The 115,343-nt window shown below is 38.3% G+C and carries 101 protein-coding genes, 9 tRNA genes, 6 rRNA genes and 1 pseudogene (2 of these 117 only partly in view); 56 read left to right on the top strand and 61 right to left on the bottom strand.

Going from position 1 to position 115,343, the window contains the following annotated elements; all coding sequences use genetic code 11:
- Both MMY79_RS02860 and MMY79_RS02855 read left to right on the top strand, forming a co-directional pair.
- Positions 1 to 520, top strand: partial view of a helix-turn-helix transcriptional regulator gene (locus tag MMY79_RS02860; protein WP_252611843.1) — the 3' portion only. Its footprint begins 200 nt before the window's first position; 520 of the gene's 720 nt are visible here — the last part of the coding sequence; its start codon lies beyond the left edge, outside the window; the stop codon is at positions 518 to 520.
- A gap of 1,598 nt (positions 521 to 2,118) precedes the next feature.
- On the top strand, positions 2,119 to 2,529 hold the full coding sequence (locus tag MMY79_RS02855) for a hypothetical protein (RefSeq protein WP_252611841.1): 411 nt from the start codon (positions 2,119 to 2,121) through the stop codon (positions 2,527 to 2,529).
- A gap of 236 nt (positions 2,530 to 2,765) precedes the next feature.
- On the opposite strand, the gene MMY79_RS02850 is transcribed toward MMY79_RS02855, so the two are convergent.
- The 3 genes from MMY79_RS02850 to MMY79_RS02840 all read right to left on the bottom strand — a co-directional run bounded on the left by MMY79_RS02850 (position 2,766) and on the right by MMY79_RS02840 (position 5,503).
- A complete protein-coding gene (locus MMY79_RS02850; RefSeq protein WP_252611839.1) occupies positions 2,766 to 3,386 on the bottom strand; it encodes a hypothetical protein in 621 nt (206 codons plus the stop codon).
- 39 nt (positions 3,387 to 3,425) lie between these two features.
- Entirely contained in the window at positions 3,426 to 4,202 is a 777-nt protein-coding gene (locus tag MMY79_RS02845) for a hypothetical protein (RefSeq protein ID WP_252611837.1), read from the bottom strand.
- A gap of 164 nt (positions 4,203 to 4,366) precedes the next feature.
- A complete protein-coding gene (locus MMY79_RS02840) occupies positions 4,367 to 5,503 on the bottom strand; it encodes a PIN domain-containing protein (protein ID WP_252611834.1) in 1,137 nt (378 codons plus the stop codon).
- A 361-nt stretch (positions 5,504 to 5,864) separates the two neighbouring features.
- On the opposite strand from MMY79_RS02840, the gene MMY79_RS02835 reads away from it, so the two are divergent.
- On the top strand, positions 5,865 to 6,296 hold the full coding sequence (locus MMY79_RS02835; RefSeq protein WP_252611831.1) for a hypothetical protein: 432 nt from the start codon (positions 5,865 to 5,867) through the stop codon (positions 6,294 to 6,296).
- 155 nt (positions 6,297 to 6,451) lie between these two features.
- The gene (locus MMY79_RS02830) at positions 6,452 to 10,177 is read left to right on the top strand and encodes an SIR2 family protein (RefSeq protein ID WP_252611829.1); all 3,726 of its coding nucleotides are present in this window, start codon (positions 6,452 to 6,454) and stop codon (positions 10,175 to 10,177) included.
- Positions 10,178 to 10,578: 401 nt separating this feature from the next.
- Here MMY79_RS02830 and MMY79_RS02825 read toward each other — a convergent pair whose 3' ends face one another.
- The 7 genes from MMY79_RS02825 to MMY79_RS02795 form a co-directional block, all read right to left on the bottom strand.
- Positions 10,579 to 11,214: an EcsC family protein gene (locus MMY79_RS02825; RefSeq protein ID WP_289781525.1), complete on the bottom strand. Its 636-nt coding sequence runs from the start codon at positions 11,212 to 11,214 to the stop codon at positions 10,579 to 10,581.
- Positions 11,215 to 11,502: 288 nt separating this feature from the next.
- Positions 11,503 to 12,276, bottom strand: coding sequence for a hypothetical protein (locus MMY79_RS02820; protein WP_252611825.1), 774 nt, complete (start codon positions 12,274 to 12,276; stop codon positions 11,503 to 11,505).
- Positions 12,277 to 12,309: 33 nt separating this feature from the next.
- Complete coding sequence (locus MMY79_RS02815; RefSeq protein ID WP_252611823.1) at positions 12,310 to 13,104, bottom strand: J domain-containing protein; 795 nt, start codon at positions 13,102 to 13,104, stop codon at positions 12,310 to 12,312.
- Positions 13,105 to 13,153: 49 nt separating this feature from the next.
- The gene (locus tag MMY79_RS02810) at positions 13,154 to 14,551 is read right to left on the bottom strand and encodes a hypothetical protein (protein WP_252611820.1); all 1,398 of its coding nucleotides are present in this window, start codon (positions 14,549 to 14,551) and stop codon (positions 13,154 to 13,156) included.
- A gap of 423 nt (positions 14,552 to 14,974) precedes the next feature.
- Positions 14,975 to 15,619 carry a hypothetical protein gene (locus MMY79_RS02805; RefSeq protein ID WP_252611818.1) on the bottom strand — a complete coding sequence of 215 codons (645 nt, stop codon included), beginning with the start codon at positions 15,617 to 15,619 and terminating at the stop codon, positions 14,975 to 14,977.
- A 92-nt stretch (positions 15,620 to 15,711) separates the two neighbouring features.
- Positions 15,712 to 17,025, bottom strand: coding sequence for an integrase arm-type DNA-binding domain-containing protein (locus MMY79_RS02800; RefSeq protein ID WP_252611816.1), 1,314 nt, complete (start codon positions 17,023 to 17,025; stop codon positions 15,712 to 15,714).
- A 204-nt stretch (positions 17,026 to 17,229) separates the two neighbouring features.
- Positions 17,230 to 17,316 (bottom strand) — tRNA-Leu (locus tag MMY79_RS02795).
- A gap of 181 nt (positions 17,317 to 17,497) precedes the next feature.
- Here MMY79_RS02795 and queA point away from each other — a divergent pair.
- The 7 genes from queA (at position 17,498) to secF (ending at position 25,089) form a co-directional block, all read left to right on the top strand.
- A complete protein-coding gene (queA, locus tag MMY79_RS02790) occupies positions 17,498 to 18,535 on the top strand; it encodes a tRNA preQ1(34) S-adenosylmethionine ribosyltransferase-isomerase QueA (RefSeq protein ID WP_252611814.1) in 1,038 nt (345 codons plus the stop codon).
- Between the two features lie 229 nt (positions 18,536 to 18,764).
- Complete coding sequence (locus MMY79_RS02785) at positions 18,765 to 19,793, top strand: hypothetical protein (protein WP_252611812.1); 1,029 nt, start codon at positions 18,765 to 18,767, stop codon at positions 19,791 to 19,793.
- Positions 19,794 to 19,877: 84 nt separating this feature from the next.
- Positions 19,878 to 20,450 (top strand): LemA family protein, encoded by a 573-nt coding sequence (locus MMY79_RS02780; protein ID WP_252611810.1) that lies wholly within the window; start codon positions 19,878 to 19,880, stop codon positions 20,448 to 20,450.
- Between the two features lie 151 nt (positions 20,451 to 20,601).
- Entirely contained in the window at positions 20,602 to 21,735 is a 1,134-nt protein-coding gene (tgt, locus tag MMY79_RS02775) for a tRNA guanosine(34) transglycosylase Tgt (RefSeq protein ID WP_004638765.1), read from the top strand.
- A 97-nt stretch (positions 21,736 to 21,832) separates the two neighbouring features.
- A complete protein-coding gene (yajC, locus tag MMY79_RS02770; RefSeq protein ID WP_003655131.1) occupies positions 21,833 to 22,162 on the top strand; it encodes a preprotein translocase subunit YajC in 330 nt (109 codons plus the stop codon).
- A gap of 51 nt (positions 22,163 to 22,213) precedes the next feature.
- On the top strand, positions 22,214 to 24,115 hold the full coding sequence (gene secD / locus MMY79_RS02765) for a protein translocase subunit SecD (RefSeq protein ID WP_252611808.1): 1,902 nt from the start codon (positions 22,214 to 22,216) through the stop codon (positions 24,113 to 24,115).
- Positions 24,116 to 24,123: 8 nt separating this feature from the next.
- A complete protein-coding gene (gene secF, locus MMY79_RS02760; protein WP_252611806.1) occupies positions 24,124 to 25,089 on the top strand; it encodes a protein translocase subunit SecF in 966 nt (321 codons plus the stop codon).
- A 64-nt stretch (positions 25,090 to 25,153) separates the two neighbouring features.
- On the opposite strand, the gene coaBC is transcribed toward secF, so the two are convergent.
- Entirely contained in the window at positions 25,154 to 26,407 is a 1,254-nt protein-coding gene (gene coaBC, locus MMY79_RS02755) for a bifunctional phosphopantothenoylcysteine decarboxylase/phosphopantothenate--cysteine ligase CoaBC (RefSeq protein WP_252611804.1), read from the bottom strand.
- A 99-nt stretch (positions 26,408 to 26,506) separates the two neighbouring features.
- Between coaBC and radC the strand changes: the two genes are divergently transcribed.
- Positions 26,507 to 27,226 carry a DNA repair protein RadC gene (gene radC, locus MMY79_RS02750; RefSeq protein ID WP_252611802.1) on the top strand — a complete coding sequence of 240 codons (720 nt, stop codon included), beginning with the start codon at positions 26,507 to 26,509 and terminating at the stop codon, positions 27,224 to 27,226.
- A gap of 61 nt (positions 27,227 to 27,287) precedes the next feature.
- Positions 27,288 to 28,199: a bestrophin family protein gene (locus MMY79_RS02745; RefSeq protein ID WP_005309531.1), complete on the top strand. Its 912-nt coding sequence runs from the start codon at positions 27,288 to 27,290 to the stop codon at positions 28,197 to 28,199.
- A 9-nt stretch (positions 28,200 to 28,208) separates the two neighbouring features.
- Here the strand turns inward: MMY79_RS02745 and MMY79_RS02740 are convergent, their stop codons facing one another.
- Positions 28,209 to 29,060 carry a PHP domain-containing protein gene (locus MMY79_RS02740; protein ID WP_252611799.1) on the bottom strand — a complete coding sequence of 284 codons (852 nt, stop codon included), beginning with the start codon at positions 29,058 to 29,060 and terminating at the stop codon, positions 28,209 to 28,211.
- Between the two features lie 44 nt (positions 29,061 to 29,104).
- Here MMY79_RS02740 and MMY79_RS02735 point away from each other — a divergent pair, with 44 nt between their 5' ends.
- The 4 genes from MMY79_RS02735 to mnmC are packed head-to-tail and all read left to right on the top strand — an operon-like array spanning position 29,105 to position 32,426.
- Entirely contained in the window at positions 29,105 to 29,719 is a 615-nt protein-coding gene (locus MMY79_RS02735; protein WP_252611796.1) for a septation protein IspZ, read from the top strand.
- 34 nt (positions 29,720 to 29,753) lie between these two features.
- Positions 29,754 to 30,056: a YciI family protein gene (locus MMY79_RS02730; RefSeq protein ID WP_005309522.1), complete on the top strand. Its 303-nt coding sequence runs from the start codon at positions 29,754 to 29,756 to the stop codon at positions 30,054 to 30,056.
- Between the two features lie 4 nt (positions 30,057 to 30,060).
- The gene (locus MMY79_RS02725) at positions 30,061 to 30,531 is read left to right on the top strand and encodes a hypothetical protein (RefSeq protein WP_252611793.1); all 471 of its coding nucleotides are present in this window, start codon (positions 30,061 to 30,063) and stop codon (positions 30,529 to 30,531) included.
- A gap of 23 nt (positions 30,532 to 30,554) precedes the next feature.
- Complete coding sequence (gene mnmC, locus MMY79_RS02720) at positions 30,555 to 32,426, top strand: FAD-dependent 5-carboxymethylaminomethyl-2-thiouridine(34) oxidoreductase MnmC (protein ID WP_252611791.1); 1,872 nt, start codon at positions 30,555 to 30,557, stop codon at positions 32,424 to 32,426.
- A gap of 37 nt (positions 32,427 to 32,463) precedes the next feature.
- Here the strand turns inward: mnmC and MMY79_RS02715 are convergent, their stop codons facing one another.
- Positions 32,464 to 32,778 carry a rhodanese-like domain-containing protein gene (locus MMY79_RS02715; protein ID WP_016137240.1) on the bottom strand — a complete coding sequence of 105 codons (315 nt, stop codon included), beginning with the start codon at positions 32,776 to 32,778 and terminating at the stop codon, positions 32,464 to 32,466.
- A 91-nt stretch (positions 32,779 to 32,869) separates the two neighbouring features.
- Here MMY79_RS02715 and MMY79_RS02710 point away from each other — a divergent pair, with 91 nt between their 5' ends.
- From MMY79_RS02710 to MMY79_RS02700, 3 genes are all read left to right on the top strand, one after another.
- Positions 32,870 to 33,358, top strand: a complete 489-nt coding sequence (locus MMY79_RS02710; protein ID WP_004638746.1) for a YajQ family cyclic di-GMP-binding protein — start codon at positions 32,870 to 32,872, stop codon at positions 33,356 to 33,358.
- Between the two features lie 35 nt (positions 33,359 to 33,393).
- Positions 33,394 to 33,888 (top strand): DUF4442 domain-containing protein, encoded by a 495-nt coding sequence (locus MMY79_RS02705; RefSeq protein ID WP_005036088.1) that lies wholly within the window; start codon positions 33,394 to 33,396, stop codon positions 33,886 to 33,888.
- Positions 33,889 to 33,963: 75 nt separating this feature from the next.
- Complete coding sequence (locus tag MMY79_RS02700; RefSeq protein WP_252611789.1) at positions 33,964 to 34,470, top strand: ester cyclase; 507 nt, start codon at positions 33,964 to 33,966, stop codon at positions 34,468 to 34,470.
- 63 nt (positions 34,471 to 34,533) lie between these two features.
- On the opposite strand, the gene MMY79_RS02695 is transcribed toward MMY79_RS02700, so the two are convergent.
- The 3 genes from MMY79_RS02695 to MMY79_RS02685 are packed head-to-tail and all read right to left on the bottom strand — an operon-like array spanning position 34,534 to position 36,286.
- The gene (locus MMY79_RS02695) at positions 34,534 to 34,950 is read right to left on the bottom strand and encodes an acyl-CoA thioesterase (protein WP_057105030.1); all 417 of its coding nucleotides are present in this window, start codon (positions 34,948 to 34,950) and stop codon (positions 34,534 to 34,536) included.
- Position 34,951: 1 nt separating this feature from the next.
- Entirely contained in the window at positions 34,952 to 35,389 is a 438-nt protein-coding gene (gene trxC, locus MMY79_RS02690; protein WP_003655112.1) for a thioredoxin TrxC, read from the bottom strand.
- Entirely contained in the window at positions 35,390 to 36,286 is an 897-nt protein-coding gene (locus tag MMY79_RS02685) for an alpha/beta hydrolase (RefSeq protein WP_005309502.1), read from the bottom strand.
- 189 nt (positions 36,287 to 36,475) lie between these two features.
- On the opposite strand from MMY79_RS02685, the gene MMY79_RS02680 reads away from it, so the two are divergent.
- The 3 genes from MMY79_RS02680 to MMY79_RS02670 all read left to right on the top strand — a co-directional run bounded on the left by MMY79_RS02680 (position 36,476) and on the right by MMY79_RS02670 (position 39,828).
- A complete protein-coding gene (locus MMY79_RS02680) occupies positions 36,476 to 36,811 on the top strand; it encodes a TIGR01244 family sulfur transferase (protein WP_016137245.1) in 336 nt (111 codons plus the stop codon).
- A gap of 363 nt (positions 36,812 to 37,174) precedes the next feature.
- Positions 37,175 to 38,371 carry a hypothetical protein gene (locus MMY79_RS02675; protein WP_252613413.1) on the top strand — a complete coding sequence of 399 codons (1,197 nt, stop codon included), beginning with the start codon at positions 37,175 to 37,177 and terminating at the stop codon, positions 38,369 to 38,371.
- Positions 38,372 to 38,457: 86 nt separating this feature from the next.
- Complete coding sequence (locus MMY79_RS02670) at positions 38,458 to 39,828, top strand: dihydrolipoyl dehydrogenase (RefSeq protein WP_252611786.1); 1,371 nt, start codon at positions 38,458 to 38,460, stop codon at positions 39,826 to 39,828.
- A gap of 226 nt (positions 39,829 to 40,054) precedes the next feature.
- Here MMY79_RS02670 and MMY79_RS02665 read toward each other — a convergent pair whose 3' ends face one another.
- The 6 genes from MMY79_RS02665 to MMY79_RS02640 form a co-directional block, all read right to left on the bottom strand.
- The gene (locus tag MMY79_RS02665; protein WP_252611785.1) at positions 40,055 to 40,372 is read right to left on the bottom strand and encodes a nuclear transport factor 2 family protein; all 318 of its coding nucleotides are present in this window, start codon (positions 40,370 to 40,372) and stop codon (positions 40,055 to 40,057) included.
- Between the two features lie 309 nt (positions 40,373 to 40,681).
- Positions 40,682 to 40,796 (bottom strand): 5S ribosomal RNA (gene rrf, locus MMY79_RS02660).
- Between the two features lie 179 nt (positions 40,797 to 40,975).
- Positions 40,976 to 43,868: ribosomal RNA gene (locus tag MMY79_RS02655) — 23S ribosomal RNA — on the bottom strand.
- 351 nt (positions 43,869 to 44,219) lie between these two features.
- Positions 44,220 to 44,295: transfer RNA gene (locus MMY79_RS02650), tRNA-Ala, on the bottom strand.
- Positions 44,296 to 44,351: 56 nt separating this feature from the next.
- Positions 44,352 to 44,428: transfer RNA gene (locus MMY79_RS02645), tRNA-Ile, on the bottom strand.
- Between the two features lie 59 nt (positions 44,429 to 44,487).
- Positions 44,488 to 46,025 (bottom strand): 16S ribosomal RNA (locus MMY79_RS02640).
- Together the 16S, 23S and 5S rRNA genes with 2 tRNA genes alongside form the textbook arrangement of a ribosomal RNA operon.
- A 583-nt stretch (positions 46,026 to 46,608) precedes the next feature.
- On the opposite strand from MMY79_RS02640, the gene MMY79_RS02635 reads away from it, so the two are divergent.
- From MMY79_RS02635 to MMY79_RS02625, 3 genes are read left to right on the top strand one after another with little or no spacing between them, the layout of a single operon-like run.
- Positions 46,609 to 47,112, top strand: a complete 504-nt coding sequence (locus MMY79_RS02635; protein ID WP_252611782.1) for a YfiR family protein — start codon at positions 46,609 to 46,611, stop codon at positions 47,110 to 47,112.
- Between the two features lie 5 nt (positions 47,113 to 47,117).
- The gene (locus MMY79_RS02630; RefSeq protein ID WP_252611780.1) at positions 47,118 to 48,341 is read left to right on the top strand and encodes a diguanylate cyclase; all 1,224 of its coding nucleotides are present in this window, start codon (positions 47,118 to 47,120) and stop codon (positions 48,339 to 48,341) included.
- Positions 48,342 to 48,355: 14 nt separating this feature from the next.
- Complete coding sequence (locus MMY79_RS02625; RefSeq protein ID WP_016140166.1) at positions 48,356 to 48,835, top strand: OmpA family protein; 480 nt, start codon at positions 48,356 to 48,358, stop codon at positions 48,833 to 48,835.
- A 52-nt stretch (positions 48,836 to 48,887) separates the two neighbouring features.
- Here MMY79_RS02625 and MMY79_RS02620 read toward each other — a convergent pair whose 3' ends face one another.
- Positions 48,888 to 49,898, bottom strand: a complete 1,011-nt coding sequence (locus MMY79_RS02620; RefSeq protein WP_252611778.1) for a metallophosphoesterase — start codon at positions 49,896 to 49,898, stop codon at positions 48,888 to 48,890.
- Between the two features lie 106 nt (positions 49,899 to 50,004).
- Here MMY79_RS02620 and MMY79_RS02615 point away from each other — a divergent pair, with 106 nt between their 5' ends.
- Positions 50,005 to 51,630, top strand: coding sequence for a phospholipase D family protein (locus tag MMY79_RS02615; RefSeq protein ID WP_252611776.1), 1,626 nt, complete (start codon positions 50,005 to 50,007; stop codon positions 51,628 to 51,630).
- Here the strand turns inward: MMY79_RS02615 and MMY79_RS02610 are convergent, their stop codons facing one another.
- On the bottom strand, positions 51,631 to 52,440 hold the full coding sequence (locus tag MMY79_RS02610) for a lysophospholipid acyltransferase family protein (protein WP_013196820.1): 810 nt from the start codon (positions 52,438 to 52,440) through the stop codon (positions 51,631 to 51,633). It abuts the gene before it with no gap.
- A 214-nt stretch (positions 52,441 to 52,654) separates the two neighbouring features.
- On the opposite strand from MMY79_RS02610, the gene hflX reads away from it, so the two are divergent.
- From hflX to MMY79_RS02590, 4 genes are all read left to right on the top strand, one after another.
- The gene (hflX, locus tag MMY79_RS02605) at positions 52,655 to 53,998 is read left to right on the top strand and encodes a ribosome rescue GTPase HflX (RefSeq protein ID WP_252611774.1); all 1,344 of its coding nucleotides are present in this window, start codon (positions 52,655 to 52,657) and stop codon (positions 53,996 to 53,998) included.
- Between the two features lie 33 nt (positions 53,999 to 54,031).
- A complete protein-coding gene (locus MMY79_RS02600; RefSeq protein WP_005299915.1) occupies positions 54,032 to 54,403 on the top strand; it encodes a hypothetical protein in 372 nt (123 codons plus the stop codon).
- A 10-nt stretch (positions 54,404 to 54,413) separates the two neighbouring features.
- Positions 54,414 to 55,088, top strand: coding sequence for an LrgB family protein (locus MMY79_RS02595; protein WP_252611772.1), 675 nt, complete (start codon positions 54,414 to 54,416; stop codon positions 55,086 to 55,088).
- Positions 55,089 to 55,170: 82 nt separating this feature from the next.
- On the top strand, positions 55,171 to 55,614 hold the full coding sequence (locus MMY79_RS02590; RefSeq protein WP_252611770.1) for a DUF2147 domain-containing protein: 444 nt from the start codon (positions 55,171 to 55,173) through the stop codon (positions 55,612 to 55,614).
- 55 nt (positions 55,615 to 55,669) lie between these two features.
- Here the strand turns inward: MMY79_RS02590 and MMY79_RS02585 are convergent, their stop codons facing one another.
- From MMY79_RS02585 to pdxA, 3 genes are read right to left on the bottom strand one after another with little or no spacing between them, the layout of a single operon-like run.
- The gene (locus MMY79_RS02585; RefSeq protein WP_252611768.1) at positions 55,670 to 56,512 is read right to left on the bottom strand and encodes a symmetrical bis(5'-nucleosyl)-tetraphosphatase; all 843 of its coding nucleotides are present in this window, start codon (positions 56,510 to 56,512) and stop codon (positions 55,670 to 55,672) included.
- Entirely contained in the window at positions 56,513 to 57,325 is an 813-nt protein-coding gene (rsmA, locus tag MMY79_RS02580) for a 16S rRNA (adenine(1518)-N(6)/adenine(1519)-N(6))-dimethyltransferase RsmA (protein ID WP_016140158.1), read from the bottom strand.
- 23 nt (positions 57,326 to 57,348) lie between these two features.
- Positions 57,349 to 58,332 (bottom strand): 4-hydroxythreonine-4-phosphate dehydrogenase PdxA, encoded by a 984-nt coding sequence (pdxA, locus tag MMY79_RS02575; protein WP_252611766.1) that lies wholly within the window; start codon positions 58,330 to 58,332, stop codon positions 57,349 to 57,351.
- Positions 58,333 to 58,505: 173 nt separating this feature from the next.
- Here pdxA and rplM point away from each other — a divergent pair, with 173 nt between their 5' ends.
- From rplM to MMY79_RS02530, 9 genes are all read left to right on the top strand, one after another.
- Positions 58,506 to 58,934, top strand: a complete 429-nt coding sequence (gene rplM / locus MMY79_RS02570; protein ID WP_003656097.1) for a 50S ribosomal protein L13 — start codon at positions 58,506 to 58,508, stop codon at positions 58,932 to 58,934.
- 12 nt (positions 58,935 to 58,946) lie between these two features.
- Positions 58,947 to 59,333, top strand: coding sequence for a 30S ribosomal protein S9 (gene rpsI, locus MMY79_RS02565; protein WP_002048725.1), 387 nt, complete (start codon positions 58,947 to 58,949; stop codon positions 59,331 to 59,333).
- Between the two features lie 174 nt (positions 59,334 to 59,507).
- Positions 59,508 to 60,161, top strand: coding sequence for a glutathione S-transferase N-terminal domain-containing protein (locus MMY79_RS02560; protein WP_016140155.1), 654 nt, complete (start codon positions 59,508 to 59,510; stop codon positions 60,159 to 60,161).
- 6 nt (positions 60,162 to 60,167) lie between these two features.
- Positions 60,168 to 60,602: a ClpXP protease specificity-enhancing factor gene (locus tag MMY79_RS02555; protein ID WP_252611764.1), complete on the top strand. Its 435-nt coding sequence runs from the start codon at positions 60,168 to 60,170 to the stop codon at positions 60,600 to 60,602.
- Between the two features lie 17 nt (positions 60,603 to 60,619).
- Entirely contained in the window at positions 60,620 to 61,276 is a 657-nt protein-coding gene (locus MMY79_RS02550; RefSeq protein ID WP_252611762.1) for a hypothetical protein, read from the top strand.
- A gap of 340 nt (positions 61,277 to 61,616) precedes the next feature.
- Positions 61,617 to 61,976, top strand: a complete 360-nt coding sequence (locus MMY79_RS02545) for a roadblock/LC7 domain-containing protein (protein WP_252611760.1) — start codon at positions 61,617 to 61,619, stop codon at positions 61,974 to 61,976.
- Between the two features lie 83 nt (positions 61,977 to 62,059).
- Positions 62,060 to 63,025, top strand: coding sequence for a hypothetical protein (locus MMY79_RS02540; protein ID WP_252611758.1), 966 nt, complete (start codon positions 62,060 to 62,062; stop codon positions 63,023 to 63,025).
- An 8-nt stretch (positions 63,026 to 63,033) separates the two neighbouring features.
- Entirely contained in the window at positions 63,034 to 63,594 is a 561-nt protein-coding gene (locus tag MMY79_RS02535; RefSeq protein ID WP_252611756.1) for an ATP/GTP-binding protein, read from the top strand.
- Positions 63,587 to 64,006 carry a roadblock/LC7 domain-containing protein gene (locus MMY79_RS02530; RefSeq protein WP_252611755.1) on the top strand — a complete coding sequence of 140 codons (420 nt, stop codon included), beginning with the start codon at positions 63,587 to 63,589 and terminating at the stop codon, positions 64,004 to 64,006. Before MMY79_RS02535 ends, MMY79_RS02530 begins: the two co-directional genes overlap by 8 nt.
- A 52-nt stretch (positions 64,007 to 64,058) precedes the next feature.
- On the opposite strand, the gene MMY79_RS02525 is transcribed toward MMY79_RS02530, so the two are convergent.
- The 6 genes from MMY79_RS02525 to MMY79_RS02500 are packed head-to-tail and all read right to left on the bottom strand — an operon-like array spanning position 64,059 to position 72,398.
- Positions 64,059 to 65,999, bottom strand: coding sequence for an acetyl/propionyl/methylcrotonyl-CoA carboxylase subunit alpha (locus MMY79_RS02525; protein ID WP_252611753.1), 1,941 nt, complete (start codon positions 65,997 to 65,999; stop codon positions 64,059 to 64,061).
- A gap of 18 nt (positions 66,000 to 66,017) precedes the next feature.
- On the bottom strand, positions 66,018 to 66,854 hold the full coding sequence (locus tag MMY79_RS02520) for an enoyl-CoA hydratase-related protein (protein WP_252611751.1): 837 nt from the start codon (positions 66,852 to 66,854) through the stop codon (positions 66,018 to 66,020).
- A 15-nt stretch (positions 66,855 to 66,869) separates the two neighbouring features.
- On the bottom strand, positions 66,870 to 68,027 hold the full coding sequence (locus MMY79_RS02515; protein WP_252611749.1) for an acyl-CoA dehydrogenase family protein: 1,158 nt from the start codon (positions 68,025 to 68,027) through the stop codon (positions 66,870 to 66,872).
- A gap of 41 nt (positions 68,028 to 68,068) precedes the next feature.
- Positions 68,069 to 69,682 carry a carboxyl transferase domain-containing protein gene (locus MMY79_RS02510; RefSeq protein ID WP_252611746.1) on the bottom strand — a complete coding sequence of 538 codons (1,614 nt, stop codon included), beginning with the start codon at positions 69,680 to 69,682 and terminating at the stop codon, positions 68,069 to 68,071.
- Between the two features lie 2 nt (positions 69,683 to 69,684).
- A complete protein-coding gene (locus MMY79_RS02505; RefSeq protein ID WP_252611744.1) occupies positions 69,685 to 70,572 on the bottom strand; it encodes an SDR family oxidoreductase in 888 nt (295 codons plus the stop codon).
- A gap of 20 nt (positions 70,573 to 70,592) precedes the next feature.
- The gene (locus tag MMY79_RS02500) at positions 70,593 to 72,398 is read right to left on the bottom strand and encodes an acyclic terpene utilization AtuA family protein (RefSeq protein ID WP_252611742.1); all 1,806 of its coding nucleotides are present in this window, start codon (positions 72,396 to 72,398) and stop codon (positions 70,593 to 70,595) included.
- 185 nt (positions 72,399 to 72,583) lie between these two features.
- On the opposite strand from MMY79_RS02500, the gene MMY79_RS02495 reads away from it, so the two are divergent.
- The gene (locus MMY79_RS02495; protein WP_252611740.1) at positions 72,584 to 73,183 is read left to right on the top strand and encodes a TetR/AcrR family transcriptional regulator; all 600 of its coding nucleotides are present in this window, start codon (positions 72,584 to 72,586) and stop codon (positions 73,181 to 73,183) included.
- A 31-nt stretch (positions 73,184 to 73,214) separates the two neighbouring features.
- Here MMY79_RS02495 and MMY79_RS02490 read toward each other — a convergent pair whose 3' ends face one another.
- The 12 genes and pseudogenes from MMY79_RS02490 to rlmJ form a co-directional block, all read right to left on the bottom strand.
- Positions 73,215 to 74,378 carry an acyl-CoA dehydrogenase family protein gene (locus tag MMY79_RS02490; protein ID WP_252611738.1) on the bottom strand — a complete coding sequence of 388 codons (1,164 nt, stop codon included), beginning with the start codon at positions 74,376 to 74,378 and terminating at the stop codon, positions 73,215 to 73,217.
- Between the two features lie 136 nt (positions 74,379 to 74,514).
- Positions 74,515 to 75,078 (bottom strand): DUF4256 domain-containing protein, encoded by a 564-nt coding sequence (locus tag MMY79_RS02485; protein ID WP_252611736.1) that lies wholly within the window; start codon positions 75,076 to 75,078, stop codon positions 74,515 to 74,517.
- A gap of 20 nt (positions 75,079 to 75,098) precedes the next feature.
- Positions 75,099 to 75,449 (bottom strand): GFA family protein, encoded by a 351-nt coding sequence (locus tag MMY79_RS02480; RefSeq protein ID WP_252611734.1) that lies wholly within the window; start codon positions 75,447 to 75,449, stop codon positions 75,099 to 75,101.
- Between the two features lie 129 nt (positions 75,450 to 75,578).
- Positions 75,579 to 75,974, bottom strand: a complete 396-nt coding sequence (locus MMY79_RS02475) for a DUF2007 domain-containing protein (RefSeq protein ID WP_252611732.1) — start codon at positions 75,972 to 75,974, stop codon at positions 75,579 to 75,581.
- Between the two features lie 152 nt (positions 75,975 to 76,126).
- Positions 76,127 to 76,241 (bottom strand): 5S ribosomal RNA (gene rrf, locus MMY79_RS02470).
- A 179-nt stretch (positions 76,242 to 76,420) separates the two neighbouring features.
- Positions 76,421 to 79,313 (bottom strand): 23S ribosomal RNA (locus tag MMY79_RS02465).
- A gap of 351 nt (positions 79,314 to 79,664) precedes the next feature.
- Positions 79,665 to 79,740: transfer RNA gene (locus MMY79_RS02460), tRNA-Ala, on the bottom strand.
- Positions 79,741 to 79,796: 56 nt separating this feature from the next.
- Positions 79,797 to 79,873: transfer RNA gene (locus tag MMY79_RS02455), tRNA-Ile, on the bottom strand.
- Positions 79,874 to 79,932: 59 nt separating this feature from the next.
- Positions 79,933 to 81,470: ribosomal RNA gene (locus MMY79_RS02450) — 16S ribosomal RNA — on the bottom strand.
- Positions 81,471 to 81,923: 453 nt separating this feature from the next.
- A pseudogene (locus tag MMY79_RS02445) lies at positions 81,924 to 83,001 on the bottom strand (DUF6670 family protein).
- A 17-nt stretch (positions 83,002 to 83,018) separates the two neighbouring features.
- Positions 83,019 to 83,852 (bottom strand): CDP-diacylglycerol--serine O-phosphatidyltransferase, encoded by an 834-nt coding sequence (pssA, locus tag MMY79_RS02440; RefSeq protein ID WP_016140141.1) that lies wholly within the window; start codon positions 83,850 to 83,852, stop codon positions 83,019 to 83,021.
- Between the two features lie 41 nt (positions 83,853 to 83,893).
- Positions 83,894 to 84,751 (bottom strand): 23S rRNA (adenine(2030)-N(6))-methyltransferase RlmJ, encoded by an 858-nt coding sequence (gene rlmJ, locus MMY79_RS02435; protein WP_252611730.1) that lies wholly within the window; start codon positions 84,749 to 84,751, stop codon positions 83,894 to 83,896.
- A 117-nt stretch (positions 84,752 to 84,868) separates the two neighbouring features.
- Here rlmJ and MMY79_RS02430 point away from each other — a divergent pair, with 117 nt between their 5' ends.
- Together MMY79_RS02430 and MMY79_RS02425 are read left to right on the top strand one after the other, a co-directional pair.
- Positions 84,869 to 85,474, top strand: a complete 606-nt coding sequence (locus MMY79_RS02430) for a 2OG-Fe(II) oxygenase (protein WP_252611728.1) — start codon at positions 84,869 to 84,871, stop codon at positions 85,472 to 85,474.
- Between the two features lie 67 nt (positions 85,475 to 85,541).
- The gene (locus MMY79_RS02425; RefSeq protein ID WP_252611726.1) at positions 85,542 to 86,069 is read left to right on the top strand and encodes a hypothetical protein; all 528 of its coding nucleotides are present in this window, start codon (positions 85,542 to 85,544) and stop codon (positions 86,067 to 86,069) included.
- 53 nt (positions 86,070 to 86,122) lie between these two features.
- Here MMY79_RS02425 and MMY79_RS02420 read toward each other — a convergent pair whose 3' ends face one another.
- The 4 genes from MMY79_RS02420 to MMY79_RS02405 all read right to left on the bottom strand — a co-directional run bounded on the left by MMY79_RS02420 (position 86,123) and on the right by MMY79_RS02405 (position 90,405).
- Positions 86,123 to 86,368 carry a DUF2789 family protein gene (locus MMY79_RS02420; protein ID WP_016140137.1) on the bottom strand — a complete coding sequence of 82 codons (246 nt, stop codon included), beginning with the start codon at positions 86,366 to 86,368 and terminating at the stop codon, positions 86,123 to 86,125.
- Between the two features lie 176 nt (positions 86,369 to 86,544).
- Positions 86,545 to 87,531 (bottom strand): malate dehydrogenase, encoded by a 987-nt coding sequence (locus MMY79_RS02415; protein WP_252611724.1) that lies wholly within the window; start codon positions 87,529 to 87,531, stop codon positions 86,545 to 86,547.
- Positions 87,532 to 87,742: 211 nt separating this feature from the next.
- Complete coding sequence (locus MMY79_RS02410; RefSeq protein ID WP_004789563.1) at positions 87,743 to 88,405, bottom strand: hypothetical protein; 663 nt, start codon at positions 88,403 to 88,405, stop codon at positions 87,743 to 87,745.
- Between the two features lie 56 nt (positions 88,406 to 88,461).
- Positions 88,462 to 90,405 (bottom strand): lytic transglycosylase domain-containing protein, encoded by a 1,944-nt coding sequence (locus tag MMY79_RS02405; RefSeq protein ID WP_252611723.1) that lies wholly within the window; start codon positions 90,403 to 90,405, stop codon positions 88,462 to 88,464.
- A 287-nt stretch (positions 90,406 to 90,692) separates the two neighbouring features.
- On the opposite strand from MMY79_RS02405, the gene miaB reads away from it, so the two are divergent.
- From miaB to ybeY, 3 genes are read left to right on the top strand one after another with little or no spacing between them, the layout of a single operon-like run.
- Positions 90,693 to 92,144, top strand: coding sequence for a tRNA (N6-isopentenyl adenosine(37)-C2)-methylthiotransferase MiaB (miaB, locus tag MMY79_RS02400; RefSeq protein WP_252611721.1), 1,452 nt, complete (start codon positions 90,693 to 90,695; stop codon positions 92,142 to 92,144).
- 37 nt (positions 92,145 to 92,181) lie between these two features.
- A complete protein-coding gene (locus MMY79_RS02395; protein ID WP_252611719.1) occupies positions 92,182 to 93,270 on the top strand; it encodes a PhoH family protein in 1,089 nt (362 codons plus the stop codon).
- Positions 93,271 to 93,279: 9 nt separating this feature from the next.
- Entirely contained in the window at positions 93,280 to 93,762 is a 483-nt protein-coding gene (ybeY, locus tag MMY79_RS02390; protein WP_252611717.1) for an rRNA maturation RNase YbeY, read from the top strand.
- Positions 93,763 to 93,862: 100 nt separating this feature from the next.
- On the opposite strand, the gene MMY79_RS02385 is transcribed toward ybeY, so the two are convergent.
- On the bottom strand, positions 93,863 to 94,747 hold the full coding sequence (locus MMY79_RS02385) for a TonB family protein (protein WP_252611715.1): 885 nt from the start codon (positions 94,745 to 94,747) through the stop codon (positions 93,863 to 93,865).
- A gap of 232 nt (positions 94,748 to 94,979) precedes the next feature.
- Here MMY79_RS02385 and MMY79_RS02380 point away from each other — a divergent pair, with 232 nt between their 5' ends.
- The 3 genes from MMY79_RS02380 (at position 94,980) to MMY79_RS02370 (ending at position 97,170) form a co-directional block, all read left to right on the top strand.
- The gene (locus tag MMY79_RS02380) at positions 94,980 to 95,651 is read left to right on the top strand and encodes a hypothetical protein (RefSeq protein WP_202743268.1); all 672 of its coding nucleotides are present in this window, start codon (positions 94,980 to 94,982) and stop codon (positions 95,649 to 95,651) included.
- Positions 95,652 to 95,809: 158 nt separating this feature from the next.
- Positions 95,810 to 96,523 carry a DUF3108 domain-containing protein gene (locus MMY79_RS02375; RefSeq protein WP_252611713.1) on the top strand — a complete coding sequence of 238 codons (714 nt, stop codon included), beginning with the start codon at positions 95,810 to 95,812 and terminating at the stop codon, positions 96,521 to 96,523.
- Between the two features lie 71 nt (positions 96,524 to 96,594).
- The gene (locus MMY79_RS02370; protein WP_004789579.1) at positions 96,595 to 97,170 is read left to right on the top strand and encodes a xanthine phosphoribosyltransferase; all 576 of its coding nucleotides are present in this window, start codon (positions 96,595 to 96,597) and stop codon (positions 97,168 to 97,170) included.
- 47 nt (positions 97,171 to 97,217) lie between these two features.
- Here MMY79_RS02370 and wrbA read toward each other — a convergent pair whose 3' ends face one another.
- A complete protein-coding gene (wrbA, locus tag MMY79_RS02365) occupies positions 97,218 to 97,826 on the bottom strand; it encodes an NAD(P)H:quinone oxidoreductase (RefSeq protein WP_252611711.1) in 609 nt (202 codons plus the stop codon).
- Between the two features lie 360 nt (positions 97,827 to 98,186).
- Between wrbA and MMY79_RS02360 the strand changes: the two genes are divergently transcribed.
- A complete protein-coding gene (locus MMY79_RS02360; RefSeq protein ID WP_016140126.1) occupies positions 98,187 to 99,434 on the top strand; it encodes a YihY family inner membrane protein in 1,248 nt (415 codons plus the stop codon).
- A gap of 106 nt (positions 99,435 to 99,540) precedes the next feature.
- Here the strand turns inward: MMY79_RS02360 and MMY79_RS02355 are convergent, their stop codons facing one another.
- Entirely contained in the window at positions 99,541 to 100,182 is a 642-nt protein-coding gene (locus MMY79_RS02355; RefSeq protein ID WP_252611709.1) for a fumarylacetoacetate hydrolase family protein, read from the bottom strand.
- Between the two features lie 39 nt (positions 100,183 to 100,221).
- Entirely contained in the window at positions 100,222 to 100,719 is a 498-nt protein-coding gene (locus MMY79_RS02350) for a YcxB family protein (protein WP_252611707.1), read from the bottom strand.
- 220 nt (positions 100,720 to 100,939) lie between these two features.
- Between MMY79_RS02350 and MMY79_RS02345 the strand changes: the two genes are divergently transcribed.
- The gene (locus MMY79_RS02345) at positions 100,940 to 101,632 is read left to right on the top strand and encodes a nitroreductase family protein (RefSeq protein WP_252611705.1); all 693 of its coding nucleotides are present in this window, start codon (positions 100,940 to 100,942) and stop codon (positions 101,630 to 101,632) included.
- 105 nt (positions 101,633 to 101,737) lie between these two features.
- Here MMY79_RS02345 and MMY79_RS02340 read toward each other — a convergent pair.
- Positions 101,738 to 101,814, bottom strand: a tRNA-Arg gene (locus MMY79_RS02340).
- Between the two features lie 580 nt (positions 101,815 to 102,394).
- Here MMY79_RS02340 and MMY79_RS02335 point away from each other — a divergent pair.
- Complete coding sequence (locus MMY79_RS02335) at positions 102,395 to 104,611, top strand: hypothetical protein (protein WP_252611703.1); 2,217 nt, start codon at positions 102,395 to 102,397, stop codon at positions 104,609 to 104,611.
- 69 nt (positions 104,612 to 104,680) lie between these two features.
- On the opposite strand, the gene MMY79_RS02330 is transcribed toward MMY79_RS02335, so the two are convergent.
- The 4 genes from MMY79_RS02330 to MMY79_RS02315 form a co-directional block, all read right to left on the bottom strand.
- Positions 104,681 to 105,274: an HAD-IB family hydrolase gene (locus MMY79_RS02330; RefSeq protein WP_252611702.1), complete on the bottom strand. Its 594-nt coding sequence runs from the start codon at positions 105,272 to 105,274 to the stop codon at positions 104,681 to 104,683.
- Between the two features lie 107 nt (positions 105,275 to 105,381).
- Positions 105,382 to 105,458: transfer RNA gene (locus MMY79_RS02325), tRNA-Arg, on the bottom strand.
- A gap of 39 nt (positions 105,459 to 105,497) precedes the next feature.
- Positions 105,498 to 105,574: transfer RNA gene (locus MMY79_RS02320), tRNA-Arg, on the bottom strand.
- Between the two features lie 9 nt (positions 105,575 to 105,583).
- Positions 105,584 to 105,674, bottom strand: a tRNA-Ser gene (locus MMY79_RS02315).
- A gap of 261 nt (positions 105,675 to 105,935) precedes the next feature.
- On the opposite strand from MMY79_RS02315, the gene rnr reads away from it, so the two are divergent.
- The 4 genes from rnr (at position 105,936) to MMY79_RS02295 (ending at position 111,226) form a co-directional block, all read left to right on the top strand.
- The gene (gene rnr / locus MMY79_RS02310) at positions 105,936 to 108,350 is read left to right on the top strand and encodes a ribonuclease R (protein WP_252611700.1); all 2,415 of its coding nucleotides are present in this window, start codon (positions 105,936 to 105,938) and stop codon (positions 108,348 to 108,350) included.
- Positions 108,351 to 108,484: 134 nt separating this feature from the next.
- Entirely contained in the window at positions 108,485 to 110,539 is a 2,055-nt protein-coding gene (locus MMY79_RS02305) for a M3 family metallopeptidase (protein ID WP_252611698.1), read from the top strand.
- Positions 110,540 to 110,579: 40 nt separating this feature from the next.
- On the top strand, positions 110,580 to 110,789 hold the full coding sequence (locus tag MMY79_RS02300; protein WP_004639498.1) for a YheV family putative zinc ribbon protein: 210 nt from the start codon (positions 110,580 to 110,582) through the stop codon (positions 110,787 to 110,789).
- A gap of 11 nt (positions 110,790 to 110,800) precedes the next feature.
- The gene (locus MMY79_RS02295; RefSeq protein ID WP_252611696.1) at positions 110,801 to 111,226 is read left to right on the top strand and encodes a hypothetical protein; all 426 of its coding nucleotides are present in this window, start codon (positions 110,801 to 110,803) and stop codon (positions 111,224 to 111,226) included.
- 164 nt (positions 111,227 to 111,390) lie between these two features.
- Here MMY79_RS02295 and MMY79_RS02290 read toward each other — a convergent pair whose 3' ends face one another.
- The 3 genes from MMY79_RS02290 to MMY79_RS02280 form a co-directional block, all read right to left on the bottom strand.
- Positions 111,391 to 113,586 carry a TRAP transporter large permease subunit gene (locus MMY79_RS02290; protein WP_252611694.1) on the bottom strand — a complete coding sequence of 732 codons (2,196 nt, stop codon included), beginning with the start codon at positions 113,584 to 113,586 and terminating at the stop codon, positions 111,391 to 111,393.
- A gap of 178 nt (positions 113,587 to 113,764) precedes the next feature.
- On the bottom strand, positions 113,765 to 114,340 hold the full coding sequence (gene rrtA / locus MMY79_RS02285) for a rhombosortase (protein ID WP_252611692.1): 576 nt from the start codon (positions 114,338 to 114,340) through the stop codon (positions 113,765 to 113,767).
- 83 nt (positions 114,341 to 114,423) lie between these two features.
- Positions 114,424 to 115,343: the 3' portion of a hypothetical protein gene (locus MMY79_RS02280; protein ID WP_111855003.1), read on the bottom strand. Its footprint extends 169 nt past the window's final position; the window shows 920 of its 1,089 coding nt (coding positions 170–1,089); the start codon falls outside the window, past its right edge; the stop codon is at positions 114,424 to 114,426.

Here is a 115,343-nt window from a genome sequence, read left to right as displayed (position 1 = left end):
AGCTAAAATTGAATTTACAGAATATTTCAGAATGATTGATCGAATAACAGCAGAACTTGATAATCTTGATTTTCAAATGAACAACATACCAGTCGGAATCAGTTTAATTCCATCTACAGATTTTCAAAAAATAACTACAGACAATGTTGCCTATAAAAATCTTGCTTACCTAAAAGATGAATCTCCAAATATTTTGAGAGGACAAGATTTTCATCTATTTTTAAGCAAAGAAACATTTATAGATATAAAAAGATTAACGTCAGTTGAATACGATAAAGCTGAAATTAAATTGATGCTTAATACGACAGTCGAAGATTTAGATTCTACAACCGATAATTTCATTAACCCAGATAGAAATGAAAGCCGAGTGTGGACAGTAGCTGTAGAAGTATCGACAGACTCAGTAGCACGTTACTTAGAAAGACATAACCCTTTATTAGCTGGTTATGGCACAGTAGGCTTCTCATTATTCAAAGCACATAAGGTTGCTAAAGAATTTAAGAAGACAAATAGATCATGATTTCTAATTAAATAGTGCCTGTTTAACTAAATTTATAAAAATGGTTGAGTAAATATCTTAGATTTTCATTCCCGAAATTAATAAGATTCGATATGATTAGCATCGAGTCTTATTAATTTCTGGAGCTTAGTAAGTATTACACGCAAGAGCTAATGCAGTTTTCTTGAGTAATTAATATTTGAAAACATACTAAAAAAAACCTAATAAAAATTACAATTATTATAAAACAAAATTCCTCTAAAACTATTTCTTTCCCTTTCTACCCTTAGTTAAATATTTTCACACTTATTATCTATTAACCACCATAATTTAAACATAAGGAAAAAGAATCTATATACCCTTTCTTTCTAAAGAAAAGAGAAATTTAAAGAAAGATATAGTTATTTTGAGTGACGCCTTAGCGGAACGAAATAATAATGATAAAAATAAAATAAGAAATAATAGAATAAGTGACCTCATCAGAGGGAACGTAGTTCTTTTATGACTGTAATAAAGAAAAGAACGTAGAAAACTATGAAACGACCCGTAGGGAGTTGAAATAGTTTTCGTAGTGGAAAAGAAGGTAATGGTTGGTAACGTGGAAGCGATAGCGTAACCGTTAACGTACCGTTAGGTATGTTAATGGTTTCCAAACCATAAAGGAAATAGCAGATAAGCCCCTTCCTGCAAATCACGATTTATCATAGCACACTTTTAGCCTCCTGTCAAATTTATACTCATTAATATCAATTAGTTATATAAAATATACCGTAAATATCCACTCTATTTAACTGTTTCTATAACTAATAACAGTTAAATAAGCTGGGCTGAACTTGTAACGGCTAACCATAGTAGTTATGACTCATCTTCGTAACCAAGTTACATGTTCAGCCAGCATCCAACCGACTGTATAATATCTGATACACAATGAAAGTTACCGAGGGCGTGGAGGATATGTCCCCACTGATTACAATTACTCCCTGAAGTGAATACGCAACAATCAAAATTTTAAATAAAAAAACTTCCTTCCTGAAAAACTAGCCTAGCAATCGGAGCATAAGGGGTATGGGGGCACTTTTTGATATATACCGCCTATTTCTCCACATATTTAACGGATATACAATACCAAGGGCATTTTTAGAAAATCTTAAGTTATTTACCAGTAGCTATAGAATGCTCTCATTTGCGTTTACAGCTCTCTATTTTTTTATGACACAAGATATCAAATATTGTTTTTAAATCGCTCTATCAAGAGTCTATGAGCTATTAATAGTTATACAAAACAACTTTAATATAAATTAAAACTGGGCTTACATATTTTTGATAACTCTATTAATTTGACATAGCATGTCAGCTAAATGTAGAATCGACCTATTAGATATATTAACCACTACATATAATTCTACTATCCTGACATAAAGACATCCAAAATAACCCTAAATTCAACAAACAACAAAATACTAAGAATTACTTTAAAAATCTAAATATGTGCTTTTCTTAAAGCTATATATTAACTGTGTATTATATAGATATATATCTATCACTATCCCCTTTGTATCTATCTATATCTTACACACCCTTACCTTACATAAAAATTATAATTTAAAGAGAAATTAAAAATGACTGATCCAAAATACTTATTAAAAACACCTACATTTAAAGGTTATGCTGTAAATCCATATTACTCACTAAGAAAGAGTTCATTAGATACCATACACTCTTCAATGCTTTGGTCTTTAAAGAACATATCAAAGCCTAGAGCAATGCATATCACTATAGGACTTACAGACAAGGATACTTTTAGCATTGAGAAGTTTAACCGCCGTCTAAAAGCTAAGTTTAAAGATGAAGGCTTAGTACATCTCTATAGCTTTGAACTATCAGAAAATGAGAATCATCACTTACATTGTATGTTCATTTACAATGCTGAAGTACATCGTAGCTACTACACTGTTTATAAGATGATTTATGAATGTGCTATGTTAGATGGAGTGAGAAAAGAAGAAGTAATAAGAGAACGGACAAGCTAATGAAGTTAGATGGACTATTGCTTATCAAGAAGGAAGGAACTTTCCTGTACATTACTTAAGAACAGAAGAACAGTTCATAGATGCAATGTATAGATACAGCTACTTAGCTAAAGTTGATGATAAAGAAGGCATAAGACGTAAGGGTTTTGGAGTTATTAAAGTACTAAAAAACTCTCCTAATCAGTTATAAAATTAAGATAGTTTTTATATCTCTACTATTAAAAATTTTAAGCTATTTACTTCATCACTATAAAACTTTTCATTTTTGACCTATATGATTTATTAAAATTAATAATGCTACTCATATTTGTATTCATAAAATCAACTAGGTCTTTAACTGTTTTATCACTCCTCGAAATTTTTATAAATTCTGAACAAATTTTACTTATAAATTTATTATATTCTGCTCTATATTCTTCTAATTCCTTATCATCAGATAATTCAAGCAAGATTAAAATAGAAACAGAAATTTTTATATTATTATTTAAAATTTCACTTAATTTATCAAAAAAAACACCAAGGGAATCATCTGTAGCAAGTTTATTTTGATCTAGTCTTTTAATATAACTTGAAGCAATAGCAAACATCTTAATATCATCATTAATAAGTACCAATGCCTCTTTCGCCTCAACCGAAAATAATGTTTTATTATGCTGTTCCTTCCAATCAGTAAATAAATAAACTGCCATATAACCACCAAACAAGGTAGCTCCCACACCAAGTAGTCCTACAAAAGCATCAAGATCATCACCCGTAATACCTAATACTTTGGTAACTAGATAGAAAACTGCTGTGCCATATAAGGTAACAGCTAGAATCCATCCTGTTACTTTTTCAATTAATTCTTGTTTCTTCATATCCCCGCTCAACTTTGATAAATTCACATTGATTAAAGCCTACAATCCTTTTCTCATTCTCATGATTTCAGCCTTAATAAAATTAATATTATCTAATATAAATTCTGTAGTTAAGAAAAAGATATTATCTAAACTTTCATTATAATCCTTATTTCTATTTAAAAACTCTTTTCCACTTAATTGATAAAACAAGACTTGGAACTCTCTTAATCTTGTAAGCTTCATATATGTATCATTTTCTTCTTTAGCATCAAGATGCAGCTCTATAAATTTACTATACAGATCTTTTAAATAATACGTAATTTTAAAAAGCTCTAACGTTAAGTTATTAAAATCTAAGCTTTCATCTCCAAGTGCTAGCTTATATAAACTTAACTCATTTTGTATATCATCATAAATAGCTATTAAAAGATTCACTTGTTCTGAGAACTGAAGTTCTAATTTAGATGTATATTGAAAAAATTCTAAATATTCAGTTTTATTGTATGCTCTTCCTAAGTGTGTATAGCTACGATCTAATCTTAACCGTTCTAAGGTTGTGTTAAACTTTCCGACTAAACTATATGCATTCGACAAGTGATCTAAAGCTTTTTGGTGTTTTACTTGATCTTTCCAGATATCAATAATGAAGAATGCAGCTACAGGAGCATAGAGAGTAGCAGTCCATCCTAAGATACCTGCTATAGTAGCTCCTCTCTCACCACTATCAGGTTTCCCTATAATCACAGCATAAATATAAAAGCCAACTGCTAGTAAAAAAATGTAAAGTAGGAATAAAGCAACCAATCTACTAAACGTATTTGTTTTTGTACTCATAATCCTCTTTTATTGACATATTTATGAATTGATATCACATTATATCCACATATCTGTAACAAATTTGATTTTTTAAATATTAAAAAAATAATTCAATAAAACTATATTTTTCTCATAAGAGATAAGTTTTAATATTTACTCTTCCACCTAGTTGACTTCATTTCTTATTCATACTCATTCCTCCAATCTGGCTCTATGTAACCAAAATCAGCTTCTGAAAGAGTTTCTAAAACTTCAATTTGCTCAATTTTAATATCATCAAAATCTTTTGAAAAATCACCAGAAAGAGTTAATAGTATATCTGTATGATATTTTTCAATTGTAGTACACACATTTCCACCTAAGCTAACATAATCTTTATCGATAGAATCTCTAATTGAAAAATAAAAATTAGCTTCTACTTCTACTTCTATCTCTGCCCCCAATTTAAGAACAATACATTGATCATTTATTCTTACGACACTGATTTTGATTGATCCATTTTCTTCCTTATCAAACTCATGTGATACATAAGAAGCCGAAGTATCATCCCAATCAACATGCATATGTGAATCTACTACAATATTTATGTCATACCCATCAACACTATCAATAAGTGCCTGCTGAATCATTTCCAACACATGATTATCTTCATCAAGGAATGAGTCTTTCCTTATATGAGTAATTATACTGGCAACCTTATTGTGAGGCTGAAATTTTTCTAGAGCTTCAGCCAAACTTGCAACTAAAGTAATCCTTTTTGAGTTTTCAGAATAATCCTTCCATCCTTTATCTTGGCTCACTGCAACAACATTAATATCATTCGATTCTGCCCATTCATCAAGTGTTAACAAAGCAATGGCATCAGGAAATTCATTTTTCTTATCTTTTCCTGTTTCAAAAGGAGCTTCATTAGAGAAATACATTCTCATTAGAATCGATAAATCAACATAGTCTTCTGAATTTAATTTTATAGCTCCGATAAACTCATAATATTCATGCAATCTTGATTCTGCAATTTCATGTTCACTCCCATTAAGTGACAGTAATGTTTTAGCCTTACTTATAGTTGCATCATTTATCTTTAATTGTTTGTTTGCTGATCTTAATGCTTGATCTATGGTTGAGCGTGTTTTAGATATCTCTTGCCCAATATGCTTTATAGCTTCATTATGAACGACATCAGTTTGGAGTACTTGGACTGGACTATCCTTGAATTGTTTCATCTGTCCAAGCAATCCTTCATAGAACTTATAACCTTCAGATTTAAAGGTCGCGTTATCGATAGTAATTGCACCAAAATCTAATTCCATTTCTTTCATTTAATTCTCCTGTAACATCCACATAACATTTTAAATTTTTCTTTTATAAAATAGATTCATACTATCAAGTATCATATAAATAAATATCAAATTTTAAATACTTTATATAAAAAAACCTTACTCGAAAGTTGAATAACACCTATATGAAATTATCTTTTTTAAGCACCCACAAAAGCTACTAGGTCTTTACAAACAAATGTCACTGCTTATAGAAGTTTTTTTAATTAGCTTTAGATACAGAATATTCTGTATTGAAAATCAATAGATTACTTTATATACTATACATGTATTCAAAGTTTATAGCTCTTCATTTCCCCAAGTGAAGAGCTTTTTTTATCTGTAACCTGAGTTATAACCAACTATGAAAAAATTAACTTTATTTTTAATTTTAATTTGTACTGGTATTTCAGCTCACTCCGAAGTTGATTACAAATTAGCTCAGGATAGTTGTGGCTTGATGGAAAGTGTAGCCTTTGCTGCTCAAACTTATCGTCAAATGGGTTACAAACCTTCCGAGACCCTAGATAAATTGATGGAAACAGCAAATAAGATAGAAGATCCTCAATACAAGGATATTGTTAGTCGTTTAGTTTTCGATGTAGTTGAAAATGCTTACTCTATTCAACAGTACTCAACCAAAGCTTTAAAAGATAAAGCTATTACTCAATTTACTGAAACAAACTATTTATCTTGTATAAATGTATTTAAAAAGAGAATAGATGAAAAGGAAAATACTGAAGATCAATACCTTCCTCAGGGAACAATAAAATTAAAACAGAGTCTTTTTAGATAATTAATATTATCAGGCAATCATTTTAAATTCTGCAATTTGTCTTTTAAGATTTAGATAATTCTATTCTTTTTCTCCTATCTGCTAGCGAATATTGCTATTTTTTTTAAACAGTTATATGTTTATTTCAATCATCTGAAGAAACTTAAAAATTAAGAATGAATATACCAGATCAAAGTCATATCAATCATATCCGTGAACTATTATGGAATACAAATAGTGGGGGTGCTTCAGTAATGATTGGTGCTGGATTTAGTAGAAATGCCTTACCAACTAGTGCTTCTGCTAAAGATTTTCCCCTTTGGTCACAAGTAGCTCGAAACTTATGTAGTAAGCTATATCCACCATCAGAAAAAAGTCGATTAGAACAAGCCTTATCTGAGGCAACAGGTACAAGTGGTTTCTTAAGACTGGCTCAGGAGTATGAAATAGCGTTCGGTAGAGGAAGTCTTCACAGTTTTATTAATGATTCTGTACCTGATACAGATTACCAACCATCTGAACTTCATTACCAATTACTAGAATTACCTTGGAAAGAAGTTTTAACCACGAATTGGGATACATTATTAGAAAGAACCCAATTAGAGATACCTGAACGCTCATATAGTATTGTTAGAACTGTAGATGAGTTAGCAAATACTCCATCACCTAGAATTATCAAATTACATGGTACAGTACCTGCTCACATCCCCTTCATATTTACTGAAGAAGACTATAGAACTTATCCCAAGAAATTTGCTCCATTCGTAAACACTGTCCAGCAGATAATGATGGAAACAGCAGTACTTCTATTAGGCTTCTCTGGTGATGATCCCAATTTCTTACAATGGTCTGGATGGGTTAAAGATAATTTAGGAGCATCAGCTCCAAAAATTTATTTAGCGGGATGGTTAAATCTTTCCCCACATAGACGAAGAATGCTAGAAAACAATAATGTAGTACCTATTGATATTTCTAAACATCCTAAAGCAAATGATTGGCCTGAGCATCTAAGACATCAATATGCAACAGAATGGATTATTAAAACTTTACAATGCGGACAATCGTACAATTATAAAGATTGGCCCTCAATAAGAAATTATTCTTCTCCTGAAATAGAGGACTACTTAAAACCTATAGAACCAAATCCACAACTACTTCCTTTAACAATTTCAAGAGTAGGCAGAACTGATCCAATACCAACTGAAACATTAAAAGAACTATTAACTGTATTGGAGCATAATAGAAAAATTTATCCTAACTGGCTCATTTATCCACTTGATAAACAATATGATCTTGATCTAATTCTAAATGAATGGGCTAATGTCATTACTGAAAATTTGAATAGTTTTAGTTCAATAGATCAGTTGCGATTTTTAAATGAAATTATTTGGCTTTATCAAAAGAAATTGATCCCTATACCTAGTGAAATTGAAGATATATGGAATAAAATAGCAGTTAAGTTTGACTTTAATAACAAGACTATTGATTCAATTTGCTATTCTTCAGAATGGTCAAATTTAGAAAAAATCTATATTGAGAACACTATATATTCACTCACAAACAAAAGACTAAATTTAGATGAAGAAGCATTTCATTATGGGTTAAATCAAGTAAAGAAATTTAAGAGTCACTCTATAGAAATAAATAATTTGATTACTTATGAAGAGTGTCAATGGTATCTTCTAAATTTAGATTTTGAGAAGTTACAAAATTTACTTGAGGAATGGAATGTTTCAACTAGTGATCCAATATGGATGTTTAGAAAAGCATCACTTTTATTAGAGCTAAATTTAGAAGATGAAGCCCATCATTTAATGACTCAAGGATTTACTATTATTAAAAAAAATCCTGATAATTTTAATGATTTCTCCAACTCCTCTCGAGAAGGATGGGCATTATTAAGCATCGAAGCTTTACAAGAAAACAGAAAGAAAAATCAGCATATAAAAATTAAGAAATTTAACTTTCAAGAAAGGTTTAAACAATTAGAATTGCTGAACTGTAACACAAGTAGTCAAATACATAATTTAATTGAAAGAGTTAATCAACGTAAGGACAAACAAGAAAGTAATCAAAATCCATGTTTTGATTTATATAGACGTAGAGGTGAAACTGTAAGTTTCAACAACAACAAGTACTACGCAATTACTCATGCTTATCAATGTTTATTACTATGTGAAACAGCAGGTTTACCATTATCCGTAGAGGGGTACTCTGTAGGTAGTCCACTTATCAGAGCTTTAATTGATAATTATGACCTTATTGATATAAAAATAACTTCTCGAATTGTAGTCAGATTAAAACCAACAGATGATGATAAACTAATCAACAATATTTATTCTAGAGTAAGTATAGCTAGCTTAGATGAAGTTGATTTTGAGAAATTACTAAATCAAATTAATGGTCTTTTAACATATTGCTTAGCTCAGTATCGTCAAAAACCTAACTCATTTTGGATTAGTTATATACGGTCATGCTTAGAACTTATTTCTAGATTAATTATTCGTTTAAATAATGAAGAAAAACTTGAACTCCACTTAAAACAAGCAATTGATTTTTTTAAAGATTCATCATTAAGAAGTGCTTTTTGGCTTCAAAAACCACTTAGCAATTATTTAAAAAGATGCTGGGAAGTATGCAATACTAATATAAAATCTTCATATATACTCAAAATCCTACAGCTCCCAATAAACTGCTTATTAAATCACAGAGAAGATTACCTAATTCAAATTGAAAGATTCTTAAATAAAACAGAAGTTGATCGATTATGCAATCGAAATATAGAAAATGAATCTGAATGGAATATTATAATAAATTTAATCCTATCTGGCTTAAAATCATCTAAGAGACCAAGATGGGATGCCTGTTTACGTCTAATCTTAGTTTATAATTTTATTAATAAAGAGGAACTTGAGGTAATAAGAGAATCATTATGGAAAAATAACGATGAATCAGAAAATGATTTTCCTACAGATACACAGCTTTACGATTTTGCGTACCTAACCAGCTTTAAAGACTTAAACCTTAAATCTAAAGATATTTTTATAAAAAAATATTTAGTCCCATCTAATGATTTTAAAATTTTAACAAGAAGTATTTTTGAAATCTCCCAAGCCTTAGAAGTACTATTACTATCTGACAAACAAATTGATATTTTATTCGAAAACATTAAAAATTGGTCAAATAGCATCCCAATTGATTCTCTTGAATTTGATGGATTCCCTCATCATTTTAATGATGCTCCTTCTGATATTATAGAGACTTTTTCAAGCATTAATAAAATAGCGTTAAATATTAATATACCCGAATATTTAGCAGAAATTCTCTTTGTAAAAATGAAGTTTCTTATTCAATATAATATTTATAGTTATTATCTTGTTGGTACTTTAGTAAAAGTTCTTCCTGATAAAAATTATGATATTAATACCTATCTAAGAAAAGGAATTATTTCTGACATACCAGAAAATGCAAGAAATGCAATGTATGGACTATTTTTATGGATTCAGCAAGCTCTTAGTAATAAGATTCAAAACACCCCTTTCCCTTCTGATGATTTAATTCGAGAAATTGGTTTAGCAATTGCTACTAGAAGGAAAAATACTTTAATTCAAGCTCTCCTAGCAGCAACTATCATCTTCAAAGCTAGAGATAGTCAAATAAGTTCAATTATAAGTTCGCTAATCTTAGAAGGTCTGGAGTATTTAATATTAGAGCAAGACTATAAGTCTTCTCATGATGATATTGAAGATGTTCCTATCATTCGACTTAACTGTGTAAAGCTTGCATATCAAATGTCTATAAATGGTTTTGAAGATAAATCAATTATTAAACAGTGGCTAGAGGAAGGAGAAAAAGATCCGTTACCAGAAATAAGAAATATCTTCGAGGAAAAAGATAATTGATTAATAAATAGTACTATTATGTTATTTAATTATTAGATAACGTAATAGTACACTTCATTTCTTATAGTTTTATATCCACTTAAAATATAGATTATCTAATTCTTTTCAACATCTTATATAAAAGAAAAATTTTAATTGAAAGTTCAATCTAGTTAGATGAGGTTATCTTTTTGATGCACACACAAAAGCTAAGGCTATAACACAGTACTGTAAAATCATTAAAGGTGGAAAGAAAAGTGAGTTAAAGCCCATAAGCAAGCTAAAGGGCTACAAATTATCAAATTTTAATAAATAAACTGAATAATATGCTTAATCTATATCATCAAATACGACAGTTAACTTAAAATGAAGGGTAGACTTCTACAGATCTACCCTCCTATCATGATGAAGCGTTAAGAATTTTAAATAGTGATAAAGGTATCTCTCGCAATATTTCCAATAGTATTAGTTGTTATAGAGTCAAACGTTGCCCCTACAATCCCCCCAAATAAAGGAATTGTCTTACCAAGATTGATAGCACCTTTTTCACCAAATTTAGTTAATAAGCGAAACCCTACTTTTTTGTTTATTGCTGTAATAGTTTTTCCACTAATATTTTTGATAGCATTTTCGGCTAACTTCTTTCCTACTACGATGCCAACATCTTTTAAAATATCTTTTGCAGCATTACCCGTAAGACAAACAAATACTAAAGATCTCACTCTATCATCATTTAAATTATGTCCCCCCATATGAGCAATAGCTGCAATCATACGAATCTGAACATACATTACACTGGCTACATTTGCTGGAATAGCAACTGGTAAAGTAATAATTCCCCCAAGCCCAGTTATAAACCCAGATGTGCCTGCTTTAGTATTTTGCCAACGAATTAAGGAGTTAACTTGATTATATAAACTATCATCTGTTTTTTTATAATCTTTAGCCAAATCATAGGCTGAATCCAAACCAACAACTCCATTCACAGCTTTATCATAAGACCAATTTAAAACTTCCATGATCTTATTTTCAGTTAAATTATTTACCATATGCTCTATTTTCTTCTAAAGTAATAAGATAATTATACTTGGATTTATAATGATTTAAATCCATTTAAAAAATATTCTCAAATTTTGTACTATAGAAAAACCGATAAATGTAAAAGATGATTTTTATATTTATCGAATGATAGGTAATAGAACAACAATAAAATAAAACTCTTGATTTAGATAAGCTAATCTCATTCTTCCTTTTACCAACATATCCTTCCGTGAAAGTTCACGATGTATCCAGTAGTAGTATTCTTGCCTATAAATGCATACATATAACCCAAGTCTATGCATGATCTAGTTGTTCAAATCCATAAGAGTAGTTTTTTCTTTAAATTTTAAGTTTGGGTCCCAATAATCAATATCACGGGAAACACGCTCACCACTTGCTAAGCAACTTACTTGTACAGAGTAACTAACATCAAAGAAGCAATTTGGATAATAAGTATCTAATATGAATCCACATCTTTGCTCATATTCCCATGCATAAGAACAATCTGTTCCTTCTTCACATGGATTCTGTACTCTACTTTTATCTTCAAAATTACTTGGATGCTTTAAACAGTCATTTAACGCTTCTTGAGGACTAGCATAGTTAGCAATCCTGTCATCTACAACTATATTATTATTATCAAAGACATTAGTACCTTCATTTGTTTCACTGCTTACTTGGTCACTACTCTCCTCTGTTTGGCTTATTGTTTCCTGTGTATCAGTAGTAGTATCTTCATTTGAATCGTAAGATGATTCTGCTACAGGAGCCTCTTCTGGGATACTCTTCAAAGCTTTAGGTACTTTAAATAATAAAATTGCAAAAACAACGACACCAATGATTAACGTATATTTATTATCATTAAAGAAATTACTTTTCTTTAGAGATGTATTTACATTCTCTCTTTTATCTTTTGTACCTGAATACTTTTGATCAGTACTATTTATTGAATTTGGTAGCTCTACTTCACTTATTTTCTTTTTAGAAAAATTACCATACTGTGGCAATCCACAATATGGGCACTTGAGTACTTCACTTGAAATTTCATTCCCGCATTTAAAGCATTCTATAAGAGCCATCTTATTATTCCTTTTAGACCAATCGTAGAATTATTAAAGTTTTAATAAGACATCTCTAGCATGGTTAATTTCTGCTGCCTTTTGCTCAAGAATTTCTCTTACTGCATCAGTGACACCAACATTACGATCAGAATGAAAATCTCTTATTTTCATACGATGGGCTTTCTTAATTTCATCATTAGAAGCATGAACTGAGATACCTAAAACCTTTGCAGCTATTTCACGTTCATTAAGTTCTTCTACTACAGGAGTGTCTTTTTCTTGTTCTGATGCATGTTTAATAAAATTCTCAAGCTCTTCTATACAATAGTTACGTCCAAGACCTATATTTGAACCGAATTGAAGAACTTCTGTTTTAAAAACTTCTGTATTTCTACAAGTATTAAATATCAAAATCATCACATTGATATAGATTTCAGCCTTCCTAGGTTCATTTGGTTGAAGAGCCAGAAAATCTCGAATTGATTGTGAGATAGAGGGACGATTAGTTAATTTAATTCGCTCGCGTAGGAGTACTATTTCATTATCATTTTCACAAGCTTCAATAAATATATTCTTAACAAAGTTTACCTTGTCTGGGTTCCAAGTAAGCTCATGAAGTAAAGCATAGTGGCAAACAATATCTACACATGGATAAATTTGTTCAATTAAACTTTGTCCCAATTTTATTGATGGTTCAACTTTATTGTTATTTAGGTATGGATCAACCGTTCTGCTCTCTTCCTCTTTAAACGGAAGAGCTGCAAGATAGCCAATACCAAATCCTATAAAGAAACCTATAGGACCAGCAATAAAAAAACCTATAACACCAAAAATCCAACGTAGCACTTTATTTTCCCCACTAATGAATGCATAAAACTATGAAAAGCTATTCACCTTATGGGTTTTCATTAAGAAAATATAATGCTGCTTTTTTCTTACCATTAAATACAATGGAGTCTAAATAAGGGTAAGTTCCCTTTTGGTCAGCGCTTAAATTTGCGTAATCTACAAATGTCTTTTCTTTTAGTACTTTTCTTGCTTGATCAACACTAGCATCAAAAACAACTATGGTGTCACCAGCATAACCACACCTATTTTCACCACTGATATCACAAACACCTCTTTGTACTCCAATGACATCTAACCCATGAACTTTTAGCCCTTTTACTTTCCATGTAAAAAACTCTTCTGTTTTCTCTGATGGCTTATAGACACGAATACCATTACTCAACCAATAATCAATAAATCCATCATCTACAAATTTAAGAACAGATTCATAAAATATGGGTGCATATCCCTCATTATTTATTTTTGAAAAATAATTTTGATAACCGTCAAAATTTATAGTTTCAGAATATGGATTAGGCTGCTCAGATTCTAATTTGTAGCTTTTACCATCAAATTTATAAGTTTTGTAGACATTATAAGGAACTATCTTAGGGGCATCTTCAAAAGATTTCCGTATATCCTTATTTCCCTCATAGAGAATTGCTAAATCATAAACATTACTGCTTTCTTTGCTTTTATCTAAGAAGTAAAAAGAATCATATTTATACTCTGCATTATTCGCCCAACCTTCCTCTGCAAACGAAATATCATTTGCAATATCATATATTTTCTTATTTTTCTCATCTAATAAAACAATATAAGCAGATTTATTAGAATGACCACCACCACCGAACCATTGACTAACGATAAAGCCCTTGTACTGACTACCAATGTCTATCGGTTCACTATTCATAATATGATCATAAGTCATATCATCTACACCTGTGTTTCCCGATCCTCCATTCACTAACCCCTCACGAGAAGTCTTAGCAATCAGCTCGTACTCTTCACCTGACTTTTTGAATAAGAATAAATCTAAGTCGGTTCCTACTGATGCATGACCTGAGTACTCTGCATCTTTATGTGTAAAAGCAACTAAGTAACGATCTTCACCTTTATTCTTATATGACTTAACGCCTTTGTATTTATATGCAGTCAAGACATCTTTCAGATATGAGATGGACTTATACTCACTATTCTTTGCTTCATTAAATTTAGCTAAGTCTTGGTTATTTTTTAGATTATTTTCACTAACTGATATGTATAACGTACTAAATAATTCTTGAGCGTTATTTAGGTCTTTGACCACTACTCTGCCATCTTTCTTTTCTGAAGGCGCTGTTTTTTGCTGAACTACTGTATCAGTAGCAAGTTGAGGATTCTTACCAGCATACAAGTGATAGGAATATATGGACGCGCCTAAAGTACAGGCAATAATACCTAAAGTTATTTTATTAAGTTTCATTATTATAAAGTCCCTTCGTTGATTATGGTGGCAGAACGAGCAAGGGTTCGCAGACTGATAGTAAAGAATCAGCACACCCGAAGGTGTCCCTCACTCGCCCTACCGCAACAAGCGAGGGACGATCGATTACACAAAACTACCCCTCAGAAGGAGTAATCTGATGCACTTTACTAAACGGTCTGCGACGACCGACTGACAATGTGGTCAGCGACTAGATGATAATTGTGAATGATTGTAATCGTCAATAGTTTTTATCAGTGGTTAAAAAGTTGGTTGATACAAGTTTTTAACCACTGGTAATAACTAGATGTTCTCTTCTGGGAAGAGCAATATTCTACTAGGGATAAATATCAATTTGATCCTGATAATCCTAAAAATAAGTAGTAGACAGGCAAATGGAGTTTGACTTTTAATCAAATCATCTTACATATTATGTCTGTTATTCAAGATATATTCATAGAAGAACTCTAACTCCTCCGTTCCTTGATAAACATCTCCTCCCCCTGCTGTTGTCATAGCATTAAGGAAACCATAACTTGTGAGTTCCTGCCCAGCTCCATCGCAATCACTATTAAATATTCTATAGTCTTCATCATTTTGTCTTTCTAAATGAAGGCTAAAGCAAGTACTTATTTGTTCCAGTAAAAAAGAACTTAATTTTGGAATAATATGAGAGTATTTTAGAAATTTTTTTCTATCTATTTGTTTTACATCATATAAAATCACTACTCTTGCGATCATTTGAGACTGTATTGCCAAATAACTATTTTCTAAAGCATTAAGTATTTCTCCTCCCATTTCTATATTATTTTGACCCTGAAATATCCTAAGAACCTGTCCCGTATGGTTTTGTTCAACCTCTTGAACAAACTCTAAAAAAAGATTAGCTCGTTGTTGTTCCCTATACGAAATTCTTGCACCGTGAACTCCTTTTAATACATTCACTATTGGAAAAGCTTTAATTGCTTCTCCTAGAGCTGTTTCTGCTACAGCCATTACCGTATTATCAAAAATATTTTCAACTGTTTCCCCAAAAACGAAACCAACCTCAGTACCTTTTATTTTCATTACAAAACCCTAGTTTAAAAACTATCGTTATACCAACTTCAAATAATATACGTATAGCCAAAGAAGCCAACCATGCAAAATAATCATTTCATTTACGCAATATTTCTTTGGAAGACAACTACATTATTTTTTTCTGGATTAGCATAATAGTAAGGCGAAACATATCCACCTTTTTCAATATCTAAAAGATATTGGCTCCACCACTCCATCATTTCCTTTCGTTCTTGTAAGTACTCAGCAACGTGCGTATACGCTCCCACTACATTATTTCGCTCTTGGTGACTCATTTGCTTTTCTATAGCATCTTTCTGAAACAACCCACACTCACCTAATGCCGAACGAGCCATAGCTCTCAATCCATGAAAGCATAGTTCCGATTGAGTATCATATCCCATTCTTCTTAAGGCATCATTGAATGTATTCTCACCTAGAAATTGAGCACTTTTATATGAGCTAGGAAAGATATATTCACTTCCCATAGTAATGAGCTTTATTTCTTTAAGTATCCCAATTGCATAGTCAGATAAAGGAACAATATGCTGAGTTCTCATTTTGGCTCCACGGTCAGAATGCTTAGCCCCTCTTACCTCATTTCTTTTAGGAGGAAGTACCCATTGCTTCTTTACTAAATCAATTTCACTCCATCTAGCAAACCGTAATTCTGAAGAACGTATAAAGATATGTAGACCTAATAGAATTCCAAACTTGGTTAACGGTTGCCCTGTATCACTTTTTATACGCCGTATTAACTCAGGTAATCTTTCTAAAGATAAAGCTGGTCTATGTTTTTTAGGGGCTGTTAAATCAAGGCTCTCCATCTCTCTTGCATGATTGACTTCAATATAGCCATATTGAACAGCATAGCTAAAAATTAGAATTAGATCAGAACGTATCCGTTGTGCATTATCAGCACTTTTCTCATAAATCTTATTTAATAACAATCTTAGGTCACTGGACCGAATATCTGTTATTTGCAAATGCCCAATATAAGGAAACATATGGTTTTCAAATTTCCTAATTCTTTTCCTTTTAGTTTCTTCATCTAGAGACTTCTTAACTGAATATTGTTCTAACCATGTACGTGTTATGACCTCAAGTGAAAGTTCTTGAGTAGACTTCTTTTTTAATGAGTCTAAATATTCTTTAAGGTCTTTACCTTCTGCCAAGATACTTAAGTAATCTCTTTTCTTTTCACGAGCTAAAGCTAATTTATATTGTGGGTAGTTTCCTACGGTAATCACTACTCGAACATCTTGCTGGTTCTTATATTGAAATATCCACGTTTTTGTTCCTGAGGTTCTTATACGTAAGTAAAGTCCTTCACCATCAGATAAGTTGTAATCTTTTTCTTTAGGTTGTGAAGCATCAATTTGAGTAACAGTTAAAGGTTTAACAATCCTAGCCATTCTGATTTCATTAATATGTGAAAGAAGTTCTGGATGTTTATATGGATGTTTATTATTTCTATCAAGAGGGGTAATTTCTCAGGAAAAACTTTGAGCAACTTTATAAATCAATTAGTTAATGGAGTATAAATATTTGTTTTCTAAAACAAAAAACCCCTAAGCCGTTAGCTTAGGGGTTTTCGTAGAATCTTACGATTCTGAATCTGGTCCCGAGGGTCGGACTCGAACCGACACGTCATCTCTGACAGCGGATTTTGAGTCCGCCGCGTCTACCAATTTCACCACCTCGGGAGAGGAAGTATGTTTGTGTTGCGTATATTAGCGCGTTTGTAAAACTTGTCAAACCCTAAGTGAATATTATCGTTCACTTTTAGACCACTTAAACATTTTTCATGATTTAGGCCATAAGCACAGCCATAAAAAAGCGAAAAAGTTTATACTAGGCCCAATTTTTGCGGTGTTTTTTTTAAATATGCAACTGTCCGACTTTTCCTTTGAATTACCTGATGAACTTATTGCCCGTTACCCTCTCGAATCACGTAGTGCTTCAAGGTTGTTGCACCTAGACTCAAAGGGTCAATATCACGATCACATGTTCACAGACATTATCGATCTGTTCGAAGAAGGTGATCTATTAGTGCTCAATGACACTAAAGTCATGAAAGCGCGACTTAAAGGAAAGCGTTCTACAGGCGGTGCTATTGAGATTTTGGTTGAGCGCATGCTGAACCACACCACAGCGTATTGCCATATTAAATCGAGCAACTCACCTAAAGCGGGTGCCGAGCTTTATGTCGGTGCCGATAACATTCCTGTAATTGTACGTGGTCGTCATGAAAATTTATTTGTGGTTGAGTTTTCACAGCCTATTTTACCTGTACTTGAGCAATATGGTCAGCTACCTATTCCGCCTTACTTTAACCGTGAAGCAGAAGAAATTGACACTGAACGCTATCAAACGGTTTTCCATAACCCAGAAAAAATTGCCAGTGTTGCAGCACCTACTGCAAGCTTGCATTTTGATGAAACACTTTTAGAAAAATTAGAACAAAAAAATGTTCAAAAAACTTTTGTGACTTTACACGTGGGAGCCGGCACATTTATGCCAGTTCGCACTGATGACATTACCAACCATATCATGCACAGTGAATGGTGTGATGTACCTCAAGAAACCATTGATTTAATTTTGGCGACTAAAGCACGCGGCAATAAAGTGATTGCCGTTGGTACAACTGCGACACGTGCCTTAGAAAGTGCAGCCCAAGCACACGGCGGAAAAATCGCGGCTTGGACTGGCGACACACAAATCTTTATCTATCCGGGCTATGAGTTCTGCATCGTAGATCGTTTAATTACTAACTTCCATTTGCCAGAGTCTACTCTGCTCATGTTGGTATCAGCACTATCAAATCGAGACAACATTTTGGCTGCCTATGAGCATGCAGTTAAAAGCAGCTATCGTTTCTTTAGTTATGGAGATGCAATGCTGGTTGATAAATTAGAAGTTTAAAAACTAAGACTGGGTTAAACCTTATAAGTTGATTCGAGGTTTAACCCAGCTCAAATTTTTACAATAAGAAATAATGAACCTAGCCTTGTCTCGCAAAAAATTATCGATAAAACTCAGGCATCAATTTTTTAAATAAAAATTCCAAATTTAGAAATATTAAGTATTTATCTCTTTCAATTTAAAAGATAATCTAGAAATAGCTCTTTATGATAATGAACTCATTACTTCCATGCCAATCGATACTGTACAAGAAGCTCTTCATATAAGGCGTAAAAAAAATACACAGGTTTTTCGCAATATCGCTCGACTTTGGAATGCTGGACAAAAATCTCATTCAGCCCAAGATCTTTTAGATGCTTTACATCCATGGCGCGAAGATCACAACCTTCGATTTTTTAATGTGCTTCCCTATTTCCTTGCCATTTGCAGCATCACAATATTAGGCTTTGGTTATTTTCTTCATCCACATATTCAATATATCTGGAGCTTTTTAGGCGCCTTTTTAACAGGGTTTCTGGCATATTTACTCTATCAATCTCAAGAACCATTAACACAAGTTATTCGTTATCTAGAACAGCGTATGGTGATTTTGCGTTACGGTTTACAGCTTCAGCAGTTACCCGCTTATCTTCCCATTCATGCTCAACCAGTTTTAGTTCTGAGTAAATTAAAACAGTATTTCCCACTGTTTAACCGAGGGACTGAATCTAACGAAATTACTCAGTTTGCTTCGGCTACATGGAACGATGGAGTAACCGATCATCAAGTCTTGCTGTTTCAATATCATTACATTAATGAAATCCCTATTATTCAAGACCAAAATAGCGATAAAAAAATTATAAAAGAAATTCATAAAGATTTATGGGGCGCTTTTATATTTCAAATGCCAGCTTTGGGTATTGCTGTTAGCAATCAACGTTCTCGGTTTTTTGTCCCCTACAGCAGTAAATGGCAAAGTAGCGATATTTTAATTAACCAAGAACTTAATATTTTTGGAGTTAATCAACACCAGTTGGCCAAAGAGGTTAGCCCAAGCTTAACTTTAAAATTAAATGATTTTTTTCAGCACTTTAAGGGTGATTTAATTTATCATCACGAAGAACAAATTTTGTGTTATCTGGGTGAGCAAAATCTTTTTCAGACCACCAGTAAGCAAAGTGAAATTCATGATGTTTCAGCATTACGTGGACACTTACGTACCATGACCATGCCGCAATATGAAAAATTTCAGCAATTAATGTTGAACTTAATTAAATAAATCTCTCGTATTACTTCGTTGTCGACCCATTAAAAAATGAGAAGCCAAAAAGTACACTGAGGGAATAACAATAAGGAAGAGACCATGACTGGTTTATTTATTTTCTTGGGGATTTTTGTTGTATTGATCGTCTGGGGCGTTCACATCCGTAATACCATCGTACGTTATTTTAATGCGACTAAACGTGCTTGGGCTGAGGTTGCCAATTTCGAGCGTCAGAAAGTAAAGACTTTAGAAGCGCTTGAGACAACACTTAACCAATATACTCGTTTTGAAAAATCGACATTAGAAAAAGTCACTGAATTACGTCAGCAAATTCTTAACTTAAATGTGAATAACACTGATATTTCTCAGCTCCAACAAATCGAGAAAATGAGCAAAGAACTGATTCGTAGCTTAAATGTCGTTGTTGAAAACTACCCTGAGCTTAAAGCCGATTCGCTCTATAGCAAAATGATGGACGATATTCAGGAACAAAATGAAAATGTGGGTGCTGCGATTAGTATCTTTAACCGTAATGTCGAGCTGTTCAACAACCAGATTGAAGTATTCCCTAACAATCTCATCAATACATTAACTTTATCCAAGAAAGCGATTCGTCCTTTTAAGGATAATCTTGTTAATGAAAATTTTGACTATAAACCTAATTTTCAATAGGGGAAAAAACAGCCCCTAACCTGTCGGAAATTTTATCTATTTTATAGCCAGCTACATTTAGTAGTAGAACTACATCGCAGAATCAAGGAAAATAGCTCTCTTTTTAGCAGCGAACTGTTTCTTCGCCTCTGCTCGTGTTCAGGATTTTTAGATGAAGTTTGAAAAATTAGGTCAGTCGGGGCGCGCCCGTCGTGGTCGTTTAACTTTAGAGCATGGTGTTGTTGAAACACCTGTTTTTATGCCAGTGGGGACTTACGGTACAGTCAAAGGTATGCTACCGCGTGATATCGAAGACATTCAGGCACAAATTATTTTAGGAAATACCTTCCATTTATATTTGCGTCCAGGTCTTGAAGTGATTAAAGAACACGGCGGTTTGCATAACTTTATTAAATGGGATAAGCCAATTTTGACTGACTCTGGCGGTTTCCAGGTTTTTAGTCTTGGCGCAATGCGCAAAATTAAAGAGGAAGGTGTTACTTTCCGCTCGCCGATTGATGGTTCAAAAGTGTTTTTATCGCCTGAGATTTCTATGGAAATTCAGCAGGTATTGAACTCTGACATCGTCATGATTTTTGATGAATGTACACCTTATCCTGCAACGCATGAAGAAGCACAAAAATCATTGCAGCTTTCTTTACGCTGGGCAAAACGTTGTAAAACCCATCATCATGATGAGCTCAAAAATAAGAATGCACTATTTGGCATTATTCAAGGCGGTATGTATGAAGACTTACGTGATGAGTCTTTAAATGGCCTTCTTGAAATTGGCTTTGATGGTTATGCGATTGGCGGCTTATCTGTAGGTGAACCTAAAGATGAGATGATCAAAGTTTTAGATTATCTACCAAGCAAAATGCCACAAGACAAACCGCGTTACTTGATGGGCGTTGGTAAACCGGAAGATATCGTTGAAGCGGTGCGCCGCGGTGTCGATATGTTCGACTGTGTAATGCCAACCCGTAATGCGCGAAACGGTCATTATTTTGTCACTGATGGTCTGGTACGTATTCGTAATAGTAAATATCGCCATGACCAGAGTCCGCTCGATCCGCATTGCGATTGCTACACATGTAAGAACTTTACCCGTGCTTATCTATTCCATCTTGAGAAATGTGGAGAGATGTTAGCGTCTATGCTCGGTACCATTCATAACTTACGTTATTACCAACGTTTAACTGAAGGTATGCGTGATGCATTAGAGAATGGCACATTTGATGAATTTGTTCAGGACTTTTATGCCCGTCGTGGTTTAGAAGTTCCACCATGTCCAGTTGATGAATAAGCCCGATTTGCGCTCAACCTCAAGACAAGGTAAATTGCAAAACGAATTAGGATTATGTCAGGTATCTGACTCATATTTTTAACTTTAGGAAATCAAAATGAGCTTTTTAATTTCTGCTGCACATGCAGCACCGGCAGCTGGCCCAACTACAGGTATTTTGCCAAACATCTTGATGATTGTCGTATTCGTTGCAATCTTTTATTTCTTAATTTGGCGCCCTCAAGCAAAGCGTGCTAAAGAGCACCGTTCTTTAATCGAAAGCTTAGGTGTAGGTAGTGAAGTTGTGTTCGCTGGTGGTTTAATGGGCAAAGTGACCAAAATTGAAGGTGACTATGCAGTTGTTGAACTTAGCCGTGGTGTAGAAGTAAAAATTCAGCGTGCTAGCGTAATTTCAGTATTACCTGAAGGCACTCTAAATAACCTTTAATCATAAAACAGTCGTGCTTTAGCACGACTTTTTCATTTAAGAAGAAAGCGAATGCGTTACCCTGCATGGAAATATTTACTGATTCTGGTTGTTCTGGTAATCAGTACATTATACGCACTGCCTAGTCTATATCCGGATGAGCCCGCCGTTCAAATTTCCGGTGCCAAAGCTGGTACCCAAATTGATCAAAGTGTGGTGCAAAAAGCAGAGCAAATTTTAAAAACAGCAAATATTGCAAGTCACGATAATACTTTTACAAATAATGCTGCCCTTTTGCGTGTCAGCTCTTCTGAAGCGCAGTTGAAAGCAAAAGAAGTATTACGCCGCGACTTAGGTGATCAATATGTTGTCGCCCTAAACCTTGCACCAACCACACCGGAATGGCTGCAAAAGATTGGCGCAAAACCAATGAAACTTGGTTTGGACTTACGTGGTGGTGTCCACTTCTTGCTTGAAGTAGATATGGACAAAGCCGTTGCCCAACGTATGGAAACCTCTGCCACCGATTTGCGTCGTCAGTTCCGTGAAAACAAGATCAAATTTAATAGCCTTGCATTAACAAACAATGTAATCACTGTTCAATTTGCTGACAATGCTGACCGTGATGCAGCAATGGATTTTTTACGTCGTAATGGGAATGAATATACCCAACAGGCATTAGCAAGCTCTACAGGTTCTACTTTAAAGCTTTCTTATACTGATGTACGTCGCCAAGAGATTCAGTCATATGCGGTAAACCAAAACTTAACAACATTACGTAATCGTATTAACGAACTTGGTGTTGCAGAAGCATTGGTACAAAGTCAGGGTAGCAACCGTATTGTTGTTGAATTACCGGGTGTGCAAGATACAGCTGAAGCTAAACGTGTTTTAGGCCGTACTGCAAACCTCGAATTCCGTTTGGTTTCTGACTCAAATGATCAATATATTGACCCATATACAGGTAAATATAATGGTCAACCGTTACCTCCGGGCACAGAAGTTTTTGCTTATGAGTCTTTAGATAGCGGTCGTCAACTTTTGTTGCAACGTAACCGTATCTTGACTGGTGAGCGTGTTCAAAATGCAAGTTCTGGCTTTAGCCAAGACTCTGGTGGTGCCGAGGTAAACATTACCCTCGACAGTGCTGGCGGTAAGCTTATGTCCGATGCAACTCGTAATGCTGTTGGTAAACGCATGGCGGTATTGTTCATCGAAAATAAGCAAAAAATTACTTATGTCACAGATCCTAAAACTGGTGCACAAACAGAAGTTCGTACTCCATATACTGAATCTGTAGTTATCAATGCTGCAACAGTTCAGGCCGTTTTAGGTTCAACTTTCCGTATTACTGGTTTAAGTTCTCCTCAAGAAGCATCAGAACTTGCATTAATGCTACGTGCAGGTGCTTTGGCTGCGCCAATGTATTTTGTTGAAGAACGTGTGGTTGGTCCAAGTCTTGGTCAAGAAAACATTGATAAAGGCGTATTATCAACTCAAATCGGCTTCTTGCTTGTTGCAATCTGGATGGTGGTTTTCTTCCGTCTATTCGGTTTAATCGCTAACTTTGCACTTGTGGTTAACTTGGCAATGATTTTAACAGTCATGTCATGGATTGGGGCTTCCCTCACCTTACCAGGTATTGCGGGTATCGTTATTACCATTGGTATGGCCGTCGATGCAAACGTATTGATATGTGAGCGTATTCGAGAAGAAATGCTCTGGGGAGCATCGCCCAAACAGGCCATTGTGGCCGGTTATGATCGAGCTTATAACACCATTTTTGACTCGAACTTAACAACGTTCCTCGTTGCTTTCATTTTGTTTGCAATTGGTACAGGCCCGATCAAAGGTTTCGCCGTAACATTAATGATTGGTATCGTATGTTCGATGTTTACTGCAATTACAGTGACTCGCGCAATTGTACAACTCATTTATGGTAAACGCCGTAATTTGAAAAAGTTGAGCATTTAAGGAGATCGATGATGACTAAAGTGACTCAACAAGATTCAAAACAATATGGACGTCCGGATGATGCAAAAATCATCCCGTTCATGAAGATTGCCAAACCTGCGGCAATCTTCTCGATCCTGATTACGTTAGCGAGTATTTTCTTTATTGTAACTAAAGGTCTTAACCTCGGTTTGGACTTTACAGGTGGTGTTTCAGCTGAGCTTAACTATGCTCAACCAGCAAACCAGTCTGAAGTCATTCAGGCACTCGACAAAGCTGGCTTTAAAGATGCTGTAGTACAAACACTTGGTAGCAATAAAGACTTACTTGTACGCATGCCTGTACAAGAAGTTAAGGTTGAAGATCTTAATAACGCGATTACTAAGGCTGTACAGTTACCAAACAATGCCGCAGAAGTTCATAAAGTGGACTCTGTAGGTGGTCAAGTTGGTAATGAGCTTTATGTTCGTTCTGCTGGTGCGGTTGCACTTGCACTTATTTTAATGTTGATTTACGTAACGATCCGTTTCGAGTTTAAACTTGCGATGGGTGCCGTGATGTCTTTATTCCACGACATCATCATTATTATTGGTGCTTTTGCATTATTCCAGTGGCCGTTTGACCTTACAGTTTTAGCTGCGGTACTTGCTGTTATTGGCTTCTCGCTGAACGATAACATTGTAGTATCAGACCGTATCCGTGAAAACTTCCGTAAAATTCGCGGTGCGACTCCTCGTGAAATCATCGATATTGCTTTAACCGAAACTTTACGTCGTACCATTCATACATCAATGACCTTATTGCTTGTAGTTCTAGCAATGATGTTCTTAGGTGGTGATGGTCTACACTGGTTCGCTGTTGCAATGTTTGTCGGTGTCTTTGTGGGTACTTACTCTTCAATTTATATCGGTACAGCGTTTGCCTTATGGCGTGGTCTTAACCGTCAGGACTTCATCGTTCAGGTTAAACCTGAATTTGAAGATGACATTCCTTAAGTTGGATAACGTAAGACAAATAAAAAAACCGCGATTCATTCGCGGTTTTTTTATTTAAAACATATTATTTACGGCGTAATGCATCCGAAATTGCTTCAACCAATTGTTGAGAGATTTCTTGTTTAGATGCTTTCTCTAACTCACGCTTTTTCATGTGATAGTTTTCAGCAAAGAAAACCGTCATCGCATTTTCATCAGAAGCAAAACCAATATCTGCACGTGACACATCGTTACATGCAATCATGTCTAGCTTTTTAGCAACCAGTTTTCCTGCCGCATATTCCTCAACATTTTGTGTTTCAGCTGCAAAGCCCACCATAAATGGACGTTTTGCCTGACCCGCAATAGTTGCCACAATATCCGGATTTTTTACAAGGGAAACATTCAACTCATCCCCTGCCTTCTTAATTTTATGCTCGGCAACTTCTGCTACGCGATAGTCTGCGACTGCGGCGGTTGCAATGAAGATATCGCAGCCTGTCTCTAACGAGTCCATACTGATATCTAACATTTGTCGTGCTGAGGCAACATTTACTCTTTTTACACCATTTGGTGTATCTAAACTGACAGGTCCAGCAATCAGAGTCACTTGTGCACCAGCAGCGTAACAAGCAGCAGCTAAGGCAAAGCCCATCTTACCGGTACTGTGGTTCGAGATATAACGAACAGGGTCAATCGCTTCACGTGTTGGCCCAGCGGTAATCACAACTCGCTTACCTGCCAGCAACCCAAATTTTTCAGCGATTGCACGTTGAGCTTGGTGGAAATAGCCAGCCACTTGCCTTGCAATTTCTTCTGGCTCTGGCATTCGGCCTAAACCAACATCACCACACGCCTGCTCACCCGCGTCTGGCATGATCACATGCACGCCATCTTCGACCAAGGTTTGTAAATTTCGTTGTGTTGCTTTAGCCGCCCACATTTGCTGGTTCATGGCAGGTGCAACCCAGACAGGAGATTTTGTTGCCAAAAACACTGTACTGAGCAAGTCATCTGCTAAACCATGCGCAAATTTTGCCAAAGTATCGCAACTTGCAGGCGCAACCAGTAATAAATCAGCCCAACGTGCTAATTCAATATGTCCCATTCCAGCTTCAGCCGCAGGGTCTAAAAGTTCAGTATGGACAGGATTACCAGAAAGAGCCTGAAAAGTTAGTGGGGTAATAAATGCCTGAGCACCATGTGTCATGACTACACGTACGTCAAAGCCATAATCTTTAAGGCGACGGACTAAAATGGCACTTTTATAGGCAGCAATTCCGCCAGTAACAGCTAAAACGATGTTTTTATGAGGAATAACACTTAGATCAAAGCTCACGAACAGGATACCTTACTGTTGCAGTGGCGCTCACAATAGCATTAAATACGCGCAGACCCAAGATTGATTGGGCAAACAAAATAAAATTTTAAGCGAATTATGCTGGGGAATATGAATACTTCTATTAAAAATTGGCCCGAACAAGAGCGGCCGAGAGAACGGTTATTACAACAAGGCCCTCAAAGTCTCTCTGATGCAGAGCTATTAGCAATTTTTCTTCGCTCAGGTTCAAGGCAACATTCAGCAGTCGAATTATCACGTTTACTGATTCAACATTTTGGTAGCCTAAATGCAGTATTTGATTCGTCGTTAAGCGAATTAACTCAATTTAATGGAATTGGAGCAACGAAATATTCTCAATTACTGGCAGTCAAAGAACTTGGACGGCGTTATCTCGATCATCACTTTCAGAAGAATAATCTTAGTCTTCACTCTTCTGATTTAGTTTTGGATTATTTACGCTATGAATTAAAAGGTGAAAAACAAGAAGTCTTTGCTGTGCTGTGTCTAGACCCAGAATTAAGAAAGCTCCATTTTAAAAAGCTATTTTTTGGTTCAGTGCAGCATTGTGCGGTCTCGGTTAATCAAACTTTACGCTACGCTTTACAACAATATGCTTGCCAGCTCGTAATTGCACACAATCATCCATTTGGTTCAGCACAGCCTTCTGCTGAAGATATTGCCCTAACTCAACAACTAGAACATGCATGCAAACTTGTCGAAATACATCTGCTGGATCATTTTATTATCTCTCCAGAAGGAAGCTTTTCATTTGCTGAACAACAACTGCTCAACCCCACTACAAGATCAGTTCAATAATATTGACAAAGCTTAACTAAGCCTAGAATATCGAAACAAAAATAGTGATGCTTAAAATAAAATGATTGTTCGTGATCAACCTAGTATTTTCAAAGTTTTATTCTCTTGGCGAGGGACGATTTTACCCAAAATTCTCCCCTCCTTAGGGTTTGTTATGTTGATCTCAGCAATCATTGGTGGCGTGGAATACATCAACCTTTATCGCTTTCCAGAAATTCCTTTGGTTGGTTTTACTCTGATTGGTGTCGTTCTTTCTATTTTCTTAGGATTTAAAAATACTGCTTGTTATGACCGTTGGTGGGAAGCCCGAAAATTATGGGGCGTTTTAATTGCAACTTCACGCCATTTTGATCGTGACTGTCGGATTTTGACTCAGGCCCGCCGTGAACGTGTCATTCAACATGTGATTGTTTTTGCCAATGTGTTACGTGACCGTTTACGTCGTCAGACAGCCAACCCAACTGAGTTAATACAAACTAGTGGTATGAGCCAGCAAGCACTCACCCAACTCTATCAGCAAAATAATGCCCCTCAATACACGCTGAGCCTTATTCACTGGGAATTATTACAAGCACTTAAAGAAGGTGAAATCTCTGACATCATCTATGCACAGATGAATAAAAATGTTTCAGATTTAAGTGTAGTACAAACTGGCTGTGACCGAATCGCCAATACGCCAATTCCATTTGCCTATTCAGTTTTGCTCAATCGCACTGTTTATTTTTTCTGTTTTATGTTGCCGTTTAGTCTTGGTTCATTGCTTGGTTTAGCAACACCTTTACTGGTTGGAATTTTGGCATATACATTCTTAGGACTTGATGCACTAAGCTCGGAAATTGAAGAGCCTTTTGGTACTCAAAGCAATGATTTACCTTTAGATGCCATGGTACGTAGTATCGAAATTGAACTTTTAGGAACTTTGGGGAAACCTACACCTCCTCCAATTCAAGCTCAAGATAACAACTTGCTCTAAAGGCACTATTTAGAGAAAACGCTCCCAAACACCTTGCTGATTAGCCGTTGGTTTAGGTGTATTTCCCAATTTAATCCATGGCATATTTTCACCATGAAAATCACTGCCAATCGATACAGCTAATTGATATTGCTCAATCATTCGATCAACCATCTGGCGAGTAGATAAGGTTTCCATGGGCGGAGGTAGCTCAATTGCGTCTCCACCTGAAGTTGCGAACAATTCAATTAAATAGCGTACGTTAGTTGCAGATAAATCATAACGGGTTGGATGAGCTAAAACTGCCAGCCCCTTACTTTCATGAATCACATCAATTGTTTCTTTTAACCCTAATCCTTCAAACTTTACAAAAGCACGTCTTCCCTCTTTTAAGAAACGATCAAATGCTTGTTGAGGACGGGTTACAACTTTCTTTTCGACCAGTGTTTTAGCAATGTGAGTTCTTGTCACTCGATCGGCCTGATCTTCTACTTTGGCCAGTACATCTTCATAAATCTGAAAACCAATACATTTTTCTAATAAATCGCAAATGACTTTAGCTCTTTGAGCTCGTATTCTTTTTTGTTGTTCTAATGCTTCTAAAATTGGTGCTTCATCTTGCATATTTAAAGCAACGATATGTACGCCATAACTCTTTTTAGTTGTTGGACGTGACCATTGACTAGAAATCTCTGTACCAGAAATGATTTTTAAATCATGACCTTGTGCAGCAATTCTAGCTCGCTGCAACCCATCCATTGTATCGTGATCAGTTAAAGCCAGAGTATGCAGATTCACATCGATAGCAGCTTGCACCAGTAATTCCGGAGACAAAGTTCCATCAGAAATATTGCTATGTGTATGTAAATCTATGCCTTGCATCTTTTATACTATGCCATTCACCAAACCTGATCAGATACTCTAACATGAAAGCACTTCTGGACTTTGTTCCATTAATTATTTTCTTCTATTTATATAAAACAGTTGATCCAGCTAACGCACAGCATCCTTTACTTAAACTGATCGGGTCTACTGGTGGTGTCGATAATAATAATATTCTTGTAGCAACTACTGGTCTAATTATTTCAATGCTCGTGGTATATGGTGCCCTATTTGTTTTCCAAAAATTCCGTCTAGATAAACAACAGTGGTTTGTGTTGTTTATGACTGTCATTTTTGGTGGCATCACCCTCATGCTAAGTGATGATTTCTACATTCGTCTAAAAGCTGCGATTTTAAATTTAGTTTTTGCAGGCGCATTCTTGGTTTCACCTTGGTTTGGTAAAGATCGTAAGCCACTCATACGACGTTTATTTGATCCTATTTTAGAGTTAAGTGAAAAAGGTTGGAAAAATCTAAACTTCGCTTGGGCTGCCATGTTTGTAGTAATGTCTTGTTTGCACGTGTTCTTTGCATTTTTATTTCACGGCGGAAAATATTGGGGCGAATTTACTGCATTTGGTGACATGATTGTGATGTTTTCATTTATCATTATTCAGTTCATTATTTTACGTAAGCATTTTAAGTCACCAGACGCTTAAAGTGGTTCCTGATTGATTATAGAGATACGATTACATGCCTTTTTTTGTTCTAAGCTGTACCGATAACGAAGGAACTCTAGAGAAGCGCTTAGCAGTACGCCCTCAGCATATTGAACGTTTGCAAAAACTTGATGATGAAGGTCGCCTTGTTACAGCGGGAGCTATGCCAAAAGACCCAAATGATCCTCAAGCAGGTTTCTATGGCAGCACCATGATTGTTGAATTCGACAGTCGCGAAGCATTAGATGAATGGTTAAAAGAAGAACCATTTCTCAAAGAAGGCATTTATGCCCATATTGATGTAAAACCGTTTAATAAAGCATTTCCAAAAGGGTAATCGCATGCAGCCTGCAATCAAAAGCTTTCTTGGCTTGTGTTTGATATGTTCAACTGCTGGAGCAGTTGAACCTGCTGCAACACCAGCAACACCTCCTCCAAGTGTGCCTTCAACTCCGGCCACTAAACCCGCTCCTACAGCAGCACCAACAGTTGTAAAAACAGCGACTACAGCTCAGCCACTTACAGCTGAACAGCTTGTAAAGAATAAACAACAGCAAGATGCGAAAATCAAAGCTTTGGTTCAAGATCAGGCATCTCGTTTAAAACAGTTAGAACATGCCAATCTTGAGGCTCTGGCTCAGAACCAAGAGTTACAGTTAAAAAATGATAGCCTCTCTGTTCAGGTTCAAGTCTTACAAAGCGAACGCAGCGCGCAAATGTTTTTATATGGTGCTGTTACCTTAGCTGGTGGCGTATTGCTAGGATTTTTTATCGCTAGTTATATTCATACAAAACGTCGACGCCAGTGGTAAATTCAAGCAACTTATTAAACCAAATGACCGTATCAAACCGTATTCAAACAGCAGAACTGGACTGGGAACTCATCGATGGTATCGAGGTTCCCGTTTCCAAACAATTTGGTGATGTCTATTTCTCTAAAGATAATGGCTTACTTGAAACACGACATGTTTTTCTAAATGGTAATGACTTATCAGAACGCTTAGCCAATCTAAAAGATTTTGAATATTTCAGCGTAGGAGAAACTGGTTTTGGTACTGGTTTAAATATTCTTGCACTCTGGCAACTTTGGCAACAAGTCCGTCCAGACAATCAAAGTCATTTACATGCAATTAGTGTTGAAAAATTTCCATTAAGTAAAGCTGACCTGATTCGTGCTTTAAATGTCTGGCATGAGCTTAAACCACTTGCAGAGCAGTTAATTGAACAATATCCGCTCCCTATTGCAGGGTGTCATCGCTTAACTTTTCCTAACGAGCGTTTTAGCATCGACTTATGGATAGGAGATGCACAAGAAATTTTCCCAAGCATGGCTAAAACTAAGACAGTAAATGCTTGGTTTTTAGATGGCTTTGCACCTTCTTGCAATCCAGACATGTGGGAACAAAACGTTTTAAACCATATTGTCCGTCTATCTGACTATGGCAGCACATTTTCCTCTTTTAGTGTCGCAGGTGTTTTAAAACGTGGGCTTAAAGCGCATGGTATTCGTATTTCACGTCCACGTGGTTTTCGGCATAAACGGGAAATGCTCAAAGCAATCTGGAATCCACCTCAATCTGATGATGAGCCCTCATTAAACCAAGTTCAGCCATTGGGTAACGGACAACAGCATATTGCGATAATTGGGGCCGGTATAGCAGGTTTAACTACGGCGTGGGCATTTGCAGCTCGCGGGCACCAAGTAACCCTATATGAGCAAACAGCCTCATTATCTGGTGCTTCAGGAAATCCTTTGGCATTGCTTAATCCAAAACTATGTCCAATTGAACAAAGCCATGAACATCTCATGACTTTAAGTTGGCAACATGCCTTAAATTTTTATAAAAATTTTCAAGCATTCCGTCCACTTCAAATACAACAAATCGCATTGAAAAATGCAGATGAGTTTCTCGATCTTGTAAATCAATATCCAACTGATGTTGTTACCCATTCTGCAAACTCACTTGAAACTACATATTCAAGTATTTCACTGACCAAAGCGGGCTCTGTTTCACCACATCAACTACGTGATGAAATTTTGCAACATCCTTTAATTGATCTCAAAATTGCCCATGTCACAGCACTGTTTCCTTTTGAAAATAAAGTTCAGTTGCAGGCTGGTAATGAGGTTATTGCGGAAGCAGACCATGTTGTTGTGTGCTGTGCACGTCAAAGCGCGACTTTTTTTGAAAACTATCCACAGTTAAAACCAATACGCGGACAAGTAAGCTGGGTTGATAATACATTTGCTCCCCTGCCGTTAAATGAAGCTTATAGCTATGGTGGGTATTGCATGCAACTTGATGCTTCACAGATGATTTTAGGTGCGTCTTTTTATCCAAATCGTGAAGATCAAGATGTACTTCCCGAAGACCATGTGCATAACTTTGAATTAATCCACAGCGTATTCCCTGCATATGCAGAAAAGTTACCATCACCTTCGACATGGCAAGGCCGTGCATCTATTCGCGCACAAAGCTTAGATTATTTTCCGTTGTTAGGAAAAATGCAGGAAAATAGCCGAATTGCTACTTTTGCCGGTCTTGGTTCAAAGGGCTTTCTATTTGCTCCGCTATGCAGTGAGATCTTAGTTGCCAAGATGTTAGGAGAAGCTTGTCCTGTACCAGACAGCTTATTACAAAAGTTGAATCCTCAAAGATTCCAAAAAAAAGTAAAACCTAAAAAGCCGTATTTCAAACCACAGTAGTTCTCTTCAATAAAAAAGCACCCTAAGGTGCTTTTTTTTATGCGCCCTGCTCTAGAGGCAAGCCAGCATCACGAGCTGCACGTGTCCCCCCCATCAGCACGACATATTCACGCGAGGCATCCAATCCTTCTAGTGTCTCAGCTGCACGAGGAGCTTTGCTACCACCACCACATAAAATATAAATCGGCTGACCCGCAGAGACCTGGTTCAAAATATCAGCATTCAAATCATTAATCGGGCGATTTACCGCACCTTTAACATGCCCTTCTGCATAAGCATTTGTATCACGGACATCCCAGATAACAGCATTTTCTGGGAATTCAAATGTTGTAATTTCTTGTTTACGGATCATTGTGCACTCCTTTGATGTAAACAACACTTGGCAAATGAAGAAAACCCTCTTAGCATCTCAAATATTCTTTCCCTTTGTAAAGGTCTAAACTATGCCTTCTTTCGATATTGTCTCTGAATTAGAGATTTTTGAAGTTAATCACGCTGTACAGAACACACAAAAAGAGATTGCAACACGTTTTGACTTTCGTGGTCATGATGTTTCAGTCGAAATAAACGAAAAAAATAAAGAAATTAAAATCAGTACCGAAAGTGATTTCCAGTGTGAACAAGTTTACAACATGTTAGAAAATCATTTTTATAAACGTAAAATTGATGTACAAGCACTTGATCCACAAAAAGCTGCTGCTTCAGGCAAAAATTTTGTACAAGTGATTAAACTTAAAGACGGTCTTGACTCAGATACTGCAAAAAAAATTAATAAAGCCATTAAAGAAAGTGGCGTTAAAGTGCAATCTTCTATCCAAGGTGACAAAATTCGTGTAACAGATAAAAAGCGTGACACTTTACAACAAGTCATGAATTTTTTACGTGAACAACAATTTGGTGTGCCATTACAGTTTAATAACTTTAAAGACTAATCTCTTGTCGTGACAGTCAAAGCTAAGGTAATTCCATGTCTCAATCCAATCGTCTATCAAAACTGGTAAAAGCGACTTCAAAATTCCCTAAGGGTATTCGGAGTACGCTTTGGAGCAAGGCGTTTGGTCGCATCGTACCAATGGTCGGTACAGCAAATATTCGCTATCTGGAAGTAGACTCAAACCATGTTACTGTCCGCCTAGAAAACCAGAAAAATATGCAGAATCATATTAAAGGAGTCCATGCAGCGGCGATGGCTCTTTTAGCAGAAACTGCAACGGGTTTTCTAACGGGTTTACATATTCCTGATAACCGCATTTTATTAATCAAATCATTGCATGTAGATTATTTAAAAGTGGTTGAAGGCGGTTTGACTGCTACAGCAACACTATCTGCTGAACAGCAAAAGTTTATTGCAGATAATGAAAAAGGTGAACTTGTGATTCCGGTTACTGTTATTGATGATGCAGGCAATGAACCAATCCAATGCCAAATGCTGTGGGCATGGTTACCTAAACGTAAGAAATAATAACTAATCTAAAGTACTTTTAGATTTTTATTTACCTCAAGATATAAAAATTATTTTTTGTATCTTGAGGTCAAAATGAAAAAAATACTGATTCTTTCCTCTTTATTTACCAGCTTAATATTTACAACAATAACGACTCACGCGAATGAACCTAATCTTAAAACCAGTAAAGTAACTTCGACCAAATCTGAAGCTATAGATAAAGTAAGTGCTCAAAACAAAAGAATAGTCATCGACTTTTATGAAGGCGTCTTTTTAAAACATAAAGTCAAAGAATATGCAGACCGCTATATTGGTCAACAATACATTCAGCACAATCCTAATGTGCCAGATGGAAAAGCACCCTTTGTTAATTTCTTCACTGAAAAATTCCAAAAGAACCCACAAGCTAAAAATGAAATTAAACGTGCGATTGCTGAAGGTAATCTTGTCGTTTTACACGTTCATTCCACTGAAAATGAAAAAGATCGAGGAAGAGCAATTATTGATATCTTTCGTGTCGAAAATGGAAAAATCGTAGAGCATTGGGATGTGATACAAAATATTCCAGAGCAAAGCAAAAATACAAATACGATGTTTTGATTCTAAAAATGAGTTCTTCGTCTAAATTAAAGCCTGAATACGAATATTCAGGCTTTATACGTTTTATTGAATATCTAAAAACTTTTGTCTTGCTTCTTCGGGTATTTGACGCTTATTACCTTTTACATCCACTGCTACAAAGGTAAAGACTCCTTCAGTAATACGTATTGGCTCACGAGAGTCATCATGACTATCCCAAACTTCAATTTGCATCTGAATAGAAGTATTTCCAACTTTTAAGATTTTGGTATAGCAGCTAATAACAAAGCCAACCTTTACCGGAACCAAAAAGGTCATTTGATTAATGGAAATCGTAGCACAGCGGCCACGACTGAAACGTTCTGCGTGAATTGCTCCAGCCAAGTCCATTTGTGACACAATCCATCCACCAAAGACATCACCACTCCAGTTTGTATCTGCTGGCATGGCAATCGTTTGTAAGGACAAAATTCCTTCTGGTTTGGTATAAGCTTCTGACACCTTAGCTCCCGAAATTCGTTTGAAGTTGTTGATCCAGCCACTGCTGCAATTCAGGCGCACGTAATGCACCGCTAATACGCGCGACCTCTGTCGTTTTATTCATTAAGACAAGTGTCGGAATACTTCTCACATGAAAAGCTTGGCTCAAGCGAGGAGATTCTTCGGTATCAATCTTGGCAAAAATAACGCCTGGATTCTGTTTTGCGACCTGCGCAAAATGTGGAGCCATCATTTTACAGGGTCCGCACCATTCTGCCCATAAGTCTATGAGAATAGGTAAATCACTATTCGTGATGTAGTTACTAAAATTTTGCTCATTTAGTTCAATAGGTGCTAGCGGTAGTAATGGCTGATGACATTGCCCACAGCTTGGTTGCTCAGGAAGTTTTTCTTCCGGAACTCGGTTTTTTGCACCGCACGATGCACATACAATAATCATTTACATCACTCCTATATGCTGATGTAAAAATTCTAATTGGGTTATCACTGCTTTTTCAAACCATGAACCATGATAAATATCAAAATGTTTCATATCCCATTCATGATAACTCACAAAAGGTGCAATATTTGTCGCAGCTTCGCGACTGGACTCAATAGGAATAAGTGAATCTTTTTGGGCTGCAATAAATAAAACCGGAATATTAATCTGACGTACAACCTGAATTGGACGGTATCGCATCAAATTAAAAAAGACACGAGCCGGGACTTCACCACTCCAATAATAGTCAGGGTTTACAATCGATAGATAGCCATAATAACTATCTGCTGTAGGCATAAAGCATAAATTATGTTGATCGACGACAGGTAATCTTTTGGGATTAAGCCCCATTTTTGATCCCATATAATCCTGACTTGATAACTTCAATGCTTGAGGATAGCGTTGCAAAGGATAGAGCTTGGCAGTTTCAGCACCATCTACATAAGGAATTTGTACTAAAATTGCCTGAATATTCTTTAATTCAGAAGCTAGGCTTAGCGCATATCCCCCACTTAAAGAAGTTCCCCACAGCACAATCCTTCGGTTATCTACAAGCTTACAGGTCGAAGCATATTGAATAACAGTCTTCCAATCTTCTAACTGGGAATTGATTGAGACCATTTCTCTAGGCTTGCCAGTACTCCCCCCCCAATATCGATAATCAAACAAAATAACAGCATAACCTGCTTGAGCGAACCGCTGAGCATATTGGATTAGTTTAAATTGACGCAACGCAGCAAAACCATGGGCCATAATAATTACGGCAGATTTCTTATTTGTTTTAGGAATATAAAAATCAGCTGCGATCGTTTCCTGACCACATGGAACATATAAAGGCTCAACCGTATAAGCGTGCATATGTGCTCCGTTGAAATAGAATATGAATAACCAATTTTAAAATAGCGTGATGATCATTTTTAAAATTTATAACTTAGCTATAAGACATAACTTTCTCAGTCAGAACAACACAAGAGTGTCTTGTATCTCAGGTTAAGCTTAATGCTATGATACAGCATAAGAGGTTTTGTTAAATTTTGGAGTGACGAAATGTCAGATAATGTTGGTTTCGCAGGTCAAATTGGTCCAGAGCATGTTGGCCAAGTTGTAGAAAAAGGATTTAAATCGATTATTAATAATCGACCAGATATGGAAGGCGGCCCAGAACAGCCTACAAGTGCTCAAATTGAAGAAGCAGCACGCCAAGCAGATTTAGACTATGTTTATCAACCAGTTGTAGCTGGCCAAATTACGGAACTCGATGTACGTACTTTTGCTAATCATTACAATGAGTTGCCAAAACCTATCCTTATGTTCTGCCGCACAGGAAACCGTTCAAATAATCTATATCAATTAGCAAAACAGATGGACTTATTAGACGACTAAGTTTAATAAATTAATATTCTATAAAACCCTATTTCTTCTTTTAAATAGGGTTTTTGATAAATTATTTTGCATATCTCTGCACGAATTCAACAGAACTAAAAATAATATTGATCTAAAGTATTTAAATCTTTTTGACTCATTTATTAATTTTTATGAATAAATTTATATTCGCTCTTTTAAGCTGTTTAATTCTTACAGCGTGCTCTTCAATGCAAGTAAAACCTACAGTTGGAGTAACTATGGGTACAAGAATTTAATTAGCTAACCGCTCATAAATATAATGAGCAACCTCATGAAATATATGTTATTTTATAAATCTAAAAAATTATTTTAAATAACTTATCATTTTAATTGGGGATAATGATGAAACTTACTCATGGGGTATGTGGGATTACTTTGGCTGCTTTTTTGACAGCTTGTGGTGGAGGTGGCGGTGATGGCTACTATAACCAAAATTCAGATTCTGGCTCTACAACAACTCCAACCACACCATCAACAGATCAAGAGTTGGCTACTTCTGTTTTAAATAGCGTAAAGCAAGAAGGAAAATATTTATTTGGTGCCTATGATATTAATAATGAAAAGCTATCAAAAGGTTACATTGATCACGCATTAGATACCTTTGCCCAAGGTCCACTCAAGTTAACATTAGATATTCGAAAAGTAGATCTTACCAAGTACTCCGACCACTATCGTGAAAAATGCTTTATTAAGAGCACTACAGACTACCGCGCCTGCTATGTATTTAAAGGTGAAGAAATTAAAACTTTACTCACTGATTATAGTGACTGGGACTTTGATATTACGGCAGATGATTTAAAAAATATTAAACTGGCGAACGACAATATATCTCCGAATTTAGAGGACTATCAATCAAATACCAGAATTTATATTTTTCAAAATGAAAATAATGATAAAAACTTCCAAGATGTGACAATTACTGGAGCCTTTGCGTATCCATTCCAACAGTCATGGGGACTTGAACAAACCAAGCAAAAAAGATTCGTATTAATTAATTCAACAACAAGTGACTATAAAATCACTACAACGACTGTTGTTCAAGATCCAGAGACAGGCCAACCGACTGAAAAAGAAGTTACTACCGGTGCAATGAGTGTATATAAAGATAATACATCAATTGATGGTGATCTCTACGTAGTTCAAGGTGGTTCTGGCTTCAACGTACTTATTAATGATAACCCTAATGTTCCTTTTGCAGAGCCAATTTCATTTGTTGTGAACTCAACTCCAGGCAATACGAACAATGCGACATACAAAGTAAAATCAGGTAATCAGCAAATATTAAGTCTACCAAGTATTACTAGCCTTGAAGGAAGTCGCGTTGAGAATGAGCCATCAACAACAAACGCACAAAAATTTAATGGCAGTATTTATTTAGAAGGACAAAATATTTTTACTTTTAAGCAAAGTTTGAATGGAACTACACTAAACTTTAAGCATGTCATTAATGGTATAAGCATCGAAGGTCAGTCTACTAATCAAAATGGGACTGTTTCAACCACTTTAAAAACACCTTTTACGCAAAATTTTACATTTTAAAGCTAAATAATTAGAATCAAACCCTCTGTTCAAGAGGGTTTTTCTATATATTCTAAATATCTATTAAATAAAATAGCTTAATGAAAATGTTCGATATTATTATCATTGGCGCAGGTACTGCTGGTATCAGCGCATATAAAGAAGCCGTTAAACATACCAATAATATTTTAATTATAAATGATGGACCATGGGATACCACTTGTGCTCGTGTAGGCTGTATGCCAAGTAAAGTTCTCATCTCTACAGCAAACCGTATGTTTGACATTCAAAATGCTCAAGAGGTTGCTTTGGAGATATCTGCAAAAATTAATACAGATCAAGTGATGCAGCACGTACAAACCTTACGTGATCGTTTTACGCAAGCAACTTTAAAAGATGTAGAACAATGGCCTTCTGAACATAAAATTTCTGGTAAAGCACATTTTATTGATTCACAAACTGTAGAAGTTAATGGTCAACAGTACCAATCAAAAAGTTTTATTCTAGCTGTTGGCTCCACACCCAATTATGATAAAAATTGGAAGGAAGAACTTGGTAATCGGCTTATAACAACAGATCAAATATTTGAGTTACAAACACTCCCAAAATCTATTGCTGTCATTGGTAGTGGTGTAATTGCCCTTGAGATTGCTCAAGCAATGCATCGTTTAGGTGTAGAAACTACAATCTTCGCTCGCAGTAAAAGAATTGGGGTACTTACTAGCTCAAAACTTCAACAGCTTGCACAAAGAGAGCTAAGCAAAGAGTTAAAAATTCTATTCGAAACTCTCCCCAATGAAGTTAAATGCAGTCATGAAAATGCTTTATTAACTTACCAGCTTAATGAAGTAGAGAAAACTCTCAAAGTTGAATATGTTTTAGCGGCAACAGGTCGTACAAGTTTACTTGATACTTTAAAACTAGAAAATATTGATAACTCTTTTAAAGATACTAAGTTATTACCTATAAATGCAAAAACCAAGCAGTTAGATACATATCCAATTTTTATTGTTGGTGATGCTTATACTTCAACACCATTACAACATGAAGCAGCACATGAAGGAAAAAAAGTTGTTCATAACTGTTTGAATTATCCACAAGTTAATTCAGTTAAAACACTTACTCCATTGGGGATTGTATTTAGTCATCCTGAAATGGCAATCGTCGGGCAAAGTTATAAACAACTAAAAGATAACGGTATAGACTTTATTACAGGTGAAGCCTCTTATGAACGGCAAGGAAGAGCTATAGTTCTTGGGAAAAACCAGGGAGGTATTGAAGTTTATATAGATAAAGAAAGTCAAAAGCTTCTCGGTGCTGAGTTATTTACAGAAGCTACAGAGCATATGGCTCATCTATTAAGCTGGATAATAGGCGAGGAATTGACTTTAAATGACATTCTAGAGAAGCCTTTCTATCACCCGACTCTAGAAGAAGGTCTTCGCACTGCTTTAAAACATGCTCGCCGACAGTTATAAATATAATTTCATCAATTAGATATCTTTGTTGATTAGCTAGAGTGTTATGTCCTTATTAGATTCGGAATAATTCTGAATCCTTATAGGTCTGCCAGCTAAACAGGAAAGTAGGAAATATTAAATTTTAGAAAAATTTATATTTTTAAGATAATAAAACTTCTTCTATGAGGGACTAAAGTATAAATAATCAATTTTTTTATTTATGCATGCAGATATCTACAATTAATCATTTGATATAACTAGAATTTTTATATTTTAATGTACCATTTTCTAATATTAATGTAGATTTCGTTACACTATTGCTTGTAACCACTTCTTTATAATTTCCTCTTTCTAACAAAAACTTAGTTTCACTTTCTAACACTACTTCTGCTGACTGCTTATTTTCAGATATATAGAGAGATCTGATCTTAACATTATGAAGAATTTTGGAAGCATTAATAAAAGTTATCATTATTCCCTCTTTATAACTATCTTTAGTGAGAGGTGTACCATCCTTCTTAGAACCCAAAAAATCTTCTGACAATAAGGCCATAAAGCTCATTATTTCCTTGTTTTGTACTGATGTTTTTTCTTTTTTAAAAGATTTAAAACTAATTGTTCATCAATAGATTCAGCTGAATAACTATTAAAAGCAAAACAAGCAAATAAAAAACTATTATTCTCATAAAATACCTAAATTAAAATTATAAAAGGAAATTAAGATATTATTTATTGGTTTATACTTTCATATTTTGCCTATTTTTTCATCTTTTTGATGAAATTTTTATATAAAATCAGCGTACTTAATTCATTAATTTCCGCGCACAAAAAAACACCCCCAACGATTAAGTAGGGGGTGTTTAGAATAATGAGCTGGCGATGACTTACTCTCACATGGGAAACCCCACACTACCATCAGCGCTAAGAGGTTTCACTTCTGAGTTCGGGAAGGGATCAGGTGGTTCACTCTTGCTATGGTCGCCAGCACAACTGGTATGGATACTTGCATTGGTCTTAATGTGCCGATGCGTTTTCCAAAACTTTACAGATGGGCTGATTGAATCTTACTTTATTTGTTCATTTTAGCTAAGCATATAACTAAATCAAGTTGCTTTGTACATTAATGAATCGATTGATGCTTTATATACAACTGCTTGGGTGTTGTATAGTCAAGCCTCACGAGCAATTAGTATTGGTCAGCTTCACATATCACTATGCTTCCACATCCAACCTATCAACGTCCTAGTCTCGAACGGCTCTTTAGAGGACATAAAGTCCTAGGGAAATCTTATCTTGAGGTAGGCTTCCCGCTTAGATGCTTTCAGCGGTTATCCCTTCCGAACATAGCTACCCGGCGATGCGACTGGCGTCACAACCGGTACACCAGAGGTTCGTCCACTCTGGTCCTCTCGTACTAGGAGCAGATCCTCTCAAATTTCCAGCGCCCACGGTAGATAGGGACCGAACTGTCTCACGACGTTCTAAACCCAGCTCGCGTACCTCTTTAAATGGCGAACAGCCATACCCTTGGGACCTGCTTCAGCCCCAGGATGAGATGAGCCGACATCGAGGTGCCAAACACCGCCGTCGATATGAACTCTTGGGCGGTATCAGCCTGTTATCCCCAGAGTACCTTTTATCCGTTGAGCGATGGCCCTTCCATACAGAACCACCGGATCACTAAGACCTACTTTCGTACCTGCTCGACTTGTGGGTCTCGCAGTTAAGCGCGCTTTTGCCTTTATACTCTACGCGTGATTTCCGACCACGCTGAGCGCACCTTCGTACTCCTCCGTTACTCTTTAGGAGGAGACCGCCCCAGTCAAACTACCCACCAGACATGGTCCTCGCCCCGGATTACGGGGCAGAGTTAGAACCTCAACATTACCAGGGTGGTATTTCAAGGACGGCTCCATTGGAACTAGCGTTCCAACTTCAAAGCCTCCCACCTATCCTACACAAGTAAGGTCAAAGTTCAATGTCAAGCTGCAGTAAAGGTTCACGGGGTCTTTCCGTCTAGCCGCGGGTACACTGCATCTTCACAGCGATTTCGATTTCACTGAGCCTCTGCTGGAGACAGCGCCGCCATCATTATGCCATTCGTGCAGGTCGGAACTTACCCGACAAGGAATTTCGCTACCTTAGGACCGTTATAGTTACGGCCGCCGTTTACTGGGGCTTCGATCAAGAGCTTCGCTTACGCTAACCCCATCAATTAACCTTCCAGCACCGGGCAGGCATCACACCCTATACGTCCACTTTCGTGTTTGCAGAGTGCTATGTTTTTAATAAACAGTTGCAGCGGCCTGGTTTCTGTGGCTGTCATCAGCTCAGGAAGCAAGTTCCATCACCAACAACAGCGTACCTTCTCCCGAAGTTACGGTACCATTTTGCCTAGTTCCTTCAGCAGAGTTCTCTCAAGCGCCTTGGTCTACTCGACCTGACCACCTGTGTCGGTTTAGGGTACGATTCCTGTGTAACTGAAGCTTAGAGACTTTTCCTGGAAGCATGGTATCAGCCACTTCGCTGTACAAGTACAGCTTGCTATCAGATCTCAGCATAGAGCACCCCGGATTTGCCTAAGATGCATGCCTACTTCCTTTCACCTGGACAACCAACGCCAGGCTGACTTAACCTTCTCCGTCCTCTCATCGCATTACACAGAAGTATTGGAATATTAACCAATTTCCCATCGACTACGCCTTTCGGCCTCGCCTTAGGGGTCGACTCACCCAGCCCCGATTAACGTTGGACTGGAACCCTTGGTCTTTCGGCGAACGGGTTTTTCACCCGTTTTGTCGTTACTCACGTCAGCATTCGCACTTCTGATACCTCCAGCATACTTCTCAATACACCTTCATCGGCTTACAGAACGCTCCCCTACCACTTGACTTAAAGTCAAATCCGCAGCTTCGGCACATAGTTTTAGCCCCGTTACATCTTCCGCGCAGGCCGACTCGACTAGTGAGCTATTACGCTTTCTTTAAAGGGTGGCTGCTTCTAAGCCAACCTCCTAGCTGTCTATGCCTTCCCACATCGTTTCCCACTTAACTATGATTTTGGGGCCTTAGCTGGCGGTCTGGATTGTTTTCCTCTTGACTACGGACGTTAGCACCCGCAGTCTGTCTCCCGGATAGTACTCATAGGTATTCGGAGTTTGCATCGGTTTGGTAAGTCGGGATGACCCCCTAGCCGAAACAGTGCTCTACCCCCTATGGTATTCGTCCGAGGCGCTACCTAAATAGCTTTCGGGGAGAACCAGCTATCACCAGGCTTGATTAGCCTTTCACCCCTATCCACAAGTCATCCCCTGGCTTTTCAACGACAGTGGGTTCGGTCCTCCAGTTAGTGTTACCCAACCTTCAACCTGCTCATGGATAGATCGCCTGGTTTCGGGTCTATACCCAGCAACTAAACGCCCTATTAAGACTCGATTTCTCTACGGCTCCCCTATACGGTTAACCTCGCTACTGAATATAAGTCGCTGACCCATTATACAAAAGGTACGCAGTCACCGAACAAGTCGGCTCCCACTGCTTGTATGCATGCGGTTTCAGGATCTATTTCACTCCCCTCACAGGGGTTCTTTTCGCCTTTCCCTCACGGTACTGGTTCACTATCGGTCAGTCAGGAGTATTTAGCCTTGGAGGATGGTCCCCCCATATTCAGACAAGGTTTCACGTGCCTCGCCCTACTCGTCATCATTATGTGTGCCCTTTCGTGTACGGGAATATCACCCTCTACGTTCGCACTTCCCAGAGCGTTCCACTAAAACACACATAACTTAATGGGCTGATCCCCGTTCGCTCGCCGCTACTAAGGGAATCTCAATTGATTTCTTTTCCTAAGGGTACTGAGATGTTTCACTTCCCCTCGTTCGCCTTGCAACACTATGTATTCATGTTGCAATACCTACCTTAAAGTAGGTGGGTTCCCCCATTCAGAAATCTCCGGATCAAAGGATATTTGCCGCCTCCCCGGAGCTTATCGCAGGCTATTACGTCTTTCATCGCCTCTGACTGCCAAGGCATCCACCACATGCACTTAATTACTTGACTATACAACCCCAAACAGTCGTCAACACCTACAAGTGAGTGTTGTCCGTGCGATTCTTCATCGCTACTATCTGTTGCCTGTGTACTTAAACACTGTACAGCTTCAATCTAATTCATATACCAAAACGCTTGATTCAGTTAATTTGCTAGTTCTCAATTCATTTAGATCAATTGCTTAATCTAAACTCTTGAGTGAACAATTTATTTCAGACTCAATTTTGCCAATCTGTTAATGAATAAACACGCCTTCGTCAGGTCATGCTTAATACCGTGATACTTAAATCACAGAAGTTAATAAACTAAGATCTAAATCTCTATTTACTAATTTCTGTAATCCGAACTTCTCTTAAGTTCTGGTGGAGACTAGGAGAGTCGAACTCCTGACCTCCTGCGTGCAAAGCAGGCGCTCTACCAACTAAGCTAAGTCCCCAGCTTACATCATCAGTTCTGTATCTTCTTTTCTATAACTTCAACCAGTCAAAGTCATGGTGGGTCTGACAAGACTTGAACTTGTGACCCCACGCTTATCAAGCGTGTGCTCTAACCAACTGAGCTACAGACCCTCAGATACATCTATGAAGAACAACTTGTTGTGGATTCTTACCAATCGTCAATCTTTCGTTAAGGAGGTGATCCAGCCGCAGGTTCCCCTACGGCTACCTTGTTACGACTTCACCCCAGTCATCGGCCACACCGTGGTAAGCGTCCTCCTTGCGGTTAGACTACCTACTTCTGGTGCAACAAACTCCCATGGTGTGACGGGCGGTGTGTACAAGGCCCGGGAACGTATTCACCGCGGCATTCTGATCCGCGATTACTAGCGATTCCGACTTCATGGAGTCGAGTTGCAGACTCCAATCCGGACTACGATCGGCTTTTTGAGATTAGCATCCTATCGCTAGGTAGCAACCCTTTGTACCGACCATTGTAGCACGTGTGTAGCCCTGGCCGTAAGGGCCATGATGACTTGACGTCGTCCCCGCCTTCCTCCAGTTTGTCACTGGCAGTATCCTTAAAGTTCCCGACATTACTCGCTGGCAAATAAGGAAAAGGGTTGCGCTCGTTGCGGGACTTAACCCAACATCTCACGACACGAGCTGACGACAGCCATGCAGCACCTGTATGTAAGTTCCCGAAGGCACCAATCCATCTCTGGAAAGTTCTTACTATGTCAAGGCCAGGTAAGGTTCTTCGCGTTGCATCGAATTAAACCACATGCTCCACCGCTTGTGCGGGCCCCCGTCAATTCATTTGAGTTTTAGTCTTGCGACCGTACTCCCCAGGCGGTCTACTTATCGCGTTAGCTGCGCCACTAAAGCCTCAAAGGCCCCAACGGCTAGTAGACATCGTTTACGGCATGGACTACCAGGGTATCTAATCCTGTTTGCTCCCCATGCTTTCGCACCTCAGCGTCAGTGTTAGGCCAGATGGCTGCCTTCGCCATCGGTATTCCTCCAGATCTCTACGCATTTCACCGCTACACCTGGAATTCTACCATCCTCTCCCACACTCTAGCTAACCAGTATCGAATGCAATTCCCAAGTTAAGCTCGGGGATTTCACATTTGACTTAATTAGCCGCCTACGCGCGCTTTACGCCCAGTAAATCCGATTAACGCTTGCACCCTCTGTATTACCGCGGCTGCTGGCACAGAGTTAGCCGGTGCTTATTCTGCGAGTAACGTCCACTATCTCTAGGTATTAACTAAAGTAGCCTCCTCCTCGCTTAAAGTGCTTTACAACCATAAGGCCTTCTTCACACACGCGGCATGGCTGGATCAGGCTTGCGCCCATTGTCCAATATTCCCCACTGCTGCCTCCCGTAGGAGTCTGGGCCGTGTCTCAGTCCCAGTGTGGCGGATCATCCTCTCAGACCCGCTACAGATCGTCGCCTTGGTAGGCCTTTACCCCACCAACTAGCTAATCCGACTTAGGCTCATCTATTAGCGCAAGGTCCGAAGATCCCCTGCTTTCTCCCGTAGGACGTATGCGGTATTAGCATTCCTTTCGAAATGTTGTCCCCCACTAATAGGCAGATTCCTAAGCATTACTCACCCGTCCGCCGCTAAGTGATAGTGCAAGCACCATCACTCCGCTCGACTTGCATGTGTTAAGCCTGCCGCCAGCGTTCAATCTGAGCCATGATCAAACTCTTCAGTTAAAAATCATTTTGCACCTTATTAAAGACAAGGTGCCAATTCTGGCTCATCAATTTTCTGACTTAAATTTCGCTCAAATAAACTTCGAGTAATTTAAACCAATCAATCAATGATAATATTTCGATCAATCAATCAGTAAAAATCCACACAAGTTGTTCTTCATAATTTCTTAATGATCTTCTTCCTGGTTCGTCACCAGCAAGCTAGGTCGGCTATATTACTCTTAATCTCTTAAAAGTCAACAGGTAATTTCGATATTTTCAAAACTTATTCTCAAAACCAACTTCTCATCAAATTCACTACCTAAAGTAATCAACTTAATTCCAAGTAACTGTTTTTCAACAAGTTCTTATCTGCATCACCGCCGATGGATGTGCATTATAGAGGATTAATAACCCTTTGCAAGGGGTATTTCTGCCTTTTTCTATCGAGTGCCGATTTTTTCTTCTATTTCTAAGAAAAAGTGATATATATGCCTTTTTTTTAGGCGTTTTAGTCGACTTGAGATGAGATATTAAACTTTTTTTACTTAATCAACTTCATGTAGAATAGATTATTCGTGCAATAGTTTGGCATTAACTCACCATGTGGCAGTTCGCTAAAAAAGTATTTGTTTGCATACTTGTAGTGTTTGCTACGAGTGGGCCTTGTTATGCCAATTCAAAACATAACTTCTATGTGCTTACTTTATCTATTCTAAGCTACAGTAAATGGGAGAATGTAAATACTCCTACCCTTTGTGTTATTGATAATCCCTCCATTACATCTACCTTTCAATCTTATATCCAGCAAATGTCTTATAATTATCGTGTTCAAACTGTAAACGCGAAAGATTTTGCTCGGTCACATTGTCAGGCTGTTTATTTCTCTACTACTACGCCACAGCAACAACAAAGTCTTATTCAGAACTATCCTTACCGTTCTTTACTTTCTTTAAGCATTAATAATCCAGAGTGCGAAATAGGAAGTATCTTTTGTTTATATAATCAAAATAATTACACTACCTTTAAAGTTAACTTAGATGCTTTAAGTCACTCCAAAGTTCATATTGATCCGAGAGTATTGCTCTTGGCTAAGAATGCGGAGTAAGGGCCATGATATCAAAGTTGTATCAGTCCACTTCATTGCATGCTTTATTTAGAAAATCTCAATTTACTATTTTTGCAATTACTTTTTTTATCTGTTCTTTTACGTTTGTATCGATTTCTGTTTTTACAATGGAAACTTACGCCAAACAAAATTTGCAATTGCTTAGCCATACACTACTAGAGCGTATTCAGCCCGCAGTTGTATTTAATGATAAAATTACGATAGAGCAAATTTTGAATGAATATACGAATGATCATTCAATTCGTACTATTCATATTTATGATTCAGAACATCATTTAATTGCACAAAGTTTTAAATTATCAAGTCAAACTTCAATTTTGGAGGGTTGGTTTGATCATTGGTTTTTAAATGAACCCGTTCATCTTACGATTTACCATCATGAACAAAATGTAGGTGAACTCACCCTTTTTGGTAGTTCCGAAAAAATATTGCAGTTCCTCAAAATGATTATGGTAGGGCTGGCAATTGCGATGTTGTTTATCGTTTGCGCTTTGTGGTGGTCAGTAAACTTAACTTATCGTCAAATTATGCAAGCTATTTATCCACTTACCAATATTGCTCAAATTGTAAGTGAACAAAAAGCTTATAATCTTCGTTTTCCTTATAATCGAATTAAAGAATTTCAAGATTTAAATACCGTTTTTAACGAGTTACTTGAAGAAATTCAGATATGGGATAACCAGCTACAAAAGGAAAATCGTAAATTATCTTTTCAGGCTCATCATGACCAACTCACCTTGTTGCCTAATAGACATTATTTCTATCAGATTCTCTTAGACATGTTTGAAGATAAGGGTTTTGACAATAAGTCTGCGTTATTATTCATAGATAACAATAACTTCAAATCGATTAATGATCAGTTTGGCCATTTAGCTGGTGATGAAGTTTTAAAAGAAATGGCGAATCGTCTGCAAACTCGTCTACGCCATCAAGATTTTATTGCGCGTTTAGGTGGCGACGAATTTGCTGTCATTTTGCATTCCATTAGTCATGCTGATCATTTAATATCTATTGCTGAAAATTTACTCGAAAGCTGTAAAGAACCTTTGCATCTGAATGGTCAAACCATTTACTTCAGTTTTAGTGTAGGTATTGCTTTATCACAATTTGCATCTAGCCCCGAAGATTTCATTATGCAAGCAGATCAGGCAATGTATAAGGCTAAAACTTCGGATGAACACTGGTTTATCTATAAACCTGAAAATTAAATTTAGGCTAATCTATGAATACAAGATCGTTAAAACTCTCCTTTATTGCATTGCTATGCATTACTCTTGCAGGGTGCCTGAGTTTTGGTCCATTAAAATATCGTCAGGTAAAATTGCTTAAGAAAGAAGGTTTTGTTCTTACTAATGAAGGATGGACTCTGGGTTTACCTGAACGTTTGTTATTTGACTTTAATAATGCAGAGTTAAAACAGAGCCATGAAGCTGAGTTAGTACGTCTAGCAAATCAATTGAATAAATATGATCTGAATAAATTGAAAATTGTTGGTCATACTGATGATGTTGGTGATGCAGCTTATAATCAAAAGCTGTCTGAAGAACGTGCACAAAGTGTGGCAAATCTTTTCTTAGCTCGCGGGTTTAAGAAAGAAAATATCTATGTGATTGGTCGTGGTTCAACGCAACCTTATGTTCCAAATACAACCAATGAAAATCGTGCGATTAACCGACGTGTTGCCATTGTCGTTATTCCATAAGTAAGTTTAATTCATAAAAAAGCCAATCCTCTGTGATTGGCTTTTTTATGAATTAAACTAATTCAATAATATCAATGGTTGGCGGTACTCTAAAACGTAAAGGAATTCCAACCATTCCCGTGCCAACGGTAACAAAGACGTCCGCATGTTCGTGAGAGTAAAATCCGCGTTTGTGACCTAAAATTGATACTTTTTTCATAATATAGTTAGTTAACCATGGAAGCTCCACCTGCCCTCCATGTGTGTGTCCTGACAACATTAAAGGACGATTTGGTAATTTAGGCACCATATCGACCGTATCTGGATTATGAGACAAAATTAACCAAGGTTTGTCTTGGGGTAAATCTGGCATAGAACGCATATCTGTTTTTCCAGCCCAAAGATCACCAATACCAATCAAACGAAATTCTTCAAAATCAACTATTTTGCCTTCAATGTCGACAACTTCATTATAAAACAAGGCATCTTTTAATAATTGTTGAATAGGTGGTCCAGGATATTGCTCATCATGATTACCAGGGACAGAGTAAACAGGTGCCTGAATTTCTTTTAAAACACTCAATTCTTGAATCAGCCTATCTTCTGGCTCATAGGTCCAGTCACCTGCCACAACCACTAAATCTGGTTGTTGCTCATTTAATTTTTTAACTATTGTTTTTAACTGGCGCTCATGTCCAGAAAACAAACCAATATGTAAATCTGCAATTAAGGCTACTTTTACAGGTTTAGTAAAACTACGATCTGGATTTAAGCGATATTGATGAGTATCAACACGTACTAGATGAGGTTCAATAAATCGAGCGTAAATTAAAACGCCACTTAAGAAAAAGATAAAAATACCTTGATGAATTGAGTAGTAACCAATCCAAGCAGCATATAAATTAAAAAACCAGAGCGGAATAAGTAAATAAGAGAGATAAAATGCGAGTAAATGCACAAAAGCTTTAAATGGATGAATCGTCTCGGTCCGAGATTGATGAATCCAAGCCTCAGAAATTCCCCATAGAGCAAGTATTGAAAAAATAAAGTAAAAACAAAAAATAATTGAATTTGGATTCCACATTACGACTCTCGACTTATCTTCTATTGATTGCTAGTAATCAAATTCAATATTTATCTTTCAATATGCACGAATTATACTCTAGCTCACGTTATCGTATGTACTGATTATGGCACAATCCTCTCATTCCAAACAGCTTCAAACGAATCAACAAGCTAAAGGCTTTTTGATAAAAGCTTCTTTAGTCCTATGTTCTAGTTTTGCTGTGGGTTTGACAGGATGTAGTACTCTGCCAAAACATAGTGCTGAGCCATTAGAATATGCAAATGATATCGATACATCGGAGACTTCACTTGCTCAAATTGTCACGCCCTTACGTCAGCAAAATCCCAAGCTAACGGGTTACCATGTCTTAAATGATCCATTGGAGGCTCTAGCAGCCCGCCTAAGATTAATTGATAAAGCCGAAAAGACTTTAGATTTACAATATTACATTTGGGACAATGACAAAGTTGGTGCTTTAGCCTTGCACGCGATTATTCGGGCAGCTGATCGCGGGGTAAAAGTCCGACTTCTTATTGATGACAATAATGCAAAAAAAATAGAAGGGATTTTGCTCGCTCTCTCTCAACATAAAAATATTGAAGTGAAGCTTTTTAACCCGTACCGTTTTCGTAAATATCGTGCGATGGATATGGTTCTTGACTTAAAACGTATCAATCGCCGTATGCATAATAAAAGTTTTATTGCTGACAATGAGGTTGCTCTTATTGGCGGACGCAACATGACAAATCAATATTACAATGTAAGCGATAGTTATCAATTTTCTGATGTTGATGTAATGTTAGTTGGTGCTGCTGTTGATGACATTGTGAATTCGTTTGATGATTACTGGAACCATGAATATGCCTATTCAGTTCAAAGTATCGTAAGTCCTGAGCAACATCGTCTACGTTATGAAGGATTAAAAGAGCAACTCGAAGCTCACTACCAACTAGCAACTGTTCAAAACTTTTTAAACCTCACCGCAAAATCACATGCATTTGATCAATGGTTAAATCGCAGCATTCAATTCGACTGGGTCAAAGCAGAAGTCGTAAAAGACTCGCCTGATAAAATCAAATCAAAGGCTAAAAAAGAAGAGCACCTAAATTTCCAGTTAATTAACCATCTAGAAAAACCAGAAAGCAACGTTGATTTAATTTCAGCTTATTTTATTCCTGAAAAACAAGGTGCTAAAATTTTAAGCACACTTGCTAAAGAAGGCGTCGAGGTACGTGTTTTAACTAACTCGTTTAAAGCAAATGACGTTGCCGTTGTGCATGCCTTTTATGGGAAGTACCGTAAAGAACTTCTTAAGAACGGCGTACAACTTTATGAGTTTTTACCTACCCCCGATAAAAGAGATTTAAATAAAAATACTGATGAGCTTGCCACTAAAGCGAAAGTAAACATGAAAGGATTAAGCCGCTCAAGTTTACATACAAAACTGATGGCATTAGATGAACAGGTTTTTATTGGTTCATTTAATTTTGATCCACGCTCAGCTTATTTGAATACAGAAATTGGCGTAATTTTAGATAGCCCGTCGCTGGCTAAGACAATTCACCATACGATGGATGAGAATTTAAATAAATATGCTTATAAGCTAAAGCTTGACTCTAATAATCATATTTATTGGCAGCAAGAAACGCCCAATGGTCCTTTAATTTATAGACAAGAACCCGAGATGAAATGGTGGCAAAAAGCAGGCATGAAATTTCTTTCATGGCTGCCTCTTGAAGGATTTATGTAATTAATTTTTTGGCTTAAGTACTTTTTGATGTAGTTGAGCCAAGCCTTCTACCATTTTTTCTTGAACTTCACGCGTTAAACTCTTCACATCATGCCCTTCCACAGAAATTGGTGGCAAAGTTAACAAATGAGCTGTTACTTTCGGCATTTCAAGTACACGCTGAATATGTTCAGCAAATGACATGTCACCAATAAATGGCGCAACAGTATCTAATTGTCCATGACGGTTTACGTAACAAATTAAACAGACCTGCACTGGACGTTGAGCCTCAATAGCGGCACCAAGTAAACGACCATGTACTTTCTTGACAGAATGCCCATCTGTGGTCGTGGCTTCAGGGAAAAATAGTACGGGAATATTTTGTTTTAAAAATTCGGTAATCTGCTCACGAATTTTAACGGAATCACCAGACCCACGCTTAATAAATAAAGTTCCACCACCTTTAGCTAAATTGCCTAAAATGGGCCAATTTTCAATTTCAGCTTTGGCAAGAAAGAAAACACGAGCTCCTGAACCTAAAACAGCAACATCGAGCCAAGAAATGTGATTACTTACCCATAAAGCAGGTTCTCGAGGAATTGTTCCGTGTACTTCTACATCTAAGTTAAAAACCTGACATAAACGGCGGCAAAAATATTGAACGTAGCGTGTATTGACCGGATTATTAGGATCTTTATAAAGGCCGTGTCGATAAACTAAATAAAAACCTTCACTAATTGCGGCGGTAGCCGAAGTGACTTTTTTTCCGTACAAACCTATTTTTGATAATTTCTTTAACGTTGAATTAACTATACTTTGCGTTTGAGCCATAAAATTTCACTAACGATCAATCATTGTTATACCCATCTCGAGCATTCTATACGTTTCAGAATAAACTTGCATTGATGATAAAGAACGGCGAAAAAATAAATTCAGACACCTCTAACAGCATTTAACTAATCTAAAGGATAAGAACAAACGCTTTCCCCTTTTGTATAAGTTTCATCTAGAATAAAGTTTTCCCATTTTCAGGATTTACAACCACGTGGAATATGTTGATCGGCATCAAGGCGGTGAACGCACAATTTTAGTGAGTGTTTCAGTACAATTATTAGATGATCTGGATGCCGAAGAGTTTGCTCTACTTGCACAGTCTGCTGGTGCAGATATCCTTGAACATATTAAGGTTCAGCGAAATAAACCCAATCCTAAATTTTTTATTGGTTCAGGAAAAGTCGAAGAAATTGCAGAGCAAGTTCAGGAACTAGAAGCAAGCCTGGTGATTTTTGATCATGCTTTATCACCCGCTCAAGAACGGAATTTAGAAAGAATATTAAAATGCCGAGTCATTGATCGTACAGGATTAATTTTAGATATTTTTGCGCTGCGTGCCCGCACGCATGAAGGTAAATTACAAGTCGAACTTGCACAGCTGAAGCATTTATCCACCCGTCTTATTCGTGGTTGGTCTGCCGACTTTGAACAACAAAAAGGTGGTATTGGCTTACGTGGACCCGGTGAAACGCAACTAGAAACAGATCGTCGTCTCATTCGTGTGCGTATTGCCCAATTAAAAGATAAATTAGAAAAAGTACATCAAACGCGTATACAAGGACGGGCTGCAAGACAAAAGGCAGCCATTCCAACTGTGTCACTCGTAGGCTATACCAATGCTGGAAAATCAACTCTATTTAATATTTTAGCGAAAAGTGATGTCTACGCAGCCGACCAACTATTTGCAACACTCGACCCAACATTACGCCGTTTGGAATGGGATGGTATTGGTACTGTTGTGTTAGCAGATACAGTAGGTTTTGTACGAAACTTACAGCATGATTTAATTGAATCATTCAAAGCAACACTTGAAGAAACCCTAGAAGCCACACTTTTACTACATGTCATTGATAGTAATAGTCATGACATGCTTGATCAAATTGAAGCAGTTGAAGGGGTATTAAAAGAGATTGGTGCAGATGCTCCAGTACTTCGGGTGTACAACAAAATTGACCTGAGTGGTGAAGAGGCCAAAATTGTTTATGCTGAGCCACATGTACCAGATCGAGTTTATGTTTCGGCTCACGCTGACCTTGGTCTAGAGTTACTTCAAAAAGCAGTACAAGAATGTTTAATGGGGCAAATTCAAAAGTTTTCTCTAATTCTTAAACCTGCTTATGGCAAATTTCGCACACAGCTTTATGCCTTAAATGTAATTGAGTCTGAACACTACGATGATGCAGGCTTATTACATATTGATGTACGTATTGCACCACATAAGCTAGAAAAGCTTATTCGCCAAGCAAAACTGCCCTTAGAAGAAATCTTGGGAGAACACGCTAATCAATTTAAGCGACCATTGGAAGAGTTTGAAATCAAGGGCGAGATCAGTTAAAACTCGATAAGTAAACTTTTAGAGATAAAAAATATGGATAAGATCAAAAGTATAGACTGGACAGCATGGGTAGCAACATTACTACTCATTATTGGTTTTCGTGAAGGCTCTGTCATCGTCATGCGTGCTTTTGGTCATCCAGAATTAGGTAATCTGGTCGGGTTAATCAGCTTACTCACTGTTTTGATTATTTGGAGAAAGTTCAAAAAAATCCCTCTTCGAATAGTTGATACGAATAATAAAATCATGAAAGAAAGTGGTTTTGCTTTTTTACCTGTTTGTGCCGGCTCCTTAATCATGTTGGTGCATATGGGAAAAGAAATTCCACTATTCCTTTTTGTTTTAGTGGTCAGCACCCTTATACCTTTGTGGGTCTATGCAAAAATGGCAAAACGTTGGTTATAAGGAGAATAAAATGTTTACGATTTTCTATGGTTTTTTGATTACACTCATTGGTTATCTGTGTGCAAAACCTTTAAACCGACGTTTTCCACAAGTTCCACTTTTAGTTTTCGGCATGTTCATTGTCATTGCATTACTTTCAGTTTTACAAGTTCCTTATGAACAGTACCGCCTTTATGTGAATGACTTATTTGGTCATTTATTGGGGTATGTGACTGTAGCCTTAGCCATTCCTTTAGCTGCAATGCGTTACGATGACCTTCCAATTAAATCAGTCATTGGTATTTTACTTTTTGCAAGTATTAGCGCCGTAGCTTTGCCTATGGGCCTTGCTTATTTATTGCATATGTCGGAACCTACAATTCTTGCATTTGCAACCCGTGCGGTAACCACTCCAATCGCCCTGAATATCGCAACGTTATTGCATGCTCCTGAAACGCTGGTAACTCTTATTGTTATTTTATCTGGCGTTATTGGAGCAGCGTTTTCACCATTTTTACTTAAACATATTCATGATGAAAGAGCATCAGGTTTAGCCTTAGGTTTAGCTGCGCATGCCATAGGAACAGCTCAAGCTTGGCAACGCGGACCAGTTGCAGGTCGCTACGCTGCATTTGGTATGGCATTAAATGGTGTATTTACTGCAATTTGGCTGCCGACATTCATGTTATCTTTTGGAATACATTGATTAAAAAGTAGTTTAAATAAACATTGAACCAGTTAACAATTAGAAATAAGATGATCTTTCAAAGTTAAAGGGATTTTTAATTATGGGGAAAGTTTTTATTGGAGCTATGCTCTTATTAGGGATTAATACTGCTACATTTGCAGCAGATATTACAGGTCTTTGGCAAACAATTGATGATAAGACAAGTGCTCCAAAAGCACAGGTAGAAATACGAAAAGAAGCAAATGGAACCTATGCTGGAAAAATCGTTAAAGTTACCCCTCGTCCGGGTTATACCCCTAAAGAGATTTGTGATAATTGCCCAACACCATATAGCAATAAACCAATTTTAGGATTGGATATTGCAACGGGTTTAAAGCGAACAGATGGTTCTAATTACACAGGTGGGAAAATTTTAGATCCTAATACTGGTAAAGTTTATGGACTTAAAGCAAAACTTAACGCAAGTGGTAAACTTCTCCATCTGCGTGGATACCTTGGGGTTTCAGCATTAGGCCGTAACCAAATATGGATACGTGTAGAATAGTTAAAAAAAGCCGCTTATGCGGCTTTTTTATTTTCACTCATGAAAAGCATTGCTTTTACATTTGCGCAGGATTATCGACAGCAAAAATTTCCTTATCTTCAAGACGATAAGCCATTAACTTTCTGCCCCAAACACAGCCGCCATCAATATTCTGGATTTGCTCATTGATGCTTCTACCTTCTAGTGCAGCCCAATGACCAAAAATAATCTGATGAGTCTCAGCAGCTTTACTTGGAAATTCGAACCAAGGTAAATAGCCTTCTGGCATTGGCGCATCTAGAGCATCTTTAAAGCTGAACTCTAAAGCCCCTTCTGCGTTGGTTAAACGCATGCGGGTCAAATAATTAGTAATACAACGTAAACGAGCTGAACCCGTTAAGTCGTCTTCCCACAAATCTGGTTTTGAGCCATACATTTCTGCCAAAAAGGCATCCAATACAGATAGATCTTGATGTGAGAGTACTGCTTCAACCTCTTTTGCAAGCGTTGCAGTTTTTTGGGCATCCCAAATGCAAGGTATACCTGCATGAGTAAGAATTGTGTGTTCGTTCGGGAATAAACATAAAGGTTGTTTACGCAACCAGTCGATTAACTCATCGCCATCAATTGCATCAATAACGTCCTGTGTGCGATCTTTTTCTTTAATCTCTTTTAAACCACGCGCGCCAGCAACTAAAGTCAGATCATGATTTCCGAGTACAGTTGCAGCAGCACCACGATCAGCAAGTTTTTTAACAAAACGTAAGGCACCTACTGAGTTTTCACCACGAGCAACCAAATCACCTGCAAACCACAAAAAATCTTGGTCTGGATCAAAACGTATTTCTTTAAGTAAGGCTTTCAGAGCTTCAAAACACCCTTGTACATCGCCAATCACATAATTAAAACGTTTAGTCATTTATCCCACCATTTGATCGGCTAAAGCAACAAATTGAGCAAGTGTTAAAGTTTCAGGACGAGCCATCGGATCAACACCTGCTTTTTCAAAACCATCTTCGGCGATCATACCTTTAAGACTATTTCTTAGGGTTTTACGACGTTGAGTAAATACATGACCAACCAACCGAGCTAAAGCTTTTTCATCTTTTGCAATAATTGGTTTCTGTTCATATGGAACAAGGCGGAAAACAGCACTCGTTACTTTAGGTGGCGGATTAAATGCGCCAGCTGGCACTTCAAATAAAAACGTAGGTTGGCAATAGTACTGAATCATTACCGACAAGCGACCATATTCTTTTGTATTTGGTTCGGCAGTAATACGTTCAACTACCTCTTTTTGCAGCATAAAGTGCATGTCTTTAACTTTGCTGCCAAATTCCAAGAGATGAAAAAGTAATGGAGTTGAAATGTTATAAGGTAAATTACCAACCACACGTAATGGTCGACCATCTTTTACCAGCTCGTTAAAATCATATTTTAATGCGTCAGCTTCTATAATAGTTAAACGTTCAGGATGTGGAACGCGTTCTGGTAAGCCTGCCGCTAAATCACGATCTAGCTCAACCACTGTTAATGCATCACACTCTCCAATTAAAGGAGAAGTTAAAGCAGCCAAACCAGGACCAATTTCAACAACATTTTCACCCGCACGCGGATTCACCGAGCGCACGATTTTGGCAATGACTCGCTGATCATGTAAGAAGTTTTGACCAAAACGTTTACGAGCTTTATGCCCTTCATCTTTCGGGTTTAGGGCATTAATTTGATACATATAACATTTCCAACATGAAAAATTTAGCTCGCTGCTAAAGATAAAGCTAAATCGACAGCGACATTTAAACTTGAGCTTTTTGCCAAGCCGGTCCCAGCCAAAGACAATGCAGTGCCATGATCGACCGAAGTTCGGATAAACGGCAAACCCAATGTAATATTGATGGCCTCACCAAACCCTTGCGATTTTAACACAGGTAAACCTTGATCATGGTACATCGCAAGTACAGCATCAGCATTTTTAAGATGCTCAGGGGTAAATAAGGTATCTGCAGGTAAGCTTAGGCTCATTTTAACTCTTTGAGCCCGATAAGTTTCGAGTACCGGATTAATGGTATCAATCTCTTCATGCCCTAAATAGCCATCTTCGCCCGCGTGAGGATTTAAGCCACACACTAATATGCGCGGATCAGTAATCTTAAATTTAGTTTTTAAATCATGTATTAAAATATCAATGACTTGATGTAACCGCTCTTTGGTAATTGCATCGGCAACATCCCTTAAAGGCAAATGTGTAGTTGCTAAGGCAACACGCAGAGTTTTGGTTGCAAGCATCATGACGACGCGCTCTACCCCTGCAAACTCCTGATAATATTCAGTGTGACCACTAAACAAAATGCCTGCATCATTAATGACGGACTTTTGCACTGGTGCCGTAGCCACCCCAACACTTTTACCAGACATTGCATAATCAGCTGAACGACGTAATTGTTCTAAAACATAAGCCGCATTAGCTGAGTTTAACTGGCCATCAATAACTGCTGTTTCTAAAGGCACATGCTCTATATAAAGCTCACCCAAAACCGATGATTCAGCTTGTCCCGTATATTCTACAAGTTGAATATTTATCCCGAGTTTTTGGGCACGTTGTTCTAATAAATTTCGGTCACCCAAAATAACAACAGGGCGCTCATCAACTCGCTTAGCCAAGCTCAAGCAAATATCTGGACCAATACCAGCCGGCTCACCGGAAGTGACATATAAAGGCAGCACAATCACCCCAGACACATAATGAAAATTTATTTGATTTTAACATATCCCGCATTCATCGGTTTATGGATTAAATTATGTGGCTTAAACTGGATTTTTCTTGTGACTTTGAACAAACTCGTTTAGAATGCTCGCTCCTTTTGTTTGGACAGATTCCATAGTCCAAACCAACTATAATAGGTAGTGGTTTAATGAAAACTCTCAGCGCTAAGCCAGCTGAAGTTCAACATGACTGGTATGTTGTTGATGCTTCTGGCAAAACTTTAGGTCGCCTTGCGACTGAAATCGCTCGTCGTTTACGCGGTAAGCACAAAACTTCTTATACTCCTCACGTTGACACTGGCGATTACATCGTTGTGATTAATGCTGAACAAGTTCAAGTGACTGGTAAAAAAGCGCTTGATAAGAAATATTATCGCCATACTGGTTTCCCTGGTGGTATCCGTGAGACTAACTTCGAGAAGTTAATTGCTCACAAGCCTGAAGCTGTTCTTGAAAAAGCAGTTAAAGGCATGTTACCAAAAGGTCCTCTTGGTTATGCAATGATCAAAAAAATGAAAGTGTACGCTGGTACTGAGCATCCGCATGCTGCTCAACAGCCACAAGTTTTGGACATCTAAGGGATACAGCACATGGCTACTAATTATGGTACAGGTCGCCGTAAGACCGCAACTGCACGTGTTTTCTTGTCAGCTGGTACAGGCAAACTCGTTATTAACAACCGTACTTTAGAGCAATATTTCGGTCGTGAAACTGCTCGTATGGTTGTTCGTCAACCTTTAGAACTTTTAGAAGTTACTGAAAAGTTTGACCTTTACATCACTGTTAAAGGTGGTGGTATTGGTGGTCAAGCTGGCGCGATCCGTCACGGTATTACTCGTGCACTTATCGCTGCTGACGAAACTTTAAAACCTGTTCTTCGTCAAGCTGGTTTCGTTACTCGTGATGCTCGTGAAGTTGAACGTAAGAAACTTGGTTTACGTAAAGCTCGTAAGCGTCCTCAATTCTCTAAACGTTAATTCGTTTACCGAGTTGGACAAAAAGCCTTGGATTTTTCCAAGGCTTTTTTATTATGAAAATCGAACAATAAAATGCAAACTTATAAATATAAACAAACTATCTCGTTAGAACCGTGATTTCCGAGAGCATTTTTAGTATCCTAATCGATTCACTCAACCACGTCGTCTTGTGATATGTCGGTCGAAAACACCTCTATTCAGGGGATTACCCTTTACAGTCATGCTGATGATTTCCGTTCTCACTGGATTCGTTTCTTATTAGCAGAAAAGCAAATCAAATATCAATTGATCGTAACTGACCATGAAGACGAAGATTTGGCAAGTTTAAATCCATATAACCAATTGCCGATGTTGGTCGAGCAAAATCTTAAACTATTTTCAGCACCGATTATTGCTGAATATTTAGATGATCGTTATCGCCAAAGTAAGCTTTACGCAGATGCTCCAATGATGCGTGCAGAGCAGCGTCAATATATATGGAGACTTGAGAATGACTGGTTCAAGTTAGCAGATCACATGTTAAAACATGCTGATTCTTTAAATGTAGAACAAAAGCAAAAAGCACAAAAAGAATTACGTGAAACTTTAATTTCACTTACTCCCTTATTTCAGCATTTTCCCTATTTTATGTCTGAGCATTTCACAATCTTGGACTGTATGCTTGCCCCTATCTTTTTAAGATTAAATAGCATGGGAATCGATTTACCTAAACAGCACTGCCGGCCGATACTTTTGTATTGTAAACGTATCTTTGAGAGGCCTTCTTTTGCTAAATCAATGACGGCTCAAGAGAAAAACCGTTACAATGAACTATTAAATATGGAATAGTGTGATATGTCTGAGCAAACTATTGATTTAACCCCTACACGTCCTTATCTTGCTCGTGCAATCTATGAATGGATTTGTGATAACCAGCTTACTCCTTATCTATTAGTGGATGCGACACAGCCACATACCGATGTTCCACAGCAATTTGTTAAAGATGGCCAAATCGTTTTGAATATCGTACCTCATGCTGTTCATCAACTTATTATCGGAAATGAAGCCATTACTTTTTCTGCCCGTTTCGGGGGGGCGTCAAAAGATATTTATGTACCTATTCAGGCTGTTTTAGGTATTTATGCACGTGAAAATGGACAAGGTTTATTCTTTGATCCTGAAGAATATGCCAATGTAGTGCCTGTAGAAAATACAGTAGAGTCAGAAGTACAAGAAGCTATTGAAACAACATCGACCAAGAAAAAACCAACGTTAAGAATTTTAGATTAAATTTAGAGGAAGAAAGCATGGCATTTGATTTAGTCCAATACTTTGCTGAGCAGATAAAAATTCAAAAGCCTCAGCTTTTAAATCAATATCCAGTTAATGAAAAAAATAAACTGATTGATGAAGTAAATATTCTTACGCTTGGAAAACTGATTAGTTTGTGGCGCCAAGATGATAATAAGATTTATCATGAAATCAAAGCTGCAGATCCGCTTTATATTCAGGAAGTTGCTCGCCATTTAACAACATCTAAGCATAATCAGTCGACTTTAAAAAATGCAGAACTCGAACAGAGTATTTCTGAAATTTTAACTTTGCAGTTAGCAGAACTTAACCAACTCGATGAAACAGGTGGCTTTGGGCATAATGGCTTAAAAGAATTAATTTTAGGTCAAGTAGAACATTTATCAGGTCAGGCAGAAGATTGGGTTTGGTCAACAAACCACCTAAATGAGTTAATTGGTTCTAAACCTGTGGAACAAGAAGAGCTATCATTGGATACAACAATGAAGGAGTTCAACCAAATGGTTCACCAAGCCCAACCTCATCATGATGATCTGCATATTGACGAACAAGCTGCCGAGGTTTCTGTACCTACATGGTCAAAGATTATTGCCCCTGTTGTTGCTTTAGCAATTTTGGGTTACCTCTATTGTATTTATACACAGCTCGTTTAGTTTGATCATTATTATAAAAAAGGGGGAATTAAATATTCCCCTTTTTATTGATTAAAATTAGTATATTTTATTAATCAATATTGTATTAATATTCTATTACAATTATCTTATCTAAATTTTAAAATATATAATGTAAACCTCAGCACAGTATTAAAAGTATAATGCAAGACTAATCTTATAATGTCTTTTATAGTCTGACATTTTCTGTCACTTATTTCCCAAAACTAAAACCTAGTACTTTACTTGATGAATTGACTTCAATTTGTTCAGAAATATAATGAATTTCAACTACTTTTTAAAAAGTAGTAAATATAATTTTAGAATCCAGAGAGATAAAAACATGGCTAAACTTTCTTTAGATAGCTTAACTGAAATTGATGGTTTTATTGCTTCTGCACTTGTTGATTCAGAAAGTGGGTTATCACTTGCAACACAAGGTGGTGGGGAAATTGATTTAGAATTGGCTGCTGCTGGAAATACAGAAGTAATTCGCGCAAAGCGAAATATCGCTAATGCTTTGAATTTAAATGATAATATTGAAGATATTTTAATTACCTTAGGTAAGGCTTACCACCTAATTCGCCCCCTAGAAAGTAATAATAATTTGTTCCTTTACTTAGTGCTTGATCGTACCAAATCGAATTTGGCTATGGCTCGTCATGAGTTAAAGTCATTTGAAAAAGAGCTAGACTTTAGCTAACTAATCTAAGATGTGCTTTTTATATTTATTATAAAAAGCACATTAAAACTATTATGTTATTCAATAAAATTTAATGTGATACTATGGATAGGAATTGCATAAATATTGCCACTTCTGGTTTAAGTTTGAAAGTTCTAGATGAATTAAAAACTTTAATCAGAAATTTAATATCTCATCAGTATGGTATTAATTGGGTTAATATTTCTAATACTCATATTGATTTATTATTAATTAACGAAAGCTTTTTTGATTCAGATAATATTCAAAATATTCTTCAAAAGAAAAAATGTCCTTATTTAAAAATTACTAAAACTCCTTCACAAAATGGATATCAACTTGATGAACATACCCTGCATCTACCGCTAGAAAAAGTAGAATCTCTATTAGACTGGCTACAAATAAACCTATTATCGTATTTAAACCAGAAGAGCACTACTGTAGTTTCAGATTTACCAAATGAGCCCCTACTCATTGATGATCATTTTATAAGAAATTTGCACAGTCCAGAAAATGCCAGACTACACATCTTTGATGACAAAGGTACTCTCGCTATTATTGATAATAGGACGCAAATTGCGTGGTTAGAACCATCACGCCAACTCACACGAACTAATCAAAGCTTTGATTTCACTTTTGCTAAAACCTCCGACTTCACCAAAGTGTCTCGTAAAAAAAACTACTATTTACAGGACTGGTTGTGGAATCTGATTTGGCATTCAAAAAACTTTGAAAATCTAGCTACAGCGGATAGATATTTTAAAATTGATCATTGGCCACAGCCCTACCAAAAAGAATATAGAAAAGTGAGCCTACAACTCTCTGCATGTTTTATACAGGGAGCAAAAATTCATGAGGTGGCTAAACAGCTTAACTTATCAGTTGATGACGTCTTATGCTTCGTTACAGCTTGTTTAATAGCCAATAATGGAAGATTTGTTTCGGCAAATAAATGTTCTTACGAACCCAATTCTCATTTAGAAAATTCAAATATAGATAATCATTTTTTTAAAAATTTTATAGGGAAGATTAGACGGCGTTTTGGTCTTTAAGGTAAGTTATGATTATACAGCAATACAAAATTGTCTTTGCAGGTAGTATGGGGGCAGGTAAAACAGAAGCGATTAAATCGCTATCTGAAATTCCAATTTTGGGAACTGAAGCATTTAATACCGATGTACAAAGCCACCAGAAAACCCAAACCACTGTAGGCATTGATTATGGTGAAATTACATTAGATGATGGAGTCAAAATTGGACTCTATGGAACACCCGGACAAAGCCGTTTTGATTTTATATGGTCGGTCATTTGTGAAGGTGCAATCGGTATTATTTTATTATTAGATCATAATAGTGCTAATCCAATTGCCGAGCTAGAAAGCTACTTAGAAACCTTTAAAAATTATAATGATAATATTGCAATTGGCATTACTCATGTTGATGAAAATAAAGAATCTTCTCTTCAGCAATATCGTAACTGGATAAAAGCAAATGAATTAACTTATCCATTATTTTTCATTGATGCGCGAGAGCAAGAACAAATTTTAATGATGGTTGAGTCATTAATTGCCTCGCTTGAAGTAAAAGTAGGCTTAACATCTCAGGGGAACAATCATGCTTAGTATTCCAGTTCAAAAACGAACAGCACCAACGCAATTGCTACAACTCGCAAAAAGTGAAGCTTATAATATTTTAATGAATACGCGTGGTGTAGATTTTGTGATGATTTGCTCTTCTGATGGTTTTGAATTGGCGATAGTAAGTCATAAAAACTATCATAACACCACCAAATTAGCAGCGGTGAGTAGCTCAATTTTGGCAATGGTCACTGCATTTTTAAAAGAGATTCAACTCACTGGCTGTAATAACATTACCTTAGATGCAGATAATGGCAAGGCCATTCTGACGGCTATTCCAGCAGTTCATCACCCTATGGTGATGGTCACTTTAAGTAATAAAGAGGTTCTTTTGGGACAGTTACTTTATAGCCTAAAAAAAGCAAGTCAGTTGATTGCAGAGGCCGATGGAGAATAAATTACAAGTCTTCATTTAAATAAATGCCACCCATAAAAGGTGGCATTTATTATTAGACCACAATACTAAATAACATTTGCCGTTTTTTTACTTGTTGACCCTGTTGCCCTAACACATCTTCAACTACACCATCCACATCAGATTTAATCTGCTGTTGAATTTTCATGGCTTCAAGTACTAATAAAGTTTGCCCTTTCACGACTTGATCGCCTTTATTGACCAAAATATTTACTACAGCACCGTCCATCGGTGCACGAATTTTGCCATCACCAGTCACATCAGCTATTTCTGGCGCAGCATAAGTCATATTTCGTATCACAACATTGCCATTCTCTCGATCTAAATAAAGCTGATCACCATCTAATACATATTGCACATGGCGGCGTACGCCATCAATTAAATAAACTAATTGCTCTGGTGTTCTCTCAAGCACTTCAATACAAACTGTTTGATCACAAAGCTGTGCCGTAAACGTGTTATTTACAGATGAAAGCTGCAATTGAATTTGTTGATCATCATATTTAAGCTTTAACGGTAATGGCACACCTAATCCAGTTTGCCACGCCACAGTACCTTTACTTTGACTAAACAATGCCGCCGCAATGGCTAAGGTTTCCAAACATAGAACTGGCTTATGTAGACTGTTGTCGTTTTGAAAATGCTGTTGAATAAATGCAGTATTGGTATCGCCAGCAACAAAGACAGGATGGCGTAATAAATTGACCAAAAATTGTTTATTACTGTTTACACCCAGCAAAACACAATCATCTACGGCACGAGCAAGTAAGCGAATCGCATCCTCACGGGTTTTACCGTATGCGATCACCTTCGCCACCATCGGGTCATAGAAAGGGCTAACCTCATCGGTTGTCAACATGCCGTGGTCAATTCGTACATTTGGCAATATTGCTGGCTGCCAACGTAACACTTGACCTGTTTGTGGCAAGAAATCTTGCCGCGGATCTTCGGCATACAAGCGCACTTCGATTGCATGGCCGTTTAATGTCAATTCATGTTGTTGCAAAGGCAATTGTTCACCATTCGCAATACGTAACTGCCATTCAACTAAATCTAGTCCTGTAATGAGCTCAGTGACCGGATGCTCTACTTGCAAACGGGTATTCATTTCTAAAAAATAAAATGTCCCCGACGCATCAAGCAAAAACTCAACCGTTCCTGCACCGACATAAGCACATGCTTTAGCCGCTGCTACAGCCGCCTCACCCATTTGCTGACGCAGTTCAGGAATCATGATTGGACATGGCGCTTCTTCAACAACCTTTTGGTGACGGCGTTGAATCGAACAATCACGCTCAAACAGATAAACATAATTGCGGTGTGTATCGCCAAAAACCTGAATTTCGACATGGCGTGGAGCAATCACTGCTTTTTCCAAAATAAGTTCGCCTGAGCCAAAGGCATTTTCAGCCTCTGAACGTGCAGTTTGCAAAGCTTCAATCAACTCGGACGACTGCTGTACCAAGCGCATACCACGGCCACCACCGCCCGCAGAGGCTTTGACCATAATTGGAAAGCCAACCTGTTCTGCTTGAGCTGCTAAATATTCAAGGTCTTGCCGATCGCCTTCATAACCAGGTACACAAGGTACACCTGCTTCAATCATGGTAATTTTTGAAAGTCGCTTACTTCCCATTAACTCAATTGCAGAAGCTGTTGGCCCAATAAACGTAATCTTGTTGTCGATACAGGCCTGTGCAAAATCGGTATTTTCAGACAAAAATCCATAACCAGGATGAACCGCATCTGCTCCTGTTTTTTTACAAGCATCTATAATTTTTGCAATTGAAAGATAAGACTCAGATACTTTTGATAGCCCAATGTAAACAGCTTCATCTGCTTCTTGCACATGGCGAGCGTTACGGTCAGCATCAGAATAAACTGCGACGGTTTGATAGCCCATTGCCTTAGCAGTTTGCATGACTCGAACTGCAATTTCACCACGGTTGGCAACCAGTACTTTTGAAAATTTCATTATTTTTATCCTTATCTCTTATGACTCATCAGCCCAGTTTGGCAAGCGTTTCTGGATAAAAGCCATCGTTCCTTCTTGTCCCTCGGCACCACCAACTGCTTGAGCAAACTGCTGTGCAGCATCATCTAACAAATCACTCAAAGACTCATTGAACGTTCGATGTAACAGTACTTTAGTCACACGCGAAGCTTGGGGAGCTGCTCGTTTAATGTGTTGAATCGTTTCCTCTAAAGCTTGCTCTAGTTCAATTTCATTATGAGCAATCTGATGGACTACTCCGACACTAAGTGCTATATGGCCCTCAAAACGCATGCCTAATAAAGCTAATCGACGAGCCTGAGTCAGGCCAATACGCTTCACCACAAAAGGAGCAATTTGCGCAGGAATCACACCAAGTCCCGTTTCAGGCAAACCAAACTTAGCATTGTCACGGCTGATGGCAACATCGGAAACACATGCCAAACCAAAACCACCACCTAAAACAGCACCTTCTAAAATCACCACAACCGTTTGCGGTGCAACTTCAACTTGCTCAAGCATGGCACCAAAACGACGGTTAAAATCAGCATAAGGTTGTAAGGTACCGACATTGGTCGCTTCAACACGTAAAGCAGCCATGTCTTTAATGTCACCACCTGCACAAAAAGATCCACCTTCGCCACGAATAATGACTGCACGAATCAAAAGATCATTGCGAATAGCAGCAAAGACTTGTTGAATGGCATTGACCATCTTCAAATTCATGGCATTACGGCTCTCTGGTCTGTTTAACCAGAGATATAAAATACTGCCGTCTTGTTCTAATTGAATGCTGTCATCAAGATCTAAAGCTTGTAGAGATGTTGAAAGCGTCATGGCTTATCCCTTATTTTATTTCTGTTTTTTAGGCAAAATGTCCATTAACTTACAGATAATCCCCAACATAATCTCATCTGCACCACCACCAATAGATCCTAAACGGCCATCACGATACAGCTGTGAGGCAGGGTTATCCCACATAAAGCCATTGCCGCCCCAATATTGTAAGCAACTATCGGCTACTTCACGGCTTAAGCGGCCTGCTTTTAGTTTTGCCATAGATGCCAGCTTAGTAACATCTTCACCCGCAATATGCTGTTCACACGCTTGGTATGTTAATGCTTTAAGTGCTTCCACTTCGGTCATGAGCTCGGCAAAACGGAAATGGATATATTGGTTATTAATGAGGGACTGACCAAAAGTGCTACGCTCTTTGGTATAGTCGATAGTCTTTTGGATTAAATTTTCCAACCCGCCAATCGAGTTAGCACATGCCCATAACCGCTCTTCCTGAAATTGCATCATTTGCATCATAAAGCCCATACCTTCAACACCCACCAAGTTATGCTGTGGTACACGCACGTTGTCTAAATAAACTTGTGCTGTGGTGGTTGAACGCATTCCCAATTTATTAAGTGGTTCAGAAAAACTGATGCCTTTGGTTTTTGCTGGCACGATAATCATCGACTTATTAACATGGGGCTTATCATCAGAAGTATTGGCTAAAAGGCAAAAGAAATCGGCCTGCAATGAGTTGGTAATCCACATTTTGCTGCCGTTAATAACATAGTCATCACCATCTTTTTTAGCAGTCGTTTTAATGGCTGCCACATCCGAACCGGCATGCACTTCTGATACTGCAATGGATGCGACATATTCTCCAGCAATCGCTGGTGTTAAAAACTCATCACGTAATTCTTTACTGCCAAAACGAGCCAAAGCAGGTGTTGCCATATCAGTTTGAACACCAATGGCTAAAGGCACTCCTCCACAAGCTGCGTGCCCAATTTCTTCAGCAACCACAAGGTTATAAGAATAATCTAAAGCTAAACCACCATTTTCTTCTGGCTTACAAATCCCTAATAAACCAAGATCACCCATTTTTTTAAATACGTCGTGGATTGGAAATTTCCCGGCATCCTCCCATTCTGGAATATGTGGGTTCAGCTCATTTTGAACAAATTGGCGAGCTGTGCGGCGTAATGCTTCGTGTTCGGCAGTAAATTTCATTGTGTTTTCCTATTAATTTTTTTAATTGCGGTAAAGGTTGATTAAAAACGAGACACGCCAAAACGAGTTGGATTTAGCTCTCGTTGCTGTGCTTCATAAATTGTTTGTAAAAGGAAAATTAATAATTTTCGGCTATCTCGCGGGTCAATAATGCCATCGTCATGTAGCATCGCCGTATTGAAAAGCGCGGTAGATTGCTGCTCTAATTTCATGGTCGTACTCTGCTCAAGAAAATCGAGCATTTGCGGATTAGGTTCCTGACCGGAAGCTTTTTGCTTTCCTTCAGCCACAATGCGTAGCACCTTTCCGGCTTGAGCAGCACCCATTACGGCAACATGCGAATTTGGCCAAGCAAAAATAAAATCTGGCGAGAGGCTCCGACCGCACATCGCGTAGTTCCCTGCACCATATGACCCTGCTACAACAATCGAAATTTTAGGTACAGTACAATTGGCAACAGCCTGAATCAGTTTTGAGCCATGTTTGATAATGCCATTTTGCTCTGCATCAGTTCCCACCATAAAACCTGTGGTGTTGTGCAAGAACAATAACGGACGCTTGGTCTGTTCACACAGATGAATAAACTGAGCCGTTTTAGCCGCTCCTTGAGGCGTAATCGGACCATTATTGGTAATAATACCAATATGCAAGCCTCCAATTTTTGCCCAGCCACATACCGTTAAATCATCATATTCCTGTTTAAATTCTAGAAAGTCTGAATCATCAACAATTCTGGCAACCACTTCTTTCATATTCAGTGGTTGTTTGGGGTCGTTTGGAATCACACCCAACAGTTCCTCAGTATCGTAACGAGGTTCTTTATAAGCCTCATCAACGGGTTTGATTTGCTCTTTCCAGTTCAGATGCTCAAATATTTCACGTGCAAGCCGAATACCATCAGCATCATTTTCAGCTAAGTATTCTGCTGTTCCAGCAATCTGTGCATGCATTTCTGCCCCACCCAACTCTTCAGCTGTTGCTACTTCACCAGTCGCAGCTAAAAGTAAAGGTGGGCCTGCAAGAAGCATTTCGGTTTGTTTGCGTACAGCAATGACATAATCTGAAAGTCCTGGTTGATAAGCACCTCCAGCCGTTGCATTACCATGTACAACTGCAAGTTGAGGAATACCAGCCGCTGAAAGACGTGCTTGATTGGCAAAGGTCATACCGCCATAGGTAAATACTTCTGCCGCATAATTTAAGTTAGCGCCACCACTTTCAGTCAGTGTAATTAACGGGAGTTTCTGTTCTAAGGCAATTTTTTGCAGGCGTAAGGTTTTCTGCACGCCCATGGGTGACATCGTCCCACCTTTGATTGCACTATTACTTGCAGAAACTAAACAACGCACACCACTGACAAAACCAATGCCTGCGATTACTCCACCACCCGCTTCTGAACCATCTTTATCATCATGCATGTTGTAGCCAACCAAACCGCATAGTTCGATAAAAGGCGAATCAGCATCGAGCAATAATCGCACCCGCTCATGTGGTAAAATCTTGCCCTTTTTATCGAACTTCGGTTTGGCAGCATACGATTTATCAATGCTTTTTTGCTGAATTGCACGGACTTCACTCAGTTGAGTAAGCAGTACCTCTTTATTCTTTTGATACTGTTCGCTGCCAACAGCAATTTCGGATTGGAGAATAGTCACTGTTACTCCTCCTCAGCCTCAGTCTTTTTCTGAAAAATTTCAGGAATAAATGCACGATGAAAACCATTATAAGACTGACTATTTGTCGCTTCGCTTAGTGGATACATTCGTGTCCCTTGCGATGCAGCGCCATCAATACGCAAAGTTACACCTGACACAAAAGCCGCAGCATCGGACAGTAAATAACAAATCGCCGATGAGACTTCCGACTCAGTTCCCATACGTTTTAAGGGCACATTGCCAGCAAGGCTTGGAATGATGACTTTGGCAAAATCCCCACTATAATTATCCATACCTGATGAAACAATCCATCCCGGTGCAACCGCATTTACACGAACACCTGATTTCCCCCATTCAACCGATGCTGTTTTTGTTAAGTTATCAACTCCTGAACGCGCAGCACCAGAATGCCCCATTCCCGGCATGCCGCCCCACATATCGGCAGTCATGTTGACAATACTGCCACCATGTTTTGCCATCCATTGGTTATAAGCTTCGCGCATTAAATAGAAAGTTGAATGTAGATTATTACGTACGACTGCATCAAAACCATTCGCAGAAATATTTTCTAAAGCTGATGGAAATTGGCCGCCTGCATTATTTACCAGACCATCGAGTTTGCCGAATTTATCAATCACCTCAGCAATCATATTTTTCACTTGTTCTTCTTCACGGTTATCACAACCAATGAAATGAACCTGGCCACCATCTTCTATAATTTCTTGGCTTACTTTCTCTAATTTCTCAATTTTGCGTCCTGTAATCACCACTTGAGCACCAAGGGCAGCAAGCTCATGTGCAGTACAACGACCAATTCCTGAGCCGCCACCTGTCACAATGATGACTTTATTAGCGAAAGCATCTGGTCTAAAAATTGATTGATAACTCATCTTTGTTTCATCCATTCATTTTATTTTTCTAAAAGATGTGCCGGAACTTTTACAGGCATATCCAATAATTGTTGTGCAAATGCTTTACCTTGCGGATCTATACGTAGGCTTGCAACACCACCTCCACCCAAGGCATTCTCCAGCATAAAATTCAGTGCATTTAAACCTGGTAACTCATAACGAATTACACGCCCCTTTTCAGCATCCAAAACATGTTGCATATAGCTTGCAACAGCCTGTTCAGTCAGTGCTGCACGAATCCACGGTAAATATTCTGCTTTACGCGCAATCACGCCGATATTGCTATGATTACCTTTATCACCACTGCGGGCATGGGCAATTTCAATCAAAGGAACTTCTATTTCATTCCCTTCATAAACCGCACTTTCACCCGCTGCTAAAGTATTGAATTGCTCTGTAGAAGTGTTCCGAGGAATCTCAACCAGATAACGATTCCCCTCAAAATCGATTTCAACATTAAGCGGATTTTTATCAATTAAAAATGAAAATAATTTAATGACTGGAGATGCTTTAGGTCGTCCACCAACAATACCAGCCAAAGCTGGAGCCATGCCTGTAGAGGCCTGAGCAATTTCTGATGCAAAAAACATACATGCTTCTTTGAACATGTGTTTTACAGCTATTTTTACTACAACTTCACGACTGTTTAAAACTTGAGCATGTGCTCCATAGGTACTTTCAATACCTAAGATTTCAACCGACTTTTCACTAAACAGTGGCACTGAGCGCATTGCTAAAACACGCTCACATTTAGTCAAAATCGCATCTGCAATCACTTGCGCTTTTTGTGGTGCCTCACGTCCTGCAATTAAGAAACTCACTAAAACCCGATAACCATCAGGATAAGTTGCACTAACTTTATATTGCGCAGTAGGTGCTTGTCCCGTGGCACCAGTCACACGGACTCGATGCTCCCCGATTTGCTCTAAATGCACCTGACTAAAATCAGCAATCACATCTGGTAATAAATATGCTTGAGGATTACCAATTTCATAAACGATTTGCTCAGCAACTGTTGCTATAGATACCAGACCACCTGTCCCCTGTGGTTTAGTCACAACAAATGAACCATCCTCACTAACTTCAACCACAGGAAATCCCATGTTGTCAAAGCCTTGTACCAATTGCCAATCAGTAAAGTTACCGCCCGTACACTGCGCACCACATTCAATCACATGGCCTGCTAATGAACCTTGTGCCAATTTGTCATAGTCATCAAGCGACCATTGATACTCATACAATAACGGTGCAAGCACCACAGCAGAGTCAACAACACGGCCAGTAATCACAATATCTGCGCCTAAATTTAAAGCATCACGAATAGCCACCGCACCTAAATAAGCATTACTGCTCGCCACCTGTTCTGGCAAAGCTTCGCCGCTAAACATTTCCCGAATATTTTTCTGCTTGAGTTGCTCATGTTGTGCTAAAAGATCATCACCCAAAACCACAGCAACTTTTAGATCTAGACCATATTCTTTAATTAATTTTTGCAAAGCATCTCGACAAGCCAATGGATTAACACCACCTGCATTGCTAATCACCTTAATCTTTTTTTCAGCAATTTTTTTAAGTAAAGGTGCCATCACTCGGCTAACAAAATCCAGAGCATAGCCATGTTTTGGTTCCACCATCTTCGCTTTTGCCATAATCGACATGGTGATCTCTGACAAATAATCAAAAACTAAATAATTAATATCAGTTAGATGTACTAATTGGAAAGCGGCAGTATTGGTGTCTCCCCAAAAACCTGAGGCACAACCTATTTTTACGACACGCTCATCATCCAGTTGATTACTTGCCATCTTATTTCTCATTATTTTGTTTAAAAATTACACTCAACATTACCAAGCAAGCGCTTGGTTTGTAAAGAGCAAAATGTTATTGTGAAATTGACCAAAACTGCCAAACTCGACAGCTCAGCTAAAACATGATGAGATTGGGCAAACTTTTCTGTTAAGTATTTTTATATAAAGGATCCAGCTTTCGCATGATTGCTACTTCAATTGAACAGATTCCAAATATTTCTTGTTTTGATGATAGCCCACGTGGTCGTTTATTACGGGGGGCTGCCTACCTATTTCACAAACAAGGCTATGATAAAACCACTGTACGCGAACTTGCTCAATTTATTGGAATTCAATCAGGTAGCTTATTTCATCACTTCAAAAGTAAGGATGACATCCTCGCTCATGTAATGGAAGAAACCATTATTTACAATCTTGCTCGTTTAGAAGATGCAGCCGCTCAATCTACCGATCCAGAACAACAATTACGTGCTCTTATTAAAGCTGAACTCATTTCAATTACTGGAGATACAGGTGCAGCCATGGCTGTTTTGGTTTATGAATGGTTTGCCCTGTCAAAAGAAAAACAAGATTATCTTTTAAAAATGCGTAATGAGTATGAGCAAATCTGGTTAGATGTTATTGAAAAGTTACGTACCCAAGCCAAGGTAAAACATGATGCTTTTATTTGGCGAAGATTAGTTGGTGGTGCAATTTCGTGGACCGTAACTTGGTATAAGGCTGAGGGTAAAGTCAAAATTGATGAGTTAACCGAAATGGTCTGGGAGATGGCTTTGAAATAAAAAAGGTGGCTCAATGACCACCTTACAAAAATCAATAACCCAACTGCTTACTAATTAAATCTTTCATAATTTCTTCAGCACCACCACCAATCATATTCACCTTCACCTCACGATAAATACGTTCAGACTTGGTACCTCGCATAAAGCCCATGCCACCTAATGTTTGCACAGCGGCATCAGCACAAAATTGCATAGTGCGAGTCGCAACATTTTTAAGCATTGAAATCTGTGCAACTAACTCTGGGCCTTGTAATTGTGGCTGAGTCATTTTCCATGCAGTTTCTTCAAGTAATGCCCGTGTTGAAGTCAATTGCGTTGCCATATCTACCAATTTATGACGAACCACTTGATGATCAATTAAACACTTACCAAAAGTTTCCCGTTGTTGCGCCCAGTCTAAAGCTTCTTCATAACAGACTAATGCATACCCATAAGCCACTACACCTAAGAAAAAACGTTCCATATTAAAGTTATTCATAATAACTTTAAAACCAGCGTTTTCTTTACCGAGCAGATTTGATGCGGGTACTCGTACTTGATCAAAATGCAAATGAGCTGTATCAGAAGCCCACCATCCCATTTTTTTTAAAGGTGTTTTAGTAATTCCTTCACTGTGGGCATCAATTAACAACATTGAAATGCCTTCTGCACCTGTTTTAGTTGGGTCTGTACGCACTGCAACTGTATAGTAATCTGCACGAATTCCCGATGTGATAAATGTCTTCTCGCCCGAGACAATATAATAATCACCATCACGAACGGCTTTAGTTTGTAATGCAGCTACATCCGACCCACCAGCTGGTTCTGTAATTGCTAAAGCAGAAATTTTGTCACCGGAAATAATACTTGGGAGAACTTTTGCTTTTAGCTCCTCACTTCCAAAGTATTGAATTGGCGGAGCACCAATCGTATGTACCATCAACGAGATATGTACACCACCCGAACCTGCCTTTGCCATTTCTATACCAGCCAGTAATGAATAGAATGGATCAGCATCTGGAATACCACCATATTCATCAGAGAATCCTAACCCTAATAAACCAATCTCAGCAGCTTTTTTATAAAGTTCTCTTGGAAATGTCTCAGCTTCATCCCACTCATTAACGAAGGGTGCAATTTCTTTTTGTACAAATCGACGAACATTATCAGCAAAAGCAATATGTTGTTCATTATAATAAATTGGATTGGGTTGCATTTTTAAAGATGTCCTGATGTTTTTATTTAAATCCAGCATCTATCTTGTCATGTTTACGGTTAATCAAAAGTTGCAAGAAGCTCCAATTTCTTGGCATAAAAGATCAAACCTAATAATTCTCATGAAACTATAAAGTCTAAATTCTTAGAAAGCACCGAAATCCACGAGCAGCATAATAAGATTGTGCTCCATTATGATAAATAAAGACCCGACCATAACGTCGGTCAGCAAAAATTGCTCCATCTAACTGTCGAATCTCATCTGGGGTTTTGAGCCAACTCGATGTTTTAAGATCAAACTCTCCTAAATTTTGTAATTCATGGTATTGCTCTTCTGTGAGAAGCTCGGCTCCCATTTCTTTAGCTATATCTATTGCACTATTCTTAGGAGGGTGATCTTTTCTAGCGACCAAAGCTTCTCGATCATAACAAAGACTTCTACGGCCTTTGGGTGTCTCAGGAGAGCAATCCACAAACAAATATTCATCTTTCAACTGATCATAAGCCACAATGTCAGGCTCTCCTCCTGTACTCTCCATTTCTTGCAATGACCATAATTTTTCAGGAGATTTAATTAGTTTAGTTTGTACATTGGACCAATCTATTTCTTTATGACGATGTGGATTCTTTTCGAACCTATCTTTTAATGTCTCAACTAAAACTTCTATCTGCTTTGGAGCTAGTTGCTTTTTTGCTGTCATTAAATAAATCCTTATATTTATTAAACTGAACGTCCATCAAAATAATTTATTTTTATTTTTTCTAAATCTATGTCATCTATACATCGAACATTAATAGCAAAGATAGAATTACCTTCTGCATCTAGACCTTGGGCATAAGGATGAATACCACATTTTTTACAAAAGTAATGATTAATCACATGTTTATTAAAAGTATAACTCTCTAAAATATCAGGATTTTCTAAAGAAATTTCAACTTGCTTACTTGCTAAGAACCAAAGTAAAGAACCTTTCTTTTGACAAATGGAACAATTGCAAGATAAAACCTCTAAGAGCTCTCCTTCAGCTACAAATTTAATCTGACCACAATGACAACTTCCTTTATATCCCATGACATTCTTCCCTTTATAATTTTTTATAGTTTTATAATATTTTCTATTATGGATCAATTTTCAATCTTATTATAGATTTCAGCCTTTCATTCATAACTGACTCTAAACAATTAAAATAATGTCAAATCATTAGTTCCAAAAATATTGACACTGTTTACATCTATTACCATTTGTAAAAGAAAATAAAGGCAAACCTAAGAACATGAAAGCCAGAAAGGCTGATTTTTTTCCTTTTGTGTAGGCTTCAATATCATAACTTCCACAGTTAGGGCATTGGTCTTTATTTTTTCCAAACTCTTGCTCTAACTCTTCACTAAAATCTTTTTCAAGAAGAGCATTTGCATCATCAATATCCTTTTCCAATACTAATAAACGAACTCCACCCAATGCATTTGAATAAAACCAGTCCATATTAATTGTATGTTCATTTTCAATACGTGCAGGAATTCCAAAAGCCTCTAATTGAGTTTTTGCAATTTGCGCCTCATAAGGAAACGAGAAAGTTTTAACTAAGATCCATTGCATAGTAGATTTCTAAATAGGTAAATAATTTTAGAGCAGCTTTATTTCTTTATAAACTGAATTAATTTTAATGTCTAAAGAATTAGGGATACAAAATTAATTCCGCGCACAAAAAAACACCCCCAACGATTAAGTAGGGGGTGTTTAGAATAATGAGCTGGCGATGACTTACTCTCACATGGGAAACCCCACACTACCATCAGCGCTAAGAGGTTTCACTTCTGAGTTCGGGAAGGGATCAGGTGGTTCACTCTTGCTATGGTCGCCAGCACAACTGGTATGGATACTTGCATTGGTCTTAATGTGCCGATGCGTTTTCCAAAACTTTACAGATGGGCTGATTGAATCTTACTTTATTTGTTCATTTTAGCTAAGCATATAACTAAATCAAGTTGCTTTGTACATTAATGAATCGATTGATGCTTTATATACAACTGCTTGGGTGTTGTATAGTCAAGCCTCACGAGCAATTAGTATTGGTCAGCTTCACATATCACTATGCTTCCACATCCAACCTATCAACGTCCTAGTCTCGAACGGCTCTTTAGAGGACATAAAGTCCTAGGGAAATCTTATCTTGAGGTAGGCTTCCCGCTTAGATGCTTTCAGCGGTTATCCCTTCCGAACATAGCTACCCGGCGATGCGACTGGCGTCACAACCGGTACACCAGAGGTTCGTCCACTCTGGTCCTCTCGTACTAGGAGCAGATCCTCTCAAATTTCCAGCGCCCACGGTAGATAGGGACCGAACTGTCTCACGACGTTCTAAACCCAGCTCGCGTACCTCTTTAAATGGCGAACAGCCATACCCTTGGGACCTGCTTCAGCCCCAGGATGAGATGAGCCGACATCGAGGTGCCAAACACCGCCGTCGATATGAACTCTTGGGCGGTATCAGCCTGTTATCCCCAGAGTACCTTTTATCCGTTGAGCGATGGCCCTTCCATACAGAACCACCGGATCACTAAGACCTACTTTCGTACCTGCTCGACTTGTGGGTCTCGCAGTTAAGCGCGCTTTTGCCTTTATACTCTACGCGTGATTTCCGACCACGCTGAGCGCACCTTCGTACTCCTCCGTTACTCTTTAGGAGGAGACCGCCCCAGTCAAACTACCCACCAGACATGGTCCTCGCCCCGGATTACGGGGCAGAGTTAGAACCTCAACATTACCAGGGTGGTATTTCAAGGACGGCTCCATTGGAACTAGCGTTCCAACTTCAAAGCCTCCCACCTATCCTACACAAGTAAGGTCAAAGTTCAATGTCAAGCTGCAGTAAAGGTTCACGGGGTCTTTCCGTCTAGCCGCGGGTACACTGCATCTTCACAGCGATTTCGATTTCACTGAGCCTCTGCTGGAGACAGCGCCGCCATCATTATGCCATTCGTGCAGGTCGGAACTTACCCGACAAGGAATTTCGCTACCTTAGGACCGTTATAGTTACGGCCGCCGTTTACTGGGGCTTCGATCAAGAGCTTCGCTTACGCTAACCCCATCAATTAACCTTCCAGCACCGGGCAGGCATCACACCCTATACGTCCACTTTCGTGTTTGCAGAGTGCTATGTTTTTAATAAACAGTTGCAGCGGCCTGGTTTCTGTGGCTGTCATCAGCTCAGGAAGCAAGTTCCATCACCAACAACAGCGTACCTTCTCCCGAAGTTACGGTACCATTTTGCCTAGTTCCTTCAGCAGAGTTCTCTCAAGCGCCTTGGTCTACTCGACCTGACCACCTGTGTCGGTTTAGGGTACGATTCCTGTGTAACTGAAGCTTAGAGACTTTTCCTGGAAGCATGGTATCAGCCACTTCGCTGTACAAGTACAGCTTGCTATCAGATCTCAGCATAGAGCACCCCGGATTTGCCTAAGATGCATGCCTACTTCCTTTCACCTGGACAACCAACGCCAGGCTGACTTAACCTTCTCCGTCCTCTCATCGCATTACACAGAAGTATTGGAATATTAACCAATTTCCCATCGACTACGCCTTTCGGCCTCGCCTTAGGGGTCGACTCACCCAGCCCCGATTAACGTTGGACTGGAACCCTTGGTCTTTCGGCGAACGGGTTTTTCACCCGTTTTGTCGTTACTCACGTCAGCATTCGCACTTCTGATACCTCCAGCATACTTCTCAATACACCTTCATCGGCTTACAGAACGCTCCCCTACCACTTGACTTAAAGTCAAATCCGCAGCTTCGGCACATAGTTTTAGCCCCGTTACATCTTCCGCGCAGGCCGACTCGACTAGTGAGCTATTACGCTTTCTTTAAAGGGTGGCTGCTTCTAAGCCAACCTCCTAGCTGTCTATGCCTTCCCACATCGTTTCCCACTTAACTATGATTTTGGGGCCTTAGCTGGCGGTCTGGATTGTTTTCCTCTTGACTACGGACGTTAGCACCCGCAGTCTGTCTCCCGGATAGTACTCATAGGTATTCGGAGTTTGCATCGGTTTGGTAAGTCGGGATGACCCCCTAGCCGAAACAGTGCTCTACCCCCTATGGTATTCGTCCGAGGCGCTACCTAAATAGCTTTCGGGGAGAACCAGCTATCACCAGGCTTGATTAGCCTTTCACCCCTATCCACAAGTCATCCCCTGGCTTTTCAACGACAGTGGGTTCGGTCCTCCAGTTAGTGTTACCCAACCTTCAACCTGCTCATGGATAGATCGCCTGGTTTCGGGTCTATACCCAGCAACTAAACGCCCTATTAAGACTCGATTTCTCTACGGCTCCCCTATACGGTTAACCTCGCTACTGAATATAAGTCGCTGACCCATTATACAAAAGGTACGCAGTCACCGAACAAGTCGGCTCCCACTGCTTGTATGCATGCGGTTTCAGGATCTATTTCACTCCCCTCACAGGGGTTCTTTTCGCCTTTCCCTCACGGTACTGGTTCACTATCGGTCAGTCAGGAGTATTTAGCCTTGGAGGATGGTCCCCCCATATTCAGACAAGGTTTCACGTGCCTCGCCCTACTCGTCATCATTATGTGTGCCCTTTCGTGTACGGGAATATCACCCTCTACGTTCGCACTTCCCAGAGCGTTCCACTAAAACACACATAACTTAATGGGCTGATCCCCGTTCGCTCGCCGCTACTAAGGGAATCTCAATTGATTTCTTTTCCTAAGGGTACTGAGATGTTTCACTTCCCCTCGTTCGCCTTGCAACACTATGTATTCATGTTGCAATACCTACCTTAAAGTAGGTGGGTTCCCCCATTCAGAAATCTCCGGATCAAAGGATATTTGCCGCCTCCCCGGAGCTTATCGCAGGCTATTACGTCTTTCATCGCCTCTGACTGCCAAGGCATCCACCACATGCACTTAATTACTTGACTATACAACCCCAAACAGTCGTCAACACCTACAAGTGAGTGTTGTCCGTGCGATTCTTCATCGCTACTATCTGTTGCCTGTGTACTTAAACACTGTACAGCTTCAATCTAATTCATATACCAAAACGCTTGATTCAGTTAATTTGCTAGTTCTCAATTCATTTAGATCAATTGCTTAATCTAAACTCTTGAGTGAACAATTTATTTCAGACTCAATTTTGCCAATCTGTTAATGAATAAACACGCCTTCGTCAGGTCATGCTTAATACCGTGATACTTAAATCACAGAAGTTAATAAACTAAGATCTAAATCTCTATTTACTAATTTCTGTAATCCGAACTTCTCTTAAGTTCTGGTGGAGACTAGGAGAGTCGAACTCCTGACCTCCTGCGTGCAAAGCAGGCGCTCTACCAACTAAGCTAAGTCCCCAGCTTACATCATCAGTTCTGTATCTTCTTTTCTATAACTTCAACCAGTCAAAGTCATGGTGGGTCTGACAAGACTTGAACTTGTGACCCCACGCTTATCAAGCGTGTGCTCTAACCAACTGAGCTACAGACCCTCAGATACATCTATGAAGAACAACTTGTTGTGGATTCTTACCAATCGTCAATCTTTCGTTAAGGAGGTGATCCAGCCGCAGGTTCCCCTACGGCTACCTTGTTACGACTTCACCCCAGTCATCGGCCACACCGTGGTAAGCGTCCTCCTTGCGGTTAGACTACCTACTTCTGGTGCAACAAACTCCCATGGTGTGACGGGCGGTGTGTACAAGGCCCGGGAACGTATTCACCGCGGCATTCTGATCCGCGATTACTAGCGATTCCGACTTCATGGAGTCGAGTTGCAGACTCCAATCCGGACTACGATCGGCTTTTTGAGATTAGCATCCTATCGCTAGGTAGCAACCCTTTGTACCGACCATTGTAGCACGTGTGTAGCCCTGGCCGTAAGGGCCATGATGACTTGACGTCGTCCCCGCCTTCCTCCAGTTTGTCACTGGCAGTATCCTTAAAGTTCCCGACATTACTCGCTGGCAAATAAGGAAAAGGGTTGCGCTCGTTGCGGGACTTAACCCAACATCTCACGACACGAGCTGACGACAGCCATGCAGCACCTGTATGTAAGTTCCCGAAGGCACCAATCCATCTCTGGAAAGTTCTTACTATGTCAAGGCCAGGTAAGGTTCTTCGCGTTGCATCGAATTAAACCACATGCTCCACCGCTTGTGCGGGCCCCCGTCAATTCATTTGAGTTTTAGTCTTGCGACCGTACTCCCCAGGCGGTCTACTTATCGCGTTAGCTGCGCCACTAAAGCCTCAAAGGCCCCAACGGCTAGTAGACATCGTTTACGGCATGGACTACCAGGGTATCTAATCCTGTTTGCTCCCCATGCTTTCGCACCTCAGCGTCAGTGTTAGGCCAGATGGCTGCCTTCGCCATCGGTATTCCTCCAGATCTCTACGCATTTCACCGCTACACCTGGAATTCTACCATCCTCTCCCACACTCTAGCTAACCAGTATCGAATGCAATTCCCAAGTTAAGCTCGGGGATTTCACATTTGACTTAATTAGCCGCCTACGCGCGCTTTACGCCCAGTAAATCCGATTAACGCTTGCACCCTCTGTATTACCGCGGCTGCTGGCACAGAGTTAGCCGGTGCTTATTCTGCGAGTAACGTCCACTATCTCTAGGTATTAACTAAAGTAGCCTCCTCCTCGCTTAAAGTGCTTTACAACCATAAGGCCTTCTTCACACACGCGGCATGGCTGGATCAGGCTTGCGCCCATTGTCCAATATTCCCCACTGCTGCCTCCCGTAGGAGTCTGGGCCGTGTCTCAGTCCCAGTGTGGCGGATCATCCTCTCAGACCCGCTACAGATCGTCGCCTTGGTAGGCCTTTACCCCACCAACTAGCTAATCCGACTTAGGCTCATCTATTAGCGCAAGGTCCGAAGATCCCCTGCTTTCTCCCGTAGGACGTATGCGGTATTAGCATTCCTTTCGAAATGTTGTCCCCCACTAATAGGCAGATTCCTAAGCATTACTCACCCGTCCGCCGCTAAGTGATAGTGCAAGCACCATCACTCCGCTCGACTTGCATGTGTTAAGCCTGCCGCCAGCGTTCAATCTGAGCCATGATCAAACTCTTCAGTTAAAAATCATTTTGCACCTTATTAAAGACAAGGTGCCAATTCTGGCTCATCAATTTTCTGACTTAAATTTCGCTCAAATAAACTTCGAGTAATTTAAACCAATCAATCAATGATAATATTTCGATCAATCAATCAGTAAAAATCCACACAAGTTGTTCTTCATAATTTCTTAATGATCTTCTTCCTGGTTCGTCACCAGCAAGCTAGGTCGGCTATATTACTCTTAATCTCTTAAAAGTCAACAGGTAATTTCGATATTTTCAAAACTTATTCTCAAAACCAACTTCTCATCAAATTCACTACCTAAAGTAATCAACTTAATTCCAAGTAACTGTTTTTCAACAAGTTCTTATCTGCATCACCGCCGATGGATGTGCATTATAGACCATTAAATCTCATTGGCAACCCCTTTTTTAATATTACTGCAACAACAGTTCGCTTTTTAATCAAAAATGCTAAAAATAGTCATTTTTTATATAAACATGGCTGTAAAAGCATCAATTTATCTAAAATTTTCTCATCTTGATTCTTTTCTTGCCATCTAAGTGGGCGACAATCAATATATTCACAATATCCACCTTCACCTTGTAGACATTGTTCATTCCAGCTTAATTGGTATTGGAAGCTTCCTACATATCCAGCAGCCAATCCAAATTTGTAGTCACCACGACTTTGTGCATAAAGTTCAAAAATAATTTTTCCATTTTTTTTACACTGCCAAGAAAATTCTCTGGGCAAATACATCTCTTTACCGTTTGGTGTTCTAACTTTTGGATAAACGCGATGAACGAGTAACTCTACATCTTCAGTAAAGCTTTCAACAGGCTTCCCAAATTCTTGAATATCTAATCTTGAACATAAGATGATATTCCACTGATTTCTGATTTGTGAAAATGTAAGCTGAGTCGCTTCATTTAAATTAATAATTTGGCATGTATAAAAACATAAAGATAAAAACGGTAAATGTAGAGCTCTTGCGTGCTTAAACCTTCCTAATCCTTCGACTTGATACTTTTGTCCTTTATAAAACACTTCACCTTCACACAAGCATAGTGTCGACCAATAGTCTGAAACACCCCACTGCAATGCAGACGTATTAGAGATATTGTCTGAAATATGAATTGTAAGATTGCAACCCATTTCTAGGTCTAAGCGCTGAAGATGGATCTTTGGGATTTTCCACTCAATCAAATCTGTTTTATCAAACTGATATTGTTCTGAGTCAAACTGGCACTGCCGCCGAATAGAATAAGTTTTTAAATGTCCCACACTATGTTGGCTATTACTGACAAGCACAGTTGCCGTATCGATTGCCGAAGTTGTAATTGTGTGTGCGTTATAGCAAAGAGGAATACGTGGCTGTCCAACCAGACTAATGTAATTAAAATAACGCAGTGGAGCGGGAAGATTTGGAAGGATTAAGCCTTGATAAACGATTTTAAAAAAACCACGAGAAGGTTGATATACAACCCTCTCTTTAGCATTAAGGCCCAGCTGCTGTAATTGATTAATTTGACTTATCAACTTAGGCATACTGAACCTCTTCTATTTTATGTTTTTATTGTTTCATTACTTTTGCGTGCAAATAGTGTCGTAACAAAACCAGAGAGAGCATAGATAATTGAAACAGTCAAAATGCCCATTGGAATATTATAAGTGATTGCTGCAAAAATCAGTACTACTGGCAACATAACTACAAAGGGAACGCGCTTACGGTCCATTTGTTTGAAAGAGTAATATTTAATATTGGAAATCATGAGCAATCCCACAACAACCATAATCACGGCATTAATGCTTTTAATCGCAATATCACGTAAATCAAAAATGAAAGGATAATCGCGAGCAACCCACACAAGTGAAATAATGATAATGGCAGCGAGTGGACTCGCAATTCCGATAAAATAGCGCTTATCAACAACACCAATTTGCACATTAAAACGCGCTAAACGGAAAGCAGCACATGCTGTATAAACAAAACAACATGCTAAGCCAATACGACCTAAATCATGCAAACTCCAGCTATACATCAGCATTGCCGGAGCTACACCAAAAGCTAACAAGTCAGAGAGAGAATCATACTGCTCACCAAAAGCACTTTGAGCACCGATCGCTCGAGCAACTCGCCCATCTAGACCATCTAGTAGTGCTGCTATAAAAATGGCATAAATAGCTTGGGTAAAATCCCCATTCATACTTGCAATGATGGAATAGAAACCAGACAACAAAGCGGCTGTCGTAATTAAGTTAGGCCAAAGATAAATACCTCGGCGCTTCACTTTTTGTCCTTCCGGATTATCCTCTTCTTCAACCACTTCGAATGTAATCCCATCAAATGAATGTTCATTATGAGTTAAATCTTGCTCTGGTTTAGGCGCATTTGTCATTATTTTCTATTCCAAACATGTGCATTGATTTAAGTTAACTGTTACTCACCTACTAACCAGCGAACCGCAGCGTGACCACCCGTTTCTTGCATGCGTAGATGCGGGAATAACCACTGTAGTGCTTGGTCTGCTTGCTCTGAGAACTGCCAAGGTGGGTTAATCACCAATAGACCACAACCATTCAAACCTACAGGTGTGTCATCTGGCCATACACAAATTTCACAGATTAACTGACGACGAATTCCCGTTTTAAACATTTTCTTTTCAAAACGCTCAATCATCGGTCTGTCTTTAATTGGGTACCAAACTGCAAAAACGCCTGTTGGCCATTTCTTATGAGCTTGTTGTAACAGCTCAACCAATTGCGGAAAATCCTTACGCTCTAATTCGTAAGGTGGGTCAATCATGACCAAACCACGTTTTTCTTTTGGCGGAATTACACCGAGCAAGCCTTCGTAGGCATCACGCTCATGTAAACCTGCACGTTTATCATAAATATTGTGGCGCAATTGTTGAAAGACATCGCGTTGCATTTCAAAAATTGTTGCCTTATCAATTTCACGCATGCCTTGCAAAGCGAACCATGGTGAACCTGGATAACTGCCTTTGCCTTCTTCAGAGCGTAGCTGTTCCACCAACTTCAAATATTGCTGGATTGCTTCAGGTGCCTGACGCTTTTCCATATCAGATATTTGAACTAGACGGTGAATGCCTGTAAGAAACTCTCCAGACTTTTGTGCAGGCGCCAGGGATAAATCATATTTTCCTGCACCTCCATGCGTATCGATATAACGATAAGGTTTATCTTTAGCATTTAAACGGTTGAGAAGCTGTAGCAAAAGCACATGCTTCATAACATCTGCAAAGTTGCCCGCATGGAAATGGTGACGGTAATTCATGTTGACTTTAATTCCTCAATTCAACAAATAGTTTAACATGAAAAAAATATTCTTTCGTAAGGTTGTGATCATCTAAAATAGAGCAGCTTGATATTTTTACGATCTACTCGAGGTTATATGCTCTCTCACCCGCTTCCAGACTCATGGGATCTGGATCAAATTCTAGATGATTTAAATACGCATGGCTTTGCGATTATTAATCACGCCTATTCGGATCAATATCGCGCTCAAGTCGCTAACGAGTGTAGCCATCATATTGATGAATTTAGAGAAGCTGGTATTCAAAACGGCGTGGTGAGTAATATTCGTAGCGATCATATTCTCTGGATTAATGATCAACTTCCTATTGCTCAACAGCATATTGAGACCTTAACTTCTTTCTCACAAAATCTAAATCAAGCATTCTATTTAGGAATTAAAGAAGTTGAAGCTCATTTCGCCCGTTATGGTTTGGGTGAGTTTTATGCTTTACACCGAGACAATCCTCAGCAAAAAAATGATCGTATTATCTCAACCGTTTATTATTTACATTCAGAATGGCAAGAAGATTGGGGTGGTCAATTACGACTGCAAGATAAAAATGAGAAGTGGCATATTGTTAATCCCGAGCCAAATCGACTTGTAATATTTCAAAGCAATTTATTACATGAAGTATTACCCTCTAAACAACAAAGGCTCTCCATTACAGCTTGGCTTCGTAGTGGAAATTCGATTTGGGTTTAATGGTTACTCTTTAAATTTGGTAAATGAACCCGATATAAAAGCTATTGATTAAAGAAGGTAATGGCGTATGTCTATTGAAAGTAAAACAATTGTGAACCGAATTGGTGAAACAGACCAACTTTATTTGACTGAAAATACGCCTGAGCTTGCTTTGGAGCGTGCTGAATTACGCATGCAACTTGTCGTATTAAGTCGTGTTCGCCAAGAGCAACTTCATTTTTTACAAGAAGCGATTGTTTTACTTGAACAAGCTCGTATGGAATATGAAGAAATGCCATTGAGCCTATACCTTAATTTGTCTTTACATTTAGCCAAAGCGTATATGCTTTATTTTGAATTAAATAAAGAAAAACGTTTTGCTCTCATTACTCAACAAATTTTGAAACCCTTAGCGCACCATGAACATGCAGATATATATTTCTTCTTGGCTTATGCTTCAGCTGCTCGACAAGAGTCGGCATTGACACGCCATTGGTTAACTAAATATTTATCAACAAGTACGTGTGACCTTGAATTGCTTCATGGCCAACCTGCATTTGACCTTATACGTCATGAGCCTTGGTATAAAGATCAATTAAAAATAAAGACGCATTAAACACTTAATGTAATTAGGCCTGTTTTATATTGAATGTAAAACAGGCCTTCGTTTTATTTATTCAGACTGTCTTCATGTAGCTGTTCATTAAGCTCATCAATCACCACAATCCATTCATCATCTTTTTCCCAATGGCTTTTTAAAAAATCACTTTGACCTTTTGACCAAAAAGAAGCTTCATGTAATTTCTGTTCAGCAGGCAATTGATGTGTTTTGATAAAGCTTTCGATGCTTGCTTCATCTGAATCTAAACCCAGCTGATCAAATAAAAGCTCTAAAGTAGGTTGCTGCTCAAACATTGTTATTCTCCTATAACTTGTTTTAAATCATCTATTAACTAATCTAACAATAAAACCTTCTTATATGCATGATAATGTTTATATTTTCTTGTTGTTTTTTGTGTTTTGTTTCAAATGATTGAATATAAAAAAGCACTCTAAAAAGAGTGCTTTTTTTAACTTATCAAAAAGATAAATTATTTCAACATGTCAGCAATTGCTGCACGTTCTTCTTCAAGCTCATTTAACGTAAAGTTAATACGTTCACGGCTGAATTCATCAATTTCTAAACCTTGAACGATTTTATATTCACCATTCTCAGTTGTTACAGGGAAACCGAACATAACGCCTTCTGGAATACCATAAGAACCATCAGATGGAATACCCATAGTTACCCATTTGCCGTTTGTACCAAGTGCCCAGTCGCGCATATGGTCAATTGCAGCGTTAGCAGCAGAAGCAGCAGAAGACAAACCACGTGCTTCGATAATCGCAGCACCACGTTTACCAACAGTTGGAAGGAACACATCTTTGTTCCATGCCGCATCGTTGATTTTGTCTTTTATGCTTTCGCCATTTACAGTTGCAAAACGGTAATCAGCATACATTGTTGGAGAGTGGTTACCCCAAACTGTTAAGTGCTCGATATCAGCAACTGCAACACCAGCTTTTTGAGCAACTTGAGTCAACGCACGGTTGTGGTCAAGACGCAACATAGCAGTAAAGTTTTTAGCTGGAAGGTCTGGAGCAGAGTTCATAGCGATGTAAGCATTAGTGTTTGCAGGGTTACCTACAACTAATACTTTAACGTCACGACTAGCAACTTCGTTTAATGCTTGACCTTGACCGATGAAAATTTCACCGTTAACTTTTAACAAGTCAGCACGTTCCATACCAGGACCACGTGGACGAGAACCTACCAATAAAGCGTAGTCAGCATCTTTAAATGCAACTTTCGGATCATCAGTCCCGATCATGCCAGCCAATAAAGGGAAAGCACAGTCATCAAGTTCCATCATTACGCCTTTAAGCGCTTGTTGAGCTTTTTCAACTGGAACTTCAAGCAATTGTAAAATAACAGGTTGATCTTTACCTAACATTTCACCGCTTGCAATACGGAATAATAAGCTGTAACCAATTTGACCTGCAGCGCCAGTCACGGCAACACGAACGGGTTGCTTCATGTAATTGTCTCCAATGAATGTCCTTAATCTAGCTAAATAGGAATTCCATCTAACTAAATCATCATAAACGGCAAAGATTGTACTCTAAAGATGTGGCAGATGCATGTAAAAGCGACTCATTTTCACCAAAAGTCTGATAGAAAATACAAATTAATCTTTACAAATAGATTCAATGTATGGTCAGCATTTTTTTACGAAATGATAGTTACCTTTAGTAACTACCTTTAATCGTGATCTCACCAGGGCAATTCGACACCACATGATTTGCACATTGTTTATATTGGCCTTTTACCGTGTAACACACCTTCACTTCCGTTAAAACAACATCTGAACGTGATAACTGACAAGTCAAACGAATACCATTTTGTGGCAAGCTCGGATTAAGACGAGTAAATTGCTGTTTTAAGGCCGACTGTTGAATTTCAACATTTGTCGAACTGGTAAGGCTAGCTGGAATTTTTAAACGTTCAGCAAAGTTAATGACTGTCCGGAAATATTGACTTGCATTCATAGGAACGCATCCCCCGACACTTTTCCAAAGCTGTACACGCGCATTATTATCAGGCATGACCCGAGCTACGACTTTGGCTTGCAATGGAGAAAGAGCGGCCGAACTTTCTGTTGAACAATCGGTTTGATTTGTTTCTGGCATAAGGCCCGTAATTGTCAATGAATATCCTTCAAGACATTTACGTTGTTTCTGTTTAGAGGGATCTAACGCACATGCGGCAGGTGTCATTTGTACGTGCATAACATACCCCTGTAAATTAACAGGTTCGGCATGCAAAACGGAACTCATCAATCCTACCCCTGCACAGATAAGCCACCATGCAAGTTGCAAAATTGAACGAAGTTCCAAATATCTATATTTCATTTAATTAAAACTTGAATATGCCAATTAAAAGAAGATCCATCATCAACCACCTAAACTTAAGGCGATGTACGCATTGGAATGACCTTCATACGTTGTGATAATGATTGAGCCCCTTGCCCCAATATCACACCATAATGTGTCGCATTCGTCATAACATGCTTGACATAGTCTCTGGTTTCTAACAATGGAATTGTCTCTGTATATTGGTCAGCCGAAATTGATTGAAAGTCCGGTTGCCAACGTCTTGCCCGATTAGGCCCAGCATTATAACCTGCCGTTGCCAAAACTGGATTGTTGCTTAACTGCCCCTGAATCATCGACAGATAAAATGTACCATATCGAATATTGGTATTCATTTCATTTAATGCCGCAGGATTATAGGTTTCGCCCATTTGACGTGCAATCAACTTCGCCGTATCGGGCATAATTTGCATAAGACCACCCGCTCCAACATGTGAGCGTGCAGAAGTAACAAATCGGCTTTCTTGTCGCATTAAACCATAAGCCCACGCCGGATCAATTCCTGCATTGTAACTATGACTTACGACATTAGTCTTATGCGGTGTCACATAGCGATACGTATCATTATGTTTATTTGTTGTACGATCCGCTGCGTAAATTGCACGGTCATACCATCCCATGTCATGAGCACGTTTTGCAGCAGCTAACAACACACCATCATCGTGTTGAAGATAAGCTTGTCGAACTGCCCAATTCCATTCTCGGTTGGTATAAGTCGGATTTGCATTAATACGTCTTAAAGTAAAAGCGCGATTAAAGTGAACATTCTGGTCTAAACGTCTTAAATCACTTGCAGTTGGCTGATCATCATAAGGTTGATGATTATAACGTTCGCCCAAACGATCTTTAGCTAAAAGGTTGTGATAGTCATCGCCGCTTTCAGCTAACTTCTTATAAATACGTTGCGCAGTATTTTTTGAATTACTGTCATTGCGCTGCTCTGTTGCACGAGCAAGCCAATATTGCCAGCGATCTTCTTGTTTTTGTGTCACGCTCATACTATCAATAGCACGAATTAAACTTTCCCACGAACCAAATCGAATTGCCTGACGTGCATAAATTTCAGCTTCTTCAGGACTTAAAGGATAACCGTAACTTGCATCAAAATATTGAAGAACTTCACGATTGAAATTATTTTTCATGACCGTGGTGCCACCAATATAAGCCACCGTTCTATATAAATACTTTTGTATATTCTCTGGTGTACCTTGAGCGACACGTTGGACGTTCGAAAAAGCGTTAGGTAAGTCATTATTAGCCAAACGACCTAATGCAAAAATCAAATAAGAATAGTCTGTATCATTTGTTTTAGGCGCACTCCACAAATAATTAAGAGGATTCGCCTGAATTTGATTAAGCTGAGCCAAAGACAAATTCATACCTAAAGTCTGTGCGGTAGCAAGTGCCTGCCCTGTTAAACCAGAACGTAACTGCACCCAAAGACGCTGTTGTTTATCTTGTTGACTCATTAATGGGCTAGATAACATCAAGCGTCCTAAACCCACACAAGATTCAGGTTGTGATTCGGTGGCTAACCATACATCTTTATATTCAGCAAAAACTAATGAATCACCGGTTCTCGCTCTCACCTGCGCCAATGCGCAGTTTTCGGCCTGATCTGGGTTAGTTACATAAGATAGTAAAGGCTGTGCAGATACGAAGTCAGCTTGTTTAACTTTTTCTTCAACATAGTCGGCAGCTAATTTCTCAGCCATTGCTGATTGAGGATAACGCTGAGCAAAACTTACAATCGAAGCTGAAGGTTGAAAGCCAAGATTGCTATTAATTTTCCAATATTCTGGATAGTACCCCAATACATCATTTTGCATAGCAAGCTGATATTGGTCTAATAACGCAGTATTGCCACTATTTGCAGCATTCAATGCATCATTGAACTGCTCTTCGGCAGCATAGGTAAATGAACAACCAAGTAAACACATAGCTCCTAACCAGCTACGATGCATATATTTATTTTTCATTACACGACTATGGATTGATGAGCTCTTTCTACTTGGTCTCATAAATGTGTTAAACCCTGACTATTCACCTTCAAAGCATAGTTTAATTAGTCTTCGTGCTTTCTTTTGTTGTGTTATGTAACTCTATGATTCAACATCATTAAAATTCACATAATTTACTTCAAAAAAACCGTGTCATGTTCTAAAGGTTTACTGTTATCGGTTCGGTCCAAATGCTGCTATAATGAATGGTTTGACCCATTTTGGGCAAATTTATTCTTTTTTAGATCGATCTGTTAGGAGCCTGCATGACGGTTCAAACCTTCATTCCCAATGGTGCCAAAGCTGCCTCAGAAAACACTGTTACCCAGCCAACGCACACCACTGATGTTTCAATAAAAAAACTTTATATTGAAACTCAAGGGTGTCAGATGAATGAGTATGACAGTCACCGTATGGCAGACCTTTTAGGGGACTCTCACGGTTACATTTTAACGAGCAACCCTAATGAAGCAGACATCCTGCTCATGAATACGTGTTCAATTCGCGAAAAAGCACAAGAAAAAGTATTTAGTGAATTAGGGCGCTGGCGCAAACTAAAAGACAAAAATCCAGATCTTGTGATTGGTGTCGGTGGATGTGTCGCCTCTCAAGAAGGCGACAATATTCAAAAACGTGCGCCTTATGTAGACATGATTTTTGGCCCACAAACATTACACCGTTTACCACAAATGCTTGATCAACATAATGCTCAAGTAGAAAAACCTAAAAAAGACAAAATCAAACTCGTTGATATTTCTTTCCCAGATATTGAAAAGTTCGACTTTTTACCAGAACCACGCGTAGAAGGCTTTAAAGCATTTGTTTCTATTATGGAAGGCTGTTCTAAATACTGCTCTTTCTGTGTAGTTCCATATACACGTGGTGAAGAAGTTTCTCGACCTTTAGATGATGTACTTGCAGAAATTGCAGGCCTTGCTGAAAAAGGTGTCCGTGAAATTTCACTTCTTGGTCAAAATGTAAATGGTTACCGTGGTGAAACCTTCGAAGGTGGCATCTGTACCTTCCCTGAATTGTTACGACTCGTTGCAGAAATTCCGGGTATTGGACGCTTACGTTATACAACATCGCACCCACTTGAGTTCTCTGATGAGCTAATTCAGTGCTATGAAGATTTACCTCAAATGGTGTCACATTTACACTTGCCTGTACAAAGTGGATCTAATGATGTTTTACAGGCAATGAAGCGAAATCACACGATTGATGTTTATATCGATAAAATTGCGAAGCTACGCAAAATTCGTCCAGATATGCATTTATCAAGTGACTTTATTATTGGCTTCCCTGGTGAAACCGATGAAAACTTTGCAGAAACATTGCAATTTATCAAAGATTTAGACTTCGACCATTCGTATAGTTTTGTCTACTCAAAACGCCCTGGTACACCAGCATCCGACTTACCAGACACCACACCTGAGCAAGTTAAAAAAGAACGTTTAGCTCAAGTTCAAAAAGTCATTAAGCAGTCTAGTATTGAAAAAACAGATGCCATGTTAGGTAAAATTGAACGCGTACTTATTGAAAAAGTATCTGATCAAGATCCTAATGTTTTAATTGGTACTGCTGACAATACACGCCTAGTCACTTTCGTTGGTGATGCGACTTGGGTTGGTCGTTTTGCAGAGATCGAGATTACTGAAATTAAAACTTTAAATTTTGTTTACGGTGAGCTCTTGAATCTTGAACCTGACGTGGCGTAATGTAGGGGTATTCTAAAGTCTACTGAAAGGTTTTCTCTTGACTGCAGCGATTCGACGTACCGTAACATTTCCTGAAATTTCAATGGAACGTTTAAAGAGCATTCTAGGTGCCTATAATGGGCACCTGAAGCAAATTGAACAGCGTTTAGATGTCAAAATTACTCATCGTGGAGATGTTTTTCACATAGATGGTGAAATAGATGCTGTTGGGAGAGCCGAAGCATTATTGCAACGACTCTACGAAGAGTCTGAGGTATCCCAGCAAATCAGTGCTGATCTATTACACCTCCTCATTCAATCGTCACAAACTGAACGTAATTTCGAGTTGGTTGGTGACGAAATGGATGAACACGATGCGCCGCTAGATGTTTATTTCCAGACCCGAAAAGGCCGCATTAATCCACGTGGTGCCAATCAAAAACGTTATGTACAACGTATCTTACAAAGCGATATTTCTTTTGGTGTAGGCCCTGCTGGTACAGGTAAAACTTATTTAGCAGTTGCTGCTGCAGTAGACATGCTAGAACGTAACGAAATCCAGCGGATTTTACTTGTACGTCCTGCTGTAGAAGCTGGAGAAAAGCTAGGTTTCTTACCTGGTGATTTAACCCAGAAAATTGACCCCTATTTACGTCCTCTTTACGATGCCCTTTACGAAATGCTTGGCTTTGAAAAAGTTGCCAAGTTAATCGAGCGCCAAGTCATTGAGGTTGCGCCTCTTGCATATATGCGTGGTCGCACACTTAACCATTCATTTGTCATTTTGGATGAAGCTCAAAACACAACACCTGAACAAATGAAAATGTTCTTGACCCGTTTAGGTTTTGGCTCTCGTGCAGTGATTACAGGTGACATTACTCAAGTAGATTTACCTAAAGGTCAACAATCTGGTTTGGCACACGCACTGCGTGTACTCGAGAATATTACAGAAATTCATATTACCCGTTTCCATTCCCGCGACGTTGTACGTCATCAACTTGTTCAAAAAATCGTTGAAGCGTATGAAGGATGGGATGGTGAACAACAGCGTCTTAATGCTGAAGCACGTGCTGAACGTAAAGCCCGTCAGGAAGCATTAGTCGCTGAGAACGATACAGCAGCAGACTTGCAACATCAGGATGCTTAAGGATTCATTTTGAAAATCAGTTTAAGTTTACAGCAAGACCTTCAATTACCTGGGTTAGAGCTCAAACGAGCTCTACTCAAAAAAATTATTGAGACAACTTTACGCCACGTTGGTTATAAAGAAGATTGCGAAATTGGCGTTGCTTGTGTCGATTTAGCAGAAAGCCAACAACTTAATCTGCAATATCGAGAGAAAGATAAACCAACCAATGTTTTATCTTTTCCGAGTGATATTCCCGAAGAAGTTTTACCAATGCTCGATGCCTTCCCTCTGGGTGACTTAGTCATTTGTATTCCAGTGGTATTGCAAGAAGCGGTTGAACAAAAGAAAACAGCTCAAGACCACTTTGCACATTTATTAGTACATGGTGTTTTACATTTGCTCGGTTATGACCATGAAACTAGTGATGAAGATGCTGAAGAAATGGAAGGGCTTGAAGTTGAAATTCTAGCAAAGCTGAATATAGACAATCCTTACCAAGAACAGAGCTAATCATTCTTAATTAGATAAAAACCTAGTCTGTCTTCAAATGGGATTTTTTCTAATTAACTAAAATCAATGTGGATAAGCTAAAACTTATCCACATTTTTTATTAATGTACTTCAAATTCTGCTTGAGCCGGATCGAAACGCCACGTACGTACAATCCGTAATTCAGAAATATCTTTCATATTAGCATCGAAATGCCCAAATGGCGCGCCGCGACGTACTGAAGACTTAGCTGCTTCATCTAGTATTGAATGGCCTGAGCTTTCAAGCAATCGGATTGCACGAATCCCGCCTTGAGCATTCAAAATCACCATTAAGCGAACTTCACCTCTTAGCTGTTGTTGTTTGGCTTCTTCTGGATAATAGCGATTACCATACAACTCCACTTTTTCACGGAACTTATCTAAATAAGCAGCTGAGGCATCTTTCTTCGCTTGAACTCCATCTACTGTTTTGATTTTTTGTTGCCGACTGAAATCTTGTCTACGTTGTAAATATTGTGCTTCAAGGCTCGCAACCATCGCCGCTTTTGCCTGAAATTGACTTTGTAATTGTTCTAATTCTTTTTTCCTTTGACTCGCATCAGCTTGTTTTTGCCAACTCAAAACCGTCATTAAGACTTTTTCTTCAAATTTAAGCTCTCTTTGTTGCTGAACCTTTTGCAAACTTTCTAACTGTGCATTTCCAGTTGATGCATTATTAGGCATCGGATTTGGAGTATCGCTAGAAGTACGGTGTGCTTCACGAAATGCACCCGAACCTTGTTGGTCCGCTTGTGCCAAAAAGTCTGCCTGCTGAACTGGCTCATTGCTTGATCGAATTGAAATTGCAATTTCTTTAGTAGATTGCTCAGACGGGTCTGGCATAGCAAAGTGGATGAGCAACACAAAAATATGCAGGAAGATTGCCAATATTGTTGCAGCAATAAAGACTCTGTCTTGCCACCAATGGTAAAAAGGCTTTATGGATAGATTTCTTTTATTCAACATAATCTTAAAAGCATATAAATGCCTTTTCCCCACGGTTTAACACCGAATAAAATATAAACTGATATTCAAATCTGGATAAAAGTGTGATTCACTTCAAATATAGAGTTTTATCCATTTTCATTTTGTCAAAATGTATCAATTAAATTTGTTACACTGCAATATCAAAACTCGTTTTTTATCATAATAAAGATTGTGTTGGTTCTTAAGTAAATTATCTTCTGGAAGTTCTTTTATGCAAACGCTATTTTCATCATTAGTCAGACGCCTTCAAAAAGTCTACCAAAAAGCAGAAGCATTCATTGAAGAAGAAAGAGATTTTACGTTATCACAAACCTTTCTGAATGCGACTTTACAACGTTATGTCACCAATAATGTTGAGTTTTTAGATGATCTCCATGCTGATCTTTATCATGACTGGTTAAGGTTATATGCAACTATGCATGTAAAAGGTCTAGAGACGACATTATCTGTTGATTTAAAACTGATTCAGATGGAATTTAATAAAGAACAACAGCTTTTAGTTTTTGAACAAATTAGTAATACACAAATTATTGAAGCGAAATATAAAAACTTTTGGCAGAAGATTGCCGTAAAAGCCGCTGTTTTTTACTACCATAAAATTTTGAAAAAAGATCCTTTAGGAATGATTCTTGAACGTTTTAATGTAGCAGAAGAACGTGATGAACTTATATTTCTTGACCTCAATCGCTGGTTTGGTAAAAAGGCCAGTATTATCGAGACATTAGGTAAAGTGCATGTAAATTACGCACGAGTTCGTGAGGCTGAGTTAGTCGTATTTGGAAATGTGAATTTAGCAGCGCTACTTTACCGTGATCAGGACGATGATTTTGAAGATGAATTAGAAGATTCTGAAATCACACCAATCCAGCAAAAAGATGTATAGCACTGTTATGAATAAAAATGAATTAACTGCCAAAAAACACAAATAGATTACACATTTAGCATAAATCCTGATTTTTTCTCCATGATCAGCAGGCATAATATGTTCAAGTTATAGATGCATCAGCACTGACTTTTCAGTCTGTACAAGGATATTTACTTATGGCAACAAAATTTCTGAAATCGTTTGGCATCGCAACAGGTATTTCAACAACTTTGCTTTTTGCAGGTTTCTCAAGCCATGCACTTGCCATGAGCCCATTTCAGGCAAATTATCAGTTCACTTATAATAATAAAGGTATGGGTTCAGCTACACGTGCCTTAAGCCAGCAAGGTAATAATTGGACTTATAATTTCACTGCAAAAGCAGGTGGAATTGCTTCTGCAAGTGAAACAAGTAAATTTAGTTTTGCTAATGGTAAAATTGGATCTCAAAGTTTTAGCCGTACCAGCAAAATTTTGATTCATAACAACACCATGAATATTAACTTTAATCCAAACAGCAAAACTATTTCTACCAAGAAAGATGATAAAGCTCGTTCATTTGCTTGGCAGGCCGGCGTACTTGATGAGTTAAATGCAGAATTACAAGTTCGTGAAGATTTAAAAAATGGTTCACTTAAAACCTCATACCCTCTTGCCGATGCAAAAGAAGTTGAAAATCGTCGTTTTGTAAAACAAGGCACTGAGAAAATTAAAACCTCTTATGGCACCTTTGATACCGTAAAAGTTGTTTTAGAACATGGCAGACCAGACCGTAATACTATTTTCTGGTTAGCACCTAAATTGGACTATTTACCAGTTAAAGTCAGCCATGTTGATGGTAAAACTTCTTATGGCCTGTTATTAACAAGTTATACAGGTAAAACGAATTAAAGCTTGCATTTTTTCGGATGCTTTTTAAAATACGCCTTTGCTTTAAAAGCATCCGTCTAGAGGATTCTCCCGTGCACGCACTAGAACAGAAAATCTTAACAGAAGGTATCGTTCTATCTGATCAAGTCTTGAAAGTCGACGCTTTCTTAAACCACCAAATTGATCCTGTATTAATGCAGCAGATTGGTAAAGAATTTGCCGCTCGCTTTAAAGATGCAGGGATTACCAAGATTATTACCATTGAAGCATCAGGTATCGCACCTGCAATCATGGCAGGTTTGGAACTTGGTGTACCTGTAATTTTCGCTCGTAAATATCAGTCATTGACGTTAAAAGATGACTTATATCGCTCTAAAGTATTCAGTTTTACCAAACAAACTGAAAGTACGATTGCGATTTCAAACAAACACCTTCATTCAACTGATAAAGCATTAGTTATTGATGACTTCTTGGCGAATGGTCAAGCAGCATTAGGACTAATTGATTTAATTCACCAAGCAAATGCAGAAGTTGTGGGTGTCGGTATCGTGATTGAAAAATCATTCCAACCAGGCCGTGATTTATTGCTTGAAAAAGGCTACCGAGTTGAGTCATTAGCACGTGTTCTTTCTCTTACAGATGGTAAAGTTACTTTTGTAAAAGAATAAATTGTGCAAATAAAAAAGAGCGGATATCCGCTCTTTTTTTTAACTGCTTAAAGAGAAACTACAAGCTTTTCAACAACCTCACCCAAACGTTTGCCTTGAGCTTCACACAAAATCTTTTCATCCTGACTTAAACTTTGGTCATGGCGGGGGCCGCTTACATGACTTGCCCCATACGGTGTTCCACCCGTTTTAGTATTAGATAAAGCCGGAATTGCATTTGGTAATCCCAAAATCATCATCCCATGATGAAATAACGGCGGTAACATTGTGAGTAAAGTACTCTCCTGCCCACCATGCATTGATCCAGAAGAAGTAAAAACACAAGCAGGTTTATTATGTAATGCTCCATTGAGCCAAAGACTCGTCGTTTGGTCCCAAAAATATTTCATTTCACTTGCCATATTGCCGAAGCGAGTTGGGGAACCTAACGCCAGACCCGCACAATTCGCCAGATCATCTAACGTACAGTAGATATCGCCTTCTGCCGGAATACTTGGTTCAGCTACCGTGACGACTGGAGCAATATTTGGCACTGTCCGAATTTTCACTGACATACCCGCAGACTCAACACCATTGGCAATTAAATGTGCCATTTCTTTAGTAGAGCCATATTTACTGTAATAGAGTACAAGAATGTAAGGTTGCATCGGTTTCATAAATTTTGTTAAAAAGAACACTATACGGTATTTTTTATTTTTTTGGCGAAACCAATTTTATGAAATTCTAGAGGTGATTGATTGTTTAGCATTAAAGGTAACACGAGCAAATTTCTCAAAATCGTTGAGTAAAAGGTTCACCAACTTTTAATGAATCTTATAATCAAACAACAGAAAGCCAACTTTTTTGAAAAGATTATGGCTACAATTTTTTCTATAGCACATAGTAAATTTACAGAACGACTTTAATTCTATAAGTTATTATTTTGCTTTAATCTACGATTTGAGTTCTTAAGCTCATACTTTGATAAGCTATTAATCGCCCAACATGATGATTAAAAAAATCGGGATAGACGACGCATGTTACAACGTTTTTTAAGTAAGCTTCCTTTTTATAATAAAACCTGGTTTCAGTTCGTTTTATATGTATTTAAACGTTTTGAAGCTGATCGGTGCCGTGAACAAGCTGGTTCCCTCACCTATACAACACTATTCGCAGTTGTACCTATGTTAACGGTTTTTTTAGTTATTATCTCTTCAATTAAAGCTCTAGAACCTGCAAGACAACAGCTCCAACACTTAATTTATAGTAATTTTTTACCTAAGAGCACTATTGCGTTTGATAAAGCTTTAAATGCTTTCACAGAGAAATCAAGCAACTTAACCGTTATTGGTGTGCTGTTTTTATTCGTTACTACCGTTTTAATGCTGACCTCAATTGAAACCGTCTTTAATCGTATTTGGCGCGTAAAAGAAACTCGTAGTGGCATTATGGGTTTTATGCGTTACTGGACCATCATCTCTTTAGGTCCGATTATCTTAGGAAGCGCATTTGTCATTTCTTCGACTGTCGCTTCCATGAATATTCTCAGCAATAATTTTGCAGGATATCAACTTGATGGATCATTCATACTCTGGCTGATTTCTTTCTTATTGACTATTGTTGGCTTTTTTATTTTGTATTGGACTATTCCGAATCGAACAGTTCCCGTTTATGCAGCTGGTATAGCAGCCTGCTTAAGTGCTGTACTTTTTGAAATACTCAAAAACTTATTCAGCTTCGTAATGTCAAATTTCACCAGCTATGAACTGATATACGGTGCATTTGCAGCGGTACCTATTTTCCTATTATGGATATTCCTTTCATGGAATATTATTTTACTAGGTGTAGAAGTCAGTTTTGCTTTAACTGCTTTTCACTCAGGTAAAGAGCAAAAACGACATCCTGTTCTAATGCTATTAGATATTCTTGAGTTGTTTTATAAAAAGCAAAAGCTGGGTGAAAGTGTAAGTGATAAAGAAGCCTTAGAAATTTTAGGCCGTGGAGAAATTGGCCGCTGGCCGGCTTATGTACTTTTACTTGAAGAACAAAATTTAGTTAAACGCACTGATAAAGATGAATATGTTCTAGCACGTAATTTATCCCAAGTTGATTTCTGGAGTTTTTTCACAGCTCTTCCGTACCCATTACCTTTACGTCAAGATGTCCAAAATGTGCATGATGACGATGAATGGATGGAAAAAATTGGACCAGCACTCATTGAGTCTAATGATTATTTGGCTGCAAAACTTTCTATCCCTCTTTCAACAGTTTTTGAAGAGAAATAGAAAAATAGGACGATTTATTACTATAAATGTCTTCCACTTCTAGACAATAAAAAACCCCCATTATTGAAAAATAATAGGGTTTTTTATTGGAAAATTTAGAAAAGGATTATGCCTTTACAAAAGTTTCCCATGCAAAATCTTGTGTTGCACCTTTTAATGTCATTTTCAACTGATCACCCGAGTGTAATGGCCCAACACCAGCAGGTGAACCTGTCATAATCACATCACCCGGCTCTAATGAAAAGACCTGATTAATATCAGTTAATAGATCGCCAATCGTAAACATTAATAGTTCAGTATTACCGTCTTGACGTAGCTCATCATTAATATGGAAAGTGAATTTGGTCTCTTGCCAGTCGGTAATTTCTTTTGTATCTACCCAATCAGCCAATACACAAGCACCATCAAAAGCTTTTGCACGTTCCCATGGGTGACCTTTACTTTTCAGATCATTCTGTAAATCACGCATCGTTAAATCAAGACCTAATGTCACCGCACCAATCGCTTTCAATGCTTTTGCAGGATCTGTTTCACCTTTTAAAGGTTGGTCAATGCGTAAAACTAACTCACACTCAAAATGACAACTGCCCCAAGCTGGATTCCAAGAAATACCGTCATTTAAACCAATCAAACTACTAGGTGGTTTAATAAATAATATAGGTCTGTCAGGCATAGCATTATTTAATTCTTTAACATGATCGGCATAGCTTCTGCCTACGCAAACGATTTTTGAAGGACGTGTACTCATGGGGCTTCCTTTGTTGTTGCGGCTAATAATTCCAATAATTTATTTCTTAAATGTATTTTCAAATATCGTTTGATCTGAAACCTGTGCAAATGCGCGCTTTGGCACAATAATTACAGTTTTATTTTTTAACTCAAGCATGTACGTCAGCTTACCTTTAGCAAAGGTTTGCACATCCGCATATTGCACCACTTGCTTACGATCACTGGAATAAAGCTCAAAATAATCTTGATATAGGTCGATTCCCTGCTCGCTCTTCCCAAACTGATAACGAACAAATTGACGTTTAAATAACATCGGTAAAAGCCAGTAACGCATCAACCCTTGCATCACCAGAAAAAACAGACCTAAACCAACATAATATCGGCCAACCCCAGAGAAACCTAAATAAAGTCCCCAAATAATAATTGCGATACTAATTGCAGGTGTTAGAAAACGGGTAAATTGTTTTTTCCCAAATGTTACTAAAGAAAATCCATCTTGTGATTCTTCTAAATTCAAATAGTAACGTAAAGATAAAGCTGTTTTTTGCTCAGTCATTGCAATGCATCAATACTCAATAAATCGAAACTATTAGAGCATATTCATTTCAGCTTTAAAATGAATCAAAGGCTATTTTTTGTTTTGTTCAAAAGAAACAACGGTTCGATTGATAAATATTTTTCGTTGCATATATGGAACGTAGATTCATATTTTTTGAGCTTATTTCACTTTTTAAAATTTCTACAATAAGAGCATCACCTTCTTAGTAGAATGTCTCATGTCTTTTTTTGCAAAATTATTTGGCTTAAATCAAAAAGCAACAGTCTCAAAAGATGTGGTTACGCAAACCACTCAAGAGATGAATCTTTCACATGAACCAAGCTTTTTAGAATTAATTAAAAAACGTCGTTCTATTTATTCAATAGGAAAGAACCTAAAACACTCACCGAATGAAATTGAAAAATTAATTCAAGAAGCTGTAAAACATAGCCCATCTGCTTTTAACTCCCAGTCTTCTCGCGTTGTGATTTTATTTGATCAATCTCACCAGAATTTCTGGAATATTGTTTTAGATGTATTAAAAACAATTATTCCTGCAGAAGCCCTAACTGGAACTGAACAGAAAATTCAAAGTTTTGCAGCAGGTGTAGGTACAGTATTATTTTTTGAAGACCAACATGTGATCAAAGATCTACAAGAACAATTCGAAGCGTATGCAGATAATTTTCCAATCTGGTCTGAGCACTCAACAGCAATTGCACAATTTGCAGTATGGAACGTACTTGCGGAACAAGGTATTGGTGCCTCGCTGCAACACTATAATCCAATCATTGATGAGAAAATTAATGCTGCGTTTAATGTTCCCGCTCACTGGAAATTAAGAGCTCAATTAGTATTTGGTTCAATCGAAGGCGAAGCCGGAGAAAAAGCTTTTATTGAAGATGAAAGCCGCTTTAAAACATTTGGCTAATTTTTAATTCTTTTTAAAGCTGGTTGCTATGAGCACTGGCTTTTAAGAGGAATGATAAAAAACAGGCACAAAAAAACCGCTATACATAGCGGTTAATTCTTCAAGTGGTGCGCTCAGAGAGATTCGAACTCCCGACCCCTTAGTTCGTAGCCAAGTGCTCTATCCAGCTGAGCTATGAGCGCGTACTTGATGTTGCGCATTATACGCATTTTTCAAAGCTTAGGAAGCCTTTTTTCATCTTTCTGTCATCAACCGCCTAGTTCTTAGCCACACTCCTCTTTTACATAAAAAAATGACTAAAACTATTGATATTTTTCTCACCTAAGATGTATTTGAAATATTTTTTTTCAAATAAGTTTTACAGGCTTTTTGACGTATTTGGCCATATACCTAAAAAATAAAGGCGACTATTTTAGTCAACATTATAGAAATAAAATATTTCTAGTTGCACCTTAACATTATAAGGTTAAGTAAAATTCATCTTATATAATGCTTCAAATAAGTGGAAATATAAGAAAAATTATAATTAATTAAAAAAATATTATATGAAAACCATTATTATTTTTATGTCTAAATTAGATGAAATATTATTTCTTTAAATATTATTTAATATCAAAAAATGTGACTAGAAATACACATTGACAGCTTTTGATATCTAACCAATACTAAATTCCAATTATTGAGATATACATCTCATTAATTATGTAGCGCAATAAATAATACTTACTTAAAAATACATAATTATATAGGAAATAGACCAACATGTTTTTACTAAAAAATCTCGTATCTTCGATCTCAAAAGTTACTCAAGACTTGGGTAATGTTGTATCGGTAAATACCACTGTAAACACGGGTTCTTCTGTTGATGCACACGTTTCAACATCAGGCCTACTTTCAAATGTTATTTCTACAGTAACTAATACGGTTACGCATACAGCAACAGGCTTAGTTTCTGATGTGATTGGCACTGTAACTGGCACTGTCGGCTCTACAAACCCATTAGAAACAGTAACCAATGTAGTGGGTGGTGTAACTGGTGGTTTGATTGGAGGCGTGTCTGGTGGCAATCCTCTTGAAGTAGTCACTGGTATTATCGGCAGCGTAACAGGTGGTGTGTCTGGTGGAACATCTCCAATTGCCCCAGTCATTGATGTCGTTCAAGGCGGTATCGATATTCTTCAAGGTGTCGAAAGCCTAAAAACTGAAATTATCAACACTGGCATTGAAACTGTTGCTGGAACTATCATTGGAGTACTCCCACAAACTGAACATCCTGTTTCTGAAATTGCAGACCTTGGTACATTAACTTTTGAAACTTCTCGCGACACTGTAAATGGTGCTCTTGAAGTTGTTTCTGATTTAGTAGCTGGAGATATCTCAGGCGCAACTGCATCAGCAACAGGAATTGTTGAAACACTTATCAACAATGGTACAACTGCTACAGGTATTGTTACTGGTGTAGTTGGAAGCATTACAGATGTAGTGGGTGGCGTAACGGGCGGTGTTGGTGGCAATCCTCTTGAAGTTGTAACTGACATTATCGGTGGTGTAACTGGTGGTGTTGGCGGCAATCCTCTTGAAGTCGTAACTGACATTATCGGTGGTGTAACTGGTGGTGTTGGCGGCAATCCTCTTGAAGTCGTAACCGACATCATCGGCGGCGTAACGGGTGGTATCGGTGGCGGTACATCTCCAATTTCTCCAGTGATCGACGTAGTTCAAGGTGGTATCGATATTCTTCAAGGTGTTGAAAGCCTAAAAACTGAAATTATTAATACAGGTATCGACACTGTTGCCGACACAATCATTGGCATTCTTCCACAAACTGAGCATCCTGTTTCTGAAATTGCTGACCTCGGCACATTAACTTTTGAAACTTCTCGCGACACTGTAAACGGCGCACTTGAAGTTGTTTCTGATTTAGTTGGTGGAGATATCCAAGGTGCAACTGAATCAGCAACTGGTATTCTGGGTACACTTATCAATAATGGTACAACTGCTGCTGGTATTATCACTGGTGTTGTAGGAAGCGTTACCGATGTAGTGGGTGGCGTAACGGGCGGTGTTGGCGGCAATCCTCTTGAAGTCGTAACTGACATTATTGGTGGTGTAACTGGTGGTGTTGGCGGTAACCCTCTTGAAGTTGTAACTGACATTATCGGTGGTGTAACGGGTGGCGTTGGCGGCAACCCCCTTGAAGTCGTGACCGACATCATTGGCGGTGTAACAGGTGGTATTGGTGGTGGAACATCTCCAATCTCTCCAGTGATCGACGTAGTTCAAGGTGGTATCGATATTCTTCAAGGCGTTGAAAGCCTAAAAACTGAAATTATCAACACTGGTATTGATACCGTAGCGGATACAATTATCGGTATTCTTCCACAAGTAGAACATCCTGTTTCTGAAATTGCTGACCTCGGCACACTAACTTTCGAAACTTCTCGCGACACAGTAAATGGTGCTCTTGAAGTTGTATCTGACTTAGTCGGTGGTGATATTCAAGGTGCAACTGAATCAGCGACTGGTATTATCGGTACACTTATTACTAATGGCTCTACTGCAACTGGTTTATTAACAGAAATCCTTGGCGGTGTAACAGGAACTATTGGTGGAGTTACTGGTGGTGATAGTCCTCTTGGTGTAGTCACTGATCTTCTAGGTGGTTTAACTGGAAGTGTAGGTGGCGATAGCCCTCTCGGTGTAGTGACTGACCTTCTAGGTAGCCTAACTGGGGGTGTAACAGGCGGCACCGAAAACCCTATCGGCATCGTAACGGATATCGTTGGTAGCTTAACTGGCAGCGTGACTGGTCAAGGTGGCTTAGATGTCATTTCTAATTTACTTGGTGGATTAACTGGTGGTAGCTTACTCGGTGGAGTGACTTCAACAGTATCTAGCGTAACGAATACAACGCACACTATCGTACCTCAGTCATTACTTACTGATAACTTCTTAGATAATTCTTTCCATACGGTTTAATATCATTAAAAGGAAGCTACTTATAAAAGTAGCTTCCTTATTTAATATAGTTCCTAATATTAATTAGTACTAATCAATCTCTTGCCATCTATAATATTTTTTATGTGCTAATTCCAACATTGCATAATCATTAGGAGTATCACCATAAGCATAAATTGTAGGATATTGGGTTAAATCATATTTATTTTTTATTCTATTTACTTTTTCTAAATAACCACAATCACCACCAATAAAATGACCTGTTAAAATACCATTATGTATTTCAAGTTGATTGCATATAACATCTAAACCTAAAGAATGACACCAACTTTCTAAATAAACGCCTAATGATGCAGATACAACAACAATCTGATCACCTTGTTGTTTATGCCAGAGAATACGCTCCAAGGCATTTTCACGAACACATGTAGGAAGCACCTTTTTAGCAAACTCTTGCCCCATATCTTTTAGGGAATTCGCGTCATAGCCGACATATCCTACTTGGCAAAGCTTAGTTCGAATGGTTTTATCCGTTACCCAACCAAGTTTATAGCCAGCTATATACGATGCAAGTCGAATACCACCAACGAGTTGTGTTTTTCTATCTAAAGAAAATTTAAGAAATAAGCTGAACGTGTCGTTGTGAGTGATGGTGCCATCAAAGTCAAATAAAGCTAGATTCATTTATGATTATCTCTAATATAATTAAAAAGTTATAAAGTTAGATTTTTTTTAAATTACTAAAAAACAAGCACAAAAAAACCGCTATAAAAGCGGTTAATTCTTCAAGTTGGTGCGCTCAGAGAGATTCGAACTCCCGACCCCTTAGTTCGTAGCCAAGTGCTCTATCCAGCTGAGCTATGAGCGCGTAACTTGTGTGCCTTTCAGCGATTCGTTCTATTTTACTTGGTGCGCTCAGAGAGATTCGAACTCCCGACCCCTTAGTTCGTAGCCAAGTGCTCTATCCAGCTGAGCTATGAGCGCATTAAGTAATGGCGGTGAGAGAGGGATTCGAACCCTCGATACCAGTAATAGGTATGCTTCCTTAGCAGGGAAGTGATTTCAGCCACTCATCCACCTCACCGGAACGAGCCGCCATAATACAAACTAAAACTACATTGATCAAGTCATCATACTGAAATTTTCTTGTTTTTTAGTTCAATGAATTACTTTTTAAGCAATTTACTCATTATTTTCGTCTTTTTCGATCAAACGCTTGTTAAGATAGATATTATTTCTTCATCAAAATACTGTAGTGCATAACACATTATTGCAAACCTAAACGTGCAGTTCGGGTCTGCATGGCTTATGCTAAACTTATCTGCCAAGCGTGAAACCAAACGACATGACAAAAAACTGGGCTGACCCTGAAGCGAAAGCTGAAGCTGAACGTTATGACAATCCTATTCCAAGCCGTACTCTTATTTTAGATACATTGGAGCAGGTTCAAACACCACAATCTCATGCAGAGCTTGTCGATCATTTTAATATTCATGACCAAAAAAGTATCGAAGCGTTAAGTCATCGTTTAAGTGCTATGGTTCGTGATGGTCAAATCATGAAAGACGGTTTTAAATTTCAGTTGGTGGCAGATCAACCAACATATGAAGCAACTGTTTATATTAATAGTAAAGGTTTAGGTACAGCACATATTGATGGTCAAACTGACCTTTTACTTCCTGAACGTGAATTACGTTTAGTCTTTAATGGCGACCGAGTTAAAGTGCGCCAGACTTCGGTAGACCGTAAAGGTAAACCTTGGGGTTTTATTACAGAAGTTTTGCAACATCGCGTCAAACAATTGATCGGTAAATTGTCCGTTCACGATGGCGAATATTTTATTCAACCCAACAATCCTAATCAGCACCAACCTATTCCGTTGGAAAAAGAACTCGTAAAACATGCTGAAGCGAGTGTTGGCGATATGCTGCGTGTTGCAATTGATACTTATCCGACCCGAGAAGAATTTTCAACGGCGCATATTATTCAGTCTATGGCGGACAAAGCTGATACAGAAATTATTATTCCACAAACCATTCTTGAATTTGGTTTGCCATATGAGTTTCCAGATCAAGTATTAAAAGAAGCAGAAAGTTTTAAAGAGCCATCTGCTCAAGACCGTGAAGGCCGCATTGATTTAAGAGATTTAGCATTAGTTACGATTGATGGTGAAGATGCTCGAGATTTTGACGATGCAGTTTATGCAGAAAAACGTCCAGGTGGTGGTTACCGTGTTGTGGTTGCAATTGCCGATGTAAGCCATTATGTTCGTTTAAACTCAGCCCTCAATGAAGAAGCTGAGGAACGAGGCACTTCGGTATATTTCCCACACTTTGTATTACCGATGCTACCAGAGGCTTTGTCAAACGGCTTGTGTTCTCTGAATCCTCACGTAGACCGCCTATGTATGGTTTGTGACCTTAAACTCTCCCGTACAGGCCGTGTAACTGGTTTCGAGTTTTATCCATCAGTTATGCACTCAAAAGCGCGTTTGACCTATACACAGGTAGCACAATATTTTGAAGGTGCAACAGATGCTATTCCAAAAGATCGTGATGTTCATAAATCTTTAAATACGCTTTTCCAGCTTTATCAAATTTTGAAAAACTTGCGTGCTGACCGTCATGCAATGGAATTTGAAACCATTGAAACGTACATGACTTTTGATGAGCTAGGCGGAATTAAAGAAATTTTGCCGCGTACACGTAATGAAGCACATAAGCTCATTGAAGAATGTATGTTGCTTGCTAACGTAGCTGCTGCTGAATATGCATTAGAACATGATATTCCAATGTTATATCGCGTGCATGAAGCTCCTGAGTTTTCACGTATTCAGAAAGTAAAAGACTTTGTGAAATTACTTGGTCTACCCTTCCCTGACCAGCCAACTCAAGCAGACTACCAAAGAGTTATTGAAGCAACCAAAGATCGTATTGATGCGCCAAGCATTCATGCCGTTTTATTGCGCTCAATGATGCAAGCTTATTATGGCGCAAAAAATGCGGGACACTATGGTTTAGCGTATGAGGCTTATACTCATTTCACTTCGCCAATCCGTCGTTACCCAGATTTATTGTTACATCGTGCTATCAAGGCACATTTGAAACAAAAACCTTCTCCTCTCTCTGGTGCCGCACTAGATGATGCTGGTGAACATTTTTCTAAAACTGAACGCCGTGCAGATGAAGCTTCTCGTAGCGTCACGACTTGGTTGAAATGTCACTACATGCAACAGCATTTGGGTGAAGAGTTTATTGGTATCGTAAGTGCAGTGACCGAATTTGGTTTATTCGTGACACTTAAAGACTTATATGTCGATGGCATGATTCATATTAGCCAACTCGGTGATGACTTCTTTATTTATGACCAAGCGAGCCAAAATCTTGTAGGTCAAAATAGAGGTCAAGTTTTTGGTTTAGGTGATGAAGTTAAAATTCAGGTGGCTGGCGTAAATCTTGAAGAACGTAAAATTGACTTCCAACTTCTTCAACAAGTCACGCATGCAGGACGAGTCGTTCGTAGCCGAGCTCCACGCACAACGAAAACATCTCCACAGGCAACTGAAGAAGTTTTCAGCAAACCAACAAGTAGTGATGGCGAAAGACCTGTTCAAAAAAAGAAAGAAAAGGGTAAGTCTAGTTCTTATACTAAAAAACCTGGTAAAAAAACTTCTGCAAAAGCAGAAAGTAAACCAGAAAAAGTAAAGAAAAAGTCTAAGCCTAAAAAGAAAAAAGCCAATGCAAAATCAAAGGCTGAATAATTAAAGACTAGATGTTGCCAACTTAAAAATAAGTCCCAATTTGGGACTTATTTCTTTTTAGAAAGCTTATTTTGCACATTAAACTTGATTTCTGGTCTGAGAGGACCTACATCTAATAACATGTTTAAAAAATAATGTGGCTCACAGCAATGACTTTCCAACAAGCGACACTACCAACTCCGCGTTTTGATCAAATTGAATTAGAAAATTTAAAACAAGATATTCAGCAAGCGATTCAAGCAGGCCAAGAATTTTTAAATACACTTACAGTTGTACCTAGCGATACCGCTCAACAACTTGCAGTACTTGAACAAGTCGATACTCTTGAAAACAACCTCAGTGAATTATGGGGTGTTTTATCACATTTAAATGCGGTGATGAACAATGCTGAAACCAGAGAAGTCTATCAATCGTTATTACCCGCTTTAAGTGAATATTACACTCAACTTGGTCAACACACGGCGCTCTATCAAACTTATCAGCATATCCATGATGGTCAGGGTTATACGTCTCTTAGCCCAGCCCAACAAAGTGCTATTCGCCTCGCTTTACGTGATTTTAAACTTTCTGGTGTGGCTTTAGAGGGCGAAGAGAAAAAACGCTATGCAGATATTTCTGCTCGTCTTTCACAGCTTTCTTCTGATTTTTCTAACCATGTACTTGATGCCACACAAGCTTACTTTAAACCGCTTACAGAAGCTGAGCTAAAAGGTCTTCCAGAAAGTAATGTTGAGTTATTAAAACAATACGGTAAACAACGTGAACTTGATCAAGCTGTAGCAACTCTAGATTTCCCAGCTTATTTTGCAATCATGACCTATGCAGATGACCGCGCTTTGCGTGAGGAGCTTTATAGAGCCTATGTGACCCGTGCATCTGATCAGTCGGAACAAACTGAGTTTGATAACAGCAAAATTATGGAAGAAATTTTAAGCCTTCGTCAGGAAATGGCGAAACTACTCGGTTTCAACAACTATGCTGAATATTCTCTTGCAAGCAAGATGGCACCAGATGTAAAAACAGTACATGAGTTTTTGGTTGATCTCGCTGAGCATGCGCGTGCTCCTGCTCTTCAAGAGATTGCTGAACTTCAAGAGATTGCCAAACAAGATGGTGTTGATGAACTTAAACCTTGGGATAGCACTTACTACTCTGAAAAGCTTAAACAGCAACAATTCAACTTATCGCAAGAAGCACTAAAACCTTATTTCCCTGCGCCTAAAGTTATTCAGGGCTTATTTCAGATCGTGCAACGTCTATATGGTATTAACATCATCGAAAGACAAGCACCAGTCTGGCATCCAGATGCACGTTATTTTGAATTAGAAGACCAAGGCCAAGTGATTGGTGGATTCTTCTTTGACATTTATGCACGTACAGGTAAACGTGGTGGTGCGTGGATGAATGGTTTCCGTTCACGTATGCAAACTGTTCATGGTTTACAAAAACCAATTTGCTACATGGTATGTAACTTCACTCCTCCAGTAGGTGATCAGCCTGCCTTACTCACCCATGATGAAGTAATTACTTTATTCCATGAGTTTGGACATGGCTTACATCACATGTTAACTGAAGTAGATAAGATCTCGGTTGCAGGAACTCATGGTGTTGCTTGGGATGCGGTTGAGCTACCAAGCCAGTTCATGGAATTCTGGTCTTGGGATAAAGAAAGTTTAGATGTTTTAAGTGAGCACACCGAGAGCAAACAAACTTTACCGCAAGAATTACTTGATGCTTTGTTAAATGCTCGTTTCTTCCAGTCTGGTATGCAAACTTTACGTCAGCTTGAATTTGCATTGTTTGACCTGACTATTCACACTAAAACACCTGCACTGAACAGTGAGCAAATTCAGCAGACCTTAAATGACATTCGTGAGCAGTACGCCGTTGTTCCAGCTGTTGAATACAATCGCTTTCAACATAGCTTCAGTCATATTTTTGCTGGTGGTTATGCGGCTGGGTATTACTCTTACAAATGGGCAGAAGTTTTAGCGAGTGATGCATTTGATCGTTTTGAACATGAAGGTATTTTCAACACTCAAACGGGTAAAGAATTCCGTCAGGCAATTTTAGCTGTGGGTGGTAAAGACACAGCTCTTGAAGCATTTGTGAGTTTCCGTGGCCGTGAACCTAAAATTGACGCATTGTTACGTCATCAAGGTTGGACGAATGACAGCAAAACCGCTTAAACTATGGGCCTAAATTGATCGTGTGGTTAGGGTGATAAAGATGAAAAAACGTTTCATTGCTGGGGCTAAATGTCCAAAATGTGAAGCAACAGATCGGATTGTCATGCTAACCACCGCTGAAGATGAATGGATTGAATGTATCGAATGCGGTTATAGCGAAAATCGTCCGACTCATATTGATGAGCCTGAAGCACCCGCTGTACCTGATGAAGTTGGAGTAATACAGTTCAAGCCTCGTCGTCCTGACTAAAGGTCTTAGAGATGCCACTACAAAGAAAACAAAACTCAAAACTATTGTGGATTTTAATTGGGGGCTTAAGCATTCTTGTAGTGCTTTTTCTAGCTGCACAATGGTTTTTCAAGAAAACCGAGCCATCCTCACCAATGGTTGATCCTCAACCTGTTTCAACACCCGCTCCTGCTAAAACTACTGATCCATCATCAAGTTCTGAACCAGTAGCAGAGGCTGCCAGTTCACAACAACTTGTGAATGAAGATGTACTCAAGCAGCCTGTACCTACTCAAGAGTCTTTAGCAAAAGAAGAAGTGTCTAAACTTGATGACATCCATCGCCAGCTAAAAGATCAGGAAGCAACGTTAAAAGCTCAGCATGCAGATGCAGATCAATTAACAAAACTCAAAGAAGAACAAGTTAAATTGCTTGAAGCTCAGCTCAAACAGCAATAGTTTTTCAATGGGAACTTAAAAAGCTAAAGTTATCTATCTTTAGCTTTTTTTATTTTAACTAAAATAACTCCAGTCATCCTTTTTCTTAAATTTACTAAACTCACTGACTGAAAAAGCCCTCCATTTAGGAAGGCTTTTTTGTATAACTGATACTTTAATTTAAGTTAGTGATACCAACCAAATAACTTAAACACATATGGCACATAAGTAACCAATACCAATGACGAGAACAAGACAATAATTGGTAGCAACCAGCGCTCATAACGGAAGTAGAAACTTGTATATTTCTCTTTTGCTTCCGCATCGGCAGCATTCACTTCATCATCTCCGACGGACAACCGCGTGAGTAGATGGTTCAACGCAACTGGCGGTGTTACATAACCAAACTCGAATGCAACCAACACAATCATCCAGAAGTGAATTGGATGAATACCATTTTCGTATGCCACAGGTGCAATAGTTGCAGCAACTAAAATTACAGCACCAAATGGATCTGTACACATACCAATAATAGCTAGTAGCAGTGCAATACATGCCAGTGATATATAGATACTGCCTAAATGAGTCGGCAATAATTCAACCACTTCAGAACGTTCAATTAAACCACCAACGCTTGCAGACAATGCCATCAAGATAATTAGTGCACCAATATGACCTACAGTTTCTGAGGTTGCAAAACGAAGTGCCCCACCAAAACCTAGACGGAATTGAGAACTATGTGGATCATGCGCTCGAAGGAATGGTGATTTCTGTTCGTGCTCACGAACAATCGCCTCATGAATATTGATTGCAGGAGCTTCTTTTGGCGCCACCATTTTGTCATACAAGATCATTGCAATCAGGACTAATGGCAAAATTACTGGTGCAGTAAATTCATTCATTCCTGTATCTAGCGCATATTTATAGATCGCAAGAACAACAACTGTAATTAAAATGTATGGAATTACCGGTATAAAGGCGCGCATCATGCCCGGAATCGCTACTTTTGGAGAATTCACACGGAATTTCTCTTCAGCCAAAAGCAATGAAACACCCAAGAAAATAAATGCTGTTAACCAAAATACATAAACACCATGCCCAAACAGCTCATCGGACGTTACATGACGGCTATCAAGCATCGCAATTAAAACAACCAGTAGACATGGACGTACTACTACCCCTAAAGAACCTGACATTGCTGATACAGCCAATGCATATTGACGGCGAGCACCCGCATTCCAGACTTCTTTATAGATAATTGCACCTGCTGCAATAACGAAAATACCTGACGCGCCTGTATAAGCCGTTGGTACCGCAGCTGCAATTAGAATTAACCATGTTAAGGTTTCTGGTGCCAAATTCCATGGACGAAGCACATTAAGGAACAAGTCCATAACGCGTGTTTGAGTTAAAAGCATACCTGCCCAAATAAACAAGGCAAGGTTTAAGAAAATACCTGAGAACTCAACCAATAAACCAAGGTAAATCCCTTGCCCCATTGGATAATCCATAAAGAATGTAAATACTATGCCTGTAATCAAACCCATATAAGCATATAAAGGCACGCATAGTAGTGCTAAGCCAATATTTCCGCCTTCACGTTTTGCTGGTGGTGAAACAAAGAGTTGATAAAGACTAATTAAAGTCAGAACAACAAATAGAATCATCCATATCCAGTAAATAGTTACTGTTTCATAGGTAGGTGTCACCCCAGAATTAATAACTGACCGATACTGGCTAATGACAGAGAAACTGAGTAGAGCATTAGCAACCACCATAAAGATGGAATAGACTTTGTAATCTATTTTTGTTGCTGGATTACGTAAACCAATATGGTGAAATTTTAACGATGCTGTAATCGCAGAAATTAGAACCATAAAAATCAGTAAAATTGCGCGATTTTCTGTACCAAATTTAAAAATACCAAAGAAACCTGTCTCAATGGCACGGTAAGTACGCACTCCAGGGTTAGCTTCAATATATTTAATTGTCTTGTCATATGCCTGATATTTCTCGTCACATTGTTGCTGTGCAGCGAGTAGTGATGCACGGACATCACTTTCCGATGCTGCACCAAAGAAACTCGAAAAATCATCAGATGCATTCGCTTTCATTTGTTCTTTTACTTGAGCATCGATATTTGGATGTCGATCACAAGTCGGCTTTTCAGGTTCAGCACGCAAAAATGAATATTGCATGCCTATCGCAGGATCACCATAAAGACGTTCCCCGATACGTAATAATTGCCCGTGGATCATTTCTCCAGTACCAATGATTAGAGTCATTAATAGTAGAATGAGGATGACGAATGTTGAGATCCATTCGTTCCATATATAACCCAGCAGACCTAATCCAGATCTTTTTTCTTGATGTTCTTGCATAAATATTCCAATTTTGTTCTCTCAAAAACCTGAAAAACAGGAGCTTGAGTCATGCAATTTTCTTGGTCAGGGGTTAATTCCATGCCCCTTCTACCAATCCCTTTATTCAACGATCAAATTTGCATCAAACTTTATTAATAAAGAATGACTAAAATCACTTTTTTAACAGTTTGTATTGTCAATTTTTCTTTTTTAATCTTTGAGCAAGCCAATAGCATCCTCCAAAGATTGCGCCGCCAATTGCTCCATATAAGTGAGCTTCAGTTAAAACTGGACTTCCTATTAACTGAGCCGTTCCTGTTTGCCCAAAAGTATTTTCCCATATCAATTTTGCAATAATTAGTCCTAAAACTAGAAAAGCAAAATTCCGTTCTTTACGATATTGCAAATAAACTAAAGCAACTGCTGTATATAGCCCATGTAAAACACCTGACAAACCAGCATATGCCTCGATATAAGGTAGATAAAAATAGAAGACCAAACTAATGAACGGTGGCAAAAGAAAAAGCAGACTTAAAAGATGCCATGCTTTTGTATGCGGAAAGATAAACGGTAAACAGGCGAATGCCATCATGTTTAAAAGGAAATGAATCCATCCAACGTGCACCCAATGTGCGGTCCATAAACGCCAGAATTCACCGAGTAAGCTTTCGCGCCAATAAATAAAAGTATCAGGAAACACCTGTAGACAAGCAGAAACAGAAATGCACACTGCGACCAAAAGCACTTTATGATTCAGTACATGATCCTTCATGGCACACTCCTTGAAATTAAACTTCTTGCTACCATTGTAAAACTTAACAACAGTCTCGCAAGAAGTTAACCTTTCAAATATGTTTACTGTGCTGCTGGTGGAGCAGATGAATCCGCAGGAGCTTCAGATGCGGCTCCGCCATCAAATAACTCATCTAGCTCTGCTGCACCTTCATTCTTATCATCCCAGAAATGTGACATACCATCATCTCCGGTACGCACACCTGTATGCTCAGTCCAGTAACGGTCAGAAATGCCGCGTACAATCAGACCAGCCATACTATCGATTAACTTAAAGTTTGGGTTAACTGGCTTATCATCAGCTTGAGATGTCGCATAGGATCTTAATGCATCACGGATTTTTGCATCATCACCACTTGCTTGAGCAGCTACCGCATATAATGCATGAGATAAACGAACACCTTTTTGCTCACCAATTTGCACTGACTGTTTTAAAGTTTGGTATGGATCAGGTTTTCCTTCATCTGCCCCTGGCAATAAAGTCCAGATAACAGCACGCGTTGCGTTAGGTGCACCCCAGAATTTTTCATTATCTAGACAGACCATGCCACGCTCTACAATAGCAGCGATATCTTTTGGAACATTGACTGCGCCACCAGAGTTAATATCATTGGTCACAGCCTGAAGACCACTAATCATTCCAAGTAAATAAACTGTTTGATCAGTATCACTACGCATCGTTGGACAAGAATCACCTAAATGGTATTTATATTTAGATTCCCAACGATCAGCGAACAATTTATAGCCTGTATATTGACGCTCAGCAGCAATTGCTGCCCAACGCTTTTGAGCAATACGTGCATCTTGAGCTTCAGTTACCTGTCCTGCTTTTGATGCGCGCAAATAACGTAATTCCTGTTCTAAAGCTTGGTTTTCCGCACATACGCCTGACGCTGCATACATTAATACCGCAACACGCGTTGGATCTGCACCCATACCTTTAGTAGACATGATTGCTGGTGTTAAAGCACTACCAGTATTAC

The organism is Acinetobacter sp. XS-4, assembly GCF_023920705.1.
Classification (GTDB): Bacteria; Pseudomonadota; Gammaproteobacteria; order Pseudomonadales; family Moraxellaceae; genus Acinetobacter.
Note: the sequence above shows the minus strand (reverse complement) of the source record. Positions and strands in the feature narration are given on the sequence as shown.

Coding starts and splice junctions, on each gene's coding strand:
- MMY79_RS02855 (WP_252611841.1), top strand. CDS start 2,119: ATGACTGATCCAAAATACTTATTAAAAACACCTACATTTAAAGGTTAT.
- MMY79_RS02850 (WP_252611839.1), bottom strand. CDS start 3,386: ATGAAGAAACAAGAATTAATTGAAAAAGTAACAGGATGGATTCTAGCT.
- MMY79_RS02845 (WP_252611837.1), bottom strand. CDS start 4,202: ATGAGTACAAAAACAAATACGTTTAGTAGATTGGTTGCTTTATTCCTA.
- MMY79_RS02840 (WP_252611834.1), bottom strand. CDS start 5,503: ATGAAAGAAATGGAATTAGATTTTGGTGCAATTACTATCGATAACGCG.
- MMY79_RS02835 (WP_252611831.1), top strand. CDS start 5,865: ATGAAAAAATTAACTTTATTTTTAATTTTAATTTGTACTGGTATTTCA.
- MMY79_RS02830 (WP_252611829.1), top strand. CDS start 6,452: ATGAATATACCAGATCAAAGTCATATCAATCATATCCGTGAACTATTA.
- MMY79_RS02820 (WP_252611825.1), bottom strand. CDS start 12,276: ATGGCTCTTATAGAATGCTTTAAATGCGGGAATGAAATTTCAAGTGAA.
- MMY79_RS02810 (WP_252611820.1), bottom strand. CDS start 14,551: ATGAAACTTAATAAAATAACTTTAGGTATTATTGCCTGTACTTTAGGC.
- MMY79_RS02805 (WP_252611818.1), bottom strand. CDS start 15,619: ATGAAAATAAAAGGTACTGAGGTTGGTTTCGTTTTTGGGGAAACAGTT.
- MMY79_RS02800 (WP_252611816.1), bottom strand. CDS start 17,025: ATGGCTAGGATTGTTAAACCTTTAACTGTTACTCAAATTGATGCTTCA.
- queA (WP_252611814.1), top strand. CDS start 17,498: ATGCAACTGTCCGACTTTTCCTTTGAATTACCTGATGAACTTATTGCC.
- MMY79_RS02785 (WP_252611812.1), top strand. CDS start 18,765: ATGCCAATCGATACTGTACAAGAAGCTCTTCATATAAGGCGTAAAAAA.
- MMY79_RS02780 (WP_252611810.1), top strand. CDS start 19,878: ATGACTGGTTTATTTATTTTCTTGGGGATTTTTGTTGTATTGATCGTC.
- tgt (WP_004638765.1), top strand. CDS start 20,602: ATGAAGTTTGAAAAATTAGGTCAGTCGGGGCGCGCCCGTCGTGGTCGT.
- yajC (WP_003655131.1), top strand. CDS start 21,833: ATGAGCTTTTTAATTTCTGCTGCACATGCAGCACCGGCAGCTGGCCCA.
- secD (WP_252611808.1), top strand. CDS start 22,214: ATGCGTTACCCTGCATGGAAATATTTACTGATTCTGGTTGTTCTGGTA.
- secF (WP_252611806.1), top strand. CDS start 24,124: ATGATGACTAAAGTGACTCAACAAGATTCAAAACAATATGGACGTCCG.
- radC (WP_252611802.1), top strand. CDS start 26,507: ATGCTGGGGAATATGAATACTTCTATTAAAAATTGGCCCGAACAAGAG.
- MMY79_RS02745 (WP_005309531.1), top strand. CDS start 27,288: ATGATTGTTCGTGATCAACCTAGTATTTTCAAAGTTTTATTCTCTTGG.
- MMY79_RS02740 (WP_252611799.1), bottom strand. CDS start 29,060: ATGCAAGGCATAGATTTACATACACATAGCAATATTTCTGATGGAACT.
- MMY79_RS02735 (WP_252611796.1), top strand. CDS start 29,105: ATGAAAGCACTTCTGGACTTTGTTCCATTAATTATTTTCTTCTATTTA.
- MMY79_RS02730 (WP_005309522.1), top strand. CDS start 29,754: ATGCCTTTTTTTGTTCTAAGCTGTACCGATAACGAAGGAACTCTAGAG.
- MMY79_RS02725 (WP_252611793.1), top strand. CDS start 30,061: ATGCAGCCTGCAATCAAAAGCTTTCTTGGCTTGTGTTTGATATGTTCA.
- mnmC (WP_252611791.1), top strand. CDS start 30,555: ATGACCGTATCAAACCGTATTCAAACAGCAGAACTGGACTGGGAACTC.
- MMY79_RS02715 (WP_016137240.1), bottom strand. CDS start 32,778: ATGATCCGTAAACAAGAAATTACAACATTTGAATTCCCAGAAAATGCT.
- MMY79_RS02710 (WP_004638746.1), top strand. CDS start 32,870: ATGCCTTCTTTCGATATTGTCTCTGAATTAGAGATTTTTGAAGTTAAT.
- MMY79_RS02705 (WP_005036088.1), top strand. CDS start 33,394: ATGTCTCAATCCAATCGTCTATCAAAACTGGTAAAAGCGACTTCAAAA.
- MMY79_RS02700 (WP_252611789.1), top strand. CDS start 33,964: ATGAAAAAAATACTGATTCTTTCCTCTTTATTTACCAGCTTAATATTT.
- trxC (WP_003655112.1), bottom strand. CDS start 35,389: ATGATTATTGTATGTGCATCGTGCGGTGCAAAAAACCGAGTTCCGGAA.
- MMY79_RS02685 (WP_005309502.1), bottom strand. CDS start 36,286: ATGCACGCTTATACGGTTGAGCCTTTATATGTTCCATGTGGTCAGGAA.
- MMY79_RS02680 (WP_016137245.1), top strand. CDS start 36,476: ATGTCAGATAATGTTGGTTTCGCAGGTCAAATTGGTCCAGAGCATGTT.
- MMY79_RS02675 (WP_252613413.1), top strand. CDS start 37,175: ATGAAACTTACTCATGGGGTATGTGGGATTACTTTGGCTGCTTTTTTG.
- MMY79_RS02670 (WP_252611786.1), top strand. CDS start 38,458: ATGTTCGATATTATTATCATTGGCGCAGGTACTGCTGGTATCAGCGCA.
- MMY79_RS02665 (WP_252611785.1), bottom strand. CDS start 40,372: ATGAGCTTTATGGCCTTATTGTCAGAAGATTTTTTGGGTTCTAAGAAG.
- MMY79_RS02635 (WP_252611782.1), top strand. CDS start 46,609: ATGTGGCAGTTCGCTAAAAAAGTATTTGTTTGCATACTTGTAGTGTTT.
- MMY79_RS02630 (WP_252611780.1), top strand. CDS start 47,118: ATGATATCAAAGTTGTATCAGTCCACTTCATTGCATGCTTTATTTAGA.
- MMY79_RS02625 (WP_016140166.1), top strand. CDS start 48,356: ATGAATACAAGATCGTTAAAACTCTCCTTTATTGCATTGCTATGCATT.
- MMY79_RS02620 (WP_252611778.1), bottom strand. CDS start 49,898: ATGTGGAATCCAAATTCAATTATTTTTTGTTTTTACTTTATTTTTTCA.
- MMY79_RS02615 (WP_252611776.1), top strand. CDS start 50,005: ATGGCACAATCCTCTCATTCCAAACAGCTTCAAACGAATCAACAAGCT.
- MMY79_RS02610 (WP_013196820.1), bottom strand. CDS start 52,440: ATGGCTCAAACGCAAAGTATAGTTAATTCAACGTTAAAGAAATTATCA.
- MMY79_RS02600 (WP_005299915.1), top strand. CDS start 54,032: ATGGATAAGATCAAAAGTATAGACTGGACAGCATGGGTAGCAACATTA.
- MMY79_RS02595 (WP_252611772.1), top strand. CDS start 54,414: ATGTTTACGATTTTCTATGGTTTTTTGATTACACTCATTGGTTATCTG.
- MMY79_RS02590 (WP_252611770.1), top strand. CDS start 55,171: ATGGGGAAAGTTTTTATTGGAGCTATGCTCTTATTAGGGATTAATACT.
- MMY79_RS02585 (WP_252611768.1), bottom strand. CDS start 56,512: ATGACTAAACGTTTTAATTATGTGATTGGCGATGTACAAGGGTGTTTT.
- rsmA (WP_016140158.1), bottom strand. CDS start 57,325: ATGTATCAAATTAATGCCCTAAACCCGAAAGATGAAGGGCATAAAGCT.
- rplM (WP_003656097.1), top strand. CDS start 58,506: ATGAAAACTCTCAGCGCTAAGCCAGCTGAAGTTCAACATGACTGGTAT.
- rpsI (WP_002048725.1), top strand. CDS start 58,947: ATGGCTACTAATTATGGTACAGGTCGCCGTAAGACCGCAACTGCACGT.
- MMY79_RS02560 (WP_016140155.1), top strand. CDS start 59,508: ATGTCGGTCGAAAACACCTCTATTCAGGGGATTACCCTTTACAGTCAT.
- MMY79_RS02555 (WP_252611764.1), top strand. CDS start 60,168: ATGTCTGAGCAAACTATTGATTTAACCCCTACACGTCCTTATCTTGCT.
- MMY79_RS02550 (WP_252611762.1), top strand. CDS start 60,620: ATGGCATTTGATTTAGTCCAATACTTTGCTGAGCAGATAAAAATTCAA.
- MMY79_RS02545 (WP_252611760.1), top strand. CDS start 61,617: ATGGCTAAACTTTCTTTAGATAGCTTAACTGAAATTGATGGTTTTATT.
- MMY79_RS02540 (WP_252611758.1), top strand. CDS start 62,060: ATGGATAGGAATTGCATAAATATTGCCACTTCTGGTTTAAGTTTGAAA.
- MMY79_RS02535 (WP_252611756.1), top strand. CDS start 63,034: ATGATTATACAGCAATACAAAATTGTCTTTGCAGGTAGTATGGGGGCA.
- MMY79_RS02530 (WP_252611755.1), top strand. CDS start 63,587: ATGCTTAGTATTCCAGTTCAAAAACGAACAGCACCAACGCAATTGCTA.
- MMY79_RS02525 (WP_252611753.1), bottom strand. CDS start 65,999: ATGAAATTTTCAAAAGTACTGGTTGCCAACCGTGGTGAAATTGCAGTT.
- MMY79_RS02520 (WP_252611751.1), bottom strand. CDS start 66,854: ATGACGCTTTCAACATCTCTACAAGCTTTAGATCTTGATGACAGCATT.
- MMY79_RS02515 (WP_252611749.1), bottom strand. CDS start 68,027: ATGAAATTTACTGCCGAACACGAAGCATTACGCCGCACAGCTCGCCAA.
- MMY79_RS02505 (WP_252611744.1), bottom strand. CDS start 70,572: ATGAGTTATCAATCAATTTTTAGACCAGATGCTTTCGCTAATAAAGTC.
- MMY79_RS02500 (WP_252611742.1), bottom strand. CDS start 72,398: ATGGCAAGTAATCAACTGGATGATGAGCGTGTCGTAAAAATAGGTTGT.
- MMY79_RS02495 (WP_252611740.1), top strand. CDS start 72,584: ATGATTGCTACTTCAATTGAACAGATTCCAAATATTTCTTGTTTTGAT.
- MMY79_RS02490 (WP_252611738.1), bottom strand. CDS start 74,378: ATGCAACCCAATCCAATTTATTATAATGAACAACATATTGCTTTTGCT.
- MMY79_RS02485 (WP_252611736.1), bottom strand. CDS start 75,078: ATGACAGCAAAAAAGCAACTAGCTCCAAAGCAGATAGAAGTTTTAGTT.
- MMY79_RS02480 (WP_252611734.1), bottom strand. CDS start 75,449: ATGGGATATAAAGGAAGTTGTCATTGTGGTCAGATTAAATTTGTAGCT.
- MMY79_RS02475 (WP_252611732.1), bottom strand. CDS start 75,974: ATGCAATGGATCTTAGTTAAAACTTTCTCGTTTCCTTATGAGGCGCAA.
- pssA (WP_016140141.1), bottom strand. CDS start 83,852: ATGACAAATGCGCCTAAACCAGAGCAAGATTTAACTCATAATGAACAT.
- rlmJ (WP_252611730.1), bottom strand. CDS start 84,751: ATGAATTACCGTCACCATTTCCATGCGGGCAACTTTGCAGATGTTATG.
- MMY79_RS02430 (WP_252611728.1), top strand. CDS start 84,869: ATGCTCTCTCACCCGCTTCCAGACTCATGGGATCTGGATCAAATTCTA.
- MMY79_RS02425 (WP_252611726.1), top strand. CDS start 85,542: ATGTCTATTGAAAGTAAAACAATTGTGAACCGAATTGGTGAAACAGAC.
- MMY79_RS02420 (WP_016140137.1), bottom strand. CDS start 86,368: ATGTTTGAGCAGCAACCTACTTTAGAGCTTTTATTTGATCAGCTGGGT.
- MMY79_RS02415 (WP_252611724.1), bottom strand. CDS start 87,531: ATGAAGCAACCCGTTCGTGTTGCCGTGACTGGCGCTGCAGGTCAAATT.
- MMY79_RS02410 (WP_004789563.1), bottom strand. CDS start 88,405: ATGAAATATAGATATTTGGAACTTCGTTCAATTTTGCAACTTGCATGG.
- MMY79_RS02405 (WP_252611723.1), bottom strand. CDS start 90,405: ATGAAAAATAAATATATGCATCGTAGCTGGTTAGGAGCTATGTGTTTA.
- miaB (WP_252611721.1), top strand. CDS start 90,693: ATGACGGTTCAAACCTTCATTCCCAATGGTGCCAAAGCTGCCTCAGAA.
- MMY79_RS02385 (WP_252611715.1), bottom strand. CDS start 94,747: ATGTTGAATAAAAGAAATCTATCCATAAAGCCTTTTTACCATTGGTGG.
- MMY79_RS02380 (WP_202743268.1), top strand. CDS start 94,980: ATGCAAACGCTATTTTCATCATTAGTCAGACGCCTTCAAAAAGTCTAC.
- MMY79_RS02375 (WP_252611713.1), top strand. CDS start 95,810: ATGGCAACAAAATTTCTGAAATCGTTTGGCATCGCAACAGGTATTTCA.
- wrbA (WP_252611711.1), bottom strand. CDS start 97,826: ATGAAACCGATGCAACCTTACATTCTTGTACTCTATTACAGTAAATAT.
- MMY79_RS02360 (WP_016140126.1), top strand. CDS start 98,187: ATGTTACAACGTTTTTTAAGTAAGCTTCCTTTTTATAATAAAACCTGG.
- MMY79_RS02355 (WP_252611709.1), bottom strand. CDS start 100,182: ATGAGTACACGTCCTTCAAAAATCGTTTGCGTAGGCAGAAGCTATGCC.
- MMY79_RS02350 (WP_252611707.1), bottom strand. CDS start 100,719: ATGACTGAGCAAAAAACAGCTTTATCTTTACGTTACTATTTGAATTTA.
- MMY79_RS02345 (WP_252611705.1), top strand. CDS start 100,940: ATGTCTTTTTTTGCAAAATTATTTGGCTTAAATCAAAAAGCAACAGTC.
- MMY79_RS02335 (WP_252611703.1), top strand. CDS start 102,395: ATGTTTTTACTAAAAAATCTCGTATCTTCGATCTCAAAAGTTACTCAA.
- MMY79_RS02330 (WP_252611702.1), bottom strand. CDS start 105,274: ATGAATCTAGCTTTATTTGACTTTGATGGCACCATCACTCACAACGAC.
- rnr (WP_252611700.1), top strand. CDS start 105,936: ATGACAAAAAACTGGGCTGACCCTGAAGCGAAAGCTGAAGCTGAACGT.
- MMY79_RS02305 (WP_252611698.1), top strand. CDS start 108,485: ATGTGGCTCACAGCAATGACTTTCCAACAAGCGACACTACCAACTCCG.
- MMY79_RS02300 (WP_004639498.1), top strand. CDS start 110,580: ATGAAAAAACGTTTCATTGCTGGGGCTAAATGTCCAAAATGTGAAGCA.
- MMY79_RS02295 (WP_252611696.1), top strand. CDS start 110,801: ATGCCACTACAAAGAAAACAAAACTCAAAACTATTGTGGATTTTAATT.
- MMY79_RS02290 (WP_252611694.1), bottom strand. CDS start 113,586: ATGCAAGAACATCAAGAAAAAAGATCTGGATTAGGTCTGCTGGGTTAT.
- rrtA (WP_252611692.1), bottom strand. CDS start 114,340: ATGAAGGATCATGTACTGAATCATAAAGTGCTTTTGGTCGCAGTGTGC.